At 61.4% G+C, this 114,055-nt stretch carries 106 protein-coding genes and 2 pseudogenes (1 of these 108 cut by a window edge); 33 read left to right on the top strand and 75 right to left on the bottom strand.

What is annotated here, in order from left to right; all coding sequences use genetic code 11:
• The 5 genes from J2Y41_RS16625 to J2Y41_RS16605 form a co-directional block, all read right to left on the bottom strand.
• Positions 1-537, bottom strand: partial view of an FAD-binding oxidoreductase gene (locus J2Y41_RS16625; protein WP_309930102.1) — the 5' end (the start) only. It extends 576 nt beyond the left edge of the window; 537 of the gene's 1,113 nt are visible here — the first part of the coding sequence; it begins with the start codon at positions 535-537; its stop codon lies beyond the left edge, outside the window.
• A 48-nt stretch (positions 538-585) separates the two neighbouring features.
• Positions 586-1,629: a Gfo/Idh/MocA family oxidoreductase gene (locus J2Y41_RS16620; protein WP_396133554.1), complete on the bottom strand. Its 1,044-nt coding sequence runs from the start codon at positions 1,627-1,629 to the stop codon at positions 586-588.
• A 17-nt stretch (positions 1,630-1,646) separates the two neighbouring features.
• Positions 1,647-2,444 carry an amino acid ABC transporter ATP-binding protein gene (locus tag J2Y41_RS16615; protein ID WP_275965067.1) on the bottom strand — a complete coding sequence of 266 codons (798 nt, stop codon included), beginning with the start codon at positions 2,442-2,444 and terminating at the stop codon, positions 1,647-1,649.
• Entirely contained in the window at positions 2,441-3,229 is a 789-nt protein-coding gene (locus tag J2Y41_RS16610) for an amino acid ABC transporter permease (RefSeq protein WP_224166298.1), read from the bottom strand. The genes J2Y41_RS16615 and J2Y41_RS16610 overlap by 4 nt, the downstream gene beginning before the upstream one ends.
• 91 nt (positions 3,230-3,320) lie before the next feature.
• Positions 3,321-4,187 carry an ABC transporter substrate-binding protein gene (locus tag J2Y41_RS16605; protein ID WP_224166297.1) on the bottom strand — a complete coding sequence of 289 codons (867 nt, stop codon included), beginning with the start codon at positions 4,185-4,187 and terminating at the stop codon, positions 3,321-3,323.
• A gap of 181 nt (positions 4,188-4,368) precedes the next feature.
• Here J2Y41_RS16605 and J2Y41_RS16600 point away from each other — a divergent pair, with 181 nt between their 5' ends.
• Positions 4,369-5,466 carry a LacI family DNA-binding transcriptional regulator gene (locus tag J2Y41_RS16600; RefSeq protein WP_309930094.1) on the top strand — a complete coding sequence of 366 codons (1,098 nt, stop codon included), beginning with the start codon at positions 4,369-4,371 and terminating at the stop codon, positions 5,464-5,466.
• A gap of 68 nt (positions 5,467-5,534) precedes the next feature.
• On the top strand, positions 5,535-5,993 hold the full coding sequence (locus J2Y41_RS16595; protein ID WP_309930092.1) for a hypothetical protein: 459 nt from the start codon (positions 5,535-5,537) through the stop codon (positions 5,991-5,993).
• A 119-nt stretch (positions 5,994-6,112) separates the two neighbouring features.
• On the opposite strand, the gene J2Y41_RS16590 is transcribed toward J2Y41_RS16595, so the two are convergent.
• The 6 genes and pseudogenes from J2Y41_RS16590 to J2Y41_RS16565 form a co-directional block, all read right to left on the bottom strand.
• The gene (locus J2Y41_RS16590) at positions 6,113-6,490 is read right to left on the bottom strand and encodes a hypothetical protein (protein ID WP_309930090.1); all 378 of its coding nucleotides are present in this window, start codon (positions 6,488-6,490) and stop codon (positions 6,113-6,115) included.
• 31 nt (positions 6,491-6,521) lie between these two features.
• Complete coding sequence (locus tag J2Y41_RS16585; protein WP_309930088.1) at positions 6,522-7,070, bottom strand: SRPBCC family protein; 549 nt, start codon at positions 7,068-7,070, stop codon at positions 6,522-6,524.
• Positions 7,071-7,146: 76 nt separating this feature from the next.
• Positions 7,147-8,808: a LuxR C-terminal-related transcriptional regulator gene (locus J2Y41_RS16580; protein WP_309930086.1), complete on the bottom strand. Its 1,662-nt coding sequence runs from the start codon at positions 8,806-8,808 to the stop codon at positions 7,147-7,149.
• A gap of 67 nt (positions 8,809-8,875) precedes the next feature.
• Positions 8,876-9,999, bottom strand: a pseudogene (locus J2Y41_RS16575) (App1 family protein).
• A gap of 30 nt (positions 10,000-10,029) precedes the next feature.
• Positions 10,030-10,323: a putative quinol monooxygenase gene (locus J2Y41_RS16570; RefSeq protein WP_309930084.1), complete on the bottom strand. Its 294-nt coding sequence runs from the start codon at positions 10,321-10,323 to the stop codon at positions 10,030-10,032.
• A gap of 33 nt (positions 10,324-10,356) precedes the next feature.
• Positions 10,357-11,355 (bottom strand): LacI family DNA-binding transcriptional regulator, encoded by a 999-nt coding sequence (locus J2Y41_RS16565; RefSeq protein WP_309930082.1) that lies wholly within the window; start codon positions 11,353-11,355, stop codon positions 10,357-10,359.
• Between the two features lie 177 nt (positions 11,356-11,532).
• On the opposite strand from J2Y41_RS16565, the gene J2Y41_RS16560 reads away from it, so the two are divergent.
• From J2Y41_RS16560 to J2Y41_RS16540, 5 genes are all read left to right on the top strand, one after another.
• Entirely contained in the window at positions 11,533-12,645 is a 1,113-nt protein-coding gene (locus J2Y41_RS16560; protein ID WP_309930079.1) for a substrate-binding domain-containing protein, read from the top strand.
• A gap of 18 nt (positions 12,646-12,663) precedes the next feature.
• A complete protein-coding gene (locus tag J2Y41_RS16555; protein ID WP_224166289.1) occupies positions 12,664-13,710 on the top strand; it encodes an ABC transporter permease in 1,047 nt (348 codons plus the stop codon).
• Positions 13,707-14,501, top strand: coding sequence for an ATP-binding cassette domain-containing protein (locus J2Y41_RS16550; RefSeq protein WP_224166288.1), 795 nt, complete (start codon positions 13,707-13,709; stop codon positions 14,499-14,501). The genes J2Y41_RS16555 and J2Y41_RS16550 overlap by 4 nt, the downstream gene beginning before the upstream one ends.
• 137 nt (positions 14,502-14,638) lie before the next feature.
• Positions 14,639-15,598, top strand: coding sequence for a carbohydrate kinase (locus J2Y41_RS16545; protein WP_309930076.1), 960 nt, complete (start codon positions 14,639-14,641; stop codon positions 15,596-15,598).
• Between the two features lie 306 nt (positions 15,599-15,904).
• Positions 15,905-17,254, top strand: a complete 1,350-nt coding sequence (locus J2Y41_RS16540) for an MFS transporter (RefSeq protein WP_224166286.1) — start codon at positions 15,905-15,907, stop codon at positions 17,252-17,254.
• A gap of 51 nt (positions 17,255-17,305) precedes the next feature.
• On the opposite strand, the gene J2Y41_RS16535 is transcribed toward J2Y41_RS16540, so the two are convergent.
• The 10 genes from J2Y41_RS16535 to J2Y41_RS16490 all read right to left on the bottom strand — a co-directional run bounded on the left by J2Y41_RS16535 (position 17,306) and on the right by J2Y41_RS16490 (position 26,568).
• Positions 17,306-18,766 (bottom strand): NAD-dependent succinate-semialdehyde dehydrogenase, encoded by a 1,461-nt coding sequence (locus J2Y41_RS16535; RefSeq protein ID WP_309930074.1) that lies wholly within the window; start codon positions 18,764-18,766, stop codon positions 17,306-17,308.
• A gap of 74 nt (positions 18,767-18,840) precedes the next feature.
• Positions 18,841-19,584 (bottom strand): SDR family NAD(P)-dependent oxidoreductase, encoded by a 744-nt coding sequence (locus J2Y41_RS16530; protein WP_309930072.1) that lies wholly within the window; start codon positions 19,582-19,584, stop codon positions 18,841-18,843.
• 58 nt (positions 19,585-19,642) lie between these two features.
• Entirely contained in the window at positions 19,643-19,984 is a 342-nt protein-coding gene (locus J2Y41_RS16525; RefSeq protein ID WP_309930070.1) for a hypothetical protein, read from the bottom strand.
• A 24-nt stretch (positions 19,985-20,008) separates the two neighbouring features.
• Positions 20,009-20,521: a RidA family protein gene (locus J2Y41_RS16520; protein WP_309930068.1), complete on the bottom strand. Its 513-nt coding sequence runs from the start codon at positions 20,519-20,521 to the stop codon at positions 20,009-20,011.
• Positions 20,522-20,534: 13 nt separating this feature from the next.
• Entirely contained in the window at positions 20,535-21,713 is a 1,179-nt protein-coding gene (locus tag J2Y41_RS16515; protein ID WP_309930065.1) for an FAD-dependent oxidoreductase, read from the bottom strand.
• Between the two features lies 1 nt (position 21,714).
• Positions 21,715-22,482: an amino acid ABC transporter ATP-binding protein gene (locus J2Y41_RS16510; protein ID WP_309930063.1), complete on the bottom strand. Its 768-nt coding sequence runs from the start codon at positions 22,480-22,482 to the stop codon at positions 21,715-21,717.
• Positions 22,479-23,411 (bottom strand): amino acid ABC transporter permease, encoded by a 933-nt coding sequence (locus tag J2Y41_RS16505; protein ID WP_224166279.1) that lies wholly within the window; start codon positions 23,409-23,411, stop codon positions 22,479-22,481. Before J2Y41_RS16505 ends, J2Y41_RS16510 begins: the two co-directional genes overlap by 4 nt.
• Before the next feature lie 11 nt (positions 23,412-23,422).
• On the bottom strand, positions 23,423-24,346 hold the full coding sequence (locus J2Y41_RS16500) for an ABC transporter substrate-binding protein (protein WP_224166278.1): 924 nt from the start codon (positions 24,344-24,346) through the stop codon (positions 23,423-23,425).
• Positions 24,347-24,453: 107 nt separating this feature from the next.
• Complete coding sequence (gene solA, locus J2Y41_RS16495) at positions 24,454-25,611, bottom strand: N-methyl-L-tryptophan oxidase (RefSeq protein ID WP_309930059.1); 1,158 nt, start codon at positions 25,609-25,611, stop codon at positions 24,454-24,456.
• A gap of 3 nt (positions 25,612-25,614) precedes the next feature.
• Positions 25,615-26,568: a succinylglutamate desuccinylase/aspartoacylase family protein gene (locus J2Y41_RS16490; RefSeq protein ID WP_309930058.1), complete on the bottom strand. Its 954-nt coding sequence runs from the start codon at positions 26,566-26,568 to the stop codon at positions 25,615-25,617.
• A gap of 229 nt (positions 26,569-26,797) precedes the next feature.
• Here J2Y41_RS16490 and J2Y41_RS16485 point away from each other — a divergent pair, with 229 nt between their 5' ends.
• A complete protein-coding gene (locus J2Y41_RS16485; protein WP_263422280.1) occupies positions 26,798-27,385 on the top strand; it encodes a GntR family transcriptional regulator in 588 nt (195 codons plus the stop codon).
• Between the two features lie 55 nt (positions 27,386-27,440).
• On the opposite strand, the gene J2Y41_RS16480 is transcribed toward J2Y41_RS16485, so the two are convergent.
• The 12 genes from J2Y41_RS16480 to J2Y41_RS16425 all read right to left on the bottom strand — a co-directional run bounded on the left by J2Y41_RS16480 (position 27,441) and on the right by J2Y41_RS16425 (position 40,778).
• Positions 27,441-28,709 carry an MFS transporter gene (locus J2Y41_RS16480; RefSeq protein ID WP_309930052.1) on the bottom strand — a complete coding sequence of 423 codons (1,269 nt, stop codon included), beginning with the start codon at positions 28,707-28,709 and terminating at the stop codon, positions 27,441-27,443.
• Positions 28,706-29,080, bottom strand: a complete 375-nt coding sequence (locus J2Y41_RS16475) for a MarR family transcriptional regulator (RefSeq protein ID WP_224095110.1) — start codon at positions 29,078-29,080, stop codon at positions 28,706-28,708. Before J2Y41_RS16475 ends, J2Y41_RS16480 begins: the two co-directional genes overlap by 4 nt.
• Positions 29,081-29,271: 191 nt before the next feature.
• Complete coding sequence (locus tag J2Y41_RS16470; RefSeq protein WP_309930050.1) at positions 29,272-30,888, bottom strand: GMC oxidoreductase; 1,617 nt, start codon at positions 30,886-30,888, stop codon at positions 29,272-29,274.
• 20 nt (positions 30,889-30,908) lie between these two features.
• Positions 30,909-32,405 (bottom strand): MDR family MFS transporter, encoded by a 1,497-nt coding sequence (locus J2Y41_RS16465; RefSeq protein ID WP_396133553.1) that lies wholly within the window; start codon positions 32,403-32,405, stop codon positions 30,909-30,911.
• A 150-nt stretch (positions 32,406-32,555) separates the two neighbouring features.
• Positions 32,556-33,521 (bottom strand): fumarylacetoacetate hydrolase family protein, encoded by a 966-nt coding sequence (locus J2Y41_RS16460; protein ID WP_224094080.1) that lies wholly within the window; start codon positions 33,519-33,521, stop codon positions 32,556-32,558.
• Positions 33,518-34,522 carry an amidohydrolase family protein gene (locus J2Y41_RS16455; protein WP_224094078.1) on the bottom strand — a complete coding sequence of 335 codons (1,005 nt, stop codon included), beginning with the start codon at positions 34,520-34,522 and terminating at the stop codon, positions 33,518-33,520. Before J2Y41_RS16455 ends, J2Y41_RS16460 begins: the two co-directional genes overlap by 4 nt.
• Complete coding sequence (locus tag J2Y41_RS16450; protein WP_224094077.1) at positions 34,519-35,655, bottom strand: FAD-dependent monooxygenase; 1,137 nt, start codon at positions 35,653-35,655, stop codon at positions 34,519-34,521. Before J2Y41_RS16450 ends, J2Y41_RS16455 begins: the two co-directional genes overlap by 4 nt.
• A gap of 29 nt (positions 35,656-35,684) precedes the next feature.
• Entirely contained in the window at positions 35,685-36,677 is a 993-nt protein-coding gene (locus J2Y41_RS16445) for a cyclase family protein (protein ID WP_224094076.1), read from the bottom strand.
• Between the two features lie 13 nt (positions 36,678-36,690).
• Positions 36,691-37,680: a fumarylacetoacetate hydrolase family protein gene (locus J2Y41_RS16440; protein WP_309930045.1), complete on the bottom strand. Its 990-nt coding sequence runs from the start codon at positions 37,678-37,680 to the stop codon at positions 36,691-36,693.
• Between the two features lie 133 nt (positions 37,681-37,813).
• On the bottom strand, positions 37,814-38,830 hold the full coding sequence (locus J2Y41_RS16435) for a VOC family protein (protein WP_309930043.1): 1,017 nt from the start codon (positions 38,828-38,830) through the stop codon (positions 37,814-37,816).
• Between the two features lie 98 nt (positions 38,831-38,928).
• Entirely contained in the window at positions 38,929-39,711 is a 783-nt protein-coding gene (locus J2Y41_RS16430) for a hypothetical protein (protein WP_309930040.1), read from the bottom strand.
• Positions 39,708-40,778, bottom strand: a complete 1,071-nt coding sequence (locus J2Y41_RS16425) for a Gfo/Idh/MocA family oxidoreductase (RefSeq protein ID WP_309930038.1) — start codon at positions 40,776-40,778, stop codon at positions 39,708-39,710. Before J2Y41_RS16425 ends, J2Y41_RS16430 begins: the two co-directional genes overlap by 4 nt.
• A gap of 105 nt (positions 40,779-40,883) precedes the next feature.
• Here J2Y41_RS16425 and J2Y41_RS16420 point away from each other — a divergent pair, with 105 nt between their 5' ends.
• Both J2Y41_RS16420 and J2Y41_RS16415 read left to right on the top strand, forming a co-directional pair.
• On the top strand, positions 40,884-42,149 hold the full coding sequence (locus J2Y41_RS16420; protein ID WP_309930037.1) for an ROK family protein: 1,266 nt from the start codon (positions 40,884-40,886) through the stop codon (positions 42,147-42,149).
• Between the two features lie 88 nt (positions 42,150-42,237).
• The gene (locus J2Y41_RS16415; RefSeq protein WP_309930035.1) at positions 42,238-43,110 is read left to right on the top strand and encodes a ThuA domain-containing protein; all 873 of its coding nucleotides are present in this window, start codon (positions 42,238-42,240) and stop codon (positions 43,108-43,110) included.
• 52 nt (positions 43,111-43,162) lie between these two features.
• On the opposite strand, the gene J2Y41_RS16410 is transcribed toward J2Y41_RS16415, so the two are convergent.
• A complete protein-coding gene (locus J2Y41_RS16410) occupies positions 43,163-43,591 on the bottom strand; it encodes a hypothetical protein (protein ID WP_224166262.1) in 429 nt (142 codons plus the stop codon).
• 66 nt (positions 43,592-43,657) lie between these two features.
• On the opposite strand from J2Y41_RS16410, the gene J2Y41_RS16405 reads away from it, so the two are divergent.
• Positions 43,658-44,701, top strand: coding sequence for a restriction endonuclease subunit R (locus J2Y41_RS16405; RefSeq protein WP_309930032.1), 1,044 nt, complete (start codon positions 43,658-43,660; stop codon positions 44,699-44,701).
• A gap of 196 nt (positions 44,702-44,897) precedes the next feature.
• Here J2Y41_RS16405 and J2Y41_RS16400 read toward each other — a convergent pair whose 3' ends face one another.
• Both J2Y41_RS16400 and J2Y41_RS16395 read right to left on the bottom strand, forming a co-directional pair.
• Entirely contained in the window at positions 44,898-46,250 is a 1,353-nt protein-coding gene (locus J2Y41_RS16400; protein ID WP_309930031.1) for an MFS transporter, read from the bottom strand.
• 85 nt (positions 46,251-46,335) lie between these two features.
• Complete coding sequence (locus tag J2Y41_RS16395; RefSeq protein ID WP_309930030.1) at positions 46,336-47,127, bottom strand: FCD domain-containing protein; 792 nt, start codon at positions 47,125-47,127, stop codon at positions 46,336-46,338.
• Between the two features lie 165 nt (positions 47,128-47,292).
• Here J2Y41_RS16395 and J2Y41_RS16390 point away from each other — a divergent pair, with 165 nt between their 5' ends.
• Positions 47,293-48,321: an arginase family protein gene (locus J2Y41_RS16390; RefSeq protein WP_309930028.1), complete on the top strand. Its 1,029-nt coding sequence runs from the start codon at positions 47,293-47,295 to the stop codon at positions 48,319-48,321.
• A 6-nt stretch (positions 48,322-48,327) separates the two neighbouring features.
• Positions 48,328-49,734, top strand: coding sequence for an aspartate ammonia-lyase (locus tag J2Y41_RS16385; RefSeq protein ID WP_309930026.1), 1,407 nt, complete (start codon positions 48,328-48,330; stop codon positions 49,732-49,734).
• A gap of 92 nt (positions 49,735-49,826) precedes the next feature.
• On the opposite strand, the gene J2Y41_RS16380 is transcribed toward J2Y41_RS16385, so the two are convergent.
• From J2Y41_RS16380 to J2Y41_RS16355, 6 genes are all read right to left on the bottom strand, one after another.
• Positions 49,827-50,900 carry a LacI family DNA-binding transcriptional regulator gene (locus J2Y41_RS16380; RefSeq protein WP_309930024.1) on the bottom strand — a complete coding sequence of 358 codons (1,074 nt, stop codon included), beginning with the start codon at positions 50,898-50,900 and terminating at the stop codon, positions 49,827-49,829.
• Entirely contained in the window at positions 50,897-51,775 is an 879-nt protein-coding gene (locus J2Y41_RS16375) for a glycerophosphodiester phosphodiesterase family protein (protein ID WP_309930021.1), read from the bottom strand. Before J2Y41_RS16375 ends, J2Y41_RS16380 begins: the two co-directional genes overlap by 4 nt.
• 24 nt (positions 51,776-51,799) lie before the next feature.
• The gene (locus J2Y41_RS16370) at positions 51,800-53,626 is read right to left on the bottom strand and encodes an iron ABC transporter permease (protein ID WP_309930019.1); all 1,827 of its coding nucleotides are present in this window, start codon (positions 53,624-53,626) and stop codon (positions 51,800-51,802) included.
• A complete protein-coding gene (locus tag J2Y41_RS16365) occupies positions 53,623-54,660 on the bottom strand; it encodes an ABC transporter ATP-binding protein (RefSeq protein ID WP_309930016.1) in 1,038 nt (345 codons plus the stop codon). The genes J2Y41_RS16370 and J2Y41_RS16365 overlap by 4 nt, the downstream gene beginning before the upstream one ends.
• A 3-nt stretch (positions 54,661-54,663) precedes the next feature.
• Complete coding sequence (locus J2Y41_RS16360) at positions 54,664-55,731, bottom strand: extracellular solute-binding protein (protein ID WP_309930242.1); 1,068 nt, start codon at positions 55,729-55,731, stop codon at positions 54,664-54,666.
• 265 nt (positions 55,732-55,996) lie between these two features.
• Positions 55,997-56,548 carry a cupin domain-containing protein gene (locus J2Y41_RS16355; protein ID WP_309930014.1) on the bottom strand — a complete coding sequence of 184 codons (552 nt, stop codon included), beginning with the start codon at positions 56,546-56,548 and terminating at the stop codon, positions 55,997-55,999.
• Positions 56,549-56,830: 282 nt separating this feature from the next.
• On the opposite strand from J2Y41_RS16355, the gene J2Y41_RS16350 reads away from it, so the two are divergent.
• The 4 genes from J2Y41_RS16350 (at position 56,831) to J2Y41_RS16335 (ending at position 62,101) form a co-directional block, all read left to right on the top strand.
• Positions 56,831-57,967, top strand: a complete 1,137-nt coding sequence (locus tag J2Y41_RS16350) for an aminotransferase class V-fold PLP-dependent enzyme (RefSeq protein ID WP_309930012.1) — start codon at positions 56,831-56,833, stop codon at positions 57,965-57,967.
• Positions 57,968-58,059: 92 nt separating this feature from the next.
• Positions 58,060-58,851 (top strand): cyclase family protein, encoded by a 792-nt coding sequence (locus tag J2Y41_RS16345; protein ID WP_309930010.1) that lies wholly within the window; start codon positions 58,060-58,062, stop codon positions 58,849-58,851.
• A complete protein-coding gene (locus tag J2Y41_RS16340; protein WP_309930008.1) occupies positions 58,848-60,524 on the top strand; it encodes a thiamine pyrophosphate-binding protein in 1,677 nt (558 codons plus the stop codon). Before J2Y41_RS16345 ends, J2Y41_RS16340 begins: the two co-directional genes overlap by 4 nt.
• 89 nt (positions 60,525-60,613) lie before the next feature.
• A complete protein-coding gene (locus J2Y41_RS16335; RefSeq protein WP_309930006.1) occupies positions 60,614-62,101 on the top strand; it encodes an amino acid permease in 1,488 nt (495 codons plus the stop codon).
• Positions 62,102-62,333: 232 nt separating this feature from the next.
• Here J2Y41_RS16335 and J2Y41_RS16330 read toward each other — a convergent pair whose 3' ends face one another.
• A complete protein-coding gene (locus tag J2Y41_RS16330) occupies positions 62,334-63,257 on the bottom strand; it encodes a LysR family transcriptional regulator (RefSeq protein ID WP_309930004.1) in 924 nt (307 codons plus the stop codon).
• Positions 63,258-63,329: 72 nt separating this feature from the next.
• Here J2Y41_RS16330 and hisD (J2Y41_RS16325) point away from each other — a divergent pair, with 72 nt between their 5' ends.
• Complete coding sequence (gene hisD / locus J2Y41_RS16325; RefSeq protein ID WP_309930003.1) at positions 63,330-64,685, top strand: histidinol dehydrogenase; 1,356 nt, start codon at positions 63,330-63,332, stop codon at positions 64,683-64,685.
• Complete coding sequence (locus J2Y41_RS16320; protein WP_309930001.1) at positions 64,682-65,551, top strand: nitrilase-related carbon-nitrogen hydrolase; 870 nt, start codon at positions 64,682-64,684, stop codon at positions 65,549-65,551. The genes hisD (J2Y41_RS16325) and J2Y41_RS16320 overlap by 4 nt, the downstream gene beginning before the upstream one ends.
• 707 nt (positions 65,552-66,258) lie before the next feature.
• On the opposite strand, the gene J2Y41_RS16315 is transcribed toward J2Y41_RS16320, so the two are convergent.
• The 3 genes from J2Y41_RS16315 to J2Y41_RS16305 all read right to left on the bottom strand — a co-directional run bounded on the left by J2Y41_RS16315 (position 66,259) and on the right by J2Y41_RS16305 (position 69,560).
• Positions 66,259-67,434 (bottom strand): cupin domain-containing protein, encoded by a 1,176-nt coding sequence (locus J2Y41_RS16315; RefSeq protein WP_309929999.1) that lies wholly within the window; start codon positions 67,432-67,434, stop codon positions 66,259-66,261.
• Positions 67,435-67,469: 35 nt separating this feature from the next.
• Positions 67,470-68,450 (bottom strand): ester cyclase, encoded by a 981-nt coding sequence (locus J2Y41_RS16310; RefSeq protein WP_309929997.1) that lies wholly within the window; start codon positions 68,448-68,450, stop codon positions 67,470-67,472.
• A gap of 111 nt (positions 68,451-68,561) precedes the next feature.
• Positions 68,562-69,560: a LacI family DNA-binding transcriptional regulator gene (locus J2Y41_RS16305; RefSeq protein WP_309929995.1), complete on the bottom strand. Its 999-nt coding sequence runs from the start codon at positions 69,558-69,560 to the stop codon at positions 68,562-68,564.
• 121 nt (positions 69,561-69,681) lie between these two features.
• Between J2Y41_RS16305 and hisD (J2Y41_RS16300) the strand changes: the two genes are divergently transcribed.
• From hisD (J2Y41_RS16300) to J2Y41_RS16290, 3 genes and pseudogenes are all read left to right on the top strand, one after another.
• Positions 69,682-71,019 (top strand): histidinol dehydrogenase, encoded by a 1,338-nt coding sequence (gene hisD / locus J2Y41_RS16300; protein ID WP_309929994.1) that lies wholly within the window; start codon positions 69,682-69,684, stop codon positions 71,017-71,019.
• Entirely contained in the window at positions 71,016-71,774 is a 759-nt protein-coding gene (locus J2Y41_RS16295; protein WP_309929992.1) for an SDR family oxidoreductase, read from the top strand. The genes hisD (J2Y41_RS16300) and J2Y41_RS16295 overlap by 4 nt, the downstream gene beginning before the upstream one ends.
• Positions 71,771-72,532, top strand: a pseudogene (locus tag J2Y41_RS16290) (HpcH/HpaI aldolase/citrate lyase family protein). The gene J2Y41_RS16295 and the pseudogene J2Y41_RS16290 overlap by 4 nt, the downstream one beginning before the upstream one ends.
• Positions 72,533-72,616: 84 nt before the next feature.
• Here the strand turns inward: J2Y41_RS16290 and J2Y41_RS16285 are convergent.
• The 6 genes from J2Y41_RS16285 to J2Y41_RS16260 form a co-directional block, all read right to left on the bottom strand.
• The gene (locus J2Y41_RS16285; protein ID WP_309929990.1) at positions 72,617-73,339 is read right to left on the bottom strand and encodes an alpha/beta hydrolase; all 723 of its coding nucleotides are present in this window, start codon (positions 73,337-73,339) and stop codon (positions 72,617-72,619) included.
• Positions 73,340-73,358: 19 nt separating this feature from the next.
• Entirely contained in the window at positions 73,359-74,147 is a 789-nt protein-coding gene (locus J2Y41_RS16280; RefSeq protein WP_309929989.1) for a carbohydrate ABC transporter permease, read from the bottom strand.
• Between the two features lie 95 nt (positions 74,148-74,242).
• Positions 74,243-75,115: a sugar ABC transporter permease gene (locus J2Y41_RS16275; RefSeq protein ID WP_309929987.1), complete on the bottom strand. Its 873-nt coding sequence runs from the start codon at positions 75,113-75,115 to the stop codon at positions 74,243-74,245.
• A gap of 98 nt (positions 75,116-75,213) precedes the next feature.
• On the bottom strand, positions 75,214-76,530 hold the full coding sequence (locus J2Y41_RS16270) for an extracellular solute-binding protein (RefSeq protein ID WP_309929985.1): 1,317 nt from the start codon (positions 76,528-76,530) through the stop codon (positions 75,214-75,216).
• A 77-nt stretch (positions 76,531-76,607) separates the two neighbouring features.
• A complete protein-coding gene (hisD, locus tag J2Y41_RS16265) occupies positions 76,608-77,963 on the bottom strand; it encodes a histidinol dehydrogenase (RefSeq protein ID WP_309929983.1) in 1,356 nt (451 codons plus the stop codon).
• A gap of 95 nt (positions 77,964-78,058) precedes the next feature.
• Positions 78,059-78,982 carry a carbon-nitrogen hydrolase family protein gene (locus J2Y41_RS16260; protein ID WP_309929981.1) on the bottom strand — a complete coding sequence of 308 codons (924 nt, stop codon included), beginning with the start codon at positions 78,980-78,982 and terminating at the stop codon, positions 78,059-78,061.
• Positions 78,983-79,425: 443 nt separating this feature from the next.
• Between J2Y41_RS16260 and J2Y41_RS16255 the strand changes: the two genes are divergently transcribed.
• The 7 genes from J2Y41_RS16255 (at position 79,426) to J2Y41_RS16225 (ending at position 87,168) form a co-directional block, all read left to right on the top strand.
• Positions 79,426-80,202, top strand: a complete 777-nt coding sequence (locus tag J2Y41_RS16255; RefSeq protein WP_309929979.1) for an IclR family transcriptional regulator — start codon at positions 79,426-79,428, stop codon at positions 80,200-80,202.
• Positions 80,203-80,251: 49 nt separating this feature from the next.
• Positions 80,252-80,569, top strand: a complete 318-nt coding sequence (locus J2Y41_RS16250) for a hypothetical protein (protein WP_309929978.1) — start codon at positions 80,252-80,254, stop codon at positions 80,567-80,569.
• 13 nt (positions 80,570-80,582) lie between these two features.
• Positions 80,583-81,881 carry a hypothetical protein gene (locus J2Y41_RS16245; protein WP_309929976.1) on the top strand — a complete coding sequence of 433 codons (1,299 nt, stop codon included), beginning with the start codon at positions 80,583-80,585 and terminating at the stop codon, positions 81,879-81,881.
• A 78-nt stretch (positions 81,882-81,959) separates the two neighbouring features.
• Positions 81,960-83,027: a hypothetical protein gene (locus J2Y41_RS16240; RefSeq protein WP_309929975.1), complete on the top strand. Its 1,068-nt coding sequence runs from the start codon at positions 81,960-81,962 to the stop codon at positions 83,025-83,027.
• A gap of 5 nt (positions 83,028-83,032) precedes the next feature.
• The gene (locus J2Y41_RS16235) at positions 83,033-84,349 is read left to right on the top strand and encodes an alpha/beta fold hydrolase (protein ID WP_309929972.1); all 1,317 of its coding nucleotides are present in this window, start codon (positions 83,033-83,035) and stop codon (positions 84,347-84,349) included.
• Between the two features lies 1 nt (position 84,350).
• The gene (locus J2Y41_RS16230) at positions 84,351-85,277 is read left to right on the top strand and encodes a DUF1177 domain-containing protein (protein ID WP_309929970.1); all 927 of its coding nucleotides are present in this window, start codon (positions 84,351-84,353) and stop codon (positions 85,275-85,277) included.
• A gap of 310 nt (positions 85,278-85,587) precedes the next feature.
• The gene (locus tag J2Y41_RS16225; protein WP_224094062.1) at positions 85,588-87,168 is read left to right on the top strand and encodes a cell wall metabolism sensor histidine kinase WalK; all 1,581 of its coding nucleotides are present in this window, start codon (positions 85,588-85,590) and stop codon (positions 87,166-87,168) included.
• A gap of 86 nt (positions 87,169-87,254) precedes the next feature.
• Here the strand turns inward: J2Y41_RS16225 and J2Y41_RS16220 are convergent, their stop codons facing one another.
• The 12 genes from J2Y41_RS16220 to J2Y41_RS16165 are packed head-to-tail and all read right to left on the bottom strand — an operon-like array spanning position 87,255 to position 98,788.
• Positions 87,255-88,259: a sugar phosphate isomerase/epimerase family protein gene (locus J2Y41_RS16220; RefSeq protein WP_309929967.1), complete on the bottom strand. Its 1,005-nt coding sequence runs from the start codon at positions 88,257-88,259 to the stop codon at positions 87,255-87,257.
• 27 nt (positions 88,260-88,286) lie between these two features.
• Positions 88,287-89,471, bottom strand: a complete 1,185-nt coding sequence (locus J2Y41_RS16215; protein WP_309929965.1) for a Gfo/Idh/MocA family oxidoreductase — start codon at positions 89,469-89,471, stop codon at positions 88,287-88,289.
• Positions 89,468-89,866 carry a DUF6379 domain-containing protein gene (locus tag J2Y41_RS16210; RefSeq protein ID WP_224094055.1) on the bottom strand — a complete coding sequence of 133 codons (399 nt, stop codon included), beginning with the start codon at positions 89,864-89,866 and terminating at the stop codon, positions 89,468-89,470. The genes J2Y41_RS16215 and J2Y41_RS16210 overlap by 4 nt, the downstream gene beginning before the upstream one ends.
• An 8-nt stretch (positions 89,867-89,874) precedes the next feature.
• Entirely contained in the window at positions 89,875-90,645 is a 771-nt protein-coding gene (locus J2Y41_RS16205) for a nuclear transport factor 2 family protein (protein WP_309929963.1), read from the bottom strand.
• A gap of 10 nt (positions 90,646-90,655) precedes the next feature.
• Positions 90,656-91,681: a sugar phosphate isomerase/epimerase gene (locus J2Y41_RS16200; RefSeq protein WP_224166254.1), complete on the bottom strand. Its 1,026-nt coding sequence runs from the start codon at positions 91,679-91,681 to the stop codon at positions 90,656-90,658.
• An 18-nt stretch (positions 91,682-91,699) separates the two neighbouring features.
• On the bottom strand, positions 91,700-92,803 hold the full coding sequence (locus tag J2Y41_RS16195) for a sugar phosphate isomerase/epimerase (protein ID WP_309929960.1): 1,104 nt from the start codon (positions 92,801-92,803) through the stop codon (positions 91,700-91,702).
• Positions 92,800-93,195: a DUF6379 domain-containing protein gene (locus J2Y41_RS16190; RefSeq protein WP_224094049.1), complete on the bottom strand. Its 396-nt coding sequence runs from the start codon at positions 93,193-93,195 to the stop codon at positions 92,800-92,802. Before J2Y41_RS16190 ends, J2Y41_RS16195 begins: the two co-directional genes overlap by 4 nt.
• Before the next feature lie 52 nt (positions 93,196-93,247).
• The gene (locus tag J2Y41_RS16185) at positions 93,248-94,813 is read right to left on the bottom strand and encodes a GMC oxidoreductase (RefSeq protein ID WP_309929958.1); all 1,566 of its coding nucleotides are present in this window, start codon (positions 94,811-94,813) and stop codon (positions 93,248-93,250) included.
• Positions 94,810-95,586 (bottom strand): TIM barrel protein, encoded by a 777-nt coding sequence (locus tag J2Y41_RS16180; protein ID WP_309929956.1) that lies wholly within the window; start codon positions 95,584-95,586, stop codon positions 94,810-94,812. The genes J2Y41_RS16185 and J2Y41_RS16180 overlap by 4 nt, the downstream gene beginning before the upstream one ends.
• A gap of 58 nt (positions 95,587-95,644) precedes the next feature.
• Positions 95,645-96,481, bottom strand: coding sequence for a carbohydrate ABC transporter permease (locus J2Y41_RS16175; RefSeq protein ID WP_224094046.1), 837 nt, complete (start codon positions 96,479-96,481; stop codon positions 95,645-95,647).
• A gap of 2 nt (positions 96,482-96,483) precedes the next feature.
• A complete protein-coding gene (locus J2Y41_RS16170; RefSeq protein WP_224094044.1) occupies positions 96,484-97,443 on the bottom strand; it encodes a carbohydrate ABC transporter permease in 960 nt (319 codons plus the stop codon).
• A gap of 58 nt (positions 97,444-97,501) precedes the next feature.
• Positions 97,502-98,788 (bottom strand): ABC transporter substrate-binding protein, encoded by a 1,287-nt coding sequence (locus J2Y41_RS16165; RefSeq protein WP_224094043.1) that lies wholly within the window; start codon positions 98,786-98,788, stop codon positions 97,502-97,504.
• A 257-nt stretch (positions 98,789-99,045) separates the two neighbouring features.
• Between J2Y41_RS16165 and J2Y41_RS16160 the strand changes: the two genes are divergently transcribed.
• Entirely contained in the window at positions 99,046-99,987 is a 942-nt protein-coding gene (locus tag J2Y41_RS16160; protein WP_224094042.1) for a LysR family transcriptional regulator, read from the top strand.
• 42 nt (positions 99,988-100,029) lie between these two features.
• Here J2Y41_RS16160 and J2Y41_RS16155 read toward each other — a convergent pair whose 3' ends face one another.
• The 4 genes from J2Y41_RS16155 to J2Y41_RS16140 form a co-directional block, all read right to left on the bottom strand.
• Positions 100,030-101,508 (bottom strand): DUF6379 domain-containing protein, encoded by a 1,479-nt coding sequence (locus J2Y41_RS16155; protein WP_309929952.1) that lies wholly within the window; start codon positions 101,506-101,508, stop codon positions 100,030-100,032.
• Between the two features lie 25 nt (positions 101,509-101,533).
• Positions 101,534-102,829, bottom strand: a complete 1,296-nt coding sequence (locus J2Y41_RS16150; protein ID WP_309929950.1) for a DUF6379 domain-containing protein — start codon at positions 102,827-102,829, stop codon at positions 101,534-101,536.
• Positions 102,830-102,920: 91 nt separating this feature from the next.
• Positions 102,921-103,844, bottom strand: coding sequence for an NADP-dependent oxidoreductase (locus tag J2Y41_RS16145; protein WP_309929948.1), 924 nt, complete (start codon positions 103,842-103,844; stop codon positions 102,921-102,923).
• 51 nt (positions 103,845-103,895) lie between these two features.
• Positions 103,896-104,468: a TetR/AcrR family transcriptional regulator gene (locus J2Y41_RS16140; RefSeq protein WP_309929946.1), complete on the bottom strand. Its 573-nt coding sequence runs from the start codon at positions 104,466-104,468 to the stop codon at positions 103,896-103,898.
• 98 nt (positions 104,469-104,566) lie between these two features.
• Between J2Y41_RS16140 and J2Y41_RS16135 the strand changes: the two genes are divergently transcribed.
• Positions 104,567-105,844 carry an MFS transporter gene (locus J2Y41_RS16135; protein ID WP_309929944.1) on the top strand — a complete coding sequence of 426 codons (1,278 nt, stop codon included), beginning with the start codon at positions 104,567-104,569 and terminating at the stop codon, positions 105,842-105,844.
• A 196-nt stretch (positions 105,845-106,040) separates the two neighbouring features.
• Positions 106,041-106,472, top strand: a complete 432-nt coding sequence (locus J2Y41_RS16130; protein WP_309929942.1) for a DUF4440 domain-containing protein — start codon at positions 106,041-106,043, stop codon at positions 106,470-106,472.
• Here J2Y41_RS16130 and J2Y41_RS16125 read toward each other — a convergent pair.
• The 7 genes from J2Y41_RS16125 to J2Y41_RS16095 all read right to left on the bottom strand — a co-directional run bounded on the left by J2Y41_RS16125 (position 106,469) and on the right by J2Y41_RS16095 (position 112,679).
• The gene (locus J2Y41_RS16125; protein WP_309930241.1) at positions 106,469-107,863 is read right to left on the bottom strand and encodes an MFS transporter; all 1,395 of its coding nucleotides are present in this window, start codon (positions 107,861-107,863) and stop codon (positions 106,469-106,471) included. The two genes, J2Y41_RS16130 and J2Y41_RS16125, sit on opposite strands and share 4 nt — an antisense overlap.
• Positions 107,864-108,143: 280 nt before the next feature.
• On the bottom strand, positions 108,144-109,433 hold the full coding sequence (locus J2Y41_RS16120) for an adenylosuccinate synthase (protein WP_224094034.1): 1,290 nt from the start codon (positions 109,431-109,433) through the stop codon (positions 108,144-108,146).
• A 226-nt stretch (positions 109,434-109,659) separates the two neighbouring features.
• Positions 109,660-110,163, bottom strand: coding sequence for a hypothetical protein (locus J2Y41_RS16115; RefSeq protein WP_309929941.1), 504 nt, complete (start codon positions 110,161-110,163; stop codon positions 109,660-109,662).
• 26 nt (positions 110,164-110,189) lie between these two features.
• Positions 110,190-110,876: a hypothetical protein gene (locus J2Y41_RS16110; RefSeq protein ID WP_309929939.1), complete on the bottom strand. Its 687-nt coding sequence runs from the start codon at positions 110,874-110,876 to the stop codon at positions 110,190-110,192.
• Positions 110,863-111,402, bottom strand: a complete 540-nt coding sequence (locus J2Y41_RS16105; RefSeq protein ID WP_309929937.1) for a signal peptidase I — start codon at positions 111,400-111,402, stop codon at positions 110,863-110,865. Before J2Y41_RS16105 ends, J2Y41_RS16110 begins: the two co-directional genes overlap by 14 nt.
• Positions 111,399-112,058: a SipW-dependent-type signal peptide-containing protein gene (locus J2Y41_RS16100; protein ID WP_309929935.1), complete on the bottom strand. Its 660-nt coding sequence runs from the start codon at positions 112,056-112,058 to the stop codon at positions 111,399-111,401. Before J2Y41_RS16100 ends, J2Y41_RS16105 begins: the two co-directional genes overlap by 4 nt.
• A gap of 3 nt (positions 112,059-112,061) precedes the next feature.
• Positions 112,062-112,679 carry a SipW-dependent-type signal peptide-containing protein gene (locus J2Y41_RS16095; protein WP_309929933.1) on the bottom strand — a complete coding sequence of 206 codons (618 nt, stop codon included), beginning with the start codon at positions 112,677-112,679 and terminating at the stop codon, positions 112,062-112,064.
• A 384-nt stretch (positions 112,680-113,063) separates the two neighbouring features.
• Between J2Y41_RS16095 and J2Y41_RS16090 the strand changes: the two genes are divergently transcribed.
• A complete protein-coding gene (locus tag J2Y41_RS16090) occupies positions 113,064-113,696 on the top strand; it encodes a uracil-DNA glycosylase (RefSeq protein WP_224094028.1) in 633 nt (210 codons plus the stop codon).
• Positions 113,697-114,055: the final 359 nt, after the last annotated feature.

Below are 114,055 nucleotides of genomic sequence, written 5' to 3'. Positions count from 1 at the left end.
GAGCGTCACTTGGACTTTGCCCGCGTTGAGGACGAGCTGGCCGCCAAGGCTGTGGAACTCCTCCATCAGGAAGTTGACCAGGTCCGGCAGGCTGACCCAGCCCTCTCCCGGGTTGAAAATGGCGTTCTCGGGAACAGCGCTGGCGTCGATGCCGGGCGTCACCGATGCAATCTCTTCAGGGGTGAGGAGTTTGGAGTCGTAGCCAATCGATTGTTCGTACGCATGGCGGGCTTCGGTCACCTCGCGCTGGCCGGCAGCGTTCCACATGAGGCCTCCGCCGAACTGCAGCCACTCGCGGGTGGGGTCGGCCGCGAACAGTGTCCGGTACCGGTCTACGCCGGCCAGCCGCAGCTGGTGGTAAGGGGTGGACCTTTCGCCGGCTGAATTAAGCCAGGACAGTGAACGGCCGGTGGCCTCACTGGCCAGGCCCTGCTCGGTCAGGAGCGTCACGGAAGCTCCCCCGCGGAGCAGGTGAACGGCGGTGGAAACGCCCAGGATGCCGCCGCCGATGACGGCGACGTGCTTGGTGGAGGACATAGTTCTCCCTTTCTTTCGTGCTTGTGGATGCTTGGGACGCTCTTGCACTTAGGCGAAGGCGTGGATGCTTTCGATGATTTTGAGGGTTTCCAGCGCCTCGGCCGGAGCTACGGGAAGCCGCCCTTGGCCACGGAGGCAAGCTGCCAGTTCCGCGTAGAACTGCGGGTAGGCGCCCTTTTCTGCAGGTACGGGTGCGGCTGAACCGTCAACTCCCAGAAGCCCCCAAGACTCCTGGGGTTCAACGCCATAGGAAGCCTCCGACGGCGTAACACCGGCTGCGAGCGCGGGTTCCTGGCTGTCGAGACCCCACTTGGTGTACCCGGCTTTTGATCCGAGGACGTGGAACCGCGGGCCAACCTGGGCCGCCATGCCGTTCATCCACAGCCGGGATCGAACGCCTGACTCGTGGAGCAGGGTGACGAAGGCCTCCGTGTCTGCCGCGCCGGGGTGGGGGCCATGGTTTGCGGTTTCGCCGTAGCTTTCCTCCACTGGTCCAAACAACTGGATGGCTTGGTCGATCAAGTGGGCGCCGAGGTCATGGAGGATGCCACCGCCCTCGGCCAGGGTTGATGTATCGCGCCAGTTTCCGAAGCCTTCAGGCCGCCACCATTCAAAACGTGACTCAAAAGTCCGTACTTCACCCAGCGCCCCTTCCTGCAGCAGTTTGCGCAACGTCAGGAAGTCGGCGTCCCACCGGCGGTTCTGGAAGACAGTGAGCTGCACACCGGCGTCGGACGCGCGTGTGGCCAGTTCCTCACCGTGGGCGACGCTGGTGACGAAAGGTTTGTCCACCACAACGTTCAGGCCGCAGGCGATCGCCGTGGCACCAAGCTGGAGGTGGGTGAGCGGCGGCGTTCCCAGCACCACAAGATCGAGCTCGCTGGCAAGCGCGAACATGTGTTCCGGAGTGGGCAGTATCCTCGCTTGTGGGTAGAGGCGGGCGGCCTCGCGGGCGCGCTCCGGGTCCGCCGTCACGATGACGTCCAGTGAATAGTTCGGATCCGCTGCAATCAGCGGGGCATGGAAGACCTTGCCTGAGACGCCAAACCCGACGACGGCGGTCCGGATCGGTGCCGCTGTTCCTTGGGCCATCACAGGATTCCCGCCCATCACAGGACTTCCGAAAGGAAGCGCTGCAGGCGTTCGCTGCGCGGGTTGTCGAAGAGCTCAGCGGGCGTGCCCACTTCCACCACTTCGCCCTCATCCATGAAGACCACTTGATCAGCAACCTTGCGGGCAAAGCCCATCTCGTGAGTCACCACCAGCATGGTCATGCCGCGGCGGCCGAGGCCTGCCATGAGGTTCAGGACACCCTTGACGAGTTCCGGGTCCAGCGCGCTGGTGGCTTCGTCGAAGAGCATGACTTCGGGTTCCATGGCAAGCGCCCGGGCGATGGCGACGCGCTGCTGCTGACCGCCGGAGAGATCGCGGGGCCGGTGGTCGGCGCGTTCGGCGAGGCCCACTTCGGCGAGCCGGCGCCGGGCGCGTTCCCGTGCCTCCTTCTTGGACATTCCCTTGACGCTCCACAGAGCCAACGCCACATTTTCCAGGGCTGTGTGGTCAGGGAAGAGGTTGAAGTGCTGGAACACCATGCCGATGCGGGCGCGGAGGATGTCCGGCTTGACCTTGAGGGCGCTTTCGCCTGCGAGAAGCACGTCCCCGCTCTTGGGTTCGTGCAGGCGGTTGACGCCCCGCAGGAGGGTGGACTTGCCGGAACCGGACGGACCGATGATGCACGTGGTGGTGCCTGGAGCCACATTCAGGCTGACGTTGCGGAGTACTTCGACGTCGCCATAGGCCATGGTCAGGTTCCGCAGTTCCAGGCTGGAGCCGTGGAACTTTTCGATGTCCGGGGTGGTTTTGTTTGTGCTGGCACTGGCTGTGTTGCTGCTGCTTGTGAGGTTCACGTGTTGCTCCCGGTGATGAGCGGCGATGCCGCATCGAGTTCCTTGACTTCCTTCAGCCCGCTGGTTGGGGCTGTGGGACGGCGGCGACCGGTGCGGAACTTGTTATCGAAGTAGTTGACCAGGTGGGTCAGTGGCACGGTGATCACCAAGTAGAAGATGCCTGCCATGACCAGCGGCGAGAGATTGCCTGAGAGTACTGCGGCATCCTGGCCCACACGGAACAGTTCACGTTCGCTGACCAGCAGGCCCAGGAAGTAAACCAATGAGGAGTCTTTGACGATCGCAATGAACTGGTTTACCAGCGCAGGCAGCACCCGGCGGACGCCCTGTGGCACCACTACCAGTGCCATGGACTTGGAGTAGCTCATGCCCAGGGCCCGGCATGCCTCGCCTTGGCCTTTGTCCACGCTCTGGATGCCTGCACGGAAGATTTCTCCGATGTAGGCGCTGGCGATCAGACTTAACGCGATGATTCCCAAGGGATATGGCGAGGGTCCAAACACCGACTGGCTGAAGCGGGCAAAGCCCTGCCCGATCAGGAGGATAGTGAGGATCGCGGGCAGTCCACGGAACAGGTCTGTGTAGACCCGCGCCGGGATACGCAGCCACTTTGACCGCGAGATCCCCATGACCGCCACCACCATGCCCATCACTACGCCGAGGATGGTTGCTGCGATGGAGATGATCAGGGTGTTGAGGAGTCCAACTCCCAGGAGTTGGGGCAGTACTTCGATCATTGAATCGACATCGAAGAACGTGCGGCTGATGGTATTGAGCCAATCCATTGAGTGCTCTCAGACGTTTGTTGGTTTTCGGATTGCCGGGCGGGCTATGGGGTTTGGCCCGCCCGGCAATGTTGGTGGGTTTCCGGTTGCGTTACTTTGCAGCCGTTGGTGACGGGCTGGAGGTCTGCTCGGCCTTGGGCAGGTACTGCTCGGGCATCGGCGAGCCCGGGAACCACTTCTGGTAGAGCTTCTTCCAGGTGCCGTCTTCCATGGCCGCGGCAAGACCCTTGTTCAGGGCTTCCTTGAAGGCGGGCTTGTTCTTGGCAATGGCAAAGCCTGCCGGGGCGTCGAAGGACGGGATGTCAGCTGCACTGACCAGTCCGAACTGCTCCTGGTACGCCTTGGCTGCCTCGTAGTCCAGGAAGTGGGCGTCCACTGCGCCGCTGTTGACGGCGGAGATTGCGGTGTTGTTGTCGGGGAAGCGAACCAGCTGGGCGGAGGTAAAGTTCTTGACCGCGTAGGCTTCCTGGAGCGTGCCCTGGACGACGCCCAGGCGCTTGCCGGACAGGCCGTTGACGTCCTTGATACCTGACGTCTTGGTGGTGATGACCGTCAGGTAGCCGGCCAGGTAGCCGTCGGAGAAGTCAACGGTTTCCTTGCGCTTGTCCGTGATGCCAATGGCCGCGACGCCGACGTCGAACTGGCCATTGGCTACTGCTGCGAGCAGGCCGGAGAAGTCCTGTCCGGTGAAGACAACCTTGTCCACGCCGGCACGGTGGGCCACGTCCTTGAAGAGCTCCACATCGAAGCCGGTGAAGTTGCCTGAGCTGTCCGTGAACGTGTAGGGCTTCGAGTCGCCCAGGCTCGCGACGCGGATGGTGCCGGGTTCGATCAGGCCGTAGGGGTTCTCAGCCGAGCTCGAGGTCCCGGCGGAGGATCCACCACAGCCGGAGAGGGCGAGGATGGCCGCCAAGGCTGCTGCTGCGAGCGCTGCCGGGCGGAAGTTCAGTTTGATCACAGCGTTGTCCAATCGTGGGGAGGGCCAGCGGTGCTGTCTGGGCCGCTTTTGGGGTCTAACTCGATGTGAGGTCTTGTTGAGTCCGGTCTCAGCCCTTAGGATTGAGACCGGACTCACATCGATTGATTGAAAATGTAGCGGAAGTCACAAGCCGCGTCAACACCACTTCTGAAAGGTGAACATGAGTACTGACGGATCCCGACGGCGGGACGTGACAGTTGCCGACGTCGCCAAAGCCGCCCAAGTCTCCAAAGCCCAAGCCGCACGCGCGCTGGGCAACTACGGCGCCGTCAGCGAGGACGTTCGGGAACGGGTCCTCGCAGCAGCCGAGGGGCTTGGCTATCGCCCAAATGAGCTTGCGCGCAGCATGAACACGGGCAAATCCAACACCATTGGCGTAGTGGTGGGCGATATCGAAAACCCGCACTTCGGCCTGGCCACCAGAGGCATCACCGACACGGCGAAGAAGAGCGGTTACAACGTCATCCTCATCAACACCGACGAAGAACGGGCCGCCGAGGTGGACGCCGTCCAAGTGCTTCTGGACAAGCGGGTTGATGGGCTCATCGTTGCTCCCGCTTCATCAGTGGAAACCTCACATTTGAAGGAAGTCCGCGACTCTGGCCGGCCCTTGGTCCTGCTGGACCGCGCAGCCGAAGGACTCGACGTCGAGACCTTCGCCGTGGACATGGGCGCCATCTCCTACGAGTCCACCAAGTACCTCATCGAAGCAGGCCACCGACGCATCGCGTTCGTCTCAACCGTTCGGACAGACGGGCCTTACGTGGCGGGGATGCCGCTGGATTCCTCGCAGATCTCGGACCGCCTTGAGGGAATCCGCCGCGCCTTCGAAGAGGAAGGGCTCAGCCAGCCGGTAGACCTGGTCCGGCTCAATGCCGGCGACGCGGAGTCCATCATGCGAATCACCCGTGACCTGCTCCAGGGGCCGGATGCTGCCACTGCCATCATTGCCTCCGACGGCCTCATCGCCTTGAGCGTTGTGGAGGCCATCCAGGAATCGGGCCTCTCCATCCCCTCGGATGTGTCCCTCATCATGTACGACGATTTTGCCTGGACCCGTCTCACCACTCCCCCGCTCACAGTCATTGCGCAGCCCGTCTACGACATGGGAATGGCTGCCGCCACCGCGTTGATCCGGCAGATTGAGGGCAGAAAATCTTCCTCGCCCGCTGGACCGCCGTTGGAGGCGCGACTCGTGCGCCGCGGCTCAGTCGGTTCCCCGAAGGACGTCGGGGTGCTGAGCCAGACGGGCGGCTAGCCCCTGCCAAACCTCTTGCACGCCCAAAAGAAACGACCACACTGGAAGCATCAGGTGAGGAAGCTGACATGCCAAAAGTGGAAGTGGATCTGGATACCGTCGTCCCACCGGGGAAGGTACGGGAGGCATTGCTGGACTTTAGCCCGCGTCGGCCGGAGATCTGGCCAGGTATTTACCCTCCCATGTACGAGGTTTACCAGGTGGGTGAGACCTTCGCGGACATCAGAGAAGGAAGCAAAGCTCCCGGTGGCGTGATCTGGGCCAAGGAACACTACGACTGGGCAAACCCCGACGAAGTGAAGTGGACGGTCCAGGAGAGTAATTTCTGCGCACCTGGAAGCTACGTGAGCGCGCGAATCACACCCAATGACTCTGGCGGTTCACGCATTCACATCACGTGGAACCGTAGGCCCACCAGTTTGATGGGGCGATTGGCCACCTTCATGATCGTCGTGACCCGGGGTGCGCCAGTGGCAAGCTCCCTGCGAATGGGCCTGAAGAAGTTGGAAGCGAAAGGCGCCACCTAGTCATGACCAAATCCGCAGAGAGCGTTGTCATAGCCCGGACACCGGAGGAGGTCTTCCAATATGTGGCGGACCTTCGCAACGAACCAAGCTGGCACGTTGACATTGCCAGCGTGCCTGGCCTAGCCAACTTCGGATTGCAGGTTCTGCTCGACGACAGCCAAGGTGCGGGCGAGTTCCTCAGTAGGACTGAACTCCACCAGAATGGTCCCTGGATCAAGCTCATCAGTGTGCCCGGGCGGCGTGTAGTACGCTTCGCCGGCTTCGACGATCTCGTCGCCATCAGGCAAGTGCATGGTGAGCCGGCCCTTGACCACGTATCCCCAGTGGTGGCTTTGGCACCGGTCATCCGGCAGACCCTTGTAGAACGGCGTGAAGTCGCCTCCCTCTTCGAACCTTTCGAAGGCGATGGTGTATCCGTCGGCCTCCCGGTATCGGCCCTCGTAGCCGGTCATGCGCTCAACGCGGGCGCTCTGGTCATCAATCGATAGCTTTGCCATTTCCTTGCTCCTTCTTTGTGATAGCGCGGGTTCAGGCCCGCGCCGTGGTTTCTGCCGCAGCGATGAGCCGGCCCAATCCTTCCCTGCTTGCCCGCGCCCACTCACGCACAGCGAGTGACCTGAGAACAGGAAAACCAAACATGGCCAGCAGACCCGGCAGCCCACTGGCCCGCACCAGCCGGCAGGTATAGGTGACGTCACTCTGTTCCGCAGCCGCTTCAATTTCGTAACGGTGGACCAGGAGCCAAGCAGCCTTTGTTCCATGCTTTTTTGACTCCAGAGCGGACTCAGTGACCCGTTCAAACATCCAGGGCCGAAGCGCCTCCGTGACCACAGACGAATCCCTCATCCGGCAGATTCGGTCCTCAGCCGTGGAAGTAAACTCCGTTCCGGCGGTTGCCTGCCCAGGAGGGGCCTGCATGGACAGAAGCGTGGATGCCTCGGCCCCTCCCCACATCATGTGATGGGGCAGATCAGCGAGGACGTCGAAAACGATGTCCGGCGGGACAGTGGCATGTTGATGGACTGTCACGGCGATTTCACGATCGAGGACGTTGCCTGCTGTTCGTTGCTGCTTCATTCCGCACCTCCCGTTGGCTTTTTGCGGATAGTCAAAGCATGCGGCGACGGCGGCAGGAAAGGATGGGGAGCATCCCCTATTTAAGGCCCTGGTCTTTGGGGGATTGACGCAGGACGAATGCTGCCGCTTCGCCCCGGCTGCGCAATTGGAGCTTGGCGAGGATGCTGCTGACGTGGTGCTCGGCGGTCTTCGCGCTAATGAACAGGCGATCAGCAATCTCGCTGTTGGACAGGGCCTCGGCAAGTAAGCTGAGCACTTCGCGTTCGCGCCGAGATAACAGCCCCAGCGCCTTCGGCCCTGTGCGGGCGGGGCCGCCAAGGGCGCGAAGAAGCGCTGCTGCCTTGTCTGCCATGCCGCCGGCACCCGCGTCGTCGAACGCCGCGAATGCCGCTCCCGCCTCGTGAACAGCCACTTCAGGGTCCGTCTCACGCAGGGCTCCGGCCAGCGATAGATGGGCGCTCGCGGCCTCAAGGGGCATGTTGAGCTCAGCAAAAATCGAAATTGCTGCGTCCAGCCGTTCACGTGCCGAGGCAACGTCCCCCAGGGCGGCTGCGACGCGACCAGCGGCGAGGTGCGATGCCGCAAGTGACCGGGGCCATTGCGTCCGGGCTGCGACTTCATCAAGGCGTTCGGCGGTCGCTCGGGCTTGGCCGACGTCACCTTGTGTCAGCTGGACCTCGGTCAGCAACGCCAGTAGCGGCACCGTGAGCAGCCCACCTCCGACGTGGTGGATCCGGCGATGCAGCAGCGCTGCGGCAACTGCAGTGTCGCCCACTGCAAGCCGGACTGCCGCCGTTGCGCGCAAGGCGTCCGGCCGATCCTCGAAGCCAGCGAGCAATCGGCTTGCCTCCTCCACCCGGCCCTGCAGGAGTCGCAGTTCCGCCAGCTTGGCAGCGGGGTGCACACAACGTGCACGATGACCGCCTTGGTCCAGTTCATCCAGCGTCCTGGTGAGCCAGCCTTCGGCGCTCGCGATGTCACCGGCGGCAAGGAATATCTCCGCGCAACACGTACCGCAGAATTCCAGCAAGGCCGGATGGCCTGTACTTTGCATGAAGCGCAGGACGGTCTTATTCCACTGGCTGAGTCGAGATGTATCGCAGGCTTCTTCGCTGGCGCGCGTCACAATGCAGCACACGTCGCCGAAGATCATCTGATCGTGAACTTCCCCGGCGGTTGCCACCACCATGGCCTCATCAACCAGCGTCATGCCTTCCAGCACGTTCCCGGAGGCTATCGTCCCGAGGCCCTGGAGGGCGAGGGCCACGGCCTCAAGGTCCGGGTCATTCCACTTGCGCGCCAACTCAAGCGCAGTCCTGGCATCATCACCCGCAGAGGCTGGGTCGGCCCGTAGCAAACCGCGCGTCAGCGCCATCCAGCCCCGTTCGACGCCTTCCGGCAAGCGGAACGCAAGGCCCTCCGCCCGTGCCAGCCAACCCCGGCTGACCGCCTCGCTTCCCAAGGCATCCGCGTATTCGCGGGCCAACCACAAAGCCGTACGAAATGCCGGAGAGTCCTGGCCCAGCCGACGAAAACCGGCGTAAGCAGCTGTGCGCTCCGCAATGGAGCGATCAACGTCGCGAAGCCACCACAGCGCGCGTCCCAATCCATCGTGCGCTGCAGGATCATCCTGGATCGCCAGCACGGACTCGAAAGCCTCTGCCGCTGCATTCCAGTCGGAAGCAGCGAGGAAGTGATCACCCGCCGCCAGGCCTTCAGACACCGAGGCATTGACCATGTGTTCATTCTGCTCTTGGTGGTGGCTGCACCAACAGCCCTGCGGGGTCCCGGCCCGCAGCCGCCGTTCAGTCGCCCTGCTCCGGCTCGTCCGCTGAGCGCACGCTGCTATGGATGATGCCCAGTTCCTCCAGCTGCGCGGACATCCCGGCACCGTCCGGAGCATAGATCCAAGGGATTCCCGGCGTAGGTTGTCCCCCGGACTTCGACCTGCCGCCGGCGAGCACCGCCTCACCTACCGAGAGCTGCCGGATGGCGATGGCCCTGACGTTCTGCGGGTGGTGATGTGCAAACTCGGAATAGATCGCTTCGTCGTGCTGTCCGTCGTCGCCTACAAGCAGCCACTTGATGTGGGGGAACTCCTCTGCGAGGCGTTCCAGGGATGTGCGCTTGTGCTCCCTGCCGCTTCGGAACCAGCGGTCCGGGGTGGGTCCCCAGTCGGTCAAGAGCTTCGGCCCTGCAGGGTAGAGATTGCGGGACAGGAACCGTGACAACGTGGGCGCCACATTCCAGGCCCCGGTGGACAGGTACAGCACGGGGGCCGTCGGCGCCGTCCTGGCGATCCTCTCGTAGAGGACGGCCATTCCCGGCGTTGGTGTCCTCGCATGCTCATTGAGCACGAAAGTATTCCAGGCTGCCAGGAAGGGCCGGGGAAGGGCTGTCACCATCACGGTGTCGTCAATATCGGAGACCACACCGAAGTCTGCGTCATCCGCCACGATTTCCACCGGAGCCTCAACGATTCCGGAACTCCCGATTGCAGGGTGATCGTGTGCCAGCCAGGATCCAGTGCTGCCTCAATGCGGACATCGACGACGCCTCCACGATCGGCTTCGACGTCGTGGACGGTGCCGGCAATCGTTACCTGTACGGAGGCGTGTGCAACGGGCGCACTGACGAAGTTCCGCCAGCCGCGCATGCTTTCCTGCAAGGGGTTGGCATGCCCAGCGGCGTCCCGGGGGTCGCTGCGGACAACCCGTGCCAGCACCCGGACCCAGGAAGTTGTGCCGTATCCGGTGTACGGGATGACCGTTTCCACCCGACCCCGCCGGATGGCGAGGCGCGTCTGGAACCTCAGCCACGCGTCGTCGAGCCTGACCGCGAGATGACGGCCCTTGTCGATTCCGGGCGAAAGGGGCTGGGCGTCGTCGCTCTTGGACAAAATGCGCGGTTTCTCAGGACGGCGAAACATGCGTCCAGTCTGGCATGCCCGGGCGGAAGGCTACGATACGGCGTTAAGCCAAGTGAGGACGGAGCCGTCGCCTTCAATGTGTTCGGCCAGTTCGGCGTTGAATTTTCGGCCGTATTCTGCGGTGATGTGCTCCTGGAAGGCTTCCTCGTCGCGGTAGACCTCGAACACGAAATATTCCCGCTGATTGGTTTCGCGCGTGTAGGGCAGGAACGTGACGTTGCCCGGTTCTTGCCGGACGTGCCCTGCGAGTTCTGTCATCATTTCAGCGACCCTGTTTTCGCTGCCTTCCTTGACGGTGAATTCCGCGTACAAGGTTTTGGTCATGTCCGGTCCTTTGGTCGATTGAATGGTTGTTGGTTAGCTCGGGGGCAGTATTTCGCCCGAACCCCTGGGAATGAGTTCCGTCGGGACGACATAGGTCTGCGGCGGGCGGCTGTCGCCGTCGATCCTTGCAAGGATCCGCTCGGCAGCGAGCTTTCCGATCCGTTCAGGGTGCTGGGCAATGACGGTGACTCCAGGCTCCATCATGTCGGCCAGGGTGAAGTCGTCAAATCCGACCAAGGCGACCTGATGCTGCATACCGAGGGTTTTCAGTGCTCGCATGGCACCGAAAGTCACAAGGTTCTGACTAGAGAATATCGCCGTGGGAGGGTTCTCTGAAGTGAGCAGTTCCATTGCAGCCCGGAGGGCCGTTTCCTCGTCGTGAAGATTCTCGCGGACCGCAACCGTGGACGTCGCTATGCCGGACCTGCCGATCTCGTTCAGGAACCCTGTCCGCCGTTTCACGGCGGTCTGGATATCAGTGCGGTCCCCAAGATAGGCCAACTTGGTGTGGCCATGCTTGATGAGATGTGCAGCAGCCGTCGTCGCGCCCACCTCGTTATCGGTGACTACTGCGTCCGCCTCGATACCCACGGGCTCGCGGTCGATGAACACCAACGGCAGGTCCCGGGAGTGTTCCGGAATCATGTACGCCTGGCTCTTGGCGATGGTGGTGAGAACAAGACCATCCACCCGGCGCCCCAGGAAAGCCGAAATCAGCTTGCGTTCGCGGTCCGGATCGTCATCCAGGCTTGAGGCGAAGACTGCGATCCCCCGCTCGCCAAGGGCATCTTCCATGGCGCGGTGGATCTCGCCGCTGAAGGGGTTGGACACGCTCGGAAGCAACAATCCGATGGATTGGGTCTTGCGGCCGGATCGCTTCAGGCTGCCGGCGGTGATGTCCAGGTGGTATTGAAGTTGCTCCGTTGCCCGCAGGACCCGCTGGCGGGTTTCCTCCGAAACGCCTGGTTCGTCGTTGACCACCCTGGAGACCGTCTTGATGCCTACCCCGGCAAGGTCAGCAACGTTTTTCATCGTGGGCGGCCTGCGCGCAGGATCGGGTTGGGAACGATTAGACACCGTTGTCAAAGAAACACTCCTCAACTTCAATTAACACTTGACTGCATTGTGTGAGCTTGGTTACATGTTAGCTGACAACGTTGTCATGGGGGAATCACTCGCCATGAGCAGCCACAAAAAACAGGAGTTTCAATGTTGAGTTCCAAAGCTTCGAGGTCGGCAAAGACCCGCCTTCTTGCCGCTGGTGCAGTACTGACGCTGGGCGCGCTAAGCCTGACTGCCTGCGGCGGCGGCTCCTCGCCTTCGTCCAGCGCGGGCAGCGATGAAAAGATCGGCGTTTCGCTGATCGTGAAGACCACGTCCAATCCGTTCTTTGTGTCGATGCAGGATGGCGCCAAAAAGGCTGCCGAAGCTGACGGCGTTGATCTGAAGCTTGCTGCAGGCAAGGCCGATGGTGACGAGGACACCCAGATCCAGGCCATCGAAAACGCGATCTCCAAGGGCGATAAGGGAATTCTCATCACCCCCAACGGCCCGTCCGTGGTGGATGCCCTGAAGAAGGCCAAGGACGCCGGCTTGTTCGTCATTGCCCTGGATACCCCGCCGGACCCTGCCGACGCCGCTGACATCACGTTTGCCACGGACAACTTCGCCGCCGGTGAGCTGATCGGCAAGTGGACGGCCCAGCAGCTGGCGGGCAAGAAAGCTGTGATCGCACTTGTGGACCTCTTCGATGACAAGGTTGTGTCCGTTGACTATAACCGTGACCAGGGCTTCCTGACCGGCATGGGCATCGACACCGCCGACAAGAAGAAGAACGGCGACGAAGCCAAAACGGGCAAGTACACCGGCGGCAAGGGCGGCGAGTACGAAATCGTCGGCAGCCAGGCTTCCCAGGGCGCCGAAGACGGCGGACGTACTGCCATGGAAACCCTGCTGGCCAAGAACCCCAACATCAACGTCGTCTACACGATCAACGAGCCTGCAGCTGCCGGTGCCTTCGAAGCACTGAAATCCGCGGGCAAGGAAAAAGACGCCCTGATCGTCTCCGTTGACGGCGGCTGCTCAGGCGTGAACAACGTCAAGTCCGGCGTCATCGGCGCCACGGCACAGCAGTACCCGGTGAAGATGGCCGAGCTTGGCGTCAAGGCCATTGTCGACCTCGCAAAGACCGGCAAGAAGCCCGCCAACTCCGAGGGCCTGGACTTCTTCAACACCGGAGTGGAGCTCGTCACGGACAAGCCCGTGGACGGCGTGAAGAGCATCACCACCACCGACGCTTCCCAGATCTGCTGGGGCAAGTAAGTTCAGGAGCAAGCTAAAGTGACCCAGCAACAGACCGCCGGCCCCCCGAGCGCCGGGCACGCTGACCTGGCCGAGGAATTCCTTGACCGCCAAACGCCGCTCAGCAGAATCCGCAACATCCTCCACCGCTACCCCGCCCTCAGCCCGGCCATTGTCCTGCTGATCGCGGTGGTGGTCTTCGGACTCCTCAACGACCGCTTCCTGCGGGTGGAAAACCTTTCCCTGATCACCCAGCAGGTCGCCGTCGTCGGAACCCTGGCCATCGCCCAAACCCTCATCATCCTGACCGCCGGAATCGACCTTTCCGTCGGCGCCGTCATGATCCTGTCCTCGATGGTGATCGCGCAGATGGCCGTCGGCAGCGGAGTCCCCGGCCCGCTTGCCCTCATCGCCGGGCTGATCGTAGGACTTGGTGCAGGCGCCCTGAACGGTTTCCTCGTGACACGATTCCGGCTCCCGCCGTTCATCGTCACGCTGGGAACCCTGAACATCTTCATCGCCCTGACCCTGCTCTACTCCGGCGGCAGCACCGTCCGCGGATCCGCCATGCCGGGTGTGCTCACCTGGCTGGGAAGCACCTTCCCGATCGGGCCAGTCCGTATCTCCACTGGCGTCGTCATGATGCTCCTGCTCTACATCGCCGTCGCCTTCATCCTGGGCAAAACCGCCTGGGGACGGCACGTCTACGCAGTGGGCGATGACAAGGAAGCAGCCCGGCTGGCCGGTATTCCCGTCAACCGCGTCCTCATGAGCGTCTACCTTGCCGCAGGCGCAGTCCTTGCCGTCGGCGCCTGGATCCAGATCGGCCGTACCAACGCCGCAAGCCCCAACGCCGGCGTCGATCTGAACCTGGACTCCATCACCGCCGTCGTAATTGGCGGAACCAGCCTCTTCGGTGGCCGCGGCTCCATCTGGGGTTCCTTGCTCGGAGCACTGATCGTCGGCGTCTTCCGCAACGGACTCTCACTCGCCGGTCTGGATGTCCTCTACCAGACCCTCGCGGTGGGCATCCTGATCATCATTGCCGTGTCCGTCGATCAGTGGATCCGAAAGGTCAAGTCATGACCATGACTGAATTTGCAGCCTCACAGACCGAAACCCGCGAGCCCATCCTTAAAGCCAGGAACCTCGTGAAGACCTTCGGCCGGGTGGTTGGCCTCGACGGCGTCAACCTGGACCTCTACCCCGGCGAAGTCCTGGCCATCATCGGCGACAACGGTGCCGGCAAGTCCACGCTCATCAAGTGCCTCACCGGCGCCGAAGTTCCGGACACAGGAGAAATCTTCGTGTCCGGTCAGCAGGTGCACTTCAAACGGCCACAGGACGCCCGGCTTCACGGCATCGAAACGGTCTACCAAAACCTGGCCGTCTCACCGGCCCTGGATGTCGCCTCGAACCTGTTCCTCGGTCGTGAAGAGCGCCTTCCCGGGCCCCTGGGGAGCCTGTTCCGGATCCTCGACACCAAGGGCATGCGCAGGAAGGCCAAGGAAGAACTCACCCGGCTGGGCATTTCCACCCTGCAGGACGTCACCGTGCCGGTAGAGAACCTTTCCGGCGGCCAGCGCCAGGCAGTCGCCGTCGCCCGCGCCGCGGCCTTCGGATCCAAGGTGGTCGTCCTTGACGAACCGACGGCGGCACTGGGCGTCCGTGAATCCAACCAGGTACTGCAGTTGGTCCGCGACCTCCGCGACCGCGGCCTGCCTGTCATCCTGATCAGCCACAACATGCCCCACGTGTTCGATGTCGCCGACCGCATCCACATCCAGCGCCTGGGCAAATGCGCGGCCACCATCACCCCGCAATCCCACACCATGACCGACGCCGTCGCCATCATGACAGGTGCAGCCAAAGCCTGACGGGCGCCGCCCACCTTCCGTTCCAGCACCGCACAATCCGCTCCAGCGGAACCCCCTTCTCCGTCCGCGGACCTGCCCACAGGTCCGCGGACGGATCCACACCCGGCCGACCAGCCGGCACCGACGAAAGAACCCAGATGCACAAGCCTCCCCCCGGCCCCTCCGCCCAAGACCAGCTGGATGTTGTTGTGATCGGCGAAGCCCTGATCGACATCGTTAATACCCCGGAAGGAACCATCAGCTATCCAGGAGGATCCCCGGCGAATGTCGCCTATGGCCTTGGCCGGCTCGGCGTATCCACGGGGTTGCTCACTGCAATCGGCGAAGACGACTACGGGAACGCCATCACCAACCATCTCCAGAGCGCAGGCGTTCGGCTCCTTCCGGGTTCAACGTCCCTTGAACGCACAGCCACCGCTACTGCCACGTTGGCGGCAGATGGCTCGGCCAGCTACGAGTTCGATATCGCCTGGGAGCTGGCTCCAGTGGCGCCCGCCATGGTCCCGAAAGTCCTTCACACCGGCTCTATCGCTACTTTCCTGGCCCCGGGAGCCTCCACCGTCCGCTCCCTTCTTGAGCAAGGACACAAGTCGTGCCTTGTCACGTATGACCCCAATATCCGCCCTGCCCTGCTTGGCAGCCATGCTGAAGCGAAGAGAGTCTTTGAGGACCTGCTCCCACTCACGGACGTCGTAAAGCTCAGCGACGAAGATGCCCACTGGCTCTACCCGACGTCGTCTCCGGACGAGGTCACGTCCCGCCTGCTCGCACATGGTGCACGCCTTGCCGTCATCACCCTCGGCGCTGACGGCGCCCTCCTCGCCACGGAGAGTGCGAAGCTCAGCATCCCTTCCGTGAAAACCGAGGTTGCCGACACCATCGGCGCCGGCGACTCCTATATGTCCGCCCTCATCTTCGGCCTTTTGGCAGAGGGCGAAGAGGGATTTGCGCCGGGAGCACTGGAAACCATCGGCAAAACTGCCTCGATGGCCGCAGCAATCACGGTCAGCCGCTCCGGAGCCAACCCACCCACCGTTTCGGAACTGCAGGCACGGCTGGACATGTCATCCAGCGCAAGGCTTCCTGTTTCACGGTAAGCACGGTCATTCTCCCGGTGGCCTGACTCTTCGATCAAACGGCTGAATCACGACGGCGGCTGGTCGCCCTTTCGGTTCCGAGGAACCAGCGGTTCCCTGGGAACCGTGGCGACCTGCCGCCGTCGTGCGTTTCCCCTCACAGGGACCTTTGACGTATCGCAGGTCACATCGTATGATTAATGAATCGATTCAAGACTCAAGTCGATCCACATGTAACCTTCACCATGCTGAATGAGCACCGCATTGTTCAGTCCTGGATTGGAAGAGTTTTTGTTCCTTGCCAACGACGACAAAGGAGTTCAGCGAATGACCGTCACGCACCGGAGGGATACCCCTTCCACCCAGGACGAGGCCATCGGCCGGAAGGACCCGAAGAAAGCGGCAATGAGCGGCTGGATCGGAAGCGCGCTGGAGTACTACGACTTCGCGCTCTATTCCCTGGCCGCGACGCTGCTTTTCCCAACGATCTTTTTCCCCACGGAGAACCCCACCGTAGGCATCATCGCTTCCCTGGCCACCTATGCCGTGGGATACGTGTCCCGCCCGCTTGGCGCAGTGGTCCTGGGTGCTTACGGTGACAGGCATGGGCGCAAGAAGGTCCTGGTCTTTGCAATGCTGCTCATGGGGTTCGCTACTTTCGCGGTAGGACTCCTGCCAACCTACGGCCAGGTGGGGCTTCTGGCTCCCGTCCTCCTGGTAATCCTGCGCTTGATCCAGGGCTTCGCCGTTGCTGGCGAACTCGGCGGTGCCAGCGCGATGATCGTAGAGCACTCCCCCGATGCCAGGCGCGGCTTCTTCGCGAGCTTCAGCCTTCAGGGCACGCAGGTGGGATCCATCCTCGCCACGGCTGTCCTCATTCCGCTCGCCGCCCTGTTGCCGGATGACCAGTTCCATTCCTGGGGCTGGCGGCTGCCCTTCCTCCTCAGCGCCGTCGTGATTTTGGCCGGCTACATTATCCGCCGCCGCGTGCAGGAGCCGCCCGCATACCTGGCGCAGTCGGAAGAGCCCGGCACCAAACGCCGGTTCCCCCTCGCAGACCTCCTGCGCACCCACCCGTGGGTCCTGGTCCGCTGCGTTGCAATGACGTTCACAAACGTCATCGGCATGGCCACCCTGATCTTCGGCGTATCGTTCGCCACCCAGAAGAGCTATGGCAACGGCTTCTCAAGCAGCGAATTCCTCTGGGTAACCATGGCAGCAAACGTGGCCGCAGTGCTGACTATCCCTTTGTTCGGGGCACTGTCAGACCGGATTGGCCGGCGGACACTCATGGTTGCAGGCGGCATAGCCGGTGGCTTGTTGACCATGGTGTACCTGTGGGCGATCGAACAGGGTAGCCTGCCGCTGATCTTCGTCTGCGTTGTCATCGTTCAGGGCATCCTGTTCCAGATGTGGAACGCCACCTTCGCCACGTTCTTCCAGGAGCAGTTCCCCATGCGGATGCGGGTGACAGGCTTCGCAGTCTCGCAAAACATCGGCCTCATGATCGCCTCGTTCTTCCCCAGCCTGTTCACTGCCATGGCTCCTCCCGGATCAGCGAACATCCCCATGGTCATCGGCCTGACCACTCTGGGCATCTGCCTCGTCTCGGCGCTGGCCACCCTGTTGTCTTCGGACACCAAGGGAAAGACTCTCGAGGACCTTGAGGCCCGCTAGCCTTGGCTCCGCCGGAAGCAGGGTTTCTCCGCCAACGCGGCCCGGATCAGGTCAGAGTTGGATGCCGGTATATTTGGTTTCCTGGTAGGCCTCAAGGCCTTCAATGCCCCCTTCACGGCCGAGGCCTGATTGTTTGGTCCCGCCGAACGGTGCGGCCGGGTTGCTGATGAGCCCGCGGTTGATGCCTGTCATGCCGGCATCAATCGCGTCCGCAACGCGCAGTGCCCTGGTCAGGTCCTGGGTGAAGATGTACGAAGCCAGGCCGTAGGGAGTGGCATTCGCTTCCACGACGGCTTCTTCTTCGGTGTCGAAGGTGTAGATCGCTGCGACGGGGCCGAAGATTTCTTCTTCCCTGATTCTGGCGTCGGCGGGAATGTTGGTTAGGACGGTGGGCTGGTAGTAGTAGCCGGGGCCGTCGATGATCTGGCCCCCAGTGAGGCAGGTTGCGCCCTTGGCGAGGGCGTCCACGACGAGATTGTGGACGGCGGCGCGTTGCTTGTGATCGATCAGTGGCCCTAGACCGGTGCCGGGTTCGTGGCCGTTGCCGACGTTGACGGCGGCGAGGCGCTCCGTGAAGCCTTTGGTGAACTTGGGAGCGATGCCGGCCTGGACATAGATCCGGTTGGCTGCGACGCAGGACTGACCACCGTTGCGGAGCTTGGCGAGGTAGGCCCCTTCGATCGCGGTATCGAGGTCCGCGTCGTCGAAAACGATCAGTGGTGCGTTCCCGCCAAGTTCCATGGAGGTGTTCACGACGTTCCGCGCGGCTTGGGCCAGGAGTACCCGGCCGACTTCGGTGGAGCCGGTGAAGGAGATTTTTCGGATCCGTTCGTCATTCATGATGGCGCTGATCAGATCGCGGGAGTTGCTCGTCACGACGACGTTCACTACACCGGCGGGCACGCCTGCTTCCTGGAGGACCTGGGCAAGCAGCAGGGAGGTAAGCGGGGTTTGGGCGGCAGGCTTGAGGATGGTGGTGCAGCCAGCGGCCAAGGCCGGGGCGATCTTGCGGGCGCCCATGGCCAGTGGGAAGTTCCACGGGGTGATCAGCAGGGAGGGACCGACGGGGCGTTTGGACACTGCCATGTGGTAGTTGGAGCCAGGTTCGACGCCGAACTGGCCTTCGGTGTGGCTCCGTCCGGCGGATTCTGCGAACCAGCGGAAGAACCCTGCGCCGTAGTCTACTTCGGATTGGGCTTCGGCCCAGGGCTTGCCCATTTCATCCACGATCAAGCGGGCGAAATCGTCGCGGCGGGCGACTATGCCCTGATACGTTCGGGCGAGGATGTCGGCACGGTCCCTTGCCGGTGTTGCTGCCCAAGCATCCTGGGCAGCGCAGGCGGCATCCAGTGCCAACGCACCGTCTTGGATAGAGCCGTCGGAAACGTGCGCCACCGTTTCGCCGCTGGCGGGGTTGATGACCGGCAGCGTGGCTCCTGTGCCGGATGATATCCATTCCCCGCCGATTAGCAGCCGGGTTTCAATGAGGTTCAGGGTCGTTCCAGTACTCATGGGCATTGCTCCACTTTCAGACGTTGTTTGGGAAGGGGCGCAGGGCCCGACTGATGCCGCGCCCTGCGGGGGGCCTAGAAGGCGGTGTATCCGCCGTCTACCGGGAGCGTCGCTCCGGTGATGTAGGACGCTTCCTTGGATGCGAGGAAGAGGATGGCGTCGGCGATCTCCTCGGGGGTGGCGAGGCGTTGGAGCGGAATTTGGCCCTCGCGCTGGCGGCGATAGGCCTCGGGGTGGGGCCTGCGCTGGATTGATGCTTCGATGACCGGAGTAATGGTTAGCCCCGGAGCGACAACGTTGACGCGGATGTTCCGTGGAGCCCACTCGATCGCGGCGCCCTTGGCGAGCATGATCAGGCCGCCCTTGGCCGCGGAGTACAGGACCTGGCCAGGCATTCCGACCATGCCCAGCCGTGAACTGACCAAGACGAAGGAGCCTCCCGCCGCGGGCATCAGTGGTGCGAAGTGCTTCATTACCAGGAAGGCGCTGAGCAGGTTGCTGTGGAGCACATTCTTTGCATCGTCATGGTCCATCTCCGTCAGCGGGCCGGTGACTTGCAAGCCGTGGTTAATGACGACGACGTCGACCGTGCCGAACGCTTCGGCGGCCTGCCGGGCGAGGCTTTCGACAAAGGCTTCGTCGTTAAGGTCTCCCGGGACGTACAGGTCATCTGTGTGCGGGGTATCGAGGTGCTCCCTGCGGCCGGTGAGCAGCAGGCGGGCACCTTCGCGACGGAAGTGCGAACTCACCGCCTCACCGATTCCACTGCTGGCTCCTGTCACCACGGCAGTGGTTTTGTCTAATCTCAAGTCAGTCACTCCATCGTGAGGTTGATTGTTCGATGTGGGTTGGGGGCGAAGGCCCGTCCCCCAGCGATTAATTGAGGAATCCGCGCGCGTCCACCGGCCACCGTTCCAGTGGCGCTCCGGTGCTGTCGGTGACGATGTACTCCTCGAAATTGACCACCACCGGGCAGACGTGGTTTGGCACCACGGGTAGCACGCTCCCGACGCGCGGACGGAATCCGTCCCCGGGCAGAGGAAGGAAGCCGTGGTACTCGTTGTGGGTTTTGACGTGTGGTCTGACGTCGAGGTTCTGCTGGGTTGCGAACGCCTGCATCCGGTCGATGTTGTCCTGCATCACGTCGGACAGCACGATTGGTGAGGGCGTATCGATCCGATCTACGAGCGTCCCCAGAGCTTGCTGAATGCGGTTCACGCTGTGTTCCTTATTCTTCATGTCCTATGCCTCCGTGCAGACCATCTGGATCTCGACCGGGCTCCTGCGCGGCAGGCCGGCAACACCGATCGCAGTACGGGCGTGCCGTCCGTTTTCACCCAGCACCCCGATGAGCAAGTCACTGGCTGCATTGGCGACCTGCGACTGCAGGCCGAAGTCCGGTGTACTGGCCACAAAGACGAGCATCTGCACGATGCGGACCTTGTCCAGGTCGCCCACTGCTTGGACGGCGGCAGCAAGTGCGTTGAGCGCTGCATGGCGGGCAAGCTCCTGGGCTGTTTCAAGCTCAACCTCGCGGCCGACGATGCCGGTGCCCAGAAGTTCGCCGTCTTCGTACGGCAGTTGGCCTGAGATATAAATGCTGGAGTCCACCGAGCGGTGTTGAAGGTAGTACGGGTTGTGAGCGAGGCTGGGCAATTTCAAGCCGAAAGCACGCAACCGGTCATATGGCGAGCCGGACACGCCATTGGCGACCAGCCCGATGCGAGAATCAGCCGGGGTAAAGGGAAGACTCATATCGACGCTTTCACTAGCTGTGGGAAGAGGACTGTCCGGCCGGGGAAACCTGCATACTGTGGACGCTCATGAACCGTTCCGGACGTACGAAATCCAGGCCGTCGAACGTCTGTAATCCGAGTGCCTCCCGGGCTGCGATCTCGCCATATCCAGTGGCCATTTTGAAGCCCCCGCCGGAGAACCCGGTGGCGCAGTAGACCCGGCTACCGGCGTCCAAACGCCCGAGCAGCGGGTTTCGGTCGGTAGTGAAGAGGTCCGGGAACGCATCCGAGCGGACGATGTTTGGATACAGACCGGGGAAGAACTCACTCACCGTTTCGGTCGTCTCCGCAACCTCTGCCGGAGTAAGTTCCCTGGGAACCGCATCCGGGTTCCATGTAGGCGTTGGCCGGAAATTCAGCGTTGCCTTGACGGTGACCCCGTCAACTGCTGGTGCACCATACATGGATCGGTCTCCGGAGAGCCGCACGAAGACGGGGAACCGTTCTGGAGAGAAGAGTGCGGGATTTTTCGCGACGAACCATGTGAGGAAAACCCTGTTGGGTTGGGTGTGTGCCTGGAGCGACTCCGGCATGAGCTTCTGTGACCAGCCGCCGGACGCCACGATGACATTCTCGAACGTCCAGGACTTGTCCCCGGAGGTCACCACAACGCCGTCTACGGTTTCCCGGATCCCGTCTACCGGGGTGTTGGTTAGTATTGTGGCACCGTTGGCCTCGGCTGCGGAGATCGCAGCCGTGACGGCCCGGTCCGTCCTTAGAGCGCCACCGTTGGGGTCGAATACAGCGATATCGTCCGAACGCAGGTTGTGCTGCGGGTACCGCTCGGCCATCTCGGCATGGGAGAGAATCTGGTGCGCGACTCCGGTCACCCGCGCCGACTCGAGTAGCTGTGTAATGTACGGGCCATTCGCCGTGCCAATGTAGATTCCGCCGCAGCGCAAAAGGATGTCCTGTCCGGTTTCGTCCTCAAGCTCGGCCCAGAGCCGTTGGGAGCTGTGCAGGATGGGGTTGAAGCCCGGATTTAGGTTGAGCATTCGGAACAGGCGGGTGTCTCCGCCAACGGCGCTGCGTCCGTGGGCAGGGAGCTGCGCTTCGAAGCCGACCACCGAATCGGACAGCCGGGAGGCCTGCCAGAGGGCCATACTGCCAATGGTGCCGAGGCCGATGACGGCCAATTTTCCATCTGTCATTTCAGAGCACTTTCTCGAGGAAGGACTGGGTGCGGGACTCTTGCGGGTTGGCGAGGACTTGCCGGGCGTCGCCGCGTTCGACGACGTAGCCGTCGTCCATGAAGATCAGGGAGTCGGCCACTTCGCGGGCGAAGCCCATCTCGTGGGTGACCACCACCATGGTCATGCCCTTCTTGGCCAGCTCTTTCATGACTGTCAGGACTTCTCCGACCTTTTCGGGGTCCAGTGCAGATGTTGGTTCATCAAAGAGCATGATCTCCGGGTCCATGGCCAGGGACCGTGCGATCGCCACGCGTTGCTGCTGCCCACCGGAGAGCTCGGCCGGGTATCGGTCACCAAACGCGCCGAGCCCGACGCTTGTCAATAGTTCCTGGGCTCGTTTGGCTGATTCCTTCTTGTCCGCGCGCTTGACCAGGACCGGTCCGGACATGACGTTCTCCCGGGCGGTCATGTTCGGAAACAGGTTGAAGGACTGGAAGACCATGCCAACCCTGGTGCGCTGCTGGGCCAGCTTCTTCGCTGGCAGGGCGTGGTAGGCCTTATCGGTTTCGTAGTAGCCGAAGTCCTCGCCGTTGACCTTCAGGACACCGGAGTCCACGGTCTCAAGACCGTTGATGCAGCGAAGGATAGTGGACTTTCCCGAGCCGCTGGGGCCGATGATGCAGCAGATCTCTCCGCTGGCGATCTCCAGGTCGATGTCCTTCAGGACTGTCTTGGGCCCAAAGGACTTTCGGATTTTCTGGGCAAGGATAGTGCCGTCGGTGTTCATCGGGCGATACCTTCCGGGTCTGTCAGGACAGCGGGTTTCGACTTCCGCGGAAGCCGGGCGGTTGCGCGGGAGTACTTCTGTTCGAGCTTGGACTGCGGGTAGCTCAGCAGCAGGGTCATGACCAGGTACCAGAGGCTGGCCACGATCAGCAGCGGGATGGTCTCAAAGGTGCGGGCGTAGATCAACTGGGTGCTCTGCAAAAGCTCGGCCACGCCGAGGACGCTGACCAGCGACGTTTCCTTGAACATTCCGATGAACTGATTGCCGGTTGCCGGAATGATGGACGGCATAGCCTGAGGGATGATGACCTTGCGCATCCTCATGGATGCGCTCATTCCGAGCGAGTCGGCGGCCTCGAGCTGGCCCTTGCCAACCGCGGAGAAGCCGCCGCGGATGATCTCGGCCATGTAGGCAGCCTGGTTGAGGGTAAGGCCCACGAGTGCTGCAGTGATCGGGCCCATGATCGTGTTGACGTCGATGACAGTGCTGATGTCAGTGAACGGGATCCCGATGCTCAGGTTCGGGTAAAGGGCGGAGATATTGAACCAGAAGATCAGCTGCACCAAGACCGGGGTACCCCGGAACAATGTGATGTAGAGTCCGGCTGTCATGGAGACCGGCTTCACATGCGAAGCCCGCATGATCGCAAGGGCCAGCCCGAGCAAGGTTCCCAGTGCCATGCTCGCAACCGTGAGGAAGATCGTGAGCATGAGCCCGCGCAGGATCGTCTCAGCGAAGAAGTACTTCCCAACGATCTCCCACTTGAAGTTGGAGTTTGTCAGGACGGAGGTGAGAATCCCGACGCCGACGAGGATGCTTAGGATCCACCCTGCATATTCGGAGCGGGTCCGAAGCCGGAGCCGTGGCTTGAGGGCTGCATCAATGCTTCCCATGGCAGCTTTGTTTCCTTTGTCGATTGCCGTTGTCATTCAGGCACCTGCTAGTTCAGCTTGGCGTCGGTGATGGCGCCAAACTCGAGGCCCCAGGTTTTGAGCGCCTCTTTGTACTCCGGGTCCCCGAGGATCGATTGGACTGCTGCCTGGATTGCCGGGGTCAGCGGCGAGCCCTTCTTCAGCGCAACTGCCGTGATGCCGGTTCCCCCGACGTTGAGGGGAGGGGTTAGCATCTGGAAGGAGCCCGGCTGCTGCGTCTGTGCCCAGGCGAGTGCCGTGGTGTCGTAGAGGATGCCGTCGATCCGCTTGGAGTGCAGCTGTACCAGGGCTTCCTGGATGTTGGGCAGCGTCACAGCGTTGATCGCGGGCTGTCCCTTGGAGGTGCAGGTCATCTCGTTCAGGGCCGGAAGGCGCAACAGTTGGCCGGTGGAACCCTGGGTGACGGCGATGTTCTTCCCACACAGGGTCTCGTTCGTGAGTTTCTGCGGGTTTCCGGCGGTCACCCCGATGGAGCTGCCAGCCTTGAAGTAGTCGATCATGTCCACGACCTTGAGCCGGTCCTCGGTCTTGGCCATGGTCGAAACCGTGAAGTCGAAGCGTCCGCCGTCAAGGCCCGGAATGATGGTGTCGAACTTCGTGTCCTCGAACTTCACCTTTACGCCAAGCTTCTTGGCAATAAGCCGCGTGATGTCCGGGTTGAGGCCGATCGGGGTTTTGTTGTCTTCGGCAAGGAAGACGGTCGGCGGGTAGTGCAGGTCCGCGGCCACCGTGAGCTCGCCCTTGTCCTTGTAGGACTTCGGCAGGAGGCTCACAGCCTTCGGATCTGGCTGGACACCCTCCGAGATATCCCTCAGGCCCAGTTCGGTGGGGCTGGCGGAAGGTTCACTACTGGCGGCGTTGCCGCATGCGCTCAAGCCAATAAGGAGGGCCAGTGCGGCCACAGCGGCGTGGACCTTGTTTTGTGTCTTCATCGTGTTTTCCTTGGAATTTCTTTGGGTTGGGATGGTGGGGTTACAGGAAAGGCGTGCAGTGGTGCCCGCTGGACGCGGTAATGAACGGGACGGGGCCTTGCGTCACCTCACGGGTTCGCCGTCGAGGTCTGGACCGCAAGGAGCCGGTCAGGGCTTATGAGCGGGATCGTGTTGTCACTGGCGCCTTGAAGGGCGTAGTCCGCGGCGATTTCGCCGAGCGCAGGTGCAAGCTTGAACCCATGCCCGGACAGGCCCGTGAGGACGCTAATGCGGTCCTCACTACCAAGCCGCCCAACGATCCCGTGGCCGTCCTGGGTGTAGCCCTCCATGTAGGCGGCGACCCGGACAGGATCCGGATAGAGTGCCGGGAAGGAATCGGCGACGAGTTGCCTGAATGCCGTTATTTCGTCGACGGGGACTGTCCGGTCGAGGGCGTCGGGGTCAGCCACCAGACGGTTGACGGTGCCGGACAGGCCTAGTTTCAGCCCGTTTCCGTCCATCGCCGGCAGTCCATAGAACTCTTCAGGCGTTGTGCGTATGAAGCATGGGAAGTTGGCCGGATCAAATGCCCCGCGTTCCTTCGTGACGAACCACGCTGATACCGCCTTGCGAACCTGCACGAGTGGCGCGAGTTCCGGAAACAGCTTCGCCGCCCAGGGGCCGGTAGTGACTACAACGTGGTCGTATCGCTCGCTTCGTCCATGGGCGCTGACCCAGACCCCGCCGTTCTTGACTTCCACCCCTTCGACCGGGGTGTAGGTGCGTAGTTGGGCGCCCAGCGACTCAGCCCGGTACGCGGCCTTCAGCACCGCAAGCTCAGGGCGAAGATAACCTGCTTCACGGTCAAGGACAACGGCGTCCCCCTCGTGGAACGGATGGTGCGGCCAGCGGGTGCGTGCCTCGTCGAGCGGAATGATGGAGGCGTCGACCCCGAACTTATCGATTGAGTTGCTGACGTTGGCCATCTGCGATGAGGACTCCCCCAGCATGAGATTGCCGGCAAGTGTGAGCAGATTGGTGCCTGTTTCACCCTCGAGTTGTTGCCAGAGTGCCTTGGCAGTTCGAAGCAACGGCACGTATTCAGGGTCTTCGAAGTAGGCGGTGCGGAAGATACGGGATTCGCCCGCATGGGCGCTACGGTCATGGGCAATTCCGAACTGCTCGTACCCGACTACATCCACGCCCCGTGAAGCCAGGCGCCAGGCGGACATGCTGCCCGCGGTTCCGAGCCCGATGACGGCCACTCTCTTCTTGGTGGTGCTCATTTCTTAAACCTCCTGGGTTAGGACCATCACGAGTCCGTCCGCGGCGATCGCGGGACTCGTGGTGATGATCATGGGTATCCCGGCTTGATTCGCCCTTACTTCGTGGATGACGTCGCCGAAAAGGTCACTGACCTGTCCAAGAAGCCCGCCCTTGGAGACAGGCTTGCCAAGTTCGACGGTCGGTTGCCACCAACCACCCACCGGCGAGCGAATCCAACTCCACCCTTGCTGGTGCTCGGTCTGGCCACGGGTCTGCTCCACGTCATAGGGGAGCATTCCCAGGGTCGCAGCCACATTACGCAGGCCCATGACATGAATGGCGACAGCCTTGGGGTCGATGATCCCGCTGCCTCCTGCCTCAGCGGTGATCGCCGGAATACCGGCATCTGCGGCAGCAGAACTCGTGGTGCCGGTTGTGACCCGCGCGTCGGAAGGCTGCCTGATCACATGCTGGGTCCCGTACGCCACCGCGATCCGCCGCGCAGCCTCACCCACGGGTGACTCGTCGTAAATAACTACCGGCTCAATAGCTTCCGGCAGATCTCCGGAATGCAGGTCTATGACGTAGTCGGCTCCCCGGATGAAGCGCTCGAACACATGGTGTGCCAGCACGTCCGAAAAGCTGCCCTTCGGGTCGCCGGGAAAGCACCTGTTCAGATTCTTGCCATCCACTGGAACGACGAAGGGCGTTCGGCCCATGTAAGCCGGGACGTTGACCACGGGAACCGCGGTGATGATCCCCCTCAGTTCCGCAGGATTGACCTCCGAAACGAACTCCCGCAGGGCAGCCATGGCCGCGTACTCACAGCCATGGACCCCTGCGAGAACCGTCAGCCGAGGCCCGGTCTCCCGGCCATGGATCTCGATGTACGGCACATCCAAACCGCCGCCAGGGAGAGCAGGGATGTGGAAGTGGCCGCGAATCACGGGCTCTTGGCTTCCGAAGCCACCATGCATTTGGGTGTCCTATCCGACCGAAGTGTCGGACAATCGTGTCCGACATGATTGTTTGATACTATCGTTTGGTGATCTAGTGTCAAGGCCCACTCCAAAGTGCGGGTGGCTGCCATTAGCCGATAGGGGTGTGAGCGCAATGGAGAGTCAACCTTCCTCTGAGCCAGCAAGGACGTCTCTCGCGAGAACGCTTGCGCCTCGGGTTGCGGAGCGAACAACACTCGTGGATCAAGTGGCGCACCGAATCAGGAGGGAAATCATCCTGGGGACCCTCGACCCCGGCCGGCATCTTGTGGAAAAGAGGCTCGCCGAAGATCTGTCTGTAAGCCGCGGGACAGTCCGCGAGGCCCTGACGCGCCTTGCCGCAACCGGGCTGGTCGAATTCTCGCCGGGTTCGGGTAATAGGGTTCGATACTTCAGCGATGGCGACATCGCCGAGATCGGGGAAGTCTTCGCAGCGCTCGAAGGGCGGGCGGCCATGCACGCGGTACTTCCCCCGCCCGTGGAGGTTGAGAAAGAGCTAAGGCGCATCGCCGAGCGCATGCGGGGGCTTCGTCTGCCGGAGGACGTAGACGATCTCATGAGGTTGGACCGTGAGTTCCATGGAACGCTGATGAATCAGCAGCCAAAGACCAAACTGGTGGAGGCGTGGCAGAGTCTGGAGTCGCTTCTCGCGGTCATGATGGTGCCGATAATGCGGCGCGGCGTTGGTACGGCCGACAGCCAGGCGGACAGGCATCTCCTGCTGGTCGACGCGGCAATGAGCGGGGAGCCCGAACTGCTCATCAAGGGTCTCGAAGAGCACTACTACCAGATCTAATATCTGGATACAGCGAACGGCCTCTCATGGTTCACAAGAGGCAGCTTGAGGTCCGCTAGCTGGACGACGCTTGGGTCGCCCGCCTCCGCAGCCATGCACTGCGCACCTGTTCACGGAGCGTCTTTTGGCTGCGACGGCTGACCAGGACCACGCAAGCGACGGCGGTCAAAAGGACTACCACCCCGCCGGATGCCACAGCCCAGCGGGCTCCGAATTCCGTGCCGATCCAGCCCATGAGGGGTGCTCCGATTGCCGTGCCGCCTTGCAGGATGGCCAAGTACAGGGCGAGGACGCGTCCACGGAATTGCGGCTCCACGGACAACTGGATGGTGGTGTTGCAACTGTTCAGGAACGTGATGGACGCCAGCCCTACCGGAACAAGTACTGCTGCATATATCCAGAACGTCGGCGAGATACTCGCCAGGATGGTGAAGGCGCCAAGGCTCATTGCGCCGCCGAGCATGAAACGGAGCCTCGGGCCGGACCTGCGGGCCGCCAGCAAAGCACCCCCGAGTGTTCCCACGGCCATGATGGAGCCAAGGAGACCAAACTCCTCCGGCCCCATGCCAAACTCCGCCGTGGACATCAAGGAGTTCGTCACCTGGAAGTTCATGCCAAAGGCACCCAACAGCCCCACCATCAGCAAAATGAGGACCAGGTCAGGGCGTTGGCGCACGTACTGCAGGCCTTCGGTTAATTGGTGCTTGCCGCGGGCCACTGGCGTTGCCGGCTGCAACTCGGCGGCCTTAACCCGGGAGAGGGAAACGATGACGGCCACAAAGCTCGCTGCGTTGAGAAGGAACACCGGACCCGTGCCGATCCACGCAATGAGCACTCCGGCGATGGCAGGGCCGGTCAGCCTGGCGCTGTTGAAGGACGCAGAGTTCAGCGCCACGGCATTGGAGAGCTTCTCCGGGCCAACAAGTTCCGACACGAACGCCTGACGGGCCGGGCCATCGATTGCGGCAGCCAGTCCCAAGGCAAGGGCGGCGAGGTAGACGTGCCACAACTGGGCCACGCCCGTTACCACCAGAAGGCCAACGATCAGCCCGCAGATTCCCATGGCCGTCTGGGTCCAGAGGAGGATCACGCGCTTTCGGTATCGGTCGGCCAGGACGCCCGCATACGGCCCAAGAAGGAGCATGGGCAGGAATTGCAGCGCCGTGGTGATGCCCACTGCGGTTCCGGAGTGATTCGTGAGGACCGTCAGGACCAGCCAGTCCTGTGCCACCCGCTGCATCCAGGTGCCGACGTTGGACACCAGCGCACCACCAGCCCAAAGCCGGTAATTGGGGCTCTCGAGGGCACGGAACATGGCACTCACTTGGCGCTCATCTCCTGCATGATGCGCGCGGCCCGGCTGAGCGTCAGCCGATCCTCCGCACTGAGTCCCGCTACGCGCTGGGCCAGCCAGGCAGTCCGCTGGCTGCGGGCCTCGGCCAGGACTTCCTGGCCCGCCGGAGTAATGCTGATGTGGACCTGCCGGCCGTCTTCGGGGTTGGCCTGCCGTGACACGAAACCTTGCCCGGACAGGGCGTTCACGATCCGGGTCATCGACGGTGCCTGGACGTGCTCCAGCTCGGCCAGTTCCCGTAACGTCTGCGAACCGGAGTTGAGGTGGGCGAGCACCGTGTACTGCCCAGGGGTAATCACCTCGCCGGTCGCTTCGATTCGCAGCCTGCGTGATGTTCGCATCACTGCGGTTCGAAGATCAATGGCAAGGACGTCGGCTTGAATCTCCGCCGGTCCGTCGTCGATAGCTGCGCTCACAGGGAGACGCCTCCTGAGGTTTGGCATAATAGTTAGCAGTGCTAATTAGCTCCGCTAACTATTATGCTCCTCCCCCGGCGGCCTGTCCACGGAATGTGATCAGGCCAATGCCACAGTCACGCCCTGCTATGGACCACCTCTTCGTTGACCGACGAGCCCGGGGCGGCGGCGAACTCCTCCACCAGTTTCCGGGCGCCGCGCACTGCGATGGCCACGCTCATCAGGGTCGGGTTCATGGCAGTAGCCGTCGGAATCAGCGCGTTCCCACCGACCACCAAATTTCCGTAGCCCCATACACGTGACCATGGGTCCGCAACGGACGTACCGTCGTCGGATGCGCCCATACGCATAGTCCCCTGGTAGTGGAGGCTGGAGCCGTTTGGCATGAGCCGCGGTTCTGCTACGAAGACCCCCAGCGCCTTGCCCGCCCGGAGCAGCCGTGCGGTGGCATCTTCGATTTCAACGTGCTCCCTCTCGGTGAGGGCGTAGCTGATGGTCATGTTCGGGAAACCGCGATAGTCCAGCTCGTTGTCGTCAAAAGTCACGCCGTCCTCAAAACGCGGGTGCTTGCGCATGCCATAGCCCATATTTACGTAGCCCCAGCGGTTCCGTGCGTAAGGAGCATCAGGGGCCATGGGGAACGGTGTTGTTTCGGAATACATGACCTGGACGGAGAAGGGATGCTCCGGTTCGGAGAAGGGGATCCGGTTGACGGCAGCCACGGGATCGGCTGGGTTCTGGGCGCGCCGTGCAAGTTCGGCCTCCAGATCCGATTCGCTCGCAAACCGTTCCATCTTCTCCGGATCAAGGGCGACTGTGGAGATGACCACCGGATGTTCCGTGAGGTAGTGGCCCAGCGCGGCAGGCCGAACGCCGGAAGCCCACAGCAGTTGCGGCGACCGGAATGCATCCGCGGCCACCACGACTACGTCTGCCGGGACAAAAGTGGTTTCTCCCGTGCGAAGGTTTTCCACAGTGACACCGGTGGCCCGTTTTCCCTCCGTTTCCACCCGGCGTACCAGGGTGAGATCACGGAGTTCGAAGCGCCCGGACAACGGAGACCCGGGATCGATGAGTGGACCGAGGACAACATCGGCACCTGCCCATCGCATGGAACCGTCAGGCTGGGGATCGCCCGCGACGGGCAGGGTACCCACCCCATAACCCTCCGGGAGCTCGCCGGCGAACTCTTCTTCCAGGAGCGACCGAATGGCGGCCCCGACTCCCGAATCGGCGAACGCTGCGCTCTGCACATGGAGGAGGCCCTTCGCCGAGGTGATGAGGTTCTCCCACTCGTCGTCGGCGATGAACGGGATCTTCTCGCTGAAAGCCGGCGACGGCGTTGCGCATGTCCAGTGCGCCCCCTGCCCACCGACGTTGGTCGCCGCCGCTGCGGCCGGGAAAGTTTCGGCGTGGGCCGACCCCGGTCCGCCGAAGTCAAGGAGGTGGGTACCTTGGCGGGCGGTGAACATGCCTTCAGTCACGGTCCCGGCAGGAATACCCAACGACTCCCGGAACGCGCCGGACTGCGGCCCCTGCGACATCTCCCGTGCCCTGGCCTTCTGATCGGGGTCGGCAATGTTGCGGACGCTTTCGCCTGGCCGGCCGGTCAACTGCGGGCCGGCTTCAAACATGATCACGTGGGCGTCGGGGGTGCCTTCAACCAGCAACCGTGCGTACGTTGAGCCGATCGGCCCGCTGCCAACAATGGCAATGGTCGGATTCTTGGACATTGTTTCTCCTTGGTGCAAGGTCAGGCCGAAAGGGTTTCGGAGACTTCTGGGCGGGTGCTTTGTGGTTCGTCCGCCAACCGTCCTTGCGGCAGCAGGACGGCGGCGATGATGCCAATGGCATAGGTAACGGCGAGCGCGATGAAGATCGGAGAGAACACAGCCCCATAGATTCCCGCAACAACGTCCTGGGTTTCAGGCGGAGCCTGGTGAACGGCGTGGGGCGTGAGGTTCGCGGCGTCCATTCCTGCGGGGAGCAGCGCTGCGACGCCTGAACCAATGGTTCCGCCAATAATGGCGGTGGCTACGGTGGAGCCAACCTGCCGCACGAGGTTGACCGTTGCTGTGATGCTTCCGGTCTGGTTGGCCGGTGCGGCGCTTTGAACTACCGCAACAATGAGGCTCATGAACGATCCGGTCCCCATTCCAACGAAGCCCATGACGATCATCGGCACCCACAGGGGAAGTCCGATCGGCAGCCATGCCATGACAAACAGCCCTGCCGCCCCCATGCACGTCCCAATAATGGGAAAGATCCGATAGCGGCCGGTGCGGCTGGCAAGCCATCCGGTGAGGAGGTTGCTGACCAGCATGCCCAGGACCGTGGCTATGGGCACCAGCCCGGATACTGTGACGCTGATCCGGTAGGCCATCTGGAAATAGGTGGGCAGGTACGCGGTGATGGAGAAAAGCCCGACGCCGATAATCGCCGAGAGCGCGGTGCCGGCGGCTATGGTCCTGTTGGCGAAGAACCGCAAAGGGACGATTGGCTCGGGGGCGCGGCGCTCGATGATGAAGAAGGCCATCAAAGCCACAACACTGACGGCCAGGGCGCTGATGGCCTGTACACCAAGGCTTCGTTCGGCGGTCCATGTGACGCCGAGGACCAGGAAGACCAGGCCCAGCGTGAAGGCGCATGCACCGGCCACATCGTAGTGCCTCGGAATCTGGCCCCGCTCAAGTCGGGGAACCGCAATAAAGGCCAAAACCAAGGCAACAACGCCCACGGGGATGTTGATCCAGAAAACCCAGGACCAGCCCCAGTAGTCTGTGATCGCTCCGCCGAGGACGGGCCCTACCAGGATCGCAATTGGAAACGCCGCCCCGATGGCCGCCAGGTATCGCGGACGCTCACGCGGTGTGGTCACGTTGGCAACAATGGTCTGGGACATGAGCTGCAGCCCGGCTGAACTCATTCCCTGGATCACCCGGGATGCAACCAGCCAGGTGATGTCATCGGCGAATCCGCAGGCCAGGGATGCGAGCAGGAAGATCACCAGGGAAGCGAGAAAGACGCGTCGCGGCCCCAGCACGTCCCCGAGTTTTCCCAGCACGGGCAACAGGACGGTACTGGCGAGGGTGTATCCCACCACAACCCAGCTCATAAGCTCCAGGGCGCCGAGTTCCCCGGCGATGGTGGCAAGTGAAGTTGAGACCACCGTGTGGTCCAGTGCCCCCAGGAAGGACACGCTCAAGAGGGAGGCGACGAGGAACCGAAGTCTCAAAGTAGAAAGTGGCATGGGGTTTCTGCCCGAACGATCGGGCTGTCGACGCGACGGTCTGTGCCTCGGCAGCATCCTCACTGCCGAGAACGGATCCTGGTGGGGATCCCGACGCCACTTTCATTTTAGATCACACTTTGGTCTAAAAGCAACAAAAGATTGTTCTTCTTAGACTCTGGAGCGGGCGCGGTTTCGGTTCCTCGCTCGAGGCACAAGAGGGCCCTCGACGGCGGCACCCACCGTACCTGTCAACTCACCAATGCCTTCCACCACCATGCGCACTTCGTCGCCAGCAGTGAGCGGTGCAGGGTTAAGTTCGCCGCGGCGACCCCACAGTTCACCCAGGCATCCGCCATTGCCCACGGTGCCGGAGCCCAGGACATCGCCAAAAACCACCCTCGAGTTCCTCGAGGCGTAGGAGACGAGCTCGGGGAAGGTCCACCCCATATTGGAGACCAGGTCCTCCCCCACCCGTTCACCATTGACGAAGACCTCTGCCCTCAGTGCCAGGAATCCATCAGCGTCCACGTACGGTTCCAACTCATCCGCCGTGACGATCCACGGCCCAAGGCTGGTGCCAAAGTCCTTTCCCTTGGCAGGGCCAAGGCGGACCTTCATTTCCCTCGACTGGATATCCCTCGCGGACCAGTCGTTCATGATTGTGTAGCCGAAAATAGCTTCGGCAGCCCCATGGCCGGAAAGGTTGGCGCCTCCGGGACCACCCAGCACGGCAGCGATCTCCAGCTCGAAGTCGAGTCGCTGCGTCACCGGCGGAATGACAGGCTCACCAGGCCCCAACACCGTATGGGGATTCGTGAAATAGAACGTTGGCGCCTCGTACCACTCAGGCACCACTTCGCTCTTGCCGTCAACGGAAGCACTGACGCCTTCAACATGTTCCTCGAAGGCAACGAAATCCCTGATCGCCGCCGGAACCAACGGCGCAAGGAGCTGGACAGCGCCCAGCGGCCGTCCGCCGTCGTGGTTCACCCGACCGAACAGTTCACGGGCGCCTGCCAGACCGCGGGCCAGGACCTCTGCAACCCGCAGGCCATTGGGAAACGGTACTGCCTTGTCCCCAATGATGAAGCCCTCGCCAGTTTCGGCGCCGTCCTGCCAGCGCGCAATCTTCATGCCCGCACCCGCTGCGCCAACAATGCCTCGGCATTGCCGGAAAGGATCCTGTCAATCACATCATCCGGCAGCCCGGCGGCGCGGACCTCGGCAACAGGATCATCGGACCCCATATCGAACGGGAAATCGCTACCCATGAGGACCTGGGAGGGCCCCGCGACTTCCACGAGGTGGCGCAATGCCGATGGATCGTGGACCACCGTATCGAACCAGATCCGTCGCAAATAGCTCGATGGCTCATTACTGCAACCGTGGGCTTCCGGACGTACCCGCCAGGCGTGGTCGGAACGGCCGATGGCCGTTGGCAGATATCCACCGCCGTGGGCGGCGAGGATTTTCAGACCGGGGTGACGGTCCAGCACTCCCGAGAAGATCAGGTGCGAAAGTCCTACGGCGTTTTCGGCTGGCTGGCCCACGGTGTTGGACAGATAGAACTTATCCAGGCGCTCATCCAGGCTGCAGCCGAAAGGGTGCAGGAAGACCACGACACCCAACTCCTCCACCCGCGACCAGAGGGGTTCCAGCCGTTCATCGGACAACTCGACGTCGCCGGCAAACGAGGAAACTTCGATGCCGGCAAGACCCCTGCCGAGGATGGCGTCATCCACGCATTCCACAATGCGTTCCGGGTGCTGCAGCGGCACCAAACCCAGGCCGGTCAGCCGCTCCGGTGCCTGGGCGACGTGCTCCGCAACCAGGCGGTTGGCCTCTGTGGCGGTCCACACGGCGAGACCTTCTTCGGCCCAGGGATAGAAATGGTTCGGGGACGCACTGACCCACTGATGGTCCACCCCTTGCGCATCCATGGCACCCAGGCGGGCCTTCACATCTGTCAGCCGAGGGAACCGTTCGCCGATCATGCGTCCGGAAGCAGCGAGACTTTCGGGTCCGTTCCGTCGCGCCTCCAGGTCCGCCGCCGCTTTGAAAGCCTCAGGGGCACGCCGTTCAACCTCAGCCTGAAGAGAGGGCAGGAGCACATGGGCGTGAACATCGGTCGTCATGCCGGCACCGCCATTTTCTCCGCAATGCCGAAGAGCAAGCCCGGGGCGTCTGCGTCCTTCTTACCCTCGATCTGCCACTGGCCCAGCTGAACGGATGCATCCACCACAGCTTGGACGCGCGGAACCCGACGCTCGTGGAAGCTGTCCCAGAGCTTGTCATCGAGGGCATCCGAGCCAATCAGCAATTCAGCCAAAACCACAGCGTCTTCGAGCGCCTGTGCTGCACCCTGCGCGATGGTGGGCGGGCAACTGTGGGCGGCATCGCCGATGATCACCACCGGGCCCCGGTTCCAGCGGCCGGGCACCAGGTGCTTGGTGAACCACGTGTAGTTGACTTTCGCAGCCGAACCCAGATCTTCGCGGATGGAAGCCCACGGGCCGCCGTAGGCCATGGACTCCCCGCGCATGATGTTTACGGCTTCCTCATCCGAAACCCCGAAACGGTCTTGCGCCTTCTCGACCAGGAATGCGTACATCGTGTCCTCGCCCGTGGGCGTGTATCCGGCAATGTATACCGGTCCGCCGTAGTAGAGCTCACTGTGTTCCACTTCCTTGGGGCGGGAGACGAAGGCACGCCAGATGCCCATACCAGTGGTTTCGGGGGCGGTGTCGATGCCCATGAGTCCCCGAACAGAGGAATTAACTCCGTCCGCACCAATCAGGAGGTCGTAGCTTCCCGCAGGGGCCTCGTTGACGAAGACCTCCACCTTCTGGTCATCACGGACGTCAAATCCGGTGACCTTGGCTCCGAAGGTGACCTTCGCTCCGGCTTTTTCGGCGTGCTTCAGCAGGATGCCGGCGAGGTCGGGACGGTACATTCCCATGCAGGCGGGGTAGTCCGGTCCCCCGGTCTTCACCTCGGGGAGTTGGGCGATGACGGGCGCATCGGGTCCGGGAGCCCGCAAGGTCAGCCCTTCGAAAGCCATACCCTTCTTACGCACGTCTTCCCAGACACCCAGGGAGTCGAAGACGCGCAGTGCATTGCCCTGCAGCGTGATGCCCGAGCCCAGGGCGCTCAGTTCCGGCTTTACTTCAAAAACGTCGACGGCGACCCCCGCCTTTGCGAGCTGGATGGCGGCCGCCATGGCAGCAACACCGCTGCCGGCGATCGCTACCTTCTGGACTGCTGTCATGATTACCCCTTGGGTTGTTATCGGGTTGATTAGTGGATCGCGATGGGATTGATGGGCGAACCAACGGCACCTGTGATCGGCAAAGGAGCCGCGACGAGGAGGAACTCGTAGCGGCCGCGTTCACGACACTTCTCCGCGATGCCGTCCAGGTCCCACAACTCACCTACCGTGAGTCCCATGTTGGGAATGACCACCTGGTGAAGTGGCTGGAAGGCCGGAACATCAAACTCATTCGGACGGACTTCGAAGCCCCACGTGTCAGTGGCGATGGCCGCGATCTCGGTTCTGTGCAGCCAGCCGGCCGTCGTCAAGGAAAGTCCAGGCGCCGGGCCTCCGGCATAATCGCCCCAGCCATCCCGCTTCGCGCGGGTCAACTGTCCTGTCCTCACCAGCACGATGTCGCCCGTGCCAACAACACTGCTGGCTCCCTGGGCTTCGATGCAGGACTCCAGATCTGCCGTGGAGATCGCGTAGCCGTCCGGCAGCTCGCCCGTTTCCGGATGCAGGTGACGGCCTAGATCCAGCAGGACACCGCGGGAGACAGGAGCCGCCGCCGCGTGCTCGATTCCGGTGACAAGATCGCCGTCGCTCGTGACGACGTCGCCGGCCCTTCGCCCGTTCCAGGCGGCACCGTGGTCAAAGATGTGACCGAGTCCGTCCCATTGGGTGGAGCACTGAAGCGGCATGGAAATGACATCATCCGCACCGCCCAATCCATGGGGAAAGCCCTGCGTGCCCCGCTCGGCATCCGTTCCGGTGTCCAGCATGGTGTGCACCGGGTTGGTGCGCCGACGCCAGCCTTTTTGTGGCCCATTCATATCGAAGGGCTGGGATAGCGAGGTGACGTCGCCGTCCCGCACCAATGCAGCCGCTTGTTTCCGCTTGGCAGCGTCGATGAAGTTAAGCGTGCCGAGGACATCGTCTTCGCCCCACCGCCCCCAGTTCCGGTAGGCCTTGCCACGGCGGGAGATTTCGCCTTCGGGGTCGGTGCGGTCCAGCAGGTCGGGATTATCCAGGTTCATTGCCCCGCCCACCCTAGGCTTGCCCGGCTGCTTGGCTGGCGACTGGCTCGGCGACGCAGCGCACTACCTGCGTTCCAAGGCCCTGGATACTTCCTGTCATGACATCGCCGTCCCGGAGCAGCCTTCCCCAGTGGGCACCGTTGCCCGCCGGGCTTCCGGTCAGCAGGAGGTCCCCCGGCAGGAGCGGCATATTCTGCGAAGCGGCAGAGACCAGTGCCGGGATATCAAAGAGGAGGTCATCGGTTGTTGCGTCCTGCATGACATCACCATTGAGTTCAAGCCGCACCTTCAGCTTGGCAGGATCCACGAACTGCGCCGGTACAAGGAACGGGCCTGTCGGCAGGAACCCAGGCGCATTCTTGCCGCGGTACCAGTCCGTGCCAATTTCCTTCATGTCGCGTCGGAAAACCAGGTCCCGTGTAGTGATGTCATTGACCACCGTGTACCCGGCAACGTGCTGCATTGCTTCTTCGCGGCCAACCCTGAAGGCCTCTTTTCCAATGACCACAGCCAGCTCCAGCTCCCAGTCGTGCTTCTCGCTGTAGCTTGGGAGAACCAGCGGCACATCGTCACCAACCACACAGGCAGGAAGGCCGATGAAGAAATAGGGCTCACCGTTTGCCTGGCGGTCGTCCATCATCTTGCCGGCCCATTCGCGGGCTTCCTCCGGTGTGCGGGGGTCGTTCTTGTCCAACCCCGCGACGACGAGGTCGATCACGTGCGTCCTGTAGTTGGCACCCGTTTGCAGCACTTGCCTGGGTTCCACAGGAGCCGTGAGAACAACGCTTTCCAGCGGAAGCCAGGGACCCTCGCCTTGGGCAAGCTTTTCCAGGCGGTCCCAGTCAGGCGTGGCCAGGAAGGCGTTGAGACCGGCGGCACCCAGCTCCTGCGGACCCAGCGGCCGGATCCGGTCACCGGCAATGAGCCCTAGCCGTACCTCGTCCCCGGCCCGGTAACGCGCGAGTGCGAACGGTGCTTCCAACTGGCCTGACGTCGTCGTCATGAACGTAACTCCCCTCGTGGACCGTCCTCGGTCCACTTTCATTTAATGTCGGAATTCGACATAAGTAAATCAGTTTGTGGTTATAGCGGTTATCACCGGCATGGATGCCCATGCCGGTGATAACCGTGAAGTCTTAGCCCTGGCCCTGGCGGGCGTAGGGGTTGAACAGGGCTTCCTTGATCTCGTCCGGAACGCCCTCTTCGGTGGCGCTGGGGCCGTCTGCCGGAGGGAAGGACTCCGTCATGGACATCGGCATGGCGCCGTTCCGGTACATGTTGTTCGAACCAATGGACGGGGTCCACGTGTTCGGCTCCCAGTCGGGAACGTAGTTGCGGTAGCCGCCCGTATTGAGCTCGATGCGAAGGGTTGACGGCTCCCGGTAGTAGAGGAAGTTTTGCTCGCCGATGCCATGGATGGAGGGGCCATATTCGATCGGAATGCCGTTTTCCATCAGGGTGTCCGCGGCGATCAGGAGTTCTTCGCGGGTATCCACCCAGAAGGCGTAGTGGTTGATGCGTCCAGCGCGCGTGGAGCCGTCCAGGACCACGCCGAGGTCGTGGGACTTCTCGTTGGTGGTCAGCACGGAGAACACCGAGATGGGGGCCTCGTCCAGGACGGTCCGGGCCATGATGCGGAAGCCAAGAACCTCGTTGTACCACTTGGCGAACCCGTCCACGTCACTGGTTGCGATGGTCACGTGGTCCAGCTGGCGGGGTGCGCCTGCCACCTTGCTGCGGCGCGCCGGGCGGTCCGGGTAGATGGAAAGATCCTGGCCCTCACCCTGGTATCGCGTAACGTCCCAGTGCAGTGTCATGCTGTGGCCCCACGGCCCCACGAACCGGTAACCACGGCCAATGCCATGGATGTCAGTCCATTCGCCTTTAGCCCCTGCCGCTTCGATGCGTCGCACCGCTTCGTCCAGTGCTTCGGCGCTGGACGTCCGCCATGCCATGGTTTCCAGTGCCGGCTCTTCGCCCGGAACAACAACCACGCTGTAGCGGTAGTAGTCGCCCCAGCACCGGAGGTAGACGGCGCCGTCAACGCGGTCCACAACCTTGAGCCCCACCTGGTTGACGTAAAAATCAACGGAGGCCTCGACGTCGGGAGTGGCAATTGCTACGTAGGAGAGGTGGGAGAGAAGCTTGATCATCTTCGATCCTTTCAGTGGTCTGTAAATCTGCCCACATCAAGTCTCTGGCCCCTGCAGCGCATCAGGGAAGGGGATATTACCTATGCCGAAGATCAGTGTTACTTATGCGGTTCGAGGAGATGCGCGACGAGGTCGTGATCGCTGAGGAGGTGTTCCAGATCGTCGGGCCGCTCGCCCGAACGGCAGGAATCCAAGGCCCTGCGGAGCGCCAGGCGCGCCGGCGTTTCGTACCGCAGTGGAGCCTGGATTGTCCCGTTGAGGGTGGCTGTCTCAAGGCGAACGCCCGCTCCAACCCTTCCAGACTCAATCTCCGAGCGGACCTCCCCCAAGGCCATCACCCGAAGCAGCGGATCACGCGCATCCCCTGTCAACAGCCGCACCCCGGCGGTCACAGGAACAGGGCCGGACACACCGGCTGCCTCGAGGAGGAAGGTGCCGTCCCCACCGACGCAGTAGCTGAGCTGCCCTGCTGCCAGCACAGCGGCCCACCGCAACCCGTCACGCAAGGTCGCCCCCAGGTCCGGGGCAGGCGCTGCGCATTCCACCGTCACCATCGTCGGAGCATTTCGGGCCCGCGCGTCGAGGGCATCGGCAAGGATGTCCGCCCGCGCGTACGGCCTCTCCACAACCACGGGAAGAGTGACAGCGTCAGCCGACAGCGCAGACCCTGCCTCGGGAGGAACGCGCCCAGGATTGGAGACGACGACGGCCGCCGCCCCCGCTGCCTGCGCTTCCAACAGCAATGTCCACCACGGACCTCCACCGGGAATAACCACCACGGCGCCCGGCACGAGATCACTGTGATGTGCACTCCCGCGAAGCTCTGCGACGGCGGCCCGGTAATTCCGCGCCGTGGCCACAACGGCTCGAGCCCCACTCACTGCACGCCTCCTGTGGTCATGGTGGCGAAGACCGCATCGGCCAGCTCCAGCGGGTACAGGGCATCTGTCAGGATCTGGTCGTAGTCCACAGCAATGGTGCCTTCGAGGAGGTGCACGAAGTGCAGCCACTCCGCCTCATAGCCATCCTGCTCCACTGACGGATGCTCCATCCTGGACCCATCGGCCCGCGCCACAATGACACGACCGCTGCCTGCATGGACGAAAGGAGGCGGGTACTCAAGATCCAACCGCTGCTCCGGCGAGGAAAACGTCACCCTCCAGAGGACATCCGGGCCCGCGGGCAGCATGGTCAGGGCCAACTGGACGTTGACGCCGCTGGCCTTGTACCCCACCGCGAATCCGATCGGCGGAACGAACCGGGCGTACTGGACGGCCTCTATATCCGGCGCGAAATGCCGGACCGCAGGAAGGTCGTGGACGGCAAGACCGGTCAGCAGCTGCTTCACGATGTGGGCGGCAACGCCAGGATCTGCGGTGTCGGGCCGCTCCCGGGCCGGGGCCTGGGCCTGGGCATGGGCCTGCGTCTGGGCCTGGGCGGAGCCATTCTCCGAGACCAGCTGATGGTAGCGGCCGTTCGGCGGCAGTGCCAGCGTGACTGCAATGGACTCAGGCCCCTCCTGCTCCTCCTCAAGCAGGTGACGTGCCAGCAGCCACCCGGGATCGTAGGCGTGATTGGTTCCGACCATCAAGACGGTGCCGGCGGCGCGGCAGGCAGCCACAACACCTTCCGCCGCCTCCTTGGTGGTGGCCAAAGGCTTTTCGCAGAAGATGGCTTTCTTGCCTGCCCCAACCGCCGCCATGATCTGGCGTTGATGTTCCGCCGGTGGACTGCAGATAGCCACAACCTCGACGTCCGGGTCGGCCAGCAGCTCCCCGTCCCCGGCTGACCAGCTGGCATGCAGGGGTTCAGCCAGTGTTCGTGCACGCCCGCTGCCGGCATCCGCAACGTGAGCCACCCGGAATTTATCGTCCAAACGGCCCAACGTTGGAAGATGAAGGGCCGCGACGCCAGGCCCGGCGCCCAGGAAACCCACTTTCCATGTCATGACGCGTACTCCTTTTGTCAGCATCATTCCTAAGTTCATTCGGTTCTGGCTATAGTGCACCAAATTCCGCACATTAGTGACCTTCTTGTGGGACAATTTTGAGTTATGACCACAGATTCCACACTCCGGTTCGGTGCGCAGACAGACGAAGTCACGAGCTTGCTCCGCATCGTCAACCTTGTGCGCACGGGGGAAGCAACAACCCGTCCCGAAATTGGCCGCGTTACCGGCCTGGGCCGGGGCGTGGTGACGCAACGGGTGGACCAGGCGATCCAGATGGGCTTCCTCGGGGACGGCGAGTTCGGCGCTTCGTCGGGAGGCCGCGCACCCAGGACGCTCCGCTTCCGCTCAGAGCAAGGACGGATCATCGTGTGCGCCCTCGGCGCCCTGCACATCAGGGTGGGCTACGCGGAGCTGGACGGAGACATCATCGACCAGAGGCACCGCGAGTGGGACATTGCACGCGGACCGGCGGAGACCTTGAAGGCCGCCATGGAGCTCCTGGATGACCTCCTTGGAAGCGCCGTGGAACTGCCTGCCTGGTCTGTGGTTGTGGGCGTTCCCGGCCCCGTTGACTTCGAGAGCGGACAGCCGGTGGCGCCGCCGATCATGCCCGGCTGGAACGGTTCGGACATCCGCACCCCCTTCGAGGAACGCTTTGACGCTCCGGTCTGGGTGGACAACGACGTCAACCTGCTCGCCCTGGGTGAACGGGCGCGCAGGCGCGACGCATACGCCGACCTCATCTACTGCAAGATCGGATCGGGCATCGGCGCCGGACTGCTATCGCAGGGACGCATTCACCGGGGCGCCAACGGTGCGGCCGGCGACATCGGGCATGTTCGTGTGCCGGACTCGGACGCACTCTGCCGGTGCGGAAAGGTCGGCTGTCTGGAAGCCGTCGCCGGAGGCTGGGCATTGATCCGTGATGCGGAACTTGCCATCAAGGAAGGCGCCACGGGCCCACTTGCCACATCCGTCGAGAAGGGGCAGCCCCTCTCGCCCGAGGGCATCGCACTGGCGGCCATCAGCGGTGATGCGCTGGCAGTGCGCCTGCTTCAGCGCTCGGCACGGGTTGTGGGTGAATCAATCGCAGCCCTGGTCAACATGTTCAACCCAGGGATCATTGTGATCGGCGGGGCCATGGCATCCGCCGGCGAGGTGTACCTCGCTGAAGTGCGGCAACGCGTTTACGAACTGTCCCTGCCACTGGCCACCAGGGACCTGCGGATCCTTCTGTCCGTGAACGACGAACGCGAACCCCTGCGGGGCGGCGCTGAGCTGGCGCGCGAACAACTCTTTGAGGCCACGTTCCCGCGCTGGTTTGCCCAAGGCAAGCCAGGCCCGATCAAAACCCTGACGTTGAGCTAGGCAACTTACGGCGGAAAACTTCTTCCTGATTCCGACTTAAGCATGTATCTTCGGATCATAAGTCGAGTCACGAAGGAGTGTCCCACGAATGCCCGCAACCATTAAGACGCTGATCATTACCGGCATGACCGATGTCCACCACGACTGGCGTCAGACCACCCCGGCGCTCAAGGCGGCATTGGAAGAAACCGGCCGTTTCGAGGTGCGTGTCACCGAAGAATTCCGCGGAGCAACAGCCGGCACCCTCAAGCCCTACGACCTCGTCGTGCTGAACTACTACGGCCGCCATGATCCTTGGCGCGACGTGCCGGAGGAGCGGTTCGGCCAGGCGGCAGAACAAGCCCTGTTCGATTTCGTGGCTGGCGGCAAAGGCCTCATTGCCTACCATCCGACGCTGGCCGGCGGGGTGGGCTGGGATCCCGAGTATGAACGCCTTCTGGGCGGTGTGATGCGCGAGGATACCTCGCGCCGGGCACCCAACAACGATTTTCTTATCCACACCGCAGAAGCGCACCCCATCACGGAAGGGTGGCCCAGCGAGTTCCCGCATTACAACGACGACCTTTACGTGGGACTTAAATGGCCCGAAGGCGTCAGGAAGACCATCCTGCTCAAGGGCTGGGACAACCCATTGCGCTACACGCAGGTGCCCGCGCAGTGGCGGAGCATGCCGGGCATGGGCGACGAGCATCCGGTGGCGTGGGCCGTGGAATACGGTGCGGGCCGCTCCGTCTCCATAGGTATCGGCCACAATGTACAGGCGATGAGCCACCCCGCCTTCCGAGCACTCTTCCCACGCAGCGCGGAGTGGGCGGCCACAGGCGAAGTCACTGTTCCAACCCCCGAGGACCTGGGACAAGCTGTGGAGGGCGGGGATTGGTGGCCCACAACGTTGGAACCCATGGTCCGCAAGATGTTCACGGAGTGGGTGGAGGCCGGAGAGCCTGCAACGCAGAAGTGACATGAAACGGCGGGGTGTGCCAGCCTGCACACCCCGTCCGTAAATCCGCTTTCTAGGCGACGTCGAGCGAGACTCCCCGCGGGACCACCTGCGAGGCCTGCAACATCGCTTCCAAGTGGAAGGGCAGGACCAGCGGCCCATCTGCCCCACCACGCAGGTACGGAACGATCAATTCGAAGTCCACGGACACTTTCCGCACGTTGCCACTGCGATCACGGAACCGGTTGACCGGGAACAGGATCACCAGGCGGTCCTGAATGAACCACCAACCAGACTCTCCCGCCAAGGCATCCGCGGGGATGGCCCGTTGACCCAACCTGACCCGCAACTCCCCTTCCGCCGGAGACCAGCCATCCACGGAGACGGAAAGGCCCCGGATAGAGGACAGCGGCATTGAACGAATCCATGGAAGGCCCAACCGAAGCTCAAATCCATCCGGACCAAAGCTCAAGGCATCCTCGCGCAGGGCGTTCTTCAACATCACATGCTCCTTTGTCTGAAAGTGACATAAGTTTGTCATTAAGATACTTATATGGAAAGGCTCCCCATGGAAACCCTCTTACCTTCGGGATGGACGATGGCTGCCAGCGCCTTCAACTGGACGCCGGAAATCATCGCATCCGAAAGGACCAGCGCCGAGATCGTCACCGGCATTGCCAAAGCAGGGATCGCCACAGTTGTGGAACTGGAACCCGGGCTGTTGTGGCGGACGTTTCCTGCCCCACAGGACCAGGAAGTCGGCGCCTTCCGCAGCGCTATGGAGGCAGCGGGTGGCAGCGTGAGCATCGTCGGCTGCAGTCTTGATGACTACTTGACGACGACGGCACGCCGCACCACCGCCCAACGGCTGGAGTTCCTGTTACCGCAACTCAAAGCCGCCCACCGCGTCGGGGCAACAGGGGTCCGGCTTCCGATCGGACAGGCCGGACCGGAACTGCTCAAACTGGTCCAACCACTGCTGCACGACCTCGACCTTGTTCTCTTCGAGGAAATCCAAGGCCAACAGCACCCGCGGAATCCCCAGGTGCTGCCTGCCTTGGACCACATCTCGTCCCTGGACGACGATCGGATCCGGGTCCTGGTGGACATCAGCATGTTGATGCCTGCGCTCCCGGTGACCTATCTAGAGGAACTGGCAAAGGCCGGTGTGGCAGCGGACCTACTTGCACGGCTGGAGACCGATTGGAAAGACCCGGCGACCCACGACGCCGTCGTTACGGCACTGCGCTCAGATGTGGTTCCACCCGCGATCCACACCCTCTTCATGAACCTGGTGATCCGTTTTGGACGCAGTGACGCATCGGAACTCAAGGGAATCCTGCCGCTCGTAGGCGCGTTCCACCTGAAATTCTGGGACCTCCAGGATACTGACGGGCGGGTGTCCCGGCCGCTTCAGCAACTCGGCCGGCTCCTGGGTGAGGAAGGCTTTGCGGGCACGCTCACCAGCGAATGGGGAGGTCACGAATGGCTCCAGGACGATCCCACGGGCATGACCAGACGGCATCTGGAGCTTGCCAAGGACGCCTTGGGCACAGGCGCGGCCGCCGCGACCGCGAACGCCGGCGGTAGGGCCGGTAGCCCTACAATGTGAGCCTTCGAGCTACGGCCCAGTTCATTGAATTGGGATGCTTCAGGCAGGACTCGGTCTTGCTTGATGCGACATCAGCTGAACCCCACATGGACGTCCATGTGGGGTTCAGCTTGTTCTACTGCCTGAGTTGCAGTCTTGGGGATGTTGGGGAATGATGCATTTCCCGGACGCTGGTGAAAGTAGCTGTTGGGAACGTCTAGTCGATGGTCATTGGTTCGATTTTCTTCAGACCGAAGGCAAAAAAGATGACGCCCAGGACCGCAATGGCTCCGGCGAGGAAGAGCCCGTAAACGAAGGACCCTGTCGCTCCGAGAATGAAGCCGATGATGGCCGGGCTTGCGATGCCGGCGGTATTGGAGATGCCGTTGATAATTCCGGCGATTGACCCTTCCTGGGACTGCACGCCCTCCTTGCGTGGGGAGAGGTCACCTGGGAGGCAGTAGATGCTTGCGACCGCGAACATGATGGATGCGGTAGAAATCGACAGGAGCGCTAAAGCGACTGCGGCGCTTTCGGCGATGGCAGCGAAAGCGATGACACTTGAGAGGAGCGATCCAACGATAATGCAGGTCTTGCGTGACCGGGTGACGGACCAGCCTCGTCTGAGCAGGGCATCTGTCGTATAACCGCCCAGATACTGCCCAATAAGAGCCGTAATTGCGGGGATCATGCCTAGAACGCCGAGCTGAAGTAAGTTGAATCCTCGATCCTGGACCAGATAGGTCGGGAACCATGTAATGAAGAAGTATTCAACGAAAGTCACGCACCAGAACCCCAAGGCAACTGACGTTACATTCCGGTTCTTGATGAGCTTGGTCCAACGGATTGGTTCCCGCTTATCGTCCGCAGTGCTACGGCCTTCGGTGATGAATTCGAGTTCGGCCGGCGAAACTTTGGAGTGCTTCTCAGGCGACCTGTAGTACAGGACCCAAACGACCGCCCATACCACTCCAATAGCACCGGTGATGATGAAGGATCCCCGCCAACCTACGAATGCGATAAGCGCCGTTACAACGGGAAGGGCCAGCAGGGATCCGGCTCGGGCGCCGCTAGCCACGATTCCGCTGGCGCGTCCTCTTTCGGACAAAGGGAACCAGGTGCCGACAGTCTTGATCCCTGAAGGGAAAGCCGCCGCTTCACCGACTCCAAGCAGAAGGCGGAGTCCGAAGAGCCCTCCAAACCCTTTGACGGCTGAGGTCAACGCTGTGCAGATGGACCACCAGACAACGGCGCCGGCAAACAAAAACCGAGGCCCCACGCGATCCACCAATCGGCCCAAGGGCATCTGGCATGCCGCGTAGGTCCAATAGAAAGCCCCCAGGATTAGTCCGCTGAGACCAGCCGCAATGCCTAGGTCTTCCTTAAGATATGGCAGCGAGACAGCCAAGTTCGCGCGGTCAATGTAACTGATGAGCATCCCAAGGAAGACCAGGAAGACTATGGTCCACCTGACACGCGTTCGATGCGGCTTCTTTGTCTGCGAAGGCCCGCTTTCCCGGGCTGTGCGCGTTTGTTCCACTACTGTTCCTGACTCTGGGTGATGTGTCATACAAGCAGTGTGGGACGCGCCACGCCATCTGTCAATATTGATAGACGTTTATCCTTCATGAAAGTTTCTGCACGGTCCTCCTTCTTCAGTGATGGGTGGCCAGCAGCTGTTCGACGAGTGCACTGTCATGCTCAGCCACGAAACGCAGCACCTCCCCGACCAGCCGGTCTATGTGCTCCCGCATCAGGCTTGCGGCGAGATCAGCATCCCTTGACGCCATCGCTTGAACGATCGCCGCATGCTCATCGACACTGTTGGCATCGTGATGGTGGGCGACCAGGATGGTATCCAGCGTGCGTTCGACCCGGTCGGTGCTGTCATTGAAAACAATCCCCAGCATCGCTTTCAACACCGGATTTGTGGCGTGTTCCGCTATCTCGCGGTGAAAATTGAGCGCCGCTGCATGCGGAAACGCTCCACGGTGATTGACCTGCTCCTTATGAAGGTCGACCAAGCTACCCAGCTTTTCTGACAAATTCTCCGATGAGGCCAGGGCGCTGCGAACAGCCTCGGGCTCGACCGCCCGACGGGCGTAAAGCAGATTCAGCAGATCCTGACTCGTCCGGATTACTGAGGCGTCCCGGACGCGCTCAATGGTCGCGGTGCCTTGGTGGTACTCCCTTGCCCGGGCGGCACCCTCCCGCGTTGTGGTCCGCCCCTTGGAGCCGACTTTGACCGTGAGGCCCAGCGAATCCAACTCACGCAGCCTCCGGGCCATAGTCGGCTCCGTATAGGAGAACCCTTGATCCCCGAGCTCAGCCACCAGCTGACGGGACCCGATCGGCCCAATGGCCTGGTCAATGGCAAGCAGCAGAACAAGGAGCTTCCCGTCCAGCAGCCTCGCCCCCGCCTCATCTGGTTCGTTAGTGATACTCATAGAATTATGATAACTGTCTGTCATTATTGACAGACGTGCGTCAATCGCGGATATTGGATGCATAAGCAATCCGGCCGACTCTTAGCCGTGACAGCACAACGCCCAGTTCAACCGAAGGGCGCGATTAGACGCCCCGAGCCACCTCTTGATTGAAAAGAGAAAATCATGTCGAACCAGGAAGAACGCCTCAACCTCCCCTTCGTGGGAATCCCGAGTTATATGCGATCCCCGATCGTTCAAGACCTTTCAACCCTCGATGCCGACTTGGCCATTCTTGGCATCCCCTCAGACGAAGGTTCACCTTGGTATCCGGGAGCCCGTATGGCGCCTCGGAAAATGCGGGAAATGTCGGTCCGCTACGCCGGCTACGGCAAAATGCAAAAGAAGGCTGGATACTTCGACATCGAAACCGGTCGACGGTTCCTTGAGTATGAAATGGGTAATGGGCGCATCGCAGACTGCGGCGATGTCGACATCATCTACACCAATCTGGAGGCGACCTACCGCAACATCACGCGCTCCACCTCCCAAATCCTTGAGGCCGGCGCCATCCCTCTGGTCATGGGCGGGGACCACGCCGTGACATACGGAGTTGTCCGTGCGTATGAAGAGCCCATTAACATCGTTCACTTCGATGCGCACCTGGACTACCGGCCCTTCGTTCACGGCGCCGAGTACGGCAACGGCAGTCCCATGCTCAAGATCGGCAAGCTGCCCAACGTGGGAACGATGATTCAAGTAGGTGCCCGAGGACTGCGCGCCAGCGTGGATGACTTGGAGCGTACACGAGAACGGGGAAACCATGTCATCACGATGGCTGAATACCGCCGTCGTGGCATTGAGTCCGTAACCGATGCCCTCCCCGCAAATGGCAAGGTATACGTCAGTGTTGACATCGATATCCTTGATCTTCCGCTGGTCCCGGGCTGTGCGTCCGCAGAAGCCGATGGACTCACCTATGAAGAACTGCGTCAGACGATTTTCGCCATTGTGGCCAAGAATGAGCTCGTGGGATTCGATGTCGTGGAGATCAATCCCATGCTCGACGTAGCATCCAATAACACCTCCCTTCTAGGCACCCAGTTGATGATTGAGACAGCCGGCAGGGCTGTGCTCAATCCAAGGTACCTGGCTCGGAAGGGTCGCAGCCTTGATCTTTCTGGCACTGCTCTCGCGTCCGCGATGGGCAATTAATCGCACATGGAGCAGCGGACAGAACACGATCTCTTAGGCTTCCTGGAAGTACCGGACCACTCTTGGTTTGGGATTCACACCACCCGCGCACTGGCAAATTTCCCCATCACGGGAGACAGAATTTCGCGGTACCCGGACTTCATTAGGTCTTTGGCGCTCGTTAAGAAGGCGGCGGCACAGGCCAACCACGAGTGCAAGCTTCTGGACAAGAAGAAGACAGACGCGATCTCGAGCGCCTGTGACCTAATCAGAGATGGTCAGTACTTGGATCAGTTCGTGGTGGACCCGGTGCAGGGTGGTGCAGGAACCTCAACAAACATGAATGCCAACGAGGTCATCGCCAATATAGCCTTGGTCAACTTCCTCAAGGCAGAAAAGGGCGATTACCACATCCTGCACCCTGTCGAGCATGTCAATCTTGGGCAGAGTACCAACGACGTGTACCCGACTTCGTTGAAGGTGGCGGTCCACATTATGTTGGGCACACTCAGCGAATCTCTCCTTGAGTTGAGCGCATCCTTCAGCCGCAAGGCAGTCGAGTTCGACAAGTACCCCAAGGTCGGCCGAACCCAGCTTCAGGACGCGGTACCAATGACGCTTGGGCAGGAATTCCGCGCTTTCGCGCACACCCTGCGCGAGGATGTCGACCGGCTGGAAGAGGCCCGGGAACTCCTGACAGAACTGAACATAGGCGGGACCGCCATCGGCACGGCACTAAATGCTCACCACGATTACCGCAGAATCGTCCTCCGCAACCTTCGCGAGCTGACTGCAATCGAGTCGATAAGGGGTGCCGAGGATCTCATAGAAGCAACCCAGGACGTTGGGGTTTTCGTACAGGTATCAGGAGTCATAAAACGAACTGCAACGAAGCTTTCCAAGATCTGCAGCGACCTGCGCCTGCTGTCCTCCGGGCCCAGGGCGGGCTTGAATGAGATAAACCTTCCAGGCGTGCAAGCGGGCTCAAGCATGATGCCGGGAAAGATAAATCCCGTTATCCCCGAGGTCGTGAACCAGGTAGCTTTCGATGTCATTGGGAACGACGTGACGATCACTATGGCAGCTGAATCCGGGCAGTTGCAACTAAACGCCTTCGAACCCATCATCGCCCGATCGCTCTTCGACAACATCATGAACATGTCCTCTGCGATGAACACACTCAGGGAACGATGCGTCGAAGGAATTACAGCAAACCCCGAGCATCTCAGGAATTCAGTGGAGCGATCGTTGGGCATCGCTACCCTCATGAACCCCAGCATTGGGTACACACGAGCCACCGAGCTGGTAGCGGCAGCTGCAGCTACAGGGCAAAACATTGCTGACCTGGCCGTTGAACAAGGACTCATCTCTCAAGACCAAGCACATGCCCTCGTAAGCTCCGTAACGAGTGCCTGCTCGCCGCTCACAACTTAACCGTTCGGCGATCACGAGGGGCCACGACCCACATGGATGCTCCCCAAGGTGTGCCAGGTCCTGCTCAAGCGGGATCTGGCACACCCCACAGGTTAAGTCATGCCTAGTGTGTTTGCGCGTGGCGGTCCCAGGCTTCTTCCGGGAACGAACACTCCGGCAAAGCGTTCATGTTTAATGGTCGCCGTGCCGGGGTTCCTAAGCAGTTCAGCCATTACTGCTGTTCCCCGGGCCGCTACTTCATGTACCGGAATTTTCACGGTTGCAATACCGATCTGATCTGAACCGGGGAGAACGCCGTCGCAACCGGTGATGGATAGATCTTCAGGAATTCTCAGGCCTTCCTCTTGTGCGAGGGGCAGAAAGGAGATCGCCCGGATATCTGAAGGGAACATTGCAGCCGTGACCCGTCCTTCAAGTGCGAGCCGGACAATGTCCTTGCATCCATCGACAACGGAGCCGAAAATGGCCGTGTCAATCTGGTAGACCGAAACACCCCGTCCGCGAAGATGTGCTGCCATGGCAAGGCCTCGCCGGTTTTCGGCAGTGGAGATGGCGAAAGAGGGAACGATTACGGCAACTGAGCGGTGGCCTTCGGAGGCCACCCGGTCGGCCAAGATGGCGGCGTTGGTGTCCTCATCGTAGGAGACACCGTAAATCCCTGGATGATCCTCCATCCGTCCGACAGACACCACAGGCACTGAATCGAGGAAAGGCTCGAGATCATGGGCCTTGACCACGCCGGTTGAAACCATAAGTCCCCCCACACGCAGCCCAAGGAGCCTCCGCAACGCAGCCAGTTCGTCCTCAGCCCCCTGTTTTGACGAAGGAATAACAGTGATCAACTGCAGGCCGGCACGGCTTGCTTGGTTCTGGACTTCACTATGGAGCAGACCATAGGCCGGGTTCCGGGGATCCCTGAGTAGGAGCCCCACCAGATCAGAGCTGCTGCGGGCTGCCAGCCCGCTGGCGATCATGTTGGGAACGTAGCCCAGTTCGCGCAGGGCCCTGTGGACCTTTTCCTGGGTGTTCGGGGATACAGTGACGTGCCCCATTAGAACCCTGGATACCGTTGCCCTGGAAACCTGGGCGAGTTGGGCAACGTCATCCATGCGGACGCCCAACGGTGAACCTCCACTGCGCCCCTTGGCCTGCCCTCGCCCAGTCACAGCCCCAACTTTACTTGCTGTCCAGTTTGTCCGCGCCTGTGCCCTTGCAACACAGCATCCCTGTACGGGACCAACAAGCCTGGCCAGTCTGTCTGGATGATGTCGGCCCCAATCCCCATAAGCCGCCCCCATCCCGCGGATGGGTCACCGAGCACGGATACTTCGTCGTCCCAACCGCAGAACAGGGGGACCCTGTTGTTGAGGTTGATCGCATTTACCATGGCGAAAAGCCCCTTGGAATGAAGCCACTGAACGTAGTCGGGCGAGGCGAAGTCGTGGTCCGGGTCCTCGGCGAGTAGCTCCATCCCTACTGTGTTGATATCGGTGTGTTCCAGCACGTTGAGGACGTCCTCGTGGGATCGGACCATGGGTGCAAACGCGTATTTGAACGGGTGTTCTGCGAGCAACTTCAGCCATTCCGTCTCAACGGGGGATTTCAACACGGCCCGGCCCCGGATTTCGTAGCGGTCCAGATACGGTAGAAGTGTTTCCCAAAACCACCACGAGCGGTCAATGTTGAACAGAGCCTGAGAGTTTTGTCGTAAAACCTCGTCGAGCGTGGCAACTTTATATGGGCGGTCTGATGCTGTGGAGCACCAACGATATTCCAAAGCTCGGATCGAAGCGGCGTCCAGCGTGCGGATGTTCTCTTGGATACCGAAGTGCATTGCTTCATAGCCGTCGTGGAAGAGGAAAAACTCACCGTCGGTTGATGCAATGACGTCGATTTCCACCATTTCCGCGCCTTGGCGAAGTGCAGCTGCCACAGCCTGCTGCGTGTTTTCTGCGATCGTGCCCAGGCCCGTTCCGCGGTGAACGGCCACTATTGGCCGGGATCTCGCGAATGCCGCGTTGAGGTGGGCATTCTGTTCCATGAATCGTGGCTGTCCAAACATGTTCTATTTCTCCCGGGTGTTCATGGTGCCGCTGGTGGCCAACTCGAGGGGTTCCGGCGCGATTTCCTGGGCTGCCGGTGCAGGTGCCTGTGATGGCCTCCGCGAAGGGGGAGGGCCGCTACGGTGTCGGCGGTTGCCTGCATCCCTTCCATAAACGAGCCACATGCTGACGCCGGTGATAACCATGAGGACGACGGTGTAGACGAAGGTCAGGGCCGTGGTGTCCGACAATGTGTCTTCACTGGTGGCGTTCTTGATGACGATACCCAGTGGCTGATACAGCGGGTGTGCCAGGAAGACGGCCGTGTCGTAGTCATCGAGCAGGCTGTTGAAGTTCAGCGCGGCGATGGCGGCGGCTGTCGGTGCAACGATTGGTAAAAGGATCCGGCGGAAGGTCGTGAACGAACCTGCGCCCAGGATCGACGCTGCTTCTTCCAGCTGGTCCGGCACCGCGGCGAAGGCTGCCTTGAGCATCCTCAATGTGAAGGGAATTTTACCGATCACATAGGCGATGGCGAGGATCGCCAGAGTCCCTGTCAGCACAGCGTTCCCGACGAGCCACTCCGAATGATCGAAGGCGACAATCAACCCCAGGGCGACCATGGTGGAGGGCAAAATCCACGGGATATGCAGGACGTACTCGATGGCAGCCGTGACAGGGTTCCGGAACTTTTGCACGAGGCGGGCAACGAACACCAGCCCGAAGACGACAACAACCGCAGCGGCGGCGCTGTAACCAATGCTGACCAGAAACGGCCACAACGCCGCGTAGTCCGTGAACACGCGCAGGTAGTTGTCCAAGGTGAAGCTGCCGGGGTTCAGGCTGGCGTTCTGGATTGAGGAGGCATCGGTGAAAGAGAAGATGACGATTAGAACCGGTGGAAGCGCGTATACGGCAAATAGAGCATAGGCCACGGTGTGGACCACAACATTCGCTACCGGGTTATCGATCTTTTGCTTCTGCATGGAGGCCGGGACCTTGGAGATGCTGAAGTACGTGCCGCCTTTCTCAAGACGGTTCATCACGGCCAACAGAGCAATGGTGGACAGGCCCAGGATGATGGCCAGTGTCGCTGCCAGGTCACGAGATGCCTGTACGTTGGCGAATGTCAGAATCATTGGCGTGACGGTTTGGAAGTCTTCGCCACCGAGGACCTGCGGTGCTGCCAACGCCCCTAGTCCACCGAGGAAAGTCAGGATGGTGATGGCGTACACCGTCGGCATGAGCGTGGGCAGGACAATTTTGCGCAGTACATTCCAATTTGAAGCTCCCATCATTCGGGCAGCTTCGATGGTTTGGAAGTCCACATTGTCCAAGGCGTTGCCCAAGAACAAAAGATGGTTACCGGTGCAGGCGAATGTCATGACGAACACCACGGCAAACATCCCGGAGAACCAGGCAGGATTCATGTCCGGGAAGACGTTCAGCAGCAGCCGCGTAATGAATCCGCTGTCGCCATAGATGAACTTATAGCCGGCGACGAGGACGATGCCGCCGTAGATCAGTGTGCTGGCATAGCCCAGCCACAGTATCCGCGCGCCCTTGATGTCGAAGTACCGTGTGGCCAGGACAATGAAGATCCCTACGGCGTTGACGGTGATGGACAGCACCACGGCAAGCAGGAAGCTGTTCCGCAGAGCGTCCATGGCGCGTTGCGAGGACACTAGCCGGCGGATCGCGTCAAAGGTGAATTCCCCTTCTGGCATGAAGACTGTTCCCAGCAGCCTGACGTTGGGGTAGATCAGGAACGTGATGGAGAACCAGAGCAGAACCGCCCCCACGATAAGGAACAGTGGGGACCGCAGTAATTGTTTCAGCGAGCCGCTCACGAGGCGGCCTCGTACTGCAGGATATCGGCAGGATCCAGCAGAAGGCGGACATGGTCTCCGGGTTGGAACCCTCCTCTGCCGTCCTCCTGCAGGATTCCACGGACAGTCCCTGTCTCGGTTTCCACCCGGTAGCTGCTGTAGACGCCGTGGTAGTGGCGAGACCTGACCCGGCCCGCCAGGGTTGGTGCTGCTGCTGTTAAACGGGAGTCCGGGCCAGGGGCCTCGATGCGGACTTTTTCGATCCGTACGTAGGCCGGCTTGTCAGGGTCAAGGCGGGCCGCGCTGCCCCGCATCAGGACGTCTACGGTTGCCCGGGAAAGCTTGTTGGCATCACCCACGAAGTTGCAGACGAACTCGGTCGCGGACCGCGTGTACACTTCCTGGGGTGTTCCTACCTGCTCGATTCGGCCGTCATTCATCACCGCGATGCGGTCGCTCATGGTCAGGGCTTCGTCCTGGTCGTGAGTGACGTAGACGGTGGTGATTCCAAATTGCTGTTGCAGTTCCTTCAGTTGGGCCCTGAGTTGGTGGCGGAGCTTGGCGTCCAGGTTGGACAAGGGTTCGTCCAGTAGCAGAATTTTCGGGCGGAGCACGAGGGCTCGGGCAATCGCTACCCGCTGCTGCTGGCCGCCGGAAAGATCCGTGACGCTCTTGGCCAGCTGTTCGTCGCTGAGGTTTACTTGGCGGGCGATGGCACGGACCCGGTCATCGGTTTCATCCTTGCTGACCTTCGCGACCTTAAGTCCGAAAGCGATGTTCTCCCAGACAGACAGGGTGGGAAACAGGGCGTAGCTTTGGAAGACCATCCCGACTTCGCGGCGGTGGCTGGGCACGTGCGTAACGCGTTTGCCGCCGATGATGATGTCTCCCCTGCTTGGCTGGATGAATCCGGCCAAGGATCGGAGGGCCGTGGACTTGCCACATCCCGAGGGGCCCAGAAGGGTGAAGAATTCGCCTTCCTCTACGGTGAGCTCGTAGTCGGGCAAGGCAATAAAGTCACCAAAGCGGACTTCGACGTTCGCAAACGTGATCATCGTCTAGCCCTTCAAGTACTCAAGGGTGATTTTCTCGACCCACTTATCGATGTTCTTGCCGACCAAGGTCCAGTCGATGTCCTGCTTTGTGAAGGAAGCGGTTTGCTCTATGGCCTGCGCATCACCGGCTGCGGCTGCCTTGGTATTTACTGGTGCGGTAAAGAACTGCTTTGACCACTTAGCCTGAATCTCGGCTGAACCGAACCAGTCGATGAATTTTTTAGCGGTTTCGGCCTTCTTGGTTCCCTTGATCAGAGCGACCTGCTGCACCGCGAAGGGGACGCCGACGCTTGGCTTCACCGCCTCAGTTGAAATGCCGTACTGCTTTTCGCGGCTGGCCTTGCCTGCCAGCCACATCTGGCCGGCGTTCACCTGGGACTTTTTCATGCGGGAGTATAGATCTTCTCCTTGGACGGCACGGTTGCCGTTGGCGAAGTATGACTTGACCTGTTCCCATCCCTCGGCACTGACTCCTAGTTCGCCGTTGGCATCGGCGTAACGGGACAGGATGCCGGAGATCACCATTTGGGTGGTGGCACCGCCCAGGGCTGTGGGTACCTCGTACTTGCCCTTGAACTGGTCCTTGCTCCAAAGGTCAGTCCAGTCCTGCGGTGCGGCTTCATGGGTGGCATAAGCAGCCTTGTTGTAGACGAGCATGATAGGTTCACGCACAATCGGCCAGAACTGCTTGTCCGTCCGGTCCCCCAGGGAGGCGTCGACTTCCCCTCCCCATGCCGGTGAATAGGGCTCGAGGACGTTCTGCGCCTTAAGTTTCTCGAAGTAGACGTTATTCAGACCAAACGTGACATCTGCGACCGGATTGTTTTTCTCCGCAACGAGGCGGTTCATCACGTCCCCGCCGCCGAGGTCGACGAAATCCAATTTGAAGCCGGCAGCCTCGCCTTCCTTCTTCAGCCAATCCCCGCGCCCCTCTGATACAGAGTTGCTGTAGATGATGAGTGACTCGCTGGTCGACGCAGTGGCGTTTTGGTTCGGCGGTGTGCATGCTGTGGCAAGGACAGCTCCGGCGGCGAGAACAGCACCACCAGGAAAATACGACGCTTCATTTATGGCTCCAAGGGTGAGAAGGGGGGGCGAGCGTCAGCGGCGCCAGGGGCACCAGCAATGAGCCGTGTAAAGACTCAAATGAACGCGCTTTCATGCTCACCGAGATAGCCAAAAATCTAGATAAGAACAGGTTAACGAGACACAAATCTTTCATGGAATGAAGTATTTGAAAGCGCGTTCAGGGCATGTGGAGAATCGCACTGCTTGCCTGGCTGGTTCATAATTCGCGGCGGGGCCAGCCCCAATGCCGCGGGCCCCGACTTGTCACTTAATTGCTGGGCGGTGTCACAGACACAATGATTCGCGCCTGCATCTCGGAGGGATTCACGAACCTGTGCGGGAGGGTGGAGCTGAAGTAGCAACTGTCGCCTGCACCCAGGGCGTGACTCACGCCGTTGACCTCAACCACAAGCTGGCCTTCCAGGACGAGGACGCACTCCTCGGATGAATGAGTCCTGGGTTCGCTTGAGGAAACAGCCCCGGGCTCCAGAACGGCCTCCAGTACCTCGAGTTTGCCTCCCGAGCGGGAAGCCTGCGAGTAGACAATCTGCCCGTGCGGCGAAGAGACCAGCCGACGCTGATCTCGCCTTATGACGGAAACCTGCTCATCTTCCTCGGCACGAAAGAGGTCGAACAACGGCACGTCAAGCGTCTCGGCGAGCCGACGAAGCGACTCGAGGCTTGGATCCGTCAACCCTCGCTCCACTTGACTGAGCATTGCAACGGACAGCCCGCTTCGCTCGGAAACCTGGGTAAGCGTCAGTCCGCGGTCTCGGCGCAGTTCACGAATGCGGGAAGGCAACATATCTACAGTATCCATCAGGCACTGGCGAGTGTGCGCCTGCGCAACCTTCGCCGCCAAAACCACGCTCCTGCAGTAGCCCGGCCCGTGGAGGCCATCCAAGAATTAAAGTGTGGTTGATATTTTTCATGCACAGTGTAATTATGTGACCGGGGCAACACAGCCCGTGTTCATCGCTCATAGGTCGCTGTCCAGGATTGATCCCGGTGGTGGACTATCGCAGTGCCCCGGACGGCCCTCACTCCCAGGCCGTAGTCGTCATTTCTCCCCTACTTTCATTGAGGATCGGAAACACCAACCATGTCAGTTATTACCCCTGAGGACTTCCGTAGCCAGTTCCCCGGACTGGCAAACACAGTCCATCTGGCCAGCTGCAGCCAAGGCGCCCTGTCCCGGGATCTGTCAGGTGAACTCCTTGAATTCCAAAGCAGCATCATGGAACACGGGGCACCATGGGTCACCTGGATGAACAAGGTAGAGCAGGCGCGAACCATGTTCGCCGAATTTATCGGAGCCTCCCCGGAGGAGATCGCTGTCGTCCCATCTGCCTCGGAGGGCGCCTACCAAGTGGCTTCGACCCAGACCTACAGCGATCGCGACGCCATTGTGACAACAGACTTGGAATTCCCCTCGGTCGGACATGTGTGGCTGGCACAAGCGGCACGCGGCGCACGCACCGTGCATGTGCCCGACCGCGGCGGCGTTGCACACGCCGAAGACTATGCGGCCGCGATAGATGAACGTACCAAACTCGTGTCCATCCCGCTGATCACATACCGGAACGGCTCAAGACTTCCCATAAAGGAGGTCATTGCTATCGCCAAGAGCCACGGAGCAAGAACTTTCGTAGACGCTTACCAAGGCGCCGGCGTGGAACCGATCAACGTCCGCGAGATGGACTGTGACTACTTGGTCAGCGGGACGCTTAAGTACATGCTTGGAATTGCTGGTGTGGCGTTCCTGTATGTTCGGGACGGCCTCAATGACGATTCCGACCCCCAACTTACCGGCTGGTTTGGACGGAAGGACCCATTCGAATTCAACCCGCGTGCTCTCGGTTTTCCCAGAGCTGCCCGCCGCTTCGAGTCCGGAACTCCCGCCATACCTTCCGCATATGGAGCGGTTGCCGGCATGAGGCTGCTGCAGCAGCTTGATCCCCATGCCGTGAAGCAGCACGTGGGACGTCTGACCCAGCAGTTGCAGGATGAGTTGACAGCTGCAGGCGCCGTGCTCGATTCGTCCGCTGACCCAGCACTACGTGGACCACAGGTGGCTCTTGTTGATGACAATCCCCAAGAACTTTGCGACTTCCTGAAAACGCGTGGAGTCATCGCCAGCCCCCGTGGCTCGATCGTAAGGATGTCCTTCCACTATTACAACGTCGAGGAAGATGTCATAGCGGTATTGAAGGCACTGAGCGAATGGCGCGGCAAGTAGCTGCCGCTTGCTTGCCTATGTCCGCTGGCCGGCAAGCTGGCGTGAAGAGTAATCAATCGACCACGACGGCAGAACAATCTACTAGGAGAACAATGGCTGTTTTGGCCGGGCTCACCGCAGCCCTCTCGAATGGTTCGGTGGAAATCATCGATCTCACTACTCCCCTGAGCTCCGCGACCCCCATTTTGAACCTGCCGCAGCCGTTCGCGAACACCGTAGGCTTGTCGGTTTCGCCGGTCAGCAATTTCGACGACGCCGGACCGGCCTGGGCCTGGAACGACGTCACGGTGGGCGAACACGCCGGTACGCATCTGGACGCTCCCGTCCACTGGATCACGGGCAAGGACGGCAAGTCGGTGGACCAGATCGAGCCGCATCGTTTGGTGGGCCCGGTTGCGGTGATGGATAAGACTTTAGAGGCCGCTGCCAACCCGGATTTCCTGTTGGAACCCGAGCACTTTGAGCAGTGGCAGGACGAGCATGGTCCGTTCCCGGAGAACTGCTGGGTGATCTTCCGGACTGGATGGGCGGCCCGGGGCGCTGATGCCGCGGCTTTCGTCAACGCGGACGACGACGGTCCCCACACTCCCGGTGTCTCCGCAGCAGGTGCCAAGTGGCTTGCCGGGAACACCTCGATCAGCGGCTTCGGCGTGGAAACCGTCGGCATCGACGCTGGCCAGGCCGGCACCCTGGACCCGATGTTTCCGGTTCACTCGTTCCTGTTGGGCGCGGACAAGTACGGAGTGACGTCGCTGCGGAATGTTGACCGCCTCCCGGTTGTCGGCGCGACACTCGTTGTGGCGCCGTTGCCGATCGTGGGCGGCACGGGCAGTCCAAGTCGGGTGTACGCGCTGGTGGAAAAGGCGGAGGTGGACCACGCATGAATGAGCAAATAAGGGTTTCCACGCTCGTCGGCAGGACGCTGGCGAAGCTCGGCGTCGGGCACGTCTTTGGGGTGGTGGGCAGCGGCAATTTCGATGTCACCAACACGCTCATGGCCGAAGGCATCCCGTACACAGCGGCACGACACGAGGGCGGCGCGGCAACCATGGCGGACGCCTATTCACGCATGTCCAGCAAGGTGGGAGTGGTGACCACGCACCAGGGCTGCGGGCTGAGCAACGCCATCACGGGCATTGGCGAGGCAGCCAAAAGCCGGACGCCGATGATCGTGTTGACGGCCGACACCCAGGCCGCCGCAACCAGGTCGAACTTCAAGATCGACCAGGACGCCCTGGCCCGCAGCGTGGGTGCCGTGGCGGACCGGATCCACTCCCCCGCAACAGCCATCGCGGACACCGTGCGAGCTTTCCGGACGGCCGTCAACGAACGGCGCACCGTGGTTCTCAGCTTGCCGTTGGACGTCCAAAGTGGCGCCGCTGCGGACGAGGTGGGTGCCGTCGTCGTGCCTCAACCGACAAAGATCCGCCCCGACGCGCCCGCGGTCGAGAAGCTCGTGGCATTGATCGGCGCAGCGGAACGGCCCGTGTTCTTGGCAGGACGCGGTGGACGCGGTGCCCGTGAGGAGATTCTGGCCCTGGCACGGCATGCGGGCGCTTTGGTGGCGACCTCAGCCGTGGCGAGCGGGCTGTTCAACGGCGACCCGCACAACCTCGGCATCTCGGGCGGTTTCTCATCCCCGCTGACGGCTGACTTCATCAGCGGCGCAGACCTGATCGTGGGCTGGGGCTGCACGCTGAACATGTGGACCATGCGGCATGGGCGGCTGATTTCACCCGGCACGAAAGTGGTGCAGGTCGACGTCGAGGACGCTTCGCTGGGTGCCAACCGGCCCATCAACCTCGGCGTGCTCGGCGACTCCGCGCTCACTGCTGCTGATGCGTTGGAAGCACTGCGCAGGCTGCAGTCAGAGCCGGCGGAGAAGTACCGCACGGAGGCCAACGCCCTGGCCATCAAGCAGGGCTCACGGTGGCGGGACATTGAGACAGAGGACGTGTCCACAGCGGCCGCCATCGATCCGCGTGTACTCACCCGCGAACTCGACTCGATGCTCCCGGCCGAGAGGATCGTGGCCGTCGATTCCGGCAACTTCATGGGCTACCCCAGCCAGTACCTTGCCGTCCCCGACGAGTTCGGATTCTGCTTCACGCAAGCATTCCAGGCCATCGGTCTTGGCCTGTACACGGCGATAGGCGCTGCGCTGGCCCAACCGCACAGGCTGCCGGTCCTTGGCGCGGGTGACGGCGGCTTCCTCATGGGGATCAGCGAACTTGAGACAGCCGTCCGCCTCAAACTGCCGCTCGTCTGCATCGTCTACAACGACGCCGCCTACGGCGCAGAGGTGCACCACTTTGCCGGGCACCACACCGGGGCGGAGCTGGATAGTGTGCTCTTTCCGGACACTGACATCGCCGCCATAGCCCGCGGGTTCGGAGCTGAAGGCGTGACTGTCCGGACGGTCGCCGACCTCGCCGCCGTGCAGCCTTGGCTGGACTCGTACCGCGCCGGAACCCAAACCCAGCCACTGGTCATCGACGCCAAGATCGCCTCAGACGGCGGATCGTGGTGGCTGGCGGAGGCTTTCCAAGGCCACTAGTACAAAGCGCAACCAGCAGCGCTGAGACACCGAATAGAAGCTGATACACCGAATTAACAAGTCCTCCCTACAGACAAGGCAGTATTTCCATGGACGAACACAACGCAGCCGGTACGCCGTTGCAAGCCAATACACATGGCCTGCAGCGCCGCCTTACCGGGCGACAGCTCAGCATGATTGGGCTGGGCGGTGCAATTGGAACAGGGTTGTTCCTCGGCTCCAGCCTGGCCATCTCGCAGGCAGGTCCTTCTACGATCATTGCTTACATCGTCTGCGGACTTGTCGCTCTGATCATCGCCTGGGCGCTGGCAGAAATGGTCGTGGTGCATCCTACGGCGGGAGCCTTCGGCGTGTTGGCGCACTCCTATGTGGGCCGCTGGGCCGGCTTTGTAGTGCGGTGGACATATTGGGCCATCCAATGCATCGCCATCGGAGGCGAAGTGATTGCTGCCGGAATATTTGTCCGCTTCTGGTGGCCCGACATTCCACTCTGGCTCTCAACGGTTGTCTTCTCAGTGGCGATCCTGGCCGTCAACGCCGCAGCAGTAAATCTGTTTGGCAAGATTGAGTACTGGTTCGCCATGATTAAAGTGAGTGCGATTGTTGCTTTCATCCTTTTAGGACTGGCGCTTCTCTTCTTCGGTCTCCCCGGCCAAGCACCGTTGGGATTGGGCAAACTGACATCCGACGGGGGCTTCATGCCCAACGGCATACAGGGCCTGCTGTTGGCGATGGTTTTCGTCATCTTCAGCTTCATCGGAACCGAAGTGGTGTCCGTGACTGCTGCTGAGTCCGAGAATCCGGGCCGCGACGTCGTTCGGGCGACCCGCTCCATGGCTCTGCGTCTGACACTGTTCTATGTCGTGGCCATCAGCATCGTCTTGACGGTGGTGCCCTGGACGCAGACTGCCCAGGCAGGCGGCAATATTACAGCGAGCCCCTTCGTTATGGTGTTCTCTGCGGCCAACATCCCTGCAGCCGCAACCATCATGAACTTCGTGGTACTGACGGCTGCGTTGTCTTCAGCCAACGCCAACCTCTACCTCACAACGCGAATGATGCACTCGCTGGCTGCACACAAGTACGCACCGGCGTGGGCCGGGAAGCTCACCAAACGTGGTGCTCCTGCCATGGCGCTGATCCTCAGTTCCATCGGCCTTGTCATTGCCGCAGTTATTTCTGTCGTGGCCGCCGACACTGCGTACCTTGCACTATTTGGCATCTCTGTGTTCGGCGCACTGGTTGTTTGGATCCTTATTCTTATCACCCACATGCGGTTCCGTTTTGTCAGGGCGCGGCACGGTCTTCCACAGTCACCCGCACGTCTAGCGGGGGCTCCACTGACAACCATCCTGGCATTGCTCTTCCTCGTAGCGGTGCTCGTCTCCACGCTCTTCATTGAAGGCCTCACCTGGACGTGGGTGGCGGGTGTTCCGTTCTTCGTGGCCCTGCTCATCGCTTACTACTTCGTGGACAAACGAACGGCCGGCAATCATCGCTACGATCCCCTAAGGGAAGAAATCGAGCATGCCCAGCCAAAATATGCACCTGAACAGGCCACAGCAGCTACCGATTGAGCACCTTGGCTTTCGCCGGAGGACTTAACCGCCCTTGGTTTTGAATTGCCAATTTGGCTACCTGTGTAAGGAGGCACGCGGTTTGTGGCAGGGTTATCCTGCCACAAACCCAGTAGGCGCAGGAGCCAGCCAGTGCGTCGTTGGCCGGTATGCAGGTGGCTCACCGCACTTCATACAGCCCACTGAGCCTGCGCGGATGCCACTTGGAATGAAGCTTGACGTTGAGTCATGCTCATAGTTCGTCCCTACGCTTCTGTTCCTCGGCTGACTTCATCACCATCTCGGTAGCGAGTCGCATTAGCTCGGAAGTCGCAGGTGAGAGTGCCGCGCCTTGGCGAATGATGACGGCAATGGTGTCATAGATGGGATCCGCGAAAGGCGTAGTGAGGACACCGTCAGGGAAGATGTCGCTTACGGCGACGGCCCGGGACGTGATGGTGTCGCCCACGCCCCGCGCGACCAGGCGCAGAGCGGACTCCACATTCTCGACTTCGATCATGGGCTCCAGGCGGATTCCAGCCAGCTGTGCGCGTTCTGCCAACTGACGCCTTGTCGGGTCCTGCCAGCCATAGTGGGCGTCGTAGAGAATCAATGGGGCTTTCATGACCGCTTCCATCGTCATGGGCTTGCGTACGCGCTCCGGATCGGAGCTCGCCCACAACACCTCGTCGCGCAGCAGGGGTTTCACGCTAAGGCCATCGTCACTGACGGGAAGCACCACGAGGCCGGCTTCCAGCTCCCCGGACCGCACGGCGTCGGCCACTTCCACCGAGTTCTGGCCGACGAGTCGGGTGCGAACTCCGGGGCGCTCGGCATGGAAGCGGACCGCCAGATCTGAAAGGAAGTAGTACGAAGCATTGCGCAACACGCCCATCGAGGCCACACCGCCGCGTAGTCCGCGAAGCGCACTTAGGGACTGCTCGGCTCCTTCGGCGCCTTCCACAGCCCGGCGTGCCCAAGGAAGCAATTCATGCCCGGCTGAAGTGAGGACAAGGCGGCGACCACCACGGACGAAGAGCTGCAGGCCGTTTTCGGCTTCGAGCTTGCGCACAAGTTCGGAAATGGTTGGTTGTGTGATGCCGAGTTCGAAGGCCGCGGAAGTAAACGATCCAAGTGTTGCGGCGGCCAAGAAGGCCCGGAGCTGCGTAAGGGTCATAGGACAAGGCTATATGTTGGATAGTCATCATAGTTCTTGTGGCATAGACTGCTACCGGCCTAGGATCGCTGCATGCTCTTTACTCCTGCAGTCCTGAAGAATCTGACCGGGTCCTTCCACCACCTCAAGATCCCCTTGGTCAATGCACCCGCAGCACAGCGCGACCCCGCCGTCATCGATACCGTTTCAACAATGCTTCGGGAGATCGAGGCTGGTGGAATGGACGCTGTCCTGCGGTATGCGAAAGATCTTGACCGTTGGGACGGCGCCCCAATTGAACTTCCCGCAGCCCAGATCGCCTCCAGCGGAGACCGGCTTCCTGCCGAGCTGCGCGAAGCGATAGAGCTCGGTGCCGAACGTACACAGGCATTTGCCCGCGTACAACGGAAACATCTTGTCGACTTCGAAACCGAACTCGTTCCAGGACTGGTAGCCGGAGCACGCTATATCCCGGTGTCGCGTGTCGGCGCTTACCTTCCGGCAGGCCGCTTCCCCCTTACCGCCAGCGCCTTCATGACCGTAGGCGTGGCCAAAGCCGCCGGGGTACCCACCGTAGTCGCCTGCACACCGCCGCAACCGAACGGGCAGGCCAATGATGCTGTCGTCTACGCAGCGCATTTATCCGGCGTCGACCGCGTATTTGTACTCGGAGGCGTGCAGGCTCTGGCGGCAATGGCGTTCGGGCTGCTCGGCGATCTTCCGGTGGACATGCTTGTCGGCGCCGGAAACGCGTACGTCGCTGAAGCGAAGCGCCAACTGTTCGGCACGGCCGCTATTGACCTCCTCGCCGGTCCGTCTGAAGTCGCTGTCATCGCAGATGAGAGTGCCGACGCCGAACTCGTCGCCGCTGACCTGCTCGGCCAAGCCGAGCACGGCCCGAATTCCCCGGCTGCCCTCGTGACGACATCTGAACAGTTCGGGCAGGATGTTATAGCGGCTGTGGACCGGCAGCTGCTGACTCTTGAGACCGCGGCAATCGCTGGTCCGGCCTGGCGCGACTATGGGTCGGTGACGGTGGCATCAACCCGGGAAACCGCCGTGGCGCTAATGGACGACCTTGCACCGGAGCACCTGGAAATCCTTACCGTCGATAACGACTACTATCATGATGCCCTCCGCAATTATGGATCCCTTTTCATCGGTGAATGGAGCACTGTCGCCTACTCCGACAAGGGAATGGCCGGAACCAACCATGTTCTGCCAACGGCCGGTGGAGCCAAGCATTCAGCAGGCCTGTCGGTGTCGCGTTTCCTGAAACCACTCACATATCAGCGCATCGCCCGTGAAGCAACGAAGGACCTGGCAGAAGCAGTGGCAACCATCTCGGATTCGGAAGGCATGGCAGCGCACAAGGCCACTGCAACGATGCGGCTTGAGCGCGCAGGGGAACAGCCGAACCGCCCAACCGAGCCCGCATCAGCGCGATGAGGACAGAACCTCGAGCCGGCTTGGCACACGTTCCTCCACCACCCGTTTCGCGCCAAATATCCGTCCGCGCCCATGAACTGGCGCCCCGCATCGGTGAACTCGAAGCCAACCTCCACATGATCGAGGAAGCTATTCGCGATGCAGCAAAGGCAGGCGTGCAAATGCTCGTCCTCCCGGAGCTGGCCACGAGCGGGTACTACCTTCGCGTGGACGAGGCGAAACGATGCGCCCTGCCTGCGGACGACCCGGTCTTTGGCAAATGGGCGTCGCTTCTGGACCCGGGAATGGTACTGGTTCTCGGCTTCTGCGAACGCGACGGAGACACACTGTTTAACAGCGCGGCCGTCATAACCCAGGCCGGGGTCATCGCCGTCTACCGTAAGACGCATCTGTGGGATGAGGAGCAATCAATCTTCGAACCAGGCAGCGCGCCTGCCCCCATAGTTCAGACCCCGCTGGGAAACCTCGGAGTGTTGATTTGTTACGACCTTGAGTTCCCGGAAATGCCGCGTGGGCTGGCACTCAGGGGGGCCGAGATTATTGCCGTGTCTACAAACTGGCCCACGGTGTCAAGACCAGAGGGCGAACATCCGCCGGAGGTTATCCAGGCCATGGCAGCCGCCAGATCCTCACGCGTAGCAATTGTTTGCTGCGATCGTGCGGGCACCGAACGCGGCAACCTATGGACCCAGGGTTCCTCCGTGATTAATGGAGACGGGTGGCTTTCGGGCAAACGCGATGGTGATCGTCTTGACGCGACGATCACCATCGCGCCTGGACGTACACAAATCGGCCCACGAAATGACTCCATCAACGATAGGCGTCCCGCAATTTACGTGCCCTCCGGAAACGTCAGCCAAGGCTAAGCCAGCCTGTCCAAAATCGCTTGTGCCGTGCCCCGCAGATAATCCGGGGGGCACGGCTTTCTACGCTCCAAGCCAGAACACAAGCCGGTTGAGGCCGGCACCCAAAGCATTGGCTTGCCGGTGGGATGTCGAGGGCGCAGTCCTTGGCAAGGTTTGTGTCAGGACGGGAATCCCTGCCACAAACGACGTGGATTCCGGCCCGGACGCGGAGGACGGGCACCCCGGCGATGGGCGCCCGGGTCTTCGGCCGCGGCTTCGGCGGAAAGGTACGCATATCGGACGAACCGACCAGGGCACCGGTGATGATGAGGAGGTCGTGAACACAGCAGGGTGGATGCAGGCGCGTCGTCGTTCTAGAGAAAGTTAGTTATAGAAGATGCGCTTAGCCCTTTGCGCACGGACAAGAGGCGCAACGAGCCGAACATGCATCATCCGTGGACCTCTCCCACACCGCGGCCTTACCCTGCACAGAAGGCAAGAGGCTCCCCTGGGTCAGGAAACGCGATTCATCCCGCTCTACTGTGGTCCACCAACCCGTGGCTGGGCAGTGGTCTCCGGTGCGGAGAAGAAGCTCGGGAAGGAATTTTCGCTGGGGTTGGTGTGCGGGGTGCATAGGTACATTCCTTACGTGTGCTCGAAGAAATTGGCGGTGGGAGCTGGGGACCGCGTGGATTTTGCTGAAGTGGTCCCCAGCTCCGCTACCGGGGTCAGTCGTCTTCGGCAGCGCCCTCCATGACGGCTGTTGGTGCGATGTAACCGTTGGGGTCGATGACCCATCCGGCATCGTGGGCAGCGGCGGTCACCTCGGGGGCCCACTCAAGACGTACACGGTCATCGCCCGGGTTGATGACTAGGATTTCTCCCGTTCCCGGAGTCGCCGCTGTGTCTCCGGCTTCAATACACCGGAATTCCCGCCAGGCACCTGCCGGGACCGAGAAGGAGTCTGAAGGACCCAGCTCAAGAGTCGTGCTGGACTCGCCGTTGAGGGTGATGGCCCAGCGGCCCGATTTGACCAGTAGAACCTGGGGCCGTCCGTGACGGTGCTGGAGGACACCCTCTTGGGGTTTAGCCCGAACCCATGCCAGGTTAAAGCTGTGCGGTTCGTGGATGTTCGGGACCTGGCGACGGTCCTCGGAGATGCCGTAGCCAATCACCGGGCTTAGCTCGGCACGCCCCCCGGGCAGAACGTTGCACAGGAGCGCATGGCTGCTGTACTTGCGGTCTCCCGGCTGCACGACACGGGAGCGCATCTCTTCGGGGGTGTAGGTGGTGAGCTCATCAATGTAGTGCTGCTGCATGGGCTTGATGAGGGCGACATCCTCAGGCAGTTCATCGCCAGCTACCGTATCGATCAGACGGTTGTCTGCCGTAAGGTGCAGCCCATACGACTCAGCATCGCGCAGAACTGACGGGCCCCAGATGATGCCACCGGTGTCGTCGTGGCCCAGAACTGTGTAGAGAATTCCGTCGTCCGGACCTTCGTTTGTGAATCCCCGGAAGATCCACGTGGGAACGGAAACGATGTCGCCGTCTTTGGCGATGTATTCGCCTTGCTTCCCGTCTGCGCCCCAGCGCAGCCGGAATTCTCCTCCAAGGTTGATGAACACCTCGGCCGTGAAGTGCAGGTGGAGGTTGTTGCTGATGCCATTGGGCATTCCTGCCGCACCGGTATTAAAACCGTGGGGTTCGGTCAGATTGATGTATTGATTTGGGTTCTGCGATACCCCTGGCCCGACGAAGGCGTAGTTTTCCTTCTGGTCTGATCCTGGCGTGCGGCAGTCGATGAACGCCGAATTGCAGGCGACCCAATCAGTACGGCGGATGGTTCGCCGCTGGATCTCCTGGGCATCGATTGCTACATCGGTATCGATTGTGTTGGTCATGGTTCTTCCTTTGGAGAAAGTTCAGATCTTCGCGGTTAGTAGATGTTGGCGGCCGGTGCAGGCCCGTCGCCACGGTTGGCGTTGATTTGGGTTCGGACGGCGATGTCGTCCCACAGCTTGATCTCCCGGACGATCCGGCCGTTCTGGACGAGGAACTGGGAGATGCCAAGAATGTCCACGGGCTTGCCCGTCAGGGCGCCATAGCGGGCCTGGCCGTTGTAATCGCCGGTGAACTTCCAAGTAACAGCGATCCGAAGGCCTGCATAATTCGGGTCGTTGTGAGTCTGGATGTCGCGGACCTCGAATTGCCCGCCGGGGAACGCATCAAGGAAGCGCAGGAGTTGCCGGCGGTAGCCTTCCGGCCGGATGATGAGGTCGTTGCCGACCGTATGCAGCGTGAGGTCGCGAACGAAGAATTCATCGACCTTTTTGAGGTCGCGATCATTCCAGACCTGCTGGATCATCCCCAGGACCCCTTCGACTTCCTTGCGGTAGTCATCAGGGCGCGGACCGGAGTCGCCGACGGCGATCACATCAGCGGGAGCAGGTTCTGTGAACGAACCAGTGTAGCCGCGGAAGGTCTTGGTACGTGCGACTTCATCAGGGTCGAGTCCGTGGTGGAGGGCATGGGCAAGTTCGTCCCGGACTACCCACTCCTCCACCATCCGGCCACGGCGGTACAGGCAGTTGGCAATGGTGTTGCCCACAACCTTGAAATCCTCCTCGCCGGAGATCACGAGGTGGGAGCTCAGGAATGCATCGTTGCCCCTGGCTTCCCAGATCACGTCACCCGCCTGACCAATGTGATTAGGCGCGGCCGAAATACGCATGAGACATCCTTCGATGACCTCTTGCCGCGTGGTTGACGTGCCGTAGGAGCCGTGCACTATCGAGTCGGGTTCGTAATTTTCGCGGATGAACCCGATCTGACGGTCCACCCAGATGTAATCGGTGACTTCCCGGATGAAGTCATCGGGATCGTTGTAGGGCTGGTAGGCAACGGGGTCGAGAGACACGACTTGCACTCGCTTTCAGTGAGACTGGTTCAGGGGAGACACTTGCGAGTGTATGCGTATGCACAAGGTGCTGGCAACCCCTTGATTGTCATGTTTTGAACAAAGCCGTAGCTAGGAGGCGGCCGGCCCGAGGGTGTGGCGCTGGACCAGGCGGGAGGGGAACGAGGCTTCCTCGATGTCCCGACCGGGCGTCTCAATGCGCTCTATCAGCAGCTCTGCGGCCTTGCGCGCCATCGCGTTCAAGTCGTAGGAGATCGTTGTCAATTCAATAATGGGCCATGAGGCTGTTGGAAGATTATCGAAGCCGATGATCGATATATCATCAGGAACCCTCGCGCCTGCGCTGCGGGCCGCGTTCAGGGCTCCGAAAGCTACCACGTCGTTACCGCAGACGATGGCCGTCGGGGGTTCGGGAAGGGCAAGTAGCTGCTCTGTTCCTGCCTGGCCCGTGGCCGTGTCAAAGGGTCCCCGGTGTACGTAACGGCCCGGGATGGAAATTCCATAGTGGTCCAGGGCATCACGTAAGGCCATCTCGCGGTTGATGGCCGTACTTGTGTTTGCAGGACCCAAGATCGCGGCAATGCGTCGATGGCCTTGCGAGAAAAGCGCTTCGGCCGCCTCTTCCATGCCCCGTACGGGATCGACCACGGCCGAGTCCGCCTGCACTCCCGATGATGTGCGGTTGAAATATACAAACGGGAGCCCCCGGTCGCGCAGCCTGAGGGGCACGACTGAATCGATGGTGGAGGTCGCTAGGATGACACCATCAAGTCCGTTGGAAATCAGACGCTCCGCCACCGTGTCGGTGTCTGCTACCTCGGTGTGCAGCATGAGCTGATATCCGTGGGTCTCGAGCTGGTCATGGGCAGGCGCGATGATGTGGGGATAAAACTGGTTTTCAAGGTCCGTCAGAAGCAGGCCAATGCGCCGGGTGCGACCACTGGACAGTGCGCGGCCCACGTCGCTCGGAACGTACCCCAGCCGCTCGGCGGCCTTTCGGACGCGGTCTTTGGTCGCTTCCGAAACACGCTGGTCGTCCCTTAGCGCACGGGACACTGTCGGCTGTGAAACGCCGGCCAGTTGTGCGACGTCACGGCTGGTTACCGTCATCTTAATCTCCCTAACGCCTGCGGCATTTTGGATGCCGTCTGGAATCAATCGAATCAGACTCTTGACCTTGCTGCTGGCCACTTCTATTATGACATACGTATGCACACCCTAGGAGTAAACTGTGGTTAAGTATCTGAAACAAGCACCGTCCAAATCATTCGCCGACAACAGCCATGCCGACGTGGCTGCGCGTGTAGGCCAGATTATCTCTGAAATCCGTGCTGACGGCGACGCTGCTGTCCGCAAGTATGCCGAGCTTTTCGACAAGCAAACTGTGCAGTCCTTCCGGCTGACGGACACCCAGATCGAAGAAATCATGGGGACCCTCGATCAGCAGGTGATCGACGATATCGTCTTCGTCCAGGAACAGGTGCGCACTTTCGCCCAGGCGCAGCGGGAGTCGATGCAGGACATTGAGATCCAGACCCTGCCAGGCGTGTTCCTCGGTCACCGGCATGTCCCTGTACAAGCTGCCGGAGCGTATATTCCGGGCGGCAAGTATCCGCTCACGGCATCGGCACACATGACGATCATCACTGCGAAGGTCGCGGGTGTCCCACGCGTCGTGGCCTGCACGCCACCGATCCGCGGCGAGATACCCGCAGCGACGATTGCTGCCATGAAGCTTGCCGGGGCCGACGAAATCTACCTGCTCGGCGGCGTCCAGGCAGTCGCTTCCATGGCCCTTGGCACTGAATCCATGCCACGCGTGGACATGATTGCCGGACCCGGCAACGCATATGTGGCGGAAGCGAAGCGGCAGCTCTTTGGTGAGATTGGTATTGATCTGTTCGCGGGGCCAACCGAGGTATTGATCATCGCTGACGCAGATGCCGACCCGTTCACCATCGCCGTAGACCTCCTGTCGCAGGCTGAGCACGGTCCCGATTCACCCGCCATCCTTGTCTCGACGTCCGAGAGCGTTGCCCTGGCGGTCCTTGATCACATAGAGCGGATCCTGCCGGATATGCCTACCAAGGATTTCGCTGAGCCTGCTTGGCGTAACTGGGGCCAGGTAGTCGTCGTCGAGAATATCGACGAGGCCTATGAAGTCGCGGACGGCTTCGCCGCCGAGCACGTCCAGGTATTCACGGCAGATCCAACGGTGGCCTTGGACAAGATGCACAATTATGGAGCCTTGTTCCTCGGCGAGAACACGTGCGTCTCCTTTGGCGACAAAGTCATCGGTACGAACCACGTCTTGCCCACCCTCGGTGCGGCACGGTACACGGGCGGTCTCTGGGTTGGAAAGTACCTCAAAACGGTGACATACCAGGTAATTGAGAACACAGACTCGTCCGCTGAGCTTGGCCGGGTACTCGGCAGGGCTGCCCGCGTTGAACTCTTCGAAGGCCATGCCCGCTCAGGTGACGTGCGGGCCTGGCGGCACGCAGGCGAGCAGTTCGACTGGATCGATCGTGCCCTGGCCGGTTCAACACCGGCAGGGGTTGACCGATGACTGCCCTGACTGGACGCACTGCGCTCGTAACCGGCGGAGGTACCGGGTTGGGTGCAGCCATTGCCCGGTCCCTGCACGGTGCGGGCGCCCACGTTGTGGTAGTTGGCCGACGCCCGGAGCCTCTCCGGGAACTGTCCTCCCTGCTGGGCGAGGGCAGCAGTTGGCACGTAGTGGACGTTGCTGACCCCGGGTCAGTCGAGCAACTCGCCGGACGTCTGGAAGGAACAGAGATCTCGATTCTGGTCAACAACGCCGGCATAGCCGGACCGGTAGCCCCACTTGTCGACATTTCCGTGGACGAATGGGACCAAGTTTTCGACGTCAATGTTCGGGGCACTTTCCTGATGTGCCGCCAATTCCTACCATCCATGGTGAGCCGAGGCAGCGGAGACGTTATTAACCTGGCCTCAGTTTCCGGGAAACGGCCCTTGGTACGCCGAACGCCTTACTGTGCCTCCAAGATGGCCGTCATCGGACTCAGCTCGACGCTGGCCTTCGAAGTTGGTCCGGCAGGGGTTAACGTCAACACACTCTCGCCGGGCCCGGTGGATGGGCCGCGCATGGACCGCAACTTCCGGCTCGAAGCTGAACTGACCGGAGCCAGTTACGAGCAGGCCCAGGATGCGTTCGTATCCCGTGCCGCATTGGGCAGGATGGTGACCGAGGACGAGGTGGGAGCCGCTGTGGTGGCAATGCTTGGCATGCCCGGCCTTTGTGGTGCGGACATCGATCTATCTGCCGGTATGGTCGCATGAGCGCGTCCAGCCCGTCACTTCGCGAGCGTGTCCTCTCCGGTGAGAAGCTCTGCGGGGTCCTCTTGAGGATGCCCTCGGAGGAACTGGTCGAAATGCTGGCCGTCGCCGGCTTCGACTTCATTCTTCTTGATTGCGAGCATGGTCCCTCTGATGCCATACCCTTGCGTCAACACATCTCAGCTGCCCTTATGCACGGTACGGAGGTCCTGGTCCGTGTCGGTGAACGTGAGGATGCCCTGATACTGCGGGCGCTCGACAGTGGCGCGGCAGGGATCGTGGCGCCACATCTGGATACTGCGGGGCAGGCCCGGGATGTCGTCGCTGCCGCCCACTACCCCCCGTTGGGTCGTCGCGGCTTTGCAACCTATGGGCGTGCCGGGAAGTACGGCACGGTCACTGGTGTTGCGCATTAAGCCCGGCTCGCGGAAGAGACACTCGTCATTGGCATGATCGAGTCCCCCGACGCCGTAGCCAAGGTAGATGAGATCGTCGCCGTTCAAGGTTTGGACGGCATCATGATCGGCGCTGCAGACCTGGCCGCCTCAAGCGGCCCGGAAGATCTGTCCGTGGCAGATTCCCGAAAGCGGGTGAACATGTCCCTGGCGGCAGCAGGATCCATTCGGCTGGACTTGGTCGGGGATGCGGAGGCAGCCGCTGCGGCGTACGACGACGGCGCGCAACTGGTCGCTTACAACCTAACCCACGCGCTTATGGCACAGTTCGCAAGACTGCTGGAACCCCGCCCCTCCCGCGACTGATCCGCTCTCTATCCATTCAGAAACGAAAAGACCGGCCACCTGCCCCGTTCCCTGGAGCAGCTGGCCGGTCTTTCGTTTCTTGACTCAGTTGGCCAGCCAGGACCTGATGAGCTGCCCTACTTCGTCCGGCCGCTCCATGGGTGCGAGATGGCCAGCTTCAATGGACACCAAGGCGGCATGCGGCGCCGCCGCCGCGATCTCTTCATGGAAAGCTGGCGGACAGATGACGTCCAGTTTTCCGGAAATCACGAGGACGGGCATTGTCAGGCGGGAGAGTGCGGCGGATTCATCGATTCGCGAGTCCTGCATGCGAAGTTGGGCATCGAGGCGTTCGGGCCCCGTGTCCGCACCCATGCGAAGGGTACGTTCCGCCAGTCCTGGATCCCTTGTCAGGGAAGGGCCGGCCACGAGGGCGTCGAGAATATCCCTCTGGAGATCGCGGGGCGAGTCCCCTGCTGCCAGCCGGGTACGCCATGACTTCCATGACTCCCGCTGGGCGTTGTTAGGGCCTTTTGAGTTGGTTGATATGAGGCACAGTCGCTCCACCCTTTCTGGTGCCTGCCTGCATAGAGCCATGGCGATGATGCCCCCCAGAGAATGTCCCGCAAGGGAAAAGCGTGGTGGGAGGCCGTTCAGTAGCGAGCTGACCTGGCGATCGATTGTGGACTCATCGAGCACTGGTACGACGGATCCTTCCAGGTCGCACCCCGACCAAAGATCGGAGGTGCAGTTCATGCCTGGAAGGAGAACCAGCGGAACGCCGACGTCCGCCGTCGATGACGGCGGACGCGTAGTAAGTGATGGCATGGTTTATCCGGCGCCTGTCTCAGCCCTTGACCGAGCCGTCACTCAGACCTGCCACCAGGTACTTCTGGGCGATGAATGAGATCGCTATGACCGGGAGCGTTAGTAACATCGCAGCAGCTCCGGCCTGCTGAAGCATCGGCAGGGTTTGACCAAGTTGGGTCGTGATAAACACAGGCACTGTTTTTGATGACGTGTCCGTGAGGATAAGCGCCGTCAAGTACTCCTGGAAGGCAAAAAGGAAAACAAAAATGCCGGCGGTGAGAATGCCGGGACGCATCAGTGGAATCATCACCCGCCAAAGCATGCCAATTCTGGTGCAACCGTCGATCATGGCTGCCTCGTCCAGTTCCTTGGGAATATCCGCGAAAAAGTTCCTCAGCAACCAAATGGTAAACGGCTGGTTGATTGCCACAAGAGCCGCCGACAATGCGAACGTCGTGTCATAAATCCCCAAGGATTTACTGATCTCGTACATGGGCAACACCACTGAGAAGCGCGGAAGGGACCGGAAGACGAGAGCCAAGAGCAGCAAGATGGCCGAAACATATCCGGGGAAACGCGACAGGGCGTAGGCAGCCGGGAGACCGATTACCAGCGCCACGATGGTCGATATCACGGCAACGACCACTGTATTCACCAGGTATTGGGCGAAATAAGTGGTTTCCCACAGATTCTTGAACGCTTCCAAAGTGGGCGTGTATCCGGTGAGGACAGGCGGGTTCGCGAAAGCCACATCCGTAGGCTTGGTCACCGATAGTGCCGTCCAGATGAAAGGAGTAAGCATCACCACAGCGGTGATGATCAGCAAAATGGCCGCTGTTGGGTTCGTCCTTTTCCGCGGTCGCTTTACTGTGAGGACCTTTCGGCCCGAAGCGCCCGTTGGGGCCGCAAGGGTGTCGGTGATCATGCTTTGGCTTTCGCTTCCTTGAGAAGCCCCCGGATGAACGGGAACAGGCAGATAATGATCAGGAGGATGGAGAGCACGTTAATAGCACTTCCAAGTCCGAGTTGCTGGGCTCCGTCACGGAAGGCCGAGTCAAAGACGTAAAGCATGATGGACTCGTTGCCGATGGCGTCTGCCTGGGGCGAGAGCGCGATGAGGTTGTCGAACGTCCGCAGTACGTCCATGATCGTGATCAGGCAAACAAACCCAAGCACGCCACGGATAGTGGGGATGATGATGTAGAAATGTGTCTTAGGCGTGTTTGCCCCGTCAATCTTTGCGGCTTCGCGGAGCTCGTTGGGGACACCCTGCAAGCCCGCAAGGATCATGAGCATGGAAAACGGAAGCATGTGCCATACCGTGTGCGCAATGATCATGACGCGGTTGGCCCATGTCTCGGTGAACCACAGGACGTCCTGGCCCGTAATCGCATGGATCACGTAGTTCACTGCGCCACCAAAGTTTTGGTCAAAGAGCCACGAAAAAGAAACCGCACCCACGATTGTCGGCAGGACATAAGCCACCAGCATCGCACCCAGAATAATCGGCCGGAGTCTACCAAGCCCGTTCATCCCAATGGCGATCAAGTACCCCAGCACAAGAATTACTGCCGTGACGATAACCGTCAGCAGCAGCGTAAACACCAGGGCACGTCCAAACCGGGGGTCGGTTAGCGCGTGAGCGTAGTTGGACAGCCCAACGAAATCCCCGGGGGAGCCGTACTGGACGTTCTCGAAGCTCCATTGAATCGTGCGGACCAACGGCACCACCAAAAGGCCAAACATCACAAGCAGGCTGGGGCCCATCAGTACAGAGAACTCGCGTCCTCGCATCGTTCTTCTCCTCTACGTGAGACGAGCGTGTTGCGGTGTTGCCCCGGGCAGCGGGTCGCGGGCTATGAGGCCCGCTTCCCGCCGCCCAGGGCAAGCCGTCAGCTACCCGAGATTGTCTTCTCCGCGATGCTCTGCATTTGCTGCATGCCCGCCTGAACGTCCAGCTGCCCGGTGATAACCTGCACGAGGATAGGCCGGATCGCGTTTGTTACCGGAGCCGCGTTGGGGTCTCCTGCAGCGGGCATGGTCTTGCCGATAGTGCCATTGGCAGCAGCGGCGTACTTCGAGCTGTCTTCACTGACCATTCCCTCACGTGCCGGGTAGGCCGCAGGCACAGATGCCTTGGAGGCTTCCTCTCCGACAGAAGATGCCATCATCTGGAACAGCATGTCCTTGTCGAGTTTGGTGTTCTTCGGGATGGACCAACCATCGACTGAGAGGCGGCTGTACAAGTACGGAGCGCCGGCCTCAACGGCCGGGGGCGCGGCGAAGGCGAAGTTGCTTGCCAGCTTCGTGTTGGCAGGCAGGGTGAGGTCATTCATACGGCCGGAAAACATGATCGCCATCGCGGCTGTTCCGTTGAACATCTGCTGTTGGACTTTGGGTTGGTCGAAAGTTGTTACCTGGGGATCCATGTAGGGCAACAGGGCCTTCATCTGCTCGAGGGCCTTGCCTGATTCCGGAGATGCAAACTGTGGCTTGCCTGATGAATCGAGGAAGTCCTTCCCATAAGAGTTCATGGCAGCCTGGAAGTTGGTCGTAATATCGGCCGTTGCGTTCCACGGAAGGGCGATGGGGTATTTGATGGTCCCCTGTGCCTGGATCTTCTTTGCGGCGTCAATCATTTCCGCGAACGTAGTAGGCGGCTTAATTCCCGCAGCGTCGAAGACGTCCTTGCGGTAAGCCATTACATACATTTGCGCCTGCATCGGCAGGCCATAGAGCTTGCCGTTGTAGGACATTGACTCACGCATCTCTTTGCTCAAAGCATTGAGTTTGTACTTGTCTGCGTATTTGGCTACGTAATCGTCCAAAGGCTCGATGTCGCCGTGCTCGGCAAGACCCGGAACGACGAACCCGTACGTCTCGAGGACATCGTAACTGCCGGTTGCACCGGCCAGCGTGGCGGTGGTCTTGGTCACCTGGCCCGCAAAGTCGATTGGGTCATGCTTCAGCGTGACCTTGTCACGGGTACAGCTCTTGACCATCGTATTCGTGAACGGGTCGATGGCCGAGGAGTTGTAGGCAAGGACGTTGACCGTAGTCGATTGTGCTGGCATGGGATAGTCGCACGCGACCGTCGCGGCGCTCTCGCCTCCAGTCTTGGAGCCGGCGCCACAAGCCGTAACGCCCGCGAGGCTGGCGGCGACAGCGAGCAGGGCGACGCCTGTCTGCAGGGGTTTGGGGAATCGCATGTTGATCCTCTCAAGATGTTTTGCTGTGGATCCAGAAGCGACCTTATTGTCGAACCGGAATAATTTATACGTATGCGCTACCCGAGTCTTGCCGCAAGCTGGGCATCGGCGCCCTGGGCAATGAGGTCGAGCCGGAGTTGCGCGCTGTCTCGATGCGCAGGCATCTGCTCGAAATCCGAAATGGTTACTACCGGGCCAGCCTGGGAGACTGTAGATTCCTGCGTTGCGCGCTGATAAGTCAGCTGCTTGAGGAACCTGGCTACAGACAGCCCCTCGGTGAAGCGCGCCCCGCGCCCGGTGGGCAGCACGTGGTTGGTTCCGGACATGCCCTTGTCCGCATAGGCGACCGTTGACCATTTGCCCAGGAAAAGGGAACCATAATTCCGCAGATTGTCCAGATAGAAATCCACGTCTTCCGTCAAGATCTCCAAGTGCTCAGGGGCCAGGATATCCATGACCTCGACGGCAGTTTGTCGGGAGTCTGCAACGTAGATGGAACCCCAATCCCGCCATGCCGCCCCGGCAATTTCCGAGGTTGCCAGCCCTGCAAGCTGCCGCTGTATCTCAACTTCTACGTCTGCTGCAAGTCGGTGTGATGTGGTGACGAGGCAGGCCGGGGACGTAGGACCGTGTTCGGCCTGGGCAAGGAGATCGGCTGCCACCATGGCTGCGCTGGCGGAGTCGTCAGCTATTACCGCGACCTCAGATGGGCCCGCGAGGACGTCGATTCCTACTGTTCCATAGAGTTGGCGCTTAGCCTCGGCTACAAATGCATTCCCCGCGCCCACGATCATGCCTGCCGGGCTGGCATCAAGGAGGCCAAACGCCATTGCGGCAAGGGCTTGGACGCCGCCAAGGGCGAAGATTTTTTCGGCCCCTGATATGCGTGCCGAGTAAAGCACGGCGGGGTGCACCTGGCCCTTGTTCGAGGGTGGTGTGCACGAAACTATGTTTGGAACGCCCGCGGCCCGTGCAACGCCCACAGTCATGAAGGCGCTTGCCAGCAGGGGGAACCTACCAGCAGGAAGGTAGGCGCCCACGGTTCCCACAGGCACGTACTTTTGCCCGCAAACTACGCCTGGAATGACTTCATCTTCGAAGTCGGTCAGGCGCGAACGCTGCATCCTTGCGAATCGCTGAGTGCGTTCCGCTCCGGCGTCGAGGGCCTCCCGCAAGTCCGCAGGGAGGTTTGCCGTCAGCTTGTCGGCTTCCGAGGGAGTGATTTCAAAGGACGTTCCGCCGGTCCAGCCGTCCAGCTGTTCGGCATAAAAGCGGACGGCTTCAAGGCCTTTGGCCTCGATCGTCGAGAGCATTTCCGAGACCGTGGAAATGACCTTTGGATCCGATTGGGCGGCCACGTCAGGACGATTAGGTTCACGGATAACGGTGATACCGCCGGAGAGGCGTGATTTATCAGCAAGAGTGAGGTGCATACGTATACAGTAGGTGAATGGCGGGCGTGTGACAAGAGGCACAGGGTGATGATTATGACCAGTGCCCACTCGCCTCGGTTCCTCGGCTGGGCGAATTATTCCCGGGTGACGGGCTGCCAAGTGTCCGGGTCGATGCGACCATCGTAGACGGGTAGCTGAATCGAAGCTTCTCCTGGCAGGAATTGGGACCAGATTCGCGTTACCCCGGCTGTGCCATTTGCCCGCACGCGGTCCACGTGCGCCAGATCCAGGTCCACGGCGAGCAGCGCCGGGGCCGCGTCGGGCGCCTCAGCGATGATGCCGCCTTCGGGGTCAACGATGATGCTTCGCCCCTCGCCGACGGGCCCGCCGCAGTTGACGCTCACAACGAAGACTTGGTTAACGATTGCATTCGCCCGCGCGAGGACAAGCTCCAAAGCCCGGTCCGGCGTCGTGGTCTTGACGACGTTGAGGATAATCTCGGCACCCATCCAGGCGAGTTGCCGCGTAGCTTCAGGAAACCACGCGTCATAACAAATGTTGAGCCCAATACGTCCAGCGTCACCGAGGTCAACAACCACAAATCGATCGCCCGGATCATAAGGCTCGTGGGGGCGCCACGGAAAAATTTTCCGATAGCTTCCAGCCAGGTCGCCCGAGGGCGAGATCACAACCTGGGTATTGAACAATTCACCGTGCGGACCAGCTTCGCAGAGGCTGCCCGGGACAAGCCAAATTCCCAGTCTTTGGGCGAGGACCGACAGTTCCTCCATGCGCGGTCCGTCAAGGGGTTCCGCAGCGGCACGAAGCGCTTCAGTACGTTGCTGATCGGGCGATCCATCGCCGAAGAGGTGGAGCTCGGGAAAAACCATGAGCTTCGTCTCAGGAGCTGCTTCGAGGACCTTTTCGGCTTCTCTTGCAAATTCCTCAAGAGGAGCTCCAATAAGTTGGGGCGCAGCCTGGACGGCGGCGAGTTCTAAACGTCGATGCAATGAAACCTCGATTCCAAGCGGCGCTTCCCAGGGATAGTCGGTGGTCATTTGAGTGGGATGTTTGACGCCGTGCCAACAGACGACCCTCGTGGGCCGTCACGCGAATGAGGCAAAGTATAGGCGAGTAAGACTGGAAGCACAGCGACCGGGGCAGGTCATCCTTCCGGCTTGGCTGGCGGCAGCCGGTCGTCTGTTTGGTGTGGGAAATACAGTGTGGCCGTGAGTGCGCCTGGGCGGGTGTGTGGCGCGATACGCCTCGGTAATGCTGTCCTCGACGCCCGCTTGGCCGCAGCGCGCCGCACTCCCCCATCCAACCTGCAACCCAGGTAGCGGCCGTTCCGACCTCTGATCCTCAAGCCTCCAGAAGCATTTGGGGACGCCAATGTCGCCCGGACACAAATCAGTGATTGACATCACGACCCAGCAGGACGAAACTATTAACTGTTCCGATATTACACACAGCGTTCCACTATTAGCAACAAAGGACGGAAATGGCAGATCCCAGAACCCTCTCCACAGTCCAACGGACGCTGGAGGTCTTGAAGGCCTTTACCGCCGAGCGCCCAGAATGGGGAGTCACCGAACTGGCAACCCGCGTGGGAGCCCACAAGTCCCAGATCCACCGGGCGGTGGCAACGCTGAGTGAAGAGGGTTTCCTCGTCCCCAACCCCGCAACCCGGAAGTACCGCCTCGGTCCCGCCCTCGTACGTCTCGGCATCGTTGCCGGGGAGTCCGGTGGCATTCCCCAACTGGTTCAACCGGTGTTGGAGCAGCTGGCCCATGAGGTTGGTGAGACCACCGTCTTCAACCTTGCCCGGGAACATGACTACGTCATGCGGGCAGCCGCCGATGGTCCCGGGCAAATCAGATTCGCCCTCACCCTGGGACGCTCATACCCCTGGTATGGCGGAGCGGGCGGGCACGCAATATTCGCGTATCGAAGCGAAGAACAAATTTCCGCCCTCCTTGACGGGGGCTTTAACCAAGCCACTCTCCACGGTCCACACAGCCGTGAACAGATCCTCGAACGCCACCGCGTCGTGAAGGACCAAGGCTATGCCGTATCCGAAGGGGAATTCGACGAACGAATCATGGCCGTAGGCGTGCCTGTACGCCTGGGCTCAGACGTCATCGGTTCCATTTGCATCGTCGGAGTACCCGCGCTCTTGCATGGGCGGGAAGAACAGCTCGGCACCGAGCTATTGAACGCCGCGAGTGCCCTCTCGGATCGGCTTTCGTCAGCTGGTCCAGGCATCGAACTGAACTAAACATTCCTTCTTCTACAGAAATTAGCAGACAATGTCTCAGCCTCTTCGCGTGAAAGACGACACTCAAGCACGCCACCCCCGGGCATTCGAGCCCATAACTCTTGTCGTCACTGTTGTTCTGAGCATCCTCGGCGCCGTGATCGGTCTTCACCTGATCACTACCCTTGGAATTTCGGCCAATACCTCCGTCATTGGCGCTCTCATCGCCATGATCATCGGGCGCATCTCATTCTTCGGTCTTAGCAAAATGCGGGACGTCAACCGGCAGAACCTGGCCCAAAGCGCAATTTCCGGGGCGACGTTCGCGGCAGGTAACTCGCTCCTCACCCCCCCCCATAGCTGTCCCCTTCGCCTTTGGCCGCGCTGACCTGGTAGGTCCGATGCTGATCGGTGCTTCCATGGGCCTGCTGATCGATGCTTGGATCCTGTACAGGAGCTTCGGCTCGAAGTTCCTGCCCGCTGATGCTGCGTGGCCTCCAGGCGTCGCCGCCGCCGAGACCATCATCGCCGGTGACAAGGGCGGCAAACGGGCTTTCCTGCTGGCAGCAGGCGGAGTTTTCGGATTCGGCGCTTCCTTCTTCGGGTTGCCGATGTCCGCCGCTGGTGTAGCTCTGATCGGCAACGTGTGGGCACTGGCCATGTTCGGCATCGGGCTGCTCATCAGCCAGTACGCCAAACCCATCCTGGGCTTTACCCTCTCCTCTATTTACGTTCCCCACGGCGTCATGATCGGCGCCGGAGTCGTCGCCCTGATCCAGGCCGTCCGGATCCTCATGGACAAGAAGTCGAAAAAGGACCGGGAGAAGGAACGCCTCCTGTTGGAAGCGCGGGCCGCAGCTCCGGCTGACCCCACCCTTGAACCCACGGTCAGTGCCAGCCGCCTTCGTCGAACTTTCGCTTCGGGGTATGTCCTCTACGTCATCGGCGCACTGGTCCTGGCAGTCTTGGGCGGCCTGTGGACCGAAATGTCATGGCCGGCTGTCATCGGCTGGATCCTCTTCGCGGCGGTCGCCGCGATCGTGCACGAAATCATCGTCGGTCTGGCCGCTATGCACGCCGGATGGTTCCCGGCCTTCGCTGTGACCTTGATCTTCTTGATCGCTGGCCTGCTGATGAACATGCCTGCAGTTCCCTTGGCGCTCCTGGTGGGCTACTGCGCCGCCACAGGGCCCGCCTTCGCGGACATGGGCTACGACCTCAAAGCCGGCTGGATCCTCCGCCGAGACCGCCGCCCCTACACGGTGTACGAAATCGAAGGCCGCCGGCAGCAGCTGCTCTCCGCTATGGTCGGCTTCACCGTTGCCATTGGTCTGGTCGCCCTGCTGTGGAACAGCTACTTCACGGCCGGCAACCTCCCGCCAACAGCCATCGTCTACGCGGACACCATCAAAGCCGGACTCGCCAACCCCGACATTGTCCGGAACCTCATCATCTGGGCAATCCCAGGAGCAATCATTCAGCTCATCGGCGGCTCAAAACGCCAAATGGGCGTCCTGCTCGCCACCGGGCTTCTGATTGGAACACCAAACGCAGGCTGGCTCGTCCTGGCAGCCCTCGTCTTCCGATTCCTCTGGACCAAATTCCGCCCCAAGGACGGCGACGCTGAAGTCTCCCTCATCGGCGCCGGCCTCATCGCAGGCGACTCCATCTACTCTGTCGGCCGAATCTTCAAGGGATGATCCGCGCGAAGTAACGCCGCAGCTTTAAAACCACGACCCGACTCAAACAAATCACCATCTGACTCAAAGGAAAGAACCATGGAAGTAACCAGCAGAATCGAAGCCCGCAGCGAGTACCTCTCTTTCGAAGCGTCGCTGGGAGCACGGAAGCTCATCGAAGAAGTCATGCTCGTGCGCAAGGGCGAAAGCGTCGTCATCACCGCGGACACCTCATCGGACCAGCGCGTAGTCGAACTGACGGCGGCCGCTGCCTACGCAGTCGGAGCGTTCCCCACCATCGTCCGGTACGAGACCCGCACAATGTCTGCGCTGGAACCCTCTCCCCCTGTGGCAGCAGCCGTAGCTGCAGCCGATGTATGGATCGAGTACCAGCTCGGCTACATTATGCATTCCGATGCCTTCAGGACCGCCCTCGCAAATGGGGCCCGTTACATCAATCTGACGGGCATGGACGTACAAATGCTCGTGGACACCGTGGCTCGTGTTGACTACCAAGGTGTCACCGAGCTCGGACACGCACTGGTTGGCCTTCTGGAACAGGCACAGGACATCCGGATCACTTCCGCCGGAGGCACCGACATCAGCGGCAAGCGCGGCGACCGCCCGATTAACCTGCGCGGCCTGCCGGCTACCCAGCCCGGCCAGTCAGTCATGCTCTCGGGGCAAATCTCCTTCAACCCTTTGGAAGAGACTCAGAACGGTGTCATCGTGTTCGACGGCGGAGCCTGGCCACCCAATGAAATCGGTATCCTCCGGACTCCGGTCAGGTTCGAAATCAAGAACGGCGTCGTCGTAGACATCAGCGGCGAAGGATCCGACGCAAAGACATACTCCGACTGGATGGCGTCCCTGAACGATCCCAACATGTACCGGACGGCTCACTGGTCCCTTGGATTCAATCCCGGAGTCAGGAAGGTCACCGGCCGGATCGTCGAGGACGAACGAGTGTTCGGCTGCGTCGAATTCGGCTTTGGAACAAAGGGCGCTTGGATTGGCGGCGAACACTGGGTGGCAGCGGCCCACACTGACGCCAGCCTTATCGCCCCGTCTATCTACGCAGATGGGGAAGCCATCGAAGAAAACGGCCGCTATGTTCACCCCAAGATTGTCGAAATCTGCCGTCAAATGAACATCGAAGGCTACTGAGCAAGATGCTGGACACCTCAAAACGCACTAACCGTGTGACGCGCGACGGGCTGGTGTTCCTTGAACACACCTTCACGCTTCCACTGGACCACGGTGCCTCGTCGGTAGGCGCCCCTGGGCGGACCATTGAAGTGTTCGCCCGGGAGGTTGTTGAAGCGGAAGCTGAAAATGACGACAGGCCCTATCTGGTCTGGTTCCAGGGCGGACCGGGAAATGCGGCAGATCGGCCCGGGATTCCCGGAGGCTGGCTGAAACGTGCTTTGGAAGAGTTCCGTGTGGTCCTGCTGGACCAGCGGGGAACCGGTAGGTCATCGGCGATTACGCACCACACCCTGCCCGCGGGAAACGTCGAGGAACAATCAGACTACCTGGCACATTTCCGGGCCGACTCGATCGTCCGCGACGCCGAACTCATTCGTCAGGCACTGACCGGGGACCGGAAATGGTCGGTCTTGGGTCAAAGCTTCGGAGGCTTCTGCGCCCTGACCTATCTTTCGTTGGCACCGGAGGGACTCGAGAGCGTGATGATTACCGGTGGTATTCCTGACATTGAAGCAGATATACGGGACATTTACCGCGCCAACTACAGGAGGACCATCCGTCGTAACGAGGAGTTCTTCACCACCTACCCGATGGATCGGGATCGTGTGCTGGCAATCAAGAATCATCTGCTCGACCACGAGGAATACCTGCCAACCGGCGAGCGACTGACAGCAGAGCGTTTCCTCAGCCTGGGAATTCTCCTCGGCACCAAGAGCGGTTTCGACCAGTTGCACTACCTGCTGGAAGCGGCCTTCAGCCAAGCTGATGGAAAACCACGCCTCACTGCGTCGTTCCTCACCGACGCAGGTGCCGCCCTGTCCTTCGCGAAGAGGCCCTTGTATGCAGTCCTTCATGAAGCGATCTATGCGGACAGCAACAGCACAGACTGGGCCGCCCACGAAGTGCGGCAGGAATTTCCCGAGTTCGCCGATGCCTCTGTCACGTCCAGAGGCGAATCCCTTCTTACGGGCGAGATGATCTTTCCTTGGCAGTTTGAGCAGGACCCAGCTTTGCAGCCGCTCAAGGATGTTGCCCACCACCTCGCTCAGCGAACTGACTGGCCCAGCCTCTATGCACCGGGCGTCCTGGCCCGCAACGAGGTCCCGGCAGCTGCCGTTATCTACACGGAAGACATGTTCGTTCCCTGCGAGGGCTCTAAAAGGACAGCAGCCGGGATCGCCGCGTTGGTGCCTATCTTCACTGACCAGTACCAGCACGATGGGATCCGTCAGGACGGTGCAGCGCTCCTGGATCAACTTCTAACGAAAGTGAGGTCATGACGTGTCCTGGAGCCAGGTCATTGCAGCGTTTGACGCACTCGATAGTCCCGATGCCAGCGGGGCTGCTGTCCAGGACTTGATCAGCAAGTACGGGTCCGTCGGCATGACCGTCACTCACGTACGTGGGGAGGACGGGGAAACTGATTTCATCAAGATCCTGATACCGGGAACCCACGGCAGGACTGCGGGTGGTGATGCACCCACACTTGGCCTGGTCGGCCGACTTGGCGGCTTGGGTGCGCGCCCTGCGCGGATAGGTTTCGTTTCCGACGGCGATGGTGCTTTGGCGGTCGTTGCCGCGGCGGCCAAACTCGTGGATATGGCAAGGCGGGGTGACCGGCTGGAAGGCGATGTTCTCATCACCACGCAGATCGATCCGGACGCACCCACCGCGCCCCACGAACCCGTACCGTTCATGGGCTCATCCGTCGCGATGTCCGTTGCCAACAAGCACGAGGTTCTGCCGGAGATGGACGCCGTCCTCTCGGTGGATACCACCAAGGGCAACCGGGTCTGCAACCACAATGGTTATGCCATTACGCCCACGATCAAGAACGGCTGGATCCTGCGGGTTTCCGAAGATCTACTCGACATCGTTGAGCGCACAAGCGGGGCACTGCCTGTGGTTATGCCAATCACCATGCAGGACATCACCCCGTATGGCAACGGCGTGTATCACGTGAACTCGCTGCTCCAGCCAGCTGTTGCAACGTCGGTCCCCGTCGTAGGCGTTGCAATTACTACCGTGGCAGCTGTCGCCGGTTCAGCCACAGGTGCGACCAACCTGCAGGTCGTTGAATCCGTTGTCCGATTCCTCATCCAGGTGGCGAAGGATTACACAGCCGGTCACATTGGCCTGGTGGATGAAGTCGAGTATGCGCGCCTCACGGACCTGTACGGCTCGATGGAAGGGCTGGTGAAGGCATGACTCTTTAAGGGGCGCGACAGGCTCTCATTCCACCGCATGGCCATCACAGGCGGCAGGCCGTGCCGTGGGTCGACGCATAAGATTCCAGGACGTTTCGTGGTTGGTCTTCCCGCCCCGCCACGAAACGCTCGGGGTCGCCGCCATAATGAGTTGGTGCCTAGTCCCTGCATGAAGCACGTACTTTTGGTGTTGCCGGGCCGCACGCGATTCACGCATCTCCTGACTATGCTGTGGCTATCGACATCAAGCCTGTACTTGTGGGCGGCTTCTGGGGAGAGGGCTAGCGATTATGCAGGACACGTCCGTTTTTATGCCATTGGATGACTTCTTCGACAGAATCGGCCGACGCAGGGCCGTCGTCCTGTGCCAACTGCCGGTGACGCTGGCCATGGGCCTGATCGTCGTCTTCGCCATTCTTTTCAGTCCCGAAACGATGACTGACACTGCCTTTCAGCTCATGCTGGTGGTTCATCTGCTGATGCTCGTTGCCTGCCTTGCTGTTCCCTGGAACCGGCTTCCACCCGGGACTTTTGTGCTCATACCGTTAGTGGATTTCGTCGTCCTGGCACTCACCCGCGAGGTCGGCGGCCCCGTCCTGAGTGTCGTAACGCTGCTCATAGCGTTCCCGGTCATTTGGCTTTCCCTAAGCGCCAGCCGGACACGCCTTGTCCTGGCTATCGCCGGTCCCTTCTGCGGAATCATCGCCTCCCCGTACGTGCTGGGACACGAAGTGGAGCAAACCGAACTCATCCGGATGATTGTTGTTCCTGTCATCCTGGCCGGGTTCGCCGTGACAGCCCATCTGGTGGCAGGTGTCGTAGTCAAACACAGGAACATGCAAGACCTGAAGGACAGGGAGCTTGTCCGCCTGCACAAGGCCACACAGGATCATCAGCAACTTCTTGATGCCGTCCTGGAAACGGTGAACGTCGGCGTGTGGGCGATCGATGCCGGCGGCAACGACATACTTACGAATCACCGTCTGCGCGCGGACCGGAAAGCTGCCCAACGGATGCCTGGCCACAACCCGTTCACGGCTACGGATGACACAACTCAACTGCCCGATAGCCCAGTAGGGCTTGCCATGTCCGGCCGCAGTTTTACCAACAAGCTGATCCGTGTAGGCCAGGAAGACGAGCAGCTGGTCTTCTCGGTCGCGGCAAGACAATTTCATGACGACGATGGCCAGCTGAAGGGTTCGGTTCTGGCCTTCACCGACGTCACAACGCTGGTATCCGCGCTTGAAGCGAAGGACAAGTTCGTAGCAACCGTCTCCCACGAACTTCGAACCCCTCTGACATCCATGCTCGGCTTCCTTGAGCTCCTGGGAAATGACCCGAACCCGGGGTACCTGCAAGTGATCGAGCGAAACGCCCAACGCCTGCTGACCCTGATAAACGACCTCCTGCTGGTGGCGTCCGAGGACCTTGAGATCCGTCGCCGGCCGGCCAACCTCTCCCGTTTGATGGATGCAGCGGCCCGATCCGCACAGCAGGAAGCATCGGCCAAGGGCATCATCATCCATGACAACATCGACGCCGACCTCGAGGCTGAGGTTGATCCCGGGCAGTTCACCAGGGCCATCGAGCAGCTGCTCTCGAACGCCATCAAATTCTCACCGCACGGCAGTGAAGTCACGGTTTCCCTGAGACGGCAGAACGGCGGATTCATCTGTTCCATCAGCGACCAAGGCATCGGCATGACTGCAGAAGAACAACGGCAGGCATTCACCAAATTCTTCCGATCCGACCAAGCCATGAAGACCGCCATCCCGGGCGCCGGCCTGGGACTATCAATCAGCAAAGCCATCGTTGAAGCACACGGCGGACAAATAAACCTCGAAAGCAGGCCGGGCAAGGGAACCACCGTCACCCTGAACGTCTCCCACTAGCTGAACAAGGTGACGCGCACCGGATCCTTACGGTCACACTCCTGCCTGCGTCTGCGCGACCACACACGCGACCACAGAGGGGTCCCTTACTTGGTGCTGAAAGCGGCGTCGAAAGCCGCAGCGGACGGCTCATAGGAGGAGAGCTTCCTGACGAAGCCCAGCGCCTCGGGGGCACCGACCAGGCGATCCATTCCGGCGTCTTCCCATTCGACGGACAACGGGCCTTTGTAATCAATCGCGTTCAGCATCCGGAAGGCGTCCTCCCAAGGAACATCTCCGTGGCCTGTTGAGATGAAATCCCAACCCCGACGAGGATCGGCCCAGGGCAGGTGCGAGGACAGCCGGCCATTCCGGCCGTTGCCGAGGCGCTTCTTCGTGTCCTTGCAGTGCACGTGGTAGACGCGATCGCGGAAGTCCCAAAGGAATCCGACGGGGTCGATGTCCTGCCAGACCATGTGGCTCGGGTCCCAGTTCAGGCCGAAGGACTCCCGGTGGCCGATGGCCTCCAGGGTCCTCTGCGTGGTCCAGTAGTCGTAGGCGATCTCGGACGGATGCACTTCATGGGCGAAGCGAACACCCACCTCGTCGAAGACGTCCAGGATGGGGTTCCACCTGTCCGCGAAGTCCTGGTATCCGGCGTCGATCATCTTTTCACTGGCCGGCGGGAACATGGCCACGTACTTCCAAATAGACGAGCCCGTAAAACCCGTGACCGTCTTGACGCCAAGCTTGGCGGCCAGCCGGGCCGTGTTCTTCATTTCCTCGGCAGCACGGCGTCGTACGCCTTCAGGATCACCGTCGCCCCACACGACATCCGGGAGGATGTCCCGGTGCCGCTGGTCGATGGGATCGTCGCAGACCGCTTGTCCCTTGAGGTGGTTGGCGATGGTCCATACCTTCAGGCCATTGCGCTCCAGGATGTCGAGCTTGTCCTGGACGTAGGCGTCGTCGTCCCATCGCCACGGGTCAAGGTGGTCGCCCCAGCACGCGATTTCAAGCCCGTCATAGCCCCACTCTCCAGCGAGCCGGGCGACCTCTTCGAACGGCAAATCCGCCCACTGCCCAGTGAACAGGGTGATTGGTCGTGCCATGTTTTTCGTCCTTCCTACGTCTGGAACCTACGCCTGGACCGGAACGTCGGCGGCGACGCGGGTCCATACAGAATCGTTGTTGGAGCTGCGTTCCACGGCGTCCAGTACACGCTGGACCCGCAGGCCATCGGCAAATGTGGGGTGCGGGTCCGTGTTCCGGACAATGCCCTCCACCAGGTCCTTGACCTGGTGGGAGAAGCCATGCTCGTAGCCCAACATGTGTCCGGCCGGCCACCAGGCTGCCACGTAGGGGTGCACGGGCTCGGTGACCAGAATCTTCCGGAATCCCTGCTGGTCGGCAGGGGCGGTCCGATCGTAGAACTGGATGCTGTTCAGGTCTTCGAGGTCGAAAGCCAAAGCGCCCTTGTCCCCGGAAATCTCAATCGCGAGCGCATTCTTTCGTCCGGTCGCAAAACGCGTGGCCTCGAAGGAGGCAAGCGCCCCGGACGCCAAGCGGCCCGTGAAGATGGCGATGTCATCCACGGTGACTTGCCCGTACCCGGCAGCGGCCTTTCCGGAGAGCCCCGATCCGCTGCCGAGCAGCGGCCTCTGTTTGACGATCGTGTCCAGCACACCGGATACCTGTTCCACGTCCATGCCGGTGACGAACTCCACCAAGTCAATGGCGTGGGCTCCGATGTCCCCCAACGCGCCGGAACCCGCGTGCTCTTTCTGGAGCCGCCATGCCAGCGGCATGTCCGGATCCACCAGCCAGTCCTGGCGGTACGACGCACGGACGTGCGCGATCCGGCCCACCACGCCCTCGGCGATGAGCTGACGCAGGAACGTCACGGCCGGAACCCGACGGTACGTGAAACCCACCATGGCCTTCACGCCTCGCGCGGCGGCACGTTCAGCAGCCGCGGCCATCGCCTCGGCTTCGGCCACGGTGTTGGCCAGGGGCTTCTCGCACAGGACGTGCTTGCCTGCATCCAACGCGGCAATGGCGATCTCCGCGTGGGAATCGCCGGGCGTCACGATGTCCACGACGTCGATGTCGTCGCGTGCGATGACTTCGCGCCAGTCCGTTGCCGATTCGGCCCAGCCCCATTTACTGGCGGCTTTTGCTACGGCAGCGGCATCACGGCCCACGATCACGGCCATCTCGGCGTCTGCCGGAAGGTCGAAAACCCGGGGAGCCGTTCGCCAGCCTTGTGAGTGGGCTGCTCCCATGAACCCGTACCCGATCATGGCCACCCGCAGGCTTGTCATGCGAGCACAACCTTGCGCTCTACCGCCACGCGGTTGCCCACATAATGCATGGGTGCGATCTGCATGTAAAGCAGGCGCAGGGTGAGGGTAACCTCGACGTCGATCTCCTCACCGGAGTCGGGCACGCGGTCCAGGGGGATGATGATGTCCGGCTTGTCAGCGACGAACCAGAGGGTCTCCCACTGGTCCGGGAGTTCCTCGATTGAATACGAGCGTCCCTGCAGCTCGAACCGCAGCGCAGACTTGGGGATTTCCACGCCGTTGACCGTGGCTGCGACGTCGTCGACGGCTGAGAGCCACAGGCTGCGGTACCAAGGCAACTGCACGGAGACAGAGATACCCTCGGGGTGCCGGCGGACGTCAGCGTCCTGGAAAAGGGAGTTGTGGGTTGCCATGATCATCCTTACTCAAAAGTCTCGGTGAAGGTTGGGTGGGGTACGGGCGGCTGCGGCTCCAGTGTCTGCCTGGCCGATGGGTTGTACGGGTGGTACTCGGCTGGCACCGGCTCGTCCGCAGGCGGCATGAAAACGGGTTTGCCGTCGTCGCCGAAGTACATGAGGTCCAGGGCGAAGGCGTGCTGGTTCTTCTCGGCGAAGCTGATCCAGTTTTCTTCGAAGGGCGCCCGCAGGAGTTCATAGCAGCGGAACTTCCAGATCTTCCATTCACCGTCCTGGCGGAGGAAGTCCACGGCGTACTTGCACCAGACCCAATGGGCCCAGACCTTCTTGCCTTGTACTTCGCCTGGCGAGTACATGTAGTCCGGACTTTCCTTTGCCACCTCCGGATCCGTCAGCCCGGATTCGTTGCCGGTCATGATCCATACGCCCTTGGCGGTTTCGCCGTCGCCCGCGACTTCGATGACCGGGGTTGTGGTGTAGTGCAGGATCAGCTTTCCTACGGGATTCGGGCGGTTCCGGTGGTAGCGGATGACACTTTCGTAGTCCGTGTACTGGCCCGCGTTGGTGTACCTGGCGCGGATTCCGGGAGTTCCCGGCTTTACCCACAGGGGAATGATCTGCTCGTCCTGGAATGCGTTGTGCAGGTACATGTAGCGGTTGAAGAGGTTCTCGATCTCGCCGCGGTCGTTCGCGCGGCGTGCCAAGCGCCGGGCTTCCTGCAGTTCCATCCGGAGCTGCTGGATCTCCGCGCTGAGGTCCGTATCGATTGCTGGCATGGACGCCTCCCTAGGCCGGTACTACGGAGTCTTCAATGGCGCGCCGCATGAGTGCGTGCTGCTTCTTGACGAGGTCGATCGGGTCCGATTCGCCGAGGTCGGCAAAGGCGTGGCCCTCCCATTCGCTGGACAGGAAGCCTGTGTAGCCGCCTTTGACGAACTGGCGGACGATGCGCGGAATGTCCATGGCCGGCTCATTGCCGTTCTCGTCAATGTCGTAGAACTTGGCGTGCACGTGGAACATTTGCGGCATGATGTCCAGCCATTCCTCGGGTGCCACCAGGCCATGCATGTTGAACGCCAGGCGGGTGAACGGCCCCAGGTTTGCGGGATCGAAGTTGTTGGAGCGGAGGTAGTCCTCGAATTCCTGGTTGCGTTCCTGCATCGGCAGCGGCTTTCGCCAGATGTCCTGCATGACTGCGAAGTGCTCTTCCGGCAGCCCCATTTGCGTGAGCGTCCGGAACAGCGTGGGCGACAGGCTGTGCATCGTCGAACTGAAGTCTGCCGTGAAACCAAGGCGGTCGCTGCCGAGTTCGTCGTACATCTCCCGGATCTGGAGGATCTTGGGGTCGTTCGGACCCTGGGGTGCGTGGATTTCGTAGCCGAGCTTCTGGTCGTACTTCTCAGCGAGGGGCAGCAGCCGGCGCAGCAGTTCCTTGCCTGCCGAACGGATGACGATCCTGTGGAAGCCGAGCGTGTTCGCGGTCTTCAGCTGACGCGCAAAGAAGTCGAATTCCTCGTCCGGAGTCATGTCCCGGTCCTTGCGGCGGCCCATGTCCAGGTTGGTTCCCACAGCGCTGGGGGTCAGCCCGTACCGGTCCATGCTGTCGCGCCAGAGCTTGACGAAGTCGTCGTCGACATCAGGGTAGGTGCGCAGCATCTGCGCGATATTGAATTCGACGCCGGGACCGAGCCCTTCGTCGGCCACGGCCTTGATGAGCGTCTCGGGAGTGTAAAGGCCTGCTGCAAATTCAGAGGTCAGTGAGTAGAGGGTGATGCCAAGCTCGATGCCCGAGCCTGCGATGCCTGTAGACATGGTGGTTATCCGTTCGTATCAGCCGAGGACCGGCTGGGTGAGGTGGCTGTTGAGGATGCTGCGGGCTTCGGCAGGATCCGTGATGATCCTCGAACCGGCGTTGGCAGCGGCTGAACGCTGGATGGCCTGTTCGCCACGGATGATCTCGAAGGGGTCCTGCCAGTTGTTCCAGTGCCACCCCTCGTATTCGCTGGAAATTGCGCCGGAGTAGCCGTTCTCGACGAGCAGGCGGACGAGGTCGCGGACGGGAACGGAAGGTTCCTCGCCGTTCTCGTCGATGCCGAAGAACTTGCCGTGCACGTGGCGGACGAACGGCATGATTTCCAGCCAGGTATCAATGGGGGCCGGGCCAAAGAGGCCGGTTCCATTGATCGCGAAGTCGATTCCCAGGTCCGGACGGCCGTTGCGGGCGGCCAGGCCAATGAAGGCTCCGAAACGTTCGCCATGGGCCTTCTCGGTGGTGGGTGGGCCTTCTGCGTAGAAGCCGTTCCACATGGCCACAACCTGCTGGAGCAGCTCTTCGGAGGCGCCCCGGCGCCGGTAGGCCTCAAGGAGCGACGGCGCGAAGCCGCTGACCGTGGCACCCCAGTCGGCCGTGAAGCCAAGGAGCGGGGAGCCCAACTTCTCGAAGCGGTCGCGCAACGCAAGGATCAGTTCGTGGGCACCGTGCTGGTGTGCATGGACTTCAAGTGCCAGGGTGACACCGTACTTTTCGGCCACCGGCAACAGGCTTTCCATGGCATCGGGCGTCAGGGAGATTTGGACGCGGGCGATCGGGAAGCCCAGCCTGGAGGCGACCTCGATTTGCTTGCGCATGTACTCCACAAGCTCGTCGTGGTTCATGAGGCGGTCCCTGCGGATGCCCGTGTCAACGTTGACGGCCAGTGAGGTGGGAAGCAGTTCCACTTCGGAAACGAGATCACGGAAGTGGCCTACGAACGAGTCATCGATCCGGTCCGGGAAGCCCCGCAGGCTTGAGAATCCAATGATTTCAAGACCTGGCCCAAAACCCTCTGCGGCTACCTTGCGGATCAGGCTGTCAAGGTCGTACTGCCGGCTATGGAAAGCGCGGGTGAAGCTGTAAAGGGTAACGCCCTGGATGGGAGTGCCGAGGCCGGTCATCGCTGTCCTACCTTCATGGTCTTGGTGTCGTTCTCTTCGATGTGCAACACGCCGTGGTCAGTGGTGATGTAGGGGATGTAGAGCTTGAGGTCCACCCGTACTTCGTGGTCCGCCTCGGGATCCGTCAGGGGCAGCTCGCCAGACAGAACTGCCGAATCCAGCGGAAACCACCACTCATCCGTCTCCTCCACCAGCTCGCCAAAGCTGAAGGTGCGGTTGTTCATGGTCCAGCGCAACGACTCCTCGGGAGCGGCCACACCGTCGATGGTGAGCGCGGCCCCGGCAATGCAGGAACCCGGCAGGGCCCGGTACCACGGGATACGGACTTCGACGGCGGTTCGGTCGCCTTCAGTGGTGAGCGTTCCCTGCTCGATCATGCGGTCGGCAATCATGGGATCTCCTTGTCTTGCTGCGGGGCTTGAGGCTTCCGCAGCGACTTCTTCCTTATTTAGTAATTCTATTGTCTGATTCTGACATAAGTAAAGAGTTATCCAGCTCTTCGGCGATTTTGCGGGCTCCACGCACGGCAAGGGCGACAGCGGTCAGCGTTGGATTACAGGCCGTCGCAGTAGGAATGACCCCGTTGCCGGCAACGAAAAGCCCCGCGGCTGCCCAGACTTCGCTATCCGGAGAGCAAACACTTTCCCCGTCGTCTGCACGGCCCATGCGCGTCGAGCCCTGATAGTGCAGTGATGCGCCCGGTGGCAGCGCGAAGGGACGTTCGTCCAAGGGACGTCCCACTGCCTTCCCAAGCCGCACAATCTCCGCCTTTGCCCGCTCGATCACCTCATGGTCGCGCTCCGTCAGGCGGTAATGGATGCGCATGGCCGGCATTCCGTAAGCGTCCCGGACGTCATCATCAAAGGCCACGCGATCCTCGCGCTGTAGATCCTTGGCGCAGAACAGCCCCAGGCCAACAATCGAACCGGGCACCACGGGATCGTCGTCAGCCAATGGCACCGGCGAGGCATCCAACTGCATAATCTGGCCGTGGAAAGGGACATCATCGGTGTACGGAACCCAGGCCACGCCGCTTTGCTGCGTAAGCCCGCCGCGGCCTTGCGCAGCTTCCTCCTGCGCAGGGGCCGTGACGCCTTCCAATCGACTGGCAAATACCACCTGCGGTTGATCATTGAGGTAGCGGCCCAGTGCCTTCGGCCGGATACCCGAAGCCCAGAGCAGCTGAGGGGTCCGCAGCGCATCCGCCGCAACCACCACGAAGCGCGCCGCGACCGTATGGCTCCCGCCAGTCCGGCGGTCCTGGACTTCGACGCCCGCAACCCTGCCGCCGTCGAGCATTACTTTGGTGACCAGCGACTCGTCGAAGAGTTCAAAGCGCGGATTCTGCCGGGTTGCCTCGCCCATGACGACGTCGGCACCTGACCACATGAGGCGGCCGTCGGCTTCGCGGTGGACCGCAAGGGGCATGGCCTGGACGCGCAGGGCGGGCTCACGTCCCTTGTCGACCACAGCCGCCAACCGCCCGCGGACGAGATCCGAGAAGGGAGCGCCGTCGAAGGCGTGGGTCGTGACGCCCAGGAGACGCTCGGCGTCGTCCAGCAATCCGTCCATGTCCTGAATGAAGCTGATGCGCTCCTTGCCGGAAGGGCGGGGGCACGCCGCAGTCCAGTGCGCCCCCATGCCACCGACGTTGCTGGACATTGCGGCAACGGGCATGCCGTCCTCGCCGGGGAAGGCATAGCCCTCACTGAGCAAGTAGGTTCCTGGCCGCGCCCTGCGTTCGCCGCTTTTCACGGCACCTGGCGAGTTCACGGTCGCTGCGCCCGCGCCCGGGCCTTCGGAAGCAAGCTGCGCGGCGGCGCGAACATGCTCATCAGCGATGTTCTTCACATGTGCGCCCGGAGGATTGCTGACGGTTGGGCCCACCTCGAACATTGCGATGGTAGCCTCAGGCGCTTCCTCGCTCAGGATTCGCGCATAGGTGGACGCCGTAGGACCGCTGCCGACGATTACAACGTCAACCGCCGAGGGATAGGACCGCTGACTCACCGGGCGGCCACCAATTCCTGAATGCGTCGGACGGACTTCGCGGAATCGATGGTTGGGTAGTATTCGAGGCCGATCGGCCCGCTGTACCCGCTGGCCTCCAGGTCTCCCAGCCGCGCATTCCAATCGATCGAACCGGAACCCGGCTCGCCACGGCCCGGCGCGTCCGCGATTTGAACGTATTTGATGAAGTCGCCCGCATTGGCCAGTTCCGCGGCCACATCTTCGCCTTCAACGGTGGAGTGGTAGAGGTCGTACAGGACTCCGAACCCGGGCGAATTCACGCCGCGCGCAATGTAGACGGCCTCCGACGTCCGGTCCAGGAGGGCCCCGGGATGGTCCACGCGCACGTTGACGGGCTCCAGGACCAAGGTGATGCCGGACCCCTGGATGTGGTTCACGCCCTTGGTGAAGATCTCGATGAGCTCATCGAGTTGGTCCTGTCGCTTGCGGCCGCCAAAGCCTGTTCCGCTTCCAACCACAATGCGTGGGCAGCCAAGCTGGCGCGCAACCTCGACACCGGCATCGAGCCCCTCGTAGAAGGGTTCGTGGTTTTTGGGAGGGATCATGAACTGCATCCGCGGCTCCGCCAGCTGGGCGGTGAGCTGCACTCCGGTCTCCTCCAACGCGGCCTTCAGCGCGGGGATGTCCTTGCCCGTTGGACCCCACATCTCAACGGCATCAAATCCCGCCGCTGCCGCCGCACGCACACGATCAGCGGCACTTTCGCCTGCTTCAGCGAACAAAAGGTCGATATTCGGCGCAAGTTTAAACATGGTTATCTCCTGGAAGTAAGGGGTGTTTTCTAAAACATGGGGTGGTGGACGGCGTCCGTTAGCCCTTCAGGCCGCCGGAGAAGCCTTGGATGAAGCGCTTCTGGGCGAAGAGGAACAACGCCAGGATGGGAATCATGGACACGATCACGATTGCGAAGATGGAGTTCCACTGCGAGACCAGGGAGCCGATGAAGTAGTACATCGCCACAGGCAGCGTCTGGTTGCTGGAGCCACCCAGGAAGATCAGCGAAGTGAAGAAGTCGTTCCACACGATCAGTCCCGCGAAGATGGTCACCGTCCCGGTGGCCGGAGCCATCATCGGGAAAACTACCTTGGAGAACACCTGCGTTTTGCTTGCGCCGTCAATGGTGGCCGCTTCTTCGTAATCCGTGCCCAGGCCGCGGAAGAAGTTGGAGTACAGGAAGATGGACAGGGGCAGGAGCATGCCCGTGTACAGGACGATCAGGCCCCAGGCCGAGCCCGTAAGACCCAGGGAACGCGCGCCCATGTACAGGGGAACCGCCCCCAACTGGCCTGGCAGGATGATGGCGATCAGGAACAGGTAGTAGGCGCCCTTGCTCCAACGGCGGGTTGACCGTGAAATGACGTACCCAGTAATGGAGCCAAGGGCGATCAAGCCAAGGATGCTGCCGGTGGTGATGATGACGCTGTTCACAAGGCCAAGCACCACATTTGAATTGCCTTGGGCCGTCAGGACGGCGGTGAAGTTGCTGAAGTCAGGGCTCGACGGCGGTGCCAGCGGCGAGGTCGTGTAGATCTCACCATCGGACTTCAGCGCAGTGGTCACCAGGAAGTAGAACGGGGAAAGAAAGAGGAGGGCCAATGCCCACAGACCGATTTCGCGGAGAACGGTGAGTTTCGTGTAGCGGAACATTGTTAGTCCTCGGGGTTCGATCGCGTCAGCCGCTGCTGGATTACGGCGAAGAACAGGATGATGACGGCCAGCACCAGGGCCAGGGCGGCGCCGCCGCCGAAGTTGCCGAGCGCAAATGCCTGCTTGTAGACCTGCGTGGCAAGGGTTTCAGTGGCGCCTGCCGGGCCTCCGCCGGTGAGTGCCATGATGGGGTCGAAGACCCGGAGCCCCTGAACAATGCCCAGGGTTGATGCGATGGCTACGGCCGGACGGATAGCTGGAAGGGTGACGTTCCAGAAGCGCTGCCACATGTTGGCGCCGTCGATGGCCGCGGCCTCCTCGATTTCCACGGGAACGCCTGCCAGGCCTGCCATGAAGATCACCATGGCGAAACCGGTGCTGCCCCAGACCAGGACAATCAGTACTGTCCAGATGGCCCATTGCGGGTCCGCCAACCACGGCTTGGCCAGGTCACCAGCGCCGATCGAGGCGAGGAAGACATTGATGGGACCGTCGAAATCGAAGATGTACTTCCAGATGTAGGCCGTTGCCAGCGGGCTGAGGACCACGGGCATGAAGAACAACGTGCGCAGTACGTACCGTGTCTTTATTACCCGGTTCAGGCCCAGGGCGATGAAGAGGCCGGCAACGTTGCTGATAAATACGGAGGAAAAGGCCAGGAAGAGGGTATTCAGCAAGGCCCCAAGCTTGGTCGGATCCTTGAAGATTGCCTCGAAGTTTGCCAAGCCAACCACTTTGAAGGAGCCGATACCGGTCCAGTTGGTGAAGGCGAAGTAGCCGCCAATTCCGGTGGCTACGTAGTGGATGGCGATGACGAGGGCGATCCCGGGGAGCGCCCACCACCAGTGGCCGAACTGCAGGGACCCACCCCGGGAACGGACCTTTCGGGCCGCTCCCGGGTTTCGCCTGCCTCGCCGGGAAGCGTCAGCTGCTTCGGTTTTCGATTGCATCGTCGCAGTCATGGTAATCCTTGCTCGTCCCTTTGAGTCGTCGGAACTTCGGTGGGGTTCTTATCTGGTCTTAGCCCCAGGCCGCATCCATGGCCTGCAGCACCTGGTCAACCGACTTCTGGCCTGTCAGGAGACCCTGAACACCCGTTGCGAGGGCATCGTAGACAGAGGAGTTCGGCCACTGGCTGTTGGGAAGCGGGCCGTACTTGCCGTCCTTGATGAGGTCCCCGACGTTCTTGTAAGCGCCGGATGCGTAGTCGTAGCTGTCCAAACCGCTAACGGGAAGTGCGCCATCAATCTCCGCGAACGCCTTGGTCTGCTCAGGTTCGGCAGCCCAATCAAGGAAGGCCTTGGCAGCATCCTTGTTCTTGGAAGCGGCATTGATGGAGAAGGAGTAGTTCGCGCTGGCATAAACGAAGCCCTTGTCGGAGCTCTGCTCGGACGGAAGCGCGCGGACTGCAAAGTCGGAATTAGCCGCTGCCGTCTTGAGCTGCTTCCACGAAGGAGCAGGGATGAAGCCGGCAAGGGAAGAGCCACTCGCGAGGCCCTTGGTGATGGCGTCGAAGCCGGCGCCCGCTGCGCCCTTCTGGAAGCAACCTGCTTCGTTGAGCTTGACGACGGCCTGCAGCGCGTCCTTCCAGCCTTGGGAGTCGGCGAAGGTGGTTTCCTTACTCACACGCTTTTCGTTCCACTTGGGATCCTCAGCGTAAACCCGGGAGGCCGCGAGGGACATGGCCATCAGGCCGGTGTTGGGTGCGGCTGAGCCGGCCAGGGCAAAGAATGACTTGCCGGAAGAACTGAGCGAGGAGCACTGCTTTTCCAAGGACGAGAAGTCGCTGGGGAAATCGGAGACGCCGGAGGCCTTGGCTGCGGTCTCATTGGTCACCAGCCCGACGACGGTCATTTCGGCAGCCTGCCCGTAGACCTTGCCGTCCTTGCCGAACAAGGCTTCACTGCCCACTGGAACCAACTTCTTGGCCGAATCATCCAGGGGTTCGAGGAAGTTTGCATCGACCAGTGGAAGGATGCTTCGGCCTGTTCCCGATCCGGGCGACGTCACAATGACGTCCGAGGCGTTGCCGGCCTGCAACTGTGTGCGGACGGTCTGGTCGTAGGAATCGTTCGGCTGCGCATTGAACGTGATCTTCACGTCCGGGTGCGCTGCCATGTACTGCTCGCCAAGCTTCTGGAACGGGCTCTCAATGGTGTTGGAGGTAGCGAACGTCAAGGAGAACTCCTTGGAACCTCCCGCGCTGCCGGCGGTGGTAGAGCCTGAGCAGCCTGTCAGTGCAAGTGCAGCAGCGGTTGGGATGACGAGAACGCCGAGCTTCAGTCCTCGAAAGCGGTGCTGTGTCATTTTCAGCCTTTCTGACTTCTTTGTCTTATCGGGAGCGCCGTGACCCCCGTCACTCATCAGTATGCACGGCATTTGCCAGAAAGACACATAAGTATTTCGAATGCCGCACATAAGTACGGCTGTTTCGGGTAAAGGCATGACCCTCGTATCTCTGTGAGGCGCTTCAGGTCCACAACGGAAACGTCATCAGGGCCGTGGATACACTGGTCCTGCTACGCCTTCTGTTTCCCAAGGCCCCGACTCAAAGGATTGCCGTCGTGACGGACCACGCCCTGCTTTCCAGGCTCGACCTCAACCTGCTGACGTCCCTGGATGCCCTCATTACCGAACGCAGCGTGACCCGTGCGGCCGAGCGCCTGCATTTGAGCCAGCCAGCCTTGAGTGCTTCATTGGCCCGCCTCAGGAACCACTTTGGCGATCCGATCCTTGCCCGCCGGGGGAACACCTACGAGCTAACCCCGTTCGCCCTAAGGCTGGCCGAGCACACCACATTGGCCCTCGACGCCGCCCGCCGCGTCTTCGAGAGCCAAGCCAGCTGGGAACCCAATGAATCGGCGCGGGAGTTTTCCATCTATGGATCGGACTACGGTTTCACCACGGTTGGGCGGGTTGTTTCGGAACTCGCAGCAGAGCGTGCCCCGGGAGTCCGCTTCCGGTTCATGCTTCACAATCCCGTGGTAGTCGAGGACGCCGCCAACCGCTTGAGGGCGGCAGACGGCATGGTTATTCCCCACGGGATCCTCACGGGCCTCCCGTTCGTGGATTTGTGGCGCGACGATTGGCTTGCCGTAGTTTCAGAAACCAACCAGGAAGTGGGCGAGGAGGTCTCCATGGACAACATCGCCAACCTGCCGTGGGTCATGACCTATCAGTCGCGCTCAGCATTCACGTCCGCCGAGCGCCAAATTCAGCAGTTGGGCATTGAGCCGCGCGTGGAAGTAGTAGTGGAGAGTTTCCAGGCACTCCCACACTTCGTCGCAGGAACAAACAGGATCGGGCTCATCCAGGCAGCCCTGGCCCCCATTGCCCGTCGCTTGGGCGGCGTCCGGATCCTGCCGCTGCCGTTTCCGGCAACACCGTTGGTCAACGCCCTGTGGTGGCATCCCGTCCACAACGCCGACTCCGAGCACATTTGGATGCGCGGCCTCTTCGAAGAAGCCGCCGCGATCGTCGCTGCCGAAACCGAGCCCAAAGCGTAGAGCCCGGCCGGAGAACCGGCCGGGCTGCAGGGAGCTCGTGCGTCAGACCTTGGCCACCGCGGCACGCATGCTGCGCCTGATGAGGTCATGCTGCTTCCGAACCAGCAGTAAGGGATCCACCTCACCCAACTCGGCGAAGGCATGCCCTTCCCATTCACTGGACCAATAGCCCCGGTACCCGCCTTCCACGAACACGCGGACGAGTTCCGGGTAATCGATGGCGGGTTCGTTGCCGTCGTCGTCGATGTCGTAGAACTTCGCGTGCACGTGCATGATCTGCGGCATGATGTCCGCCCAATCGCCCGGGCTGACATGTCCGTGCATATTGAAAGCGAGGTGCGCGAAGGAGCCGAGCCGGGCGGGATCAAAGTCCCGGCTCCGGAGGTACCCGATGAACTCTTCCTGGCGCTCCCGCATTGAGGCCTCCGTGGACCAGATGGCCTGCAGGCGCTCCAGCGCTTCTTCATCCAGTCCGGCCCGCGAAACGGCCCGCAACAATGTTGGAGACATGCTGTGCATGGTGGAAGAAAAATCGGCCACGAAGCCCAGCAAAGGAGAATCCAATTCGTCGTAAACGTCCCGGACTTTCATGATCTCGGGGGAATTCGGACCCAAGGGAGCATGGATCTCGTACGCCAGCTTGAGCTCCAATTGTTCGGCAAGAGGGAGCAGTCGGCGCAGCAGCTCCGGCTTGGCACTCTGGATCCGGACCAGCGGAAATCCCAGCTTCTTTGCCCCGCGGAAGAGCGTCTCCGTAAATTCGTATTCTTCGTCCGGCGTCATATCGCGGTCCCGACGGCGGCCCATGTCCAGGTTGGCACCGAAGGAGCTGGCGTCAAAACCGTGTTTGTCGAAGGCTGCATGCCAGGACTTGGCGAAGTCATCGCTCACTGTGGGGTAAGTGGGCAGCACCTGGGAAGCGACAATTTCGATGCCGGGTCCGATTCCGAGATCCGCCACCCTGTTCAGCAACCCATCGAAGTCGTACCATCCTGCCCGGAACTCCGCACTCGCCGAGTAGAGGGTCAACCCCAAGGAGAACGGATCCTGGTCCGCTTTCGGCGGTGGTGGCGTGACCGGCGTCGTGGTTTCAGGTGCGGGTGCGTCGCGGTCCACAACCGTCAGCTCAAGGGCCTGGCTGACGAAGTTGGGCACGTACATACCCGGCCCGCCATCCTGTCCAGCCGCGATCTGCATGTATGGAAGGCGCAGCTCACCGAAGATTCGGATGGCGTGCTGCTCCCCCGGTTCCACAGGTACCGGCCGACGCGCAATAAGGCGCGGGTGCTCCTGCAGGAACCACAGGGTTTCAGCTTGCGCCGGAAGTTCCGCCAGGGCGTACGTCTTTCCGCCAAGCTCGAAGGAGAGGTCCTGCTGCGGAACCTCCTCACCGTCCACTGTCAGCTTCAGGGTGGAGACGGATGAGAGCCAGAGGCTCCGGTACCAGGGAAGGGTCAGCGACAAAGCGAGGCCTTCAGGGTGGGCTCGCAGGCTGTCTTCTTGAATCAGTCCGTTGGGCATTTGTTTCTTCTCTTACTTTGGGTGGTCAGGCGAGTTCGGATGCGATCTTGCGGATCAGCGAATGCTGGCGGCGAACCTGCTCAATGGAGCGCCAGGGGGTCCTCTCGCCCTCGTACTCGCTGGACAAGTAGCCGTTGTATCCAGCGTCGTTCAGGGCCTTGAGGACGGGACGCCACGGAATCTGCTGGTCTTCCAGCTGTTCATCGATATCGTGGAATTTGGCTTGGACAAACACGACGTACTGCGCGACGTCGGCAAAGTCTGCCGGATCCACTCCGATGCCGTCGAGGAAGGCAGGCCTGGTTTCCCTGGTCTCACCCTCCCGCAACGGGATGGGCCGGTCCTGGAAGATTCCAGTGTCGATCAACAGGCCAAAGTTCTTGGTTCCCGTGCGTTCGATGAGGGCAATGTAATCGTCCACCACCGGGTGCTTGATGGGCGTAGGCGAGTGGATTTCGGGGCAGATAACCACCCCCAGTTCATGGGCAAGATCCAGGGAACGCTCCACGGACCCGGTCCAGATGGGGTCCGGGATCAGGTCGCTGGAGACAACTCCGATCTTGGGACGGACGAAACCAAAGCCCAGACGGTTGGCCAGCCTGAGGTCACGCTGCAACGCGGCGGCACCCTCCTGGGCAGTCATGTGCCGGCCGGGGTGTAGCCGCGTATCGATCCACGAGCCGTAATTGGTCGGCTCGAGCGAGTACTTCTCCAGCAAGGCGAACCACTGGTCAATCCAGGCGGCCGTGGGCTCCGGATAGTTGGGCACATGACCCTCCCCCAAAATCTCGACGCCGGTGGCGCCGGTATCTGCCACCGCCGCCAAGGCGGTTTCAAGGTCCAGGACCGTTCCGTAGTCATGCATGAAGCTGTAGAGGGATACGCCATATTGGAACACGCCGCCTCCGCCGCCTTCCGGCGCCAGTGTGATGTGCCGGGAAGCGCGGTGGACAGTTGGCTGATGCTCGATCGGGATGTAGGACATGCGGAGCTTCAACTCGATGTGCACATCATGGACCCCTTGCGGGAGGCCTCCCTCCAACGGCACAGTCACCGTTGCGGCTTCCTCCAGCTGCCAGCGCACCCCTTCGCTCGCCCAGAGTTCGCGGAGGGTGTATGTCTTCCCGCCCAGGGTCCAGAGCGGAACCCCGGCAGGTACGTCCACATGGTTTCCTACCCTGACGGAGATGCCGTCGATGAGGGAGGCAGCCATGCCGCGATAGGAAGGCATGCGCACCCTGAACTGAAATCCAGTAACGCGGTCACCTTCGTGGACATTGCGGAAGCCAGTGGCTTGAAGGAGGTCTCGTTCAAGAAGCATCTTTGCTCTTTCCTAGGTGGGATAGGAAGAGCATAACCTACTTAGGTATGAATTGAACATAAGTAAGCTTGGATCAAACTGAAGTCGCGGACTAAGACGCCACTCTTACTACGATCTTTCCGCGTGTATGTCCCTCCATATTGAGCCGGAAGGCATCCGCAGCCTTGGCCAAGGGAAGCGCCTCCGCCACCTCTACCCGGATCCCATGTTCATCTACCAGGTCAGCGAGCTGCTGCAGTTCGGCACCGACGGGATTCACCCACATCCAGGTTCCGCCATGCGCCTCCACCTCACTGTCTGCAATGGATGCATGCCGGCCTCCTTCGGACAGGACCTTCAGGGTCGCCTCGAGGTTTCCACCCACAAAGTCGGCCACGACATCAATACCATCAGGCTGCAAGGCCCGCACCCTCCCGACAAGCCCTTCACCGTATGCAACAGGTTCCGCGCCAAGCGAGCGGAGAAAGTCGTGGTTCTTTGGGGACGCTGTCGCGATGACCCTCGCGCCGAGCGCCGCGGCGATCTGAACACCGAGGGATCCGACCCCGCCAGAACCGCCATGGATCAAAACCGTCTCGCCTGTTTTGAGCCCGAGACGATTGAGTACCTGGAAAGCTGTGAGCCCGGCCAAAGGAAGTCCGGCCGACTCGTTCCAATCCAGGGAGTCCGGCTTCCTGGCGAGAAGCCGCTCCGGGAGCGCAATGTATTCAGCAAAACTTCCCCCGTGAACGTAGTCCTTGCGGCCATAGGCAATAACCTCATCCCCGGGCTGAAATTGCGGGGCGTCAATTCCCACCGATTCCACAACGCCCGCCACGTCCCAGCCCGGAATGGCCGGGAACTGAAGGTCCATGAAGGAGTCCAAGTAGCCGGCCATGATCTTCCAGTCGACCGGATTTACCGACGCCGCCTTCACCTTCACCAGGACCATACCTGGACCCACTTTGGGCATCGGCTGATCAGTCAGCTCCAGGACGTCCGGGTTTCCGTACTCGCTATAGGTAATTGCCTTCATGGTTAGCGACAACTGCCTGCTCCGCGAGCCTATTCCTATCGGAGCCCAATGTCAGAGGGCGCGGGGTGCGTTTTCCAGAACCATGGAAGCCAGCTCCTTGGCCAACCGGACAGCCCCCGGCTGGGCGTCCAGGTGCGAATTAGAGACCGCCCCGTCATAGAGCAGGCGGATGCGCGCTGCGACATCTGCCGGATCGGCAAACCGAGCCTCTTCGCAGAGCGAGAGGATTGCGTCGGAAAGCCAACCGCGAAACGTTTTCAGGGCTTCAGCCTCGACGCTTCCCGGAAGGGCTTCTGCGTTGGCATTGGCAAACGGACAACCTTTGTATCCGGGCGAGGTCACCGCTTCGTGAAGGGAGTCAAAGATGGCCAGCAATTTCGCCGTGGGCTCGTCAAGCCCGGCCTGATGCCTGGCTATGCGTTCGCGCCGTTGACGGTCGCGGCCCTCCAGGTAGGCGGCAACAAGATCGTCCTTGCCCGAAAAATTGTAGAAGAGCGAGCCCTTGGCTACGCCTGCCTCTTCGATGAGGCGGTCAATGCCAACGGTGTGGACACCCTCGGCATAAAACAACTTGTCTGCGGCATCGAGGAGACGCTGCCGAGCCGGAAGCTTGGTGGAGGCCATGCACAAAGCATATCAGACAGATCTGTCTAAAAGTTCTTGACTTTATTGCACAGACCTGTCTAACTGGCATTAGACCGTTCTGTCTAAGGAGTCTTCACTTGTCCCGTACATTGTCGCCATCCCGCCCTTCGCGGCCGCCCCGCACTTTTCCAGCCAAAGCGGCTTTCCCCGGGCTTGCGTTGGTCTTCGCCGCATTCTTTTTCGCGGCCGGGGCACCCACGCCATTGCTCTCGCTCCGCCAACAGGAGTGGGGCTTTTCGGCCGGCACCCTTAGCCTTGCCTTCGCCATCTACGCAATAGGCCTGTTGGCAGCGCTGCTGGTGGGAGGCTCACTTTCGGATCACCTTGGCAGGCGCCCCGTCATGCTGCTTGCGCTCTACACCGAGCTGAGTGCCATGATCGCCTTCATGGTTGCATCCACCATTACCTGGGTAATCATCGCCCGGGCCCTCCAAGGAATCGCCACTGGCATTGCGACCGGCGCATTCAACGCAGCCATCGCCGAGCAGGCACCGTCCCACCTTAAGAAGCTCGCTGGCGGCCTTGCGGGCGCGTCGGTGGCTGGTGGTCTTGGCATTGGAGCCCTCATAACGGGCGCCGCGGTTCAGTTCACAGCGGACGCCAACCTGCTCATTTTCGCCATTCTCACCGGCGTAATGATCCTCGGCATCGTCTTTGTCAGCTTCACCTCCGAGACGGCAGTGAAACGCCCAGGTGCAGTCCGTTCCCTCACCCCGCGCCTGAGCATTCCCGGCAAAATACGCCGAGAGTTCGCCGCAGGCCTCCCCCTTCACATCGCCGGGTGGATGTTTCCAGCCTTCTTCCTTGGCCTCTCGCCAGTGCTGCTCCGGCTCCACTTTGCGCTGGACGGTGGCCTGGTGGCGGGTTTCACCGCTTTCCTTGGCCCGTTCTCAGCCGCGGTGGCAACCTTTGCATTTGGCCGCCATCCCGCCCGACACAGCTCACTGGCCGGGGTCTCCTTCATTCTGCTCGGGATCCTGGCGGTCCTCTTCGGAATCAATGCAACCTGGCTGCCCGCGGTCTGGATTGGGGCAGTACTGGGCGGAATTGGGTTCGGCGGATCGTTCGGTGGACAGATCCGGCTGATCGCACCGCACATTCAGCCGCATCAGCGCGCCGGCGTATTCGCCAGCATTTACGCGGCCGCCTACCTTGCCTTCAGTCTGCCAGTGATCATCGCCGGCCAACTCGCACCCGTGTGGGGCCTCGTGCCAACTTTGCTTGCATACGGAGTGACCCTCTCTGCCTTCGCTGCCGTGGGCATCGTCATCCAAGCGGTGCTGTTGAAGTCTGAGTCCACTCCCAAGCCTGCCCCGGCGCGATCCACAGTGACGGCCAGCAGCCGGCCGGATTAATACCTGCCGCCGACTTTGTGGGAGTACGACGGCGGGCGGCCGCTCATCAGCGCAACGCCGCCTGCCGCCGTCGAGCGTTCCACACCGGATGCTTCACGTCCGTTGACCGTCCGTTTCCGTTGACTGGCCGTTTCCGTTGACTCGCCGTTGCTCAGGGAGGACGCTGTGAGAAACCCGCCCTTGTGGAGGAGGAACCATGGATCCCCGGGAGGAATTCCTTGCATGGGCTGAACCTGCCCTGCATGCTGCGGAGGCCGCTCTTGTCACTGGGGACCCCTCGCGCCGCATTGAAATGTGGTCCCACCGGGAGCCAGTAAGCCTGTTTGGAGCAGTGGGCGTCTCCACCGCAGGGTGGACCCAGCTGGAACCGACATTTCGGCGGGTAGCAGCCCGGCTTGCAGGAGGCCGAGACGTCACGTTGGACGTTATGGCGTTCGACGTCGTGGGAGACATGGCGTACACCGCCGCCATAGTCCGCTTCACCGGCACAATTGACGGAAGCGCTCCCCGCCCGTTCGCTCTTCGAGCCACCAGCGTCTTCCGACGCGAGGACGGTGAATGGAAAGTCATCCACGAACACACCGACTTCGTCAGCCCGGAAGACACGGTGCCCAGCGGCCGGTCCTAATCCTGCGAGGGCGCAACGACGGTCTTGGCAGCTGTCTGGGCCGTGATGGAACTGTCCGCCTTGGAGGGCATGGCGACGACGGCAATGACCGTAAGCACGGCACTCACCAGCACGGCCAGGAAGACAGCGGTGGAAGCGGACACCGTTGTTTGCGGATCGGGGCCGCCGCTGGGGCCGCCTGCGTAAATGGCATTGGCGATCGCACCGTAAACGGCCACACCAATCGAACTACCGATGGAACGGGCAAAAAGATTCGTGCCGGTAACTACCCCGCGTTCGTTCCATTCAACGCTCGCCTGCGCCGCGATCAGGCTCGGCGTCGCGACCAACCCGAGTCCCAGGCCAACAATGAAGCAGGCCACGGCCACCAACAACACGTTGGGTGATGAGGCGGTGAGGGCAAGCACGGCAGCGCCGATGACCGTCACGGAAATACCGATCAAAGCCGTCCTTCGGAACCCGATCCGGAGGTAGAACCGGCCAGCCTGGGACGCGCTGATTGGCCAGCCGATCGTCAAGGCTGCCAAAGCGAGTCCGGCAAACACCGGGGAAGTCGCCAGCGCTCCTTCAAGGAACGTTGGGACGTATGAGGTGAGACCAAGCATGGCTGCGCCGACGCCAAAGGAGATCAACGCCGTCGTCACCAGTAGCCGGCGGGAAACAACCCACGGTGGGAGGACAGGCTCAGCCGCCTTCCTTTCAACGAAGAGGAAGGCGACGAACACCAAGGCCCCGACGGCAAAGACCGTGATGCTTATGGAGGAGTTCCAAGGCCAGGCTTGGCCGCCCTCAAGCGCTCCCAGGATGAGCAGGCTCAACGCGACCGTCAGGAGCCCTGCTCCCAGGTAATCGACCCGGTGTTTCGTCCGCTCGACGTTCTCGTGGAATGTGCGGACCAGCATCCATCCGGCCAGAAGACACAGCGGGATGTTGATGAAGAAGATCCAGCGCCAGATGCCAAGCGAGGAAAAAATGCCACCCAGCGTCGGTCCCACCACGGAAGAAACGGCCCAGACGCTCGCGAGGTAGCCTTGGACTTTCGCCCGCTCAGCGAGTGTGTAAATATCCCCGGCGATAGTGATCGACACCGGCTGCACGGCTCCGGCGCCCAGGCCCTGAAGCACACGGAAAGCGATGAGGGCGGGCATGCTCCAAGCCAGCCCGCACAAGATGGAACCCAGGAGGAACAGGCCGATCCCGCTGAGGATGATCGGCTTGCGGCCTACCACGTCAGATAGTTTGGCGTAGACGGGCACGGAGACGGCCTGCGCCAACAGGTAGGCCGAAAAGAGCCAGGGAAAAGACGTGAAACCGCCGATGTCATCCACAATCGACGGCACCGCCGTGGCAACTATCGTCGCATCAATGGCCACCAGCCCGGTCGAGAGCATTAGGGCAATGAGGATGGGTCCCCGGCCGGAACGGAACCCGACTCCGTCGGCAGTAGTTTCTGTAGTCACTTATCCCGTCCCGTCGTCATCTCGGCGTGTTCGCGAACATAGCTTTCGGCCCCGAATGGCGTAACCGCGAGGGCCGCCGAAATAGTCCCGGGGCACGAACCGGAACGCCCTCCGTCGATCAGCGGAGGGCTGGCAATAACGACGGCGGGCCATCCGCTGGCTCCAACGTGGAACCAGGGGTGACCCGCCGTCGTCGTAAATTCAGAAAAATCTAGTCGTTGATCAGATCGTGAACCACGATGGTCTGGTCCCGGTCAGGGCCGACGCCGATGGCCGAGAAGCGCGTGCCGGAGAGTTTTTCCAAGGCCAGCACGTAGTTGCGGGCGTTCTCCGGAAGGTCTTCGAGCGTGCGGGCGCCGGTGATGTCCTCGGTCCAGCCGTCGAAGTACTCGAAGATCGGAACTGCGTGGTGGAACTCGGTCTGCGTCATCGGCATTTCATCATGGCGGACACCGTCAACATCGTAGGCAACGCAAACCGGGATCTGCTCGATGCCCGTGAGGACGTCCAGCTTGGTCACGAAGTAGTCAGTGAAGCCGTTGACGCGGGAAGCATGGCGGGCCAACACGGCGTCGTACCAACCGCAGCGGCGGGGACGGCCGGTGTTCACACCGAATTCGCCACCCGTCTTCTGCAGGTACACACCCATCTCGTCGAAGAGTTCCGTGGGGAACGGGCCGGCACCAACGCGTGTGGTGTAGGCCTTGATGATGCCGATGGAACGGGAAATCCGCGTGGGACCAATGCCCGAACCAACGGAAGCACCGCCCGCCGTCGGGTTGGATGAGGTGACGAACGGGTACGTGCCGTGGTCAACGTCCAGGAACGTGGCCTGGCCACCTTCCATGAGTACAACCTTGCCCTCGTCCAACGCGTTGTTCAGCTCCAGCGTGCTGTCGATAACCAGCGGGCGCAGGCGCTCAGCGAAGGAGAGGAAGTACTCAACGATCTCATCCACCACGATGTCGCGGCGGTTGTAGACCTTGACCAGGAGTTCATTCTTCTGGCGCAGCGAACCTTCCACCTTCTGGCGGAGGATGGATTCGTCGAACACGTCCTGGACGCGGATGCCCAGGCGGGCAACCTTGTCCATGTAAGCCGGCCCAATGCCACGACCCGTGGTACCGATGGCACGGCTGCCGAGGAAGCGCTCCGTGACCTTGTCCAGGACCTGGTGGTATGGAGCCACAAGGTGTGCGTTGGCCGAAACGCGCAGGCGGGACGTGTCCGCGCCACGGGCCTCAAGGCCGTCAATTTCCTGGAAGAGTGCCTCGAGGTTCACCACACAGCCGTTGCCAATAATGGGAATGGCATTGGGGCTCAGAATGCCCGCGGGAAGGAGCTTCAGCTCATACTTCTCACCGCCAACCACCACGGTGTGCCCGGCGTTGTTACCGCCGTTGGGCTTGACCACGTAGTCAACACGGCCACCGAGCAGATCGGTAGCTTTGCCTTTGCCTTCGTCGCCCCACTGGGCTCCGACGATCACGATAGCGGGCATGGGATCCTCCCCCATTCTTTCGGGCGAGACCAAGCCGGATGGCCAGGACTCGACGCCGTACATGAGAATGCCCCGACCTACCGGTGCAGCCTGCCGCGGGCGGCGGCGTACGCAAGAGTTTCGGGGCTCTTACCAGCCAAGTTTAGCCGATGGGGCTTCAAACTCTGGCGTCAAGAAGCCTTCCGAGGACGTTTTGCCCAAGTTTTGGAGTACCCGGGATGACCATTCAGAGATTGGTGCAGGATCCTCCGATGCCGGCGACCAGGCCTGCATTGGCCCTGACCGACACGGGCGTGGACTTCCACCCGGCCGCTGAGATGTAGATATCCACTTGAAACTGCGTGTTGAATCCAAGAATGCCGCCGAGGAGTGTGGCCGGAATGTCCGTGGTGTAGCCGGCCGAAGAGCCAGTGGTATTCGCAGTTCCCGGATATCCCTGGAGGGTGGTCACGGTGGATCCTGCCGTGAGCAGGTGAACATCAATGACGGCGTTCGTCAGGTTTGGGTACGTGGCCGGGGGTTTCCAAAAGACCCTGACGTAAGCGCCGGCGCCGAGGAGCGTCGGGTGATATTCGCAAGGCCCATTCAACGTAGCCGGGGGAATCGTGATGGTCCCAAAGCTGCCCCTGCCGAATTCGCTCCGCTGCCAGGACGCATCGGTCGTGGGCGGCGGGCTTGAGGCGGAGATGAGCAGGGACGGGAAGATCAGCAGGGACAAGGCTACTGCCACGGAACCGAGCCTACCGGGCCGCTTCTTCATGACTGAGCACCCCGCAAGCGGGCAAGAGCGAAGCCTGTGGCTACCGCAAGCAGGCCCAGCATCGCTGCGCCACCCAGCCTGGCACCGGTATCGGCCAAGCCAATGGACGACGGCGGCCCGCCCGGACGTGCTGTGACCGCACCGGGGACGGGATCTCCAGCCGCGTCACCCGAGCCAAGAACGCCCAGCACAATCTGCGTGCGGCCCCCTTGCAACTCTGCGGGAACGTCCTCCGCGAGCGCCGCGCTCACAAGGATGTGCGATCCGTTGGACCAGGTGCTGCCATCCTTCATGAGGTCGATCCTCAAGCCCTCGGCGAGATGCAGGCCCGTGGGCTCAAGCAAGCTCCGTTCACCGCTCGCGCACATGGCGCCGTTCCATGGCTGTTCACAGGAGCGCAATTGCACGCTGAGGTAGTCCCGGAGCCCCCTGGATTCACTATCCGGGCCTGCAGTTTCGGTCGGCTGGATCCACACTTCCAGCAAACCGGCGCCCTCACCCCGCGCATGCACGTCCACCGCCCAATCCGCTGTCCCACCAGGGGTGAGACGGTGCACCTCCCCGGTCGGACCGGCGTCGAGCTCCAACCAACCGGAAGGTCCTTCCTGGGCGTTGGCTGGTACGGCAGCACACAACAAGAGAGCGAGCAGCCCGGTAAGGGCCCCCAACCTAGGCAGCAGCATGTTGCCCTCTTTTGCGGCGCTGGCCGCGCCGGGATCCGCTTCGAGGCCACAGTACCCAACTCACCAGCGCCGCTACGCAGACCGTGGTTGCGCCCAACACCACCGGGTTGGCCGCTGCAGCCAGGGGATACGCCAGACCGGGGACGGACCAGAGCACAATCCGGACCCGCTCCACGACGTAGGGCGCCGGATCAGCCTCGGCGTTGGCGTCGCCTTTCATGGTGATAGTGCGGGCAGCTCCCTCCGCAGGCCCAACGCTCTGGATCCTGTGCGTGATGGGCAGCTTTCCGGGCCGGTCAACCGTAACAACGTCACCCGTTTTGATCTCGGCAGCCGAAATCTCGCGAACCACGGCCAGCGAACCTGCAGGGATAGTGGGAGACATGGAGCCGGTTTTAAACAGGATCAGGGTGATGTTGAACGCCACCGCGAGAACCACTGCGATAAGGCAGACAGCGCCGCCCGCGGCAGCCAGGTTCAGCAGCGTCTCCCGCAAGCGGCGCTCAAACCGGCCGGACCGGCTCATGAGCTTGAGGTGGCAGTGAACTGCCAGGTCGCGGTTGCTGTCTGGCCCTGCAGCGCATTGTTCGCGCCCGCCGGAAGCGACACTTCAAAGCAGAAGTGCGTGGCTTCCCCCGGCAGGGTCGCAGTGGCCGCCGCCAGCGGATTAACGACGCCGACTGCCTGGCCCATGGTCAAGGGTTTGACGCCGTCGCTGCCCACGACGAAATCGGGGCTCCCAGTGAACGACGACGCCTGGCACGTGGTTGACCGCACGACCCGATACCGCAGCGCCGCACCCAGATCCGCTGTTCCAGTCCCGCTGCTGGTCACCACGGGAATCCCGAGCACCACCTCCCCCGCCACGGACCTTGCTTTGGTCCTGATAGCGAACGGCGCATAGAACACCGTGCCGGGGCTCATCGCGCTGGCATTGAACACCAAAGTGGCACCGGGTGAAACGTCGTTGGTGCTCCATGTCCCCAAGGCGTCATAAGGGCTGGTGACATTGGATTCAGTCTGGAAGACGCTTGCGCCGAATGAACTGCTTGCGAAGTCACTGTCCGTCCACGAAGCCAGGGTCACGGAGCTGCCAAGTCCCAATGCCAGGCCTCCCGCAAGCAGTGCACGGATGCGAAGAAGGACCACACCGCGCTTGGTCTTTGCTCGTCGATAGCCCATGGATCACTGCGATTGGGCGGCGAATTCCCAGGTGGTTGTCCCGGTTTGGGATTGGACAAGGCCCGCATCTGCGGTAATCCTGAAGCATAGATTTACTGGCGCCCCAGGGTCCGTGCCCGCTCCCTGCGCAAGCGCGAAAGTGATGCTGCCCGGCGTCGTACCCAACGTTTGGCCGGCCGTCACCAAAGTTGCCGTGACGGGTTCAGTACAGCCGAAGTCATCTGATTGGGTGAGGGAATATGTCAGGCCAGCCAGGGAACCGGTGGATGCTGTGGTTGAGACAGTGACAGTGGCGTCGTAGCTGGACGCAGCATCCAAGCGGACGGCGAATGGTGCGGTGACCACATCGCCGGGCGAGAGATTGGTGGGGCTGGCCGTAAAGCCAAGAGTTGCCGGGCCCGTCACAGGATTCTCGCCAAACGCCGTTCCATCCGTGCTGCCCTGAAGATTGAAGGCGCCCGCCGTAAACGTGCCTTTGGCAAATTCGGAGTCGTTCCACGCGGCCAGTGTGATCGCCGCGCCAATTCCGAGGACCAAACCACCCGCCAGGATCGCGCGGACCTTTGGAGCCTTGCCGGGACGCTGCCCTGATTCTGGTGACGCTTCTGTTGTTGCAACCACGTTTACCCCCGAGGTAGATGATGCGAATGATGCTCGATCGAAGACTCGTACCTGGCGTCGGAGGTTCCAGAATGGGTCCCCCAAAACCATTAGCCCCAACCCATCATCTGTGCAGGTCAAAGTCAACGACCCTGACCTGCACAGATGGGTTAATGTTCAAGCTCGACAACGCCCCGGAATCCGCCTCCCGCCGTCGAGACGTTCGCCACGCTGCCGGGCAACACGCCGCGTCTCATTTGGGGGCGCGCCGAAACAGGGTGCTCCCGCGCTCATAGTCCGGTAAGGTTAGTTAGCCCCCAACAGCACCCTTTGAGGTTCGGCAGCGGCATGCCCGCGGCCCCTTGGAAAGGTGCGCGCAGTAACACCTAGGAGACCAAACCCCTGATGCAAGACCTGGCGACTGAATCACCCGAAGAACTCCTCTGGAACCGCCGCTACGAACCCCACATCGCCGAGGTCAACGGTCTGTGCGATTCCCTGAAGGAACAGAAGCCAGGCAGCGAGGTCCTCTACATCGACCCCGCCCACAGCATGGATGACTGCCGCATCGTCAGCCTTTTCTCCAACCAGCGCACCAACACCGGCGAGGGTTTCATCACCCCCGGTGACGAAGAAGCAACCACCCGGATGCTCGGCATGCAGTGGCAGTTGGGTCTCCGCCCCGAACTCATGATGCCGTGGAATGCGTACCCCTGGATCGAGCCCAACGAGGAACCGGGCAAGCTGACGCCGGCCAACATCACCGAAGGCCTCAAGCCACTCCTTCGCTTGCTCGCGATCCTGCCGCGCACTTCAGCCCTTGTGGCACACGGCAATGAGGCACACCGCCTTGCCGACCAACTGATGAAGGCCGCCCCTGCCAGCATCGCCCGCCGCGGCTTCAAGACCTTCAAGGTCCGTTCCCTTGGTGGCCGCTCCTTCGCAGGCACACCCGCCCGCCAGCAGGAATACCTTGACGCCATCCATGGCGCCTACGCCGAGGCCATGGCGCGCACGGGCATCCCCCGCAAGGCTTAGTCTCCCCCTTCGTTGCGGGGCCCGCTCTGCGCCCTTGGGACACGCCCAGGCACGCAAAGCAGGCCCCACAACGCACTAACGACGGCGGCCCCCACCTTTTGGTGAGGGCCGCCGTCGTCGTTGGGGTGCTTGTGTTGGGAAGGTGAAGGCGTTAGCCGACCAGCATGCTCCCGCAGGTCCCCGTCACGCACACGCCGCTGGTGGTTACTCTGGGCCGCCCGCGCTTCGCACCCAACTGAGTCGCATTTGTGCGCGTTTAGAAGGCTTCGAATCATGCGGTGATCGCAACACCTGATTATTGAAGGGTGTCGATTGCCGTGGTGAAGTTCTCAAGTCGTTTGGTTGCTGAGGTTGTTCAG

The organism is Arthrobacter sp. 1088, from assembly GCF_031455315.1.
GTDB lineage: Bacteria > Actinomycetota > Actinomycetes > Actinomycetales > Micrococcaceae > Arthrobacter.
The sequence above is the reverse complement of the archived record's forward strand: the minus strand, read 5'-3'. Positions and strand labels throughout refer to the sequence as shown.

Excerpts from the sequence above, each read along its gene's own strand:
- J2Y41_RS16620 (WP_396133554.1), bottom strand. The coding sequence starts at position 1,629 with ATGGCCCAAGGAACAGCGGCACCGATCCGGACCGCCGTCGTCGGGTTT.
- J2Y41_RS16610 (WP_224166298.1), bottom strand. The coding sequence starts at position 3,229 with ATGGATTGGCTCAATACCATCAGCCGCACGTTCTTCGATGTCGATTCA.
- J2Y41_RS16600 (WP_309930094.1), top strand. The coding sequence starts at position 4,369 with ATGAGTACTGACGGATCCCGACGGCGGGACGTGACAGTTGCCGACGTC.
- J2Y41_RS16595 (WP_309930092.1), top strand. The coding sequence starts at position 5,535 with ATGCCAAAAGTGGAAGTGGATCTGGATACCGTCGTCCCACCGGGGAAG.
- J2Y41_RS16590 (WP_309930090.1), bottom strand. The coding sequence starts at position 6,490 with ATGGCAAAGCTATCGATTGATGACCAGAGCGCCCGCGTTGAGCGCATG.
- J2Y41_RS16585 (WP_309930088.1), bottom strand. The coding sequence starts at position 7,070 with ATGAAGCAGCAACGAACAGCAGGCAACGTCCTCGATCGTGAAATCGCC.
- J2Y41_RS16580 (WP_309930086.1), bottom strand. The coding sequence starts at position 8,808 with ATGGTCAATGCCTCGGTGTCTGAAGGCCTGGCGGCGGGTGATCACTTC.
- J2Y41_RS16570 (WP_309930084.1), bottom strand. The coding sequence starts at position 10,323 with ATGACCAAAACCTTGTACGCGGAATTCACCGTCAAGGAAGGCAGCGAA.
- J2Y41_RS16565 (WP_309930082.1), bottom strand. The coding sequence starts at position 11,355 with ATGAAAAACGTTGCTGACCTTGCCGGGGTAGGCATCAAGACGGTCTCC.
- J2Y41_RS16560 (WP_309930079.1), top strand. The coding sequence starts at position 11,533 with ATGTTGAGTTCCAAAGCTTCGAGGTCGGCAAAGACCCGCCTTCTTGCC.
- J2Y41_RS16550 (WP_224166288.1), top strand. The coding sequence starts at position 13,707 with ATGACCATGACTGAATTTGCAGCCTCACAGACCGAAACCCGCGAGCCC.
- J2Y41_RS16545 (WP_309930076.1), top strand. The coding sequence starts at position 14,639 with ATGCACAAGCCTCCCCCCGGCCCCTCCGCCCAAGACCAGCTGGATGTT.
- J2Y41_RS16540 (WP_224166286.1), top strand. The coding sequence starts at position 15,905 with ATGACCGTCACGCACCGGAGGGATACCCCTTCCACCCAGGACGAGGCC.
- J2Y41_RS16535 (WP_309930074.1), bottom strand. The coding sequence starts at position 18,766 with ATGAGTACTGGAACGACCCTGAACCTCATTGAAACCCGGCTGCTAATC.
- J2Y41_RS16520 (WP_309930068.1), bottom strand. The coding sequence starts at position 20,521 with ATGAGTCTTCCCTTTACCCCGGCTGATTCTCGCATCGGGCTGGTCGCC.
- J2Y41_RS16515 (WP_309930065.1), bottom strand. The coding sequence starts at position 21,713 with ATGACAGATGGAAAATTGGCCGTCATCGGCCTCGGCACCATTGGCAGT.
- J2Y41_RS16510 (WP_309930063.1), bottom strand. The coding sequence starts at position 22,482 with ATGAACACCGACGGCACTATCCTTGCCCAGAAAATCCGAAAGTCCTTT.
- J2Y41_RS16505 (WP_224166279.1), bottom strand. The coding sequence starts at position 23,411 with ATGACAACGGCAATCGACAAAGGAAACAAAGCTGCCATGGGAAGCATT.
- J2Y41_RS16500 (WP_224166278.1), bottom strand. The coding sequence starts at position 24,346 with ATGAAGACACAAAACAAGGTCCACGCCGCTGTGGCCGCACTGGCCCTC.
- solA (WP_309930059.1), bottom strand. The coding sequence starts at position 25,611 with ATGAGCACCACCAAGAAGAGAGTGGCCGTCATCGGGCTCGGAACCGCG.
- J2Y41_RS16490 (WP_309930058.1), bottom strand. The coding sequence starts at position 26,568 with ATGCATGGTGGCTTCGGAAGCCAAGAGCCCGTGATTCGCGGCCACTTC.
- J2Y41_RS16475 (WP_224095110.1), bottom strand. The coding sequence starts at position 29,080 with ATGCGAACATCACGCAGGCTGCGAATCGAAGCGACCGGCGAGGTGATT.
- J2Y41_RS16470 (WP_309930050.1), bottom strand. The coding sequence starts at position 30,888 with ATGTCCAAGAATCCGACCATTGCCATTGTTGGCAGCGGGCCGATCGGC.
- J2Y41_RS16465 (WP_396133553.1), bottom strand. The coding sequence starts at position 32,405 with ATGCCACTTTCTACTTTGAGACTTCGGTTCCTCGTCGCCTCCCTCTTG.
- J2Y41_RS16460 (WP_224094080.1), bottom strand. The coding sequence starts at position 33,521 with ATGAAGATTGCGCGCTGGCAGGACGGCGCCGAAACTGGCGAGGGCTTC.
- J2Y41_RS16455 (WP_224094078.1), bottom strand. The coding sequence starts at position 34,522 with ATGACGACCGATGTTCACGCCCATGTGCTCCTGCCCTCTCTTCAGGCT.
- J2Y41_RS16450 (WP_224094077.1), bottom strand. The coding sequence starts at position 35,655 with ATGACAGCAGTCCAGAAGGTAGCGATCGCCGGCAGCGGTGTTGCTGCC.
- J2Y41_RS16445 (WP_224094076.1), bottom strand. The coding sequence starts at position 36,677 with ATGAACCTGGATAATCCCGACCTGCTGGACCGCACCGACCCCGAAGGC.
- J2Y41_RS16440 (WP_309930045.1), bottom strand. The coding sequence starts at position 37,680 with ATGACGACGACGTCAGGCCAGTTGGAAGCACCGTTCGCACTCGCGCGT.
- J2Y41_RS16435 (WP_309930043.1), bottom strand. The coding sequence starts at position 38,830 with ATGATCAAGCTTCTCTCCCACCTCTCCTACGTAGCAATTGCCACTCCC.
- J2Y41_RS16425 (WP_309930038.1), bottom strand. The coding sequence starts at position 40,778 with ATGACATGGAAAGTGGGTTTCCTGGGCGCCGGGCCTGGCGTCGCGGCC.
- J2Y41_RS16420 (WP_309930037.1), top strand. The coding sequence starts at position 40,884 with ATGACCACAGATTCCACACTCCGGTTCGGTGCGCAGACAGACGAAGTC.
- J2Y41_RS16415 (WP_309930035.1), top strand. The coding sequence starts at position 42,238 with ATGCCCGCAACCATTAAGACGCTGATCATTACCGGCATGACCGATGTC.
- J2Y41_RS16410 (WP_224166262.1), bottom strand. The coding sequence starts at position 43,591 with ATGTTGAAGAACGCCCTGCGCGAGGATGCCTTGAGCTTTGGTCCGGAT.
- J2Y41_RS16405 (WP_309930032.1), top strand. The coding sequence starts at position 43,658 with ATGGAAACCCTCTTACCTTCGGGATGGACGATGGCTGCCAGCGCCTTC.
- J2Y41_RS16400 (WP_309930031.1), bottom strand. The coding sequence starts at position 46,250 with ATGACACATCACCCAGAGTCAGGAACAGTAGTGGAACAAACGCGCACA.
- J2Y41_RS16395 (WP_309930030.1), bottom strand. The coding sequence starts at position 47,127 with ATGAGTATCACTAACGAACCAGATGAGGCGGGGGCGAGGCTGCTGGAC.
- J2Y41_RS16390 (WP_309930028.1), top strand. The coding sequence starts at position 47,293 with ATGTCGAACCAGGAAGAACGCCTCAACCTCCCCTTCGTGGGAATCCCG.
- J2Y41_RS16385 (WP_309930026.1), top strand. The coding sequence starts at position 48,328 with ATGGAGCAGCGGACAGAACACGATCTCTTAGGCTTCCTGGAAGTACCG.
- J2Y41_RS16375 (WP_309930021.1), bottom strand. The coding sequence starts at position 51,775 with ATGGAACAGAATGCCCACCTCAACGCGGCATTCGCGAGATCCCGGCCA.
- J2Y41_RS16365 (WP_309930016.1), bottom strand. The coding sequence starts at position 54,660 with ATGATCACGTTTGCGAACGTCGAAGTCCGCTTTGGTGACTTTATTGCC.
- J2Y41_RS16355 (WP_309930014.1), bottom strand. The coding sequence starts at position 56,548 with ATGGATACTGTAGATATGTTGCCTTCCCGCATTCGTGAACTGCGCCGA.
- J2Y41_RS16350 (WP_309930012.1), top strand. The coding sequence starts at position 56,831 with ATGTCAGTTATTACCCCTGAGGACTTCCGTAGCCAGTTCCCCGGACTG.
- J2Y41_RS16345 (WP_309930010.1), top strand. The coding sequence starts at position 58,060 with ATGGCTGTTTTGGCCGGGCTCACCGCAGCCCTCTCGAATGGTTCGGTG.
- J2Y41_RS16340 (WP_309930008.1), top strand. The coding sequence starts at position 58,848 with ATGAATGAGCAAATAAGGGTTTCCACGCTCGTCGGCAGGACGCTGGCG.
- J2Y41_RS16335 (WP_309930006.1), top strand. The coding sequence starts at position 60,614 with ATGGACGAACACAACGCAGCCGGTACGCCGTTGCAAGCCAATACACAT.
- J2Y41_RS16330 (WP_309930004.1), bottom strand. The coding sequence starts at position 63,257 with ATGACCCTTACGCAGCTCCGGGCCTTCTTGGCCGCCGCAACACTTGGA.
- hisD (WP_309930003.1), top strand. The coding sequence starts at position 63,330 with ATGCTCTTTACTCCTGCAGTCCTGAAGAATCTGACCGGGTCCTTCCAC.
- J2Y41_RS16320 (WP_309930001.1), top strand. The coding sequence starts at position 64,682 with ATGAGGACAGAACCTCGAGCCGGCTTGGCACACGTTCCTCCACCACCC.
- J2Y41_RS16315 (WP_309929999.1), bottom strand. The coding sequence starts at position 67,434 with ATGACCAACACAATCGATACCGATGTAGCAATCGATGCCCAGGAGATC.
- J2Y41_RS16305 (WP_309929995.1), bottom strand. The coding sequence starts at position 69,560 with ATGACGGTAACCAGCCGTGACGTCGCACAACTGGCCGGCGTTTCACAG.
- J2Y41_RS16295 (WP_309929992.1), top strand. The coding sequence starts at position 71,016 with ATGACTGCCCTGACTGGACGCACTGCGCTCGTAACCGGCGGAGGTACC.
- J2Y41_RS16285 (WP_309929990.1), bottom strand. The coding sequence starts at position 73,339 with ATGCCATCACTTACTACGCGTCCGCCGTCATCGACGGCGGACGTCGGC.
- J2Y41_RS16275 (WP_309929987.1), bottom strand. The coding sequence starts at position 75,115 with ATGCGAGGACGCGAGTTCTCTGTACTGATGGGCCCCAGCCTGCTTGTG.
- J2Y41_RS16270 (WP_309929985.1), bottom strand. The coding sequence starts at position 76,530 with ATGCGATTCCCCAAACCCCTGCAGACAGGCGTCGCCCTGCTCGCTGTC.
- hisD (WP_309929983.1), bottom strand. The coding sequence starts at position 77,963 with ATGCACCTCACTCTTGCTGATAAATCACGCCTCTCCGGCGGTATCACC.
- J2Y41_RS16260 (WP_309929981.1), bottom strand. The coding sequence starts at position 78,982 with ATGACCACCGACTATCCCTGGGAAGCGCCGCTTGGAATCGAGGTTTCA.
- J2Y41_RS16255 (WP_309929979.1), top strand. The coding sequence starts at position 79,426 with ATGGCAGATCCCAGAACCCTCTCCACAGTCCAACGGACGCTGGAGGTC.
- J2Y41_RS16245 (WP_309929976.1), top strand. The coding sequence starts at position 80,583 with ATGCTGATCGGTGCTTCCATGGGCCTGCTGATCGATGCTTGGATCCTG.
- J2Y41_RS16240 (WP_309929975.1), top strand. The coding sequence starts at position 81,960 with ATGGAAGTAACCAGCAGAATCGAAGCCCGCAGCGAGTACCTCTCTTTC.
- J2Y41_RS16235 (WP_309929972.1), top strand. The coding sequence starts at position 83,033 with ATGCTGGACACCTCAAAACGCACTAACCGTGTGACGCGCGACGGGCTG.
- J2Y41_RS16225 (WP_224094062.1), top strand. The coding sequence starts at position 85,588 with ATGCCATTGGATGACTTCTTCGACAGAATCGGCCGACGCAGGGCCGTC.
- J2Y41_RS16220 (WP_309929967.1), bottom strand. The coding sequence starts at position 88,259 with ATGGCACGACCAATCACCCTGTTCACTGGGCAGTGGGCGGATTTGCCG.
- J2Y41_RS16215 (WP_309929965.1), bottom strand. The coding sequence starts at position 89,471 with ATGACAAGCCTGCGGGTGGCCATGATCGGGTACGGGTTCATGGGAGCA.
- J2Y41_RS16210 (WP_224094055.1), bottom strand. The coding sequence starts at position 89,866 with ATGGCAACCCACAACTCCCTTTTCCAGGACGCTGACGTCCGCCGGCAC.
- J2Y41_RS16205 (WP_309929963.1), bottom strand. The coding sequence starts at position 90,645 with ATGCCAGCAATCGATACGGACCTCAGCGCGGAGATCCAGCAGCTCCGG.
- J2Y41_RS16200 (WP_224166254.1), bottom strand. The coding sequence starts at position 91,681 with ATGTCTACAGGCATCGCAGGCTCGGGCATCGAGCTTGGCATCACCCTC.
- J2Y41_RS16195 (WP_309929960.1), bottom strand. The coding sequence starts at position 92,803 with ATGACCGGCCTCGGCACTCCCATCCAGGGCGTTACCCTTTACAGCTTC.
- J2Y41_RS16190 (WP_224094049.1), bottom strand. The coding sequence starts at position 93,195 with ATGATTGCCGACCGCATGATCGAGCAGGGAACGCTCACCACTGAAGGC.
- J2Y41_RS16180 (WP_309929956.1), bottom strand. The coding sequence starts at position 95,586 with ATGTTTAAACTTGCGCCGAATATCGACCTTTTGTTCGCTGAAGCAGGC.
- J2Y41_RS16175 (WP_224094046.1), bottom strand. The coding sequence starts at position 96,481 with ATGTTCCGCTACACGAAACTCACCGTTCTCCGCGAAATCGGTCTGTGG.
- J2Y41_RS16170 (WP_224094044.1), bottom strand. The coding sequence starts at position 97,443 with ATGACTGCGACGATGCAATCGAAAACCGAAGCAGCTGACGCTTCCCGG.
- J2Y41_RS16165 (WP_224094043.1), bottom strand. The coding sequence starts at position 98,788 with ATGACACAGCACCGCTTTCGAGGACTGAAGCTCGGCGTTCTCGTCATC.
- J2Y41_RS16155 (WP_309929952.1), bottom strand. The coding sequence starts at position 101,508 with ATGCCCAACGGACTGATTCAAGAAGACAGCCTGCGAGCCCACCCTGAA.
- J2Y41_RS16150 (WP_309929950.1), bottom strand. The coding sequence starts at position 102,829 with ATGCTTCTTGAACGAGACCTCCTTCAAGCCACTGGCTTCCGCAATGTC.
- J2Y41_RS16145 (WP_309929948.1), bottom strand. The coding sequence starts at position 103,844 with ATGAAGGCAATTACCTATAGCGAGTACGGAAACCCGGACGTCCTGGAG.
- J2Y41_RS16140 (WP_309929946.1), bottom strand. The coding sequence starts at position 104,468 with ATGGCCTCCACCAAGCTTCCGGCTCGGCAGCGTCTCCTCGATGCCGCA.
- J2Y41_RS16130 (WP_309929942.1), top strand. The coding sequence starts at position 106,041 with ATGGATCCCCGGGAGGAATTCCTTGCATGGGCTGAACCTGCCCTGCAT.
- J2Y41_RS16125 (WP_309930241.1), bottom strand. The coding sequence starts at position 107,863 with ATGCTCTCGACCGGGCTGGTGGCCATTGATGCGACGATAGTTGCCACG.
- J2Y41_RS16120 (WP_224094034.1), bottom strand. The coding sequence starts at position 109,433 with ATGCCCGCTATCGTGATCGTCGGAGCCCAGTGGGGCGACGAAGGCAAA.
- J2Y41_RS16110 (WP_309929939.1), bottom strand. The coding sequence starts at position 110,876 with ATGCTGCTGCCTAGGTTGGGGGCCCTTACCGGGCTGCTCGCTCTCTTG.
- J2Y41_RS16105 (WP_309929937.1), bottom strand. The coding sequence starts at position 111,402 with ATGAGCCGGTCCGGCCGGTTTGAGCGCCGCTTGCGGGAGACGCTGCTG.
- J2Y41_RS16100 (WP_309929935.1), bottom strand. The coding sequence starts at position 112,058 with ATGGGCTATCGACGAGCAAAGACCAAGCGCGGTGTGGTCCTTCTTCGC.
- J2Y41_RS16090 (WP_224094028.1), top strand. The coding sequence starts at position 113,064 with ATGCAAGACCTGGCGACTGAATCACCCGAAGAACTCCTCTGGAACCGC.